This is a genomic window from Mesorhizobium sp. NFR06 (genome assembly GCF_900115245.1).
Taxonomy (GTDB): domain Bacteria; phylum Pseudomonadota; class Alphaproteobacteria; order Rhizobiales; family Rhizobiaceae; genus Mesorhizobium.
Genome location: NZ_FOVT01000016.1, coordinates 1 through 115,343 on the forward strand (window position 1 = coordinate 1; position 115,343 = coordinate 115,343).

Here is a 115,343-nt window from a genome sequence, read left to right on the forward strand (position 1 = left end):
CTGTTGTCGCGCCTCCCCACCAGAATGAGGAACTCGGCGTGGTTAGGGTGAATCTTCTGAGGCGTCATTGAAAACGCGATGACGGATTGGCGCGCCACGTTGTCGAGGCCCTCGTAGCGAAACGTCACTCTTGACTCGCCGACCACCGCATCATGCGCGCGACCGCGCCGGCTGCGCGTAGTGCCGCGCACCTCGAACATGTCACGGAAATCGGCGTCGAAGTCGAACCGAACCGGCAGCAGCACCTCGCGCGCCGAGTAGTTCGTGAAGATGACGCGCTCGAACATCCGGTCCCGCCAGATGAACCGGGTCCGATCGATGTGCACGACGCCCGGCAGCGTTTCACTGCCGTTTGGCCCGATGGTGGCCAGATTTGTAAGATTGGCGGTAAACAGGATGTTATCCTGCGACAGCGAGGCGCCAAGCAGTGACGGCATGCGGCCGCCGATGAACAGGCGGAAGCGCGACAGAACGCGCGTGTCGTCACGGAAAAGGCCGTCGCCGGTGCCGCGTATGTCGCCGTAGCTGTCCGCGACGATGAAGCAGTCCTCATGCTTGAGGGCAAATTGCCTGTGCGGCTCGCGCGGCGCCGATTCGTCGAGCGCCGGGAGAGCCACAGCCGGATCAAGCTTGCGTTCTTCGACTTCAGTTGTCATGTCGGCCCTCCAGTTCGAACGACACCTGGGCGGTGGAGAGTTGAGCGGTGCAGGCGCACACGCTTCCGCATCAAGGCCGGCGCCGAACCATCCTCGTCAACAGCGTCTCGCATCAATCCCGCACCCGGCGTGCGATCGCGCAGAGCGTCGTTCGAATTCTTGGCGAATGATTGGCGAATTCTGCAGCCACAGTGCGATCAAAAGCGGCTCGCAGTCGATTGGTTCTAGGCCGCCGGTTCGGTCAAACAGGCCTGGCCAACTGCATTGTCAGCGCGGTAAATTCGGGAGCCAATTGCAAATCGCTTGTCTCCGCGAAGGCCGCGGCATGGGTCAAGCCCGAGGACGACGAAGAACCCCGTTACGCCGCAGCGACATGCGCCGAGTTCGATCCGATATAATTGCGAATCGTCTCGATGATGCGGTCCTGGTCGGCTTCGCTGAGATAGGCGTGCATCGGCAGGCACAGGATCTGCTTCGGCAGTTCTTCCGAGACGGCAAGGCCGGTCGGCGTGCGCGGATAGTCCTTGTAAGCGACCTGCTCGTGCAGCGGCTTCACATAGTAGATGACCGAAGGAATGCCCTTTTCGCCGAGATGCGCCTTCAGCCCGTCGCGCTTCGGCGTCTCGATGGCATATTGCGCCCAGGCCGAGCGACCGTGGCCAAGATTGCGCGACGCCTTGACGATGTCGCCGAGGCCCCTGGCATAGCGGTCGGCGACAACTTGGCGCGCAACCATCTCGTCCTCGAGAATGGCGAGCTTTTCGATCAGGATCGCCGCCTGCAGCGTGTCGAGGCGCGAGTTGATGCCGACGCGGACATTGTCGTACTGCGTCTCGCCCTTGCCGTGGAAGGCGAAGGAACGGAGCTTGTCGGCCAGCGCATCGTCATTGGTGAACATCGCGCCGCCATCGCCATAGCAGCCGAGCGGCTTGGCCGGATAGAAGCTGGTCGAGCCGACATGACCGAAGGCGCCGCACATCTTGGCGTCGGCCGAGCCGCCCATCGACTGGGCGGCGTCCTCGATCACCAGCAGGTTCTCGCGCCTGGCGATGGCCATGATCGCCTCATAATCGGCGGCAAGCCCGAACAGGTCGACCGGAATGATCGCCTTCGGCTTCAGCCTTCCTTCCTGCTTGATCATTGCGATTGCCGCCTCGAGGCTGGCGATGTCGATGTTGTAGGTATCGCGATCGACGTCGACGAAGACCGGCTCGCCTTTGGCCAGCGCCACCACTTCGGCCGTCGCGGCAAAGGTGAAGCTCGGCACGAACACCGCGTCGCCCGGACCGATGCCGGCGGCAAACAGCGGCAGCAGCAGCGCGTCGGTGCCGTTGGCGCAGGCGACGACATGCTTGACGCCGACATAGGCCGCAAGCTTGTTTTCGAATTCGGTGACCTGCGGCCCGAGGATGTAGCGGCCGTCCTCGACGACGTGGTCGATCGCGGCCTTCAGCCGGTCGCGGATACGTTCGCGCTGGGCGCCAAGATCGATGAATTGCATGTCGGCCTCGAATGAGTTCACAAAGTCTTGGAGCGTACCTCTGTGCGTCCGCACGGACGCACGTCGCTCCAACAAAACCGGCCCGCTGGTAACAGACTTGGCGCGGCTGAGAAAGTCGGCCGAGTGCCAGGCAAATTGCTTATGTGTCGCAGCCTGTTACCGATTTTGCCGGCGCAATGCCTAGAAACCCCGGAAATCCTGGCTTTGCAGGGCGTTTTCCGGCTCCTTTATCGCATCGTTCCGACGTCGGGAAACATAAAGTGATCGGTTAGGCAGAGCGGTTTCAGCCTGCCTCCGGAAGCGTATCAGGCGATTTCGTGCCGCCAGGGCGGGTTGGCGCCGGCCCGCGAAACCGTCACCGCCGCCGCCTTGGCACCGAGTTCCAGCGCCTTGCGAATCGCGTCCTCGTCAAGGTCGCCGATCGCCGCCTTGGTCAGCAGTCCCTGCTCGTGCAGCGAGGCCAGGATGCCGGCATTGAAGGTGTCGCCGGCGCCGACCGTGTCGACGACCTTGACCCTCTGCGGCACGACCGTGACCTTGTGCGCCTTGCTGTAGCCGACGGCGCCTTCGCTGCCATGGGTGACGACGATCAGCTTCGGTCCCCGGTCCAGCCAGTTGCGCACGACGTCCTCGTGCGAGCCGGCCTCGTCGAACCATTCGAGGTCCTCATCCGAGAGTTTCACGATATCGGCCATCGCCATCATCTCGCGAATGCGTCTCAAATGCTTGGCCTTGTCCGGGATGAAGTTGGGCCGGATGTTGGGGTCGAGCATCATCACCCGGGTCTCGTGCTCGCGCCGCATGAATTCCTCATAAGCCGATCCCGCTGGTTCCGAGATCAGGCTGATGGCGCCGAACAGCATCGCCTCGATCTCGGACCCGAGCTTCGGCAGGTCCTCGATGGTCAGCATGCGCCCGGCGGTGTTCTCGTCGTAGAAGGTGTAGGTCGCCTGGCCGTTGGTGAGCCGCACGAAGGCGAGCGTCGTCGGACGCGACGAGGTGTGCGCATAGGTGGAGCTCACCTTGGCTGCGCCCAGCGCCTCGCGGAACTGGCCGCCGAACAGGTCGGAGGAGAGGCCGGAGAAGAAGCCTGTCGGAGCGCCGAGCCGTCCGAGCGCGATCGCCGAATTGAACACCGCGCCGCCGACATAGGGCGCGAAGGCGGCTTCGCCTTCCGTCGTAATGCGCGGCAGCATGTCGATCAGGGCTTCGCCACAGCAAAGGATCATGTCGTCTTGGTCTCCGGCGGATGGATCACGCCCTTGCGGATGATGATGTTGGCATAGAGCCTGGGTTCGCTGGTCGCAACGATCGCGTGCGCGGCCTTGACGCGCGCATAGAAGTCGGATCCCGCCAGCGCAACCACCTTATGGCCCGGCGCGTGTCTGGCGCAAACCGCTTCCATCTCGCGATGCACAGGGTCGGCCAGCGCCGGATCACCCTTCACCGAGGCACGGAACAGCGCCTCCGGCACCGCCTCGTCCACCGGCAGCACGCTAAGCACCGCGTCGAGGACGGCAATGACGTGGTGGCCATCGGCGCGGATCAGCCGTCGCGCCTGTTCCTCGGCCGGATAATTGCCGTCGACGATGGCGATCTCGTCACCATGGCCCATTGCCCTGAGCGTCGCCAGGAATTGGGGCCCGAGCAGCGACGGGATGCCGATCAGCATGGTCAGGCGCCCCCGGACGTGTTCGGTCCGATCAGGAAGCGTTCGGAGAGCGGCAGGCTGGCGCCGCCGAGCGCCCGCGCGTGGATACCGACAGTTCCCTCACGTATGAAGGGCAGCTTCAGCCCCTCGGCGTCGATACCGCCGATGGCTTGCCTGATAGCCTCGACAAGCCGGCGCCGCACATCGAGCGGCATCCAGCCGTCGATCACCGCCGCCTCGAAATCGATGACCGAGGAAGCGGCGACGATGGCATAGGCGAGCGCCCGCGAGGCGCTGGCGATCCACTCGTCAAGCTCGGCGCCGATCTCGCCCCATTCCTGCGGCGAGGTCCACAGATAGGAGCCGTCGATGCCCTTGGCGGAAAGCGCCTTCTCCAGCATCGCGATCGAGGCGACGTCGATGAGCTGCGTCGGCTTGCCGTCCGGACCCGGCACCGGCATCGAGCCCAGCGCGCCGGCATTGCCTTTTGGCCCGCTGTAGAGGCGGCCGTTGAGCACGATGCCGCCGCCGGCAAAGGCGCCGATGTAGAAATAGACGAAATCGCGCGCCCCGCCCGCCAGGCCGAAGACGAGCTCGGCGCCGCACGCCGACGTCGCGTCGTTCTGCAGATAGACGGGGAATTCGCACTGCGACTGGATGTCGGCGCGGATGTCGCGATGGCGCCATTCGTCCATGATTTCGCGCGGCGCGCCGGCCGTGTCGGCCCAGTTCCACAATTCGAACGGCATGGCGATGCCGAGCCCGGCAATGCGCTTGTCCTGCGACGGCGTCAGCTCGCTGCGCATCGTCTTGATGCCGTTTGTGACGAACTCGACGGTCTCGCGCGGTGCGGGATAACGGTAGGAATGCTGCAGCATCGCGCGCACATTGCCGAGGAAGTCGATCAGCACGAGCTCGGCGCTGCGCCGGCCGATCTTGAGGCCGATGAAAAAGGCGCCCTCCGGGTTGAGCGCCATCGGGATCGAAGGCTGGCCGATCTTGCCGCGCAGCGGCGCCTGGCGCACCAGCAGCTTGTCTTCCTCGAGCTCGCGCATGATGACCGACACCGTCTGCGCCGACAGCCCGGTCATCCGCGCAATGTCGGATTTGGCCAGGCTGCCATGCTGGCGAACCAGGGACAGCACGAGCCGCTCATTGTGGTCGCGCATGCCGCTCTGGTTGGTGCCGCGATGCAGCCGGCTCTCTAGAGCCTCGGGCGAACCGTGCCTCGCAATGCCGGTCTCCACCCTGATCCTCCCATCGGTTTCCCCTCGAAGCTTTTCGTTCAGAATGAGTGAACAGCGCAAGAGTGTCAATAATAAATAAGAGTGATTTAATTATTGACAGACGCTGCGGACTGGTATCTTTTGACATCGCGCTCACGCTGGGAGAACTTCGGTGGGCGCTCCGCGGCGCCGGTTGGCCGGCGCCGAAGGTTCACTGGGAGGAAATCATGGGTAAATGGACTATCTTGAAGGCGGCTGTTGCCGGCCTTGCCTTTTACGGCGCGATGGCCACGGCCTCGCACGCGGCCGACATCGTCGGCCTGATCACCAAGACCGAGGGCAACCCGTTCTTCGTCAAGATGCGCGAAGGCGCGCAGGCCAAGGCCCAGGAACTCGGCCTCACGCTGCAAACCTTTGCCGGCAAATTCGACGGCGACAATGACAGCCAGGTCGCCGCCATCGAGAACCTGATCTCGGCCGGCGCCAAGGGCTTCGCCATCGTGCCGAGCGATTCCAGCGCCATCGTGCCGACTATCAAGAAGGCGCGCGACGCCGGCCTTCTGGTCATCGTCCTCGACACGCCGCTCGATCCGATCGATGCGGCGGATGCCACTTTCGCCACTGACAATTTCAAGGCCGGCGAGCTCATCGGCCAGTGGGCCAAGGGCACGCTGGGCGACAAAGCCTCGAGCGCCAAGATCGCCTTCCTCGACCTCGCCACCAACCAGCCGACGGTCGACTATCTGCGCGACCAGGGCTTCATGAAGGGCTTCGGCATCGACGTTAAGGATCCGAAGAAATACGGCGACGAGGACGATGCGCGCATTTGCGGTCACGAAATGACCGGCGGCGCCGAGGATGGCGGCCGCACCGCCATGGAAACGTTACTGCAGAAGTGCCCGGACGTGAGCGTCATGTACACCATCAACGAGCCGGCGGCGGCCGGCGGCTACCAAGCGCTCAAGGCGGCCGGCAAGGATGACGGCTCGGTGCTGGTGGTCTCGATCGACGGCGGCTGCCCGGGCGTCAAGAACGTCGCGGCCGGCGTCATCGGCGCGACCTCGCAGCAATATCCGCTGAAAATGGCGGCGATGGCCATGGAGGCGATCGAGAAGTTCGCCAAGACCGGCGAGAAGCCGAAGCCGACACCCGGCAAGGAGTTCTTCGACACGGGCGCCACGCTGATCACCGACAAGCCCGTCAATGGCGTCGAATCGATCGACAGCAAGAAGGGCGCGGAACTTTGCTGGGGCTGATGCCTTCCTAATACCCGCAATAACGGACTAAACTCGCCGAAAGGGCGGCTCCGGCCGCCCTTTCCCGAAACACGGGATCCTTTGGGAGGGGATAAAGATGAGCGATGACGCAACCGGCTCGGTCTCGGCCGAGCGCGGCCTTCACGGCAGCGACCAGTCCGTGGCGAGCTTCGACGAAGACCGGGGCTCGGCCCTGAAGAGCGTCCAGCGCTTCCTGCATGAATATCCAACGGCAATCCCGTTCATTGTCCTGGTCATCGGCGTTTTGATTTTCTCGGTTGCTGCGGGTGGACGGTTCTTTGCGCCGTTCAATCTTTCGCTCGTGCTGCAACAGGTCACCATCATCGCCTTTCTGGGCATTGCCCAGACACTGGTCATCCTGACCGCGGGCATCGACCTTTCGGTCGGCGCGATCATGGTGCTGTCGTCCATTGTCATGGGCAGGCTGACGGTCACCTACGGCGTACCGGTCGAATTGAGTTTTGTGCTTGGCCTGCTCACGGGTCTTGTCTGCGGCCTGATCAACGGCGTTCTGGTGGCGGTGATCAAGCTGCCGCCCTTCATCGTCACGCTGGGTTCCTGGAGCGTCTACGGCGCGATGGTCATCTACGTCTCGCATTCCGAGACAGTGCGTGCCCAGGACATCGAGGCGGCGGGACCGCTGCTGCAATGGCTGGGCCATACGATAAGGCTTGGCGGGGGAGCCGTGCTGACCTACGGCGCCATCGCCATGATCCTGACGGCTCTGATCATCTGGTATGTGCTGAACCGTACCGCCTTCGGCCGCCATGTCTACGCCACCGGCGACGACGACGAAGCCGCTCGCCTCGCCGGCATCAACACGCGCGGCGTGTTCATTGCGGTCTACACGCTCGCCGGCTTCATCTGCGCCATCGCCGCCTGGGCGCTCATCGGCCGCATCGGCGCGGCGAGCCCGCTCGGCAATCAGACCGCCAATCTCGATGCCATCACCGCGGTGGTGATCGGCGGCACATCGCTGTTCGGCGGCCGCGGTTCGATCGTCGGCACGCTGTTCGGGGCGCTGATCGTCGGCGTCTTCCGCAATGGCCTGGCGCTCGCCGGCGTCGACTCGCTCTGGCAGGAGTTCACCGTCGGCATCCTCATCATCCTCGCCGTCACCATCGACCAGTGGATCAGGAAGATTTCGGCATGAGCACGCAGCCCATTCTTCAAGCGCCCATCCTTCAAGCTAAGGGTCTCAACAAGCGCTACGGCAGGGTGGTCGCGCTCGACAATGCCGATTTCGACCTGATGCCGGGTGAAATCCTTGCCATCATCGGCGACAACGGCGCCGGCAAGTCGACGCTGGTCAAGGCACTGTGCGGCGCGGTCATTCCGGACTCCGGCACGATCGAGCTCAACGGCAGCCCGGTGCATTTCCGCTCGCCGATCGAGGCGCGCTTGGCCGGCATCGAGACCGTCTACCAGAACCTGGCTCTGTCGCCGGCGCTGTCGATCGCCGACAACATGTTCCTCGGCCGCGAGCTGCGCAAACCGGGCTTTGCCGGGCAATGGCTGCGCCGGCTCGACCGCTCGGCCATGGCGCGCATCGCCCGCGAGAAATTGTCCGAGCTAGGGCTGATGACCATCCAGAACATCAACCAGTCGGTCGAAACCCTGTCCGGCGGTCAGCGCCAGGGCGTCGCGGTGGCGCGCGCCGCGGCGTTCGGCAGCCGGGTGGTCATTATGGACGAGCCGACCGCGGCGCTTGGCGTCAAGGAAAGCCGCCGCGTGCTGGAGCTGATGCTCGACGTCAAGAGGCGCGGCCTGCCGATCGTGCTGATCTCGCACAACATGCCGCATGTCTTCGAGGTGGCCGATCGCATCCATATCCACCGGCTTGGCCGTCGCCTCGCGGTCATCGACCCAAAGCAATATACGATGTCCGACGCCGTCGCCTTCATGACCGGCGCCAAGGCGCCGCCGGAGGTCCTGGCGGCGTAATGGCGCTGCTGCCACGACAGCTGCGGACCGGTCGGCCATCTAAATCGATTGAGAATATGCTGCAATGCAGTAGGATAGGCTGGGAGGAACGGTGAAAGCCGGTATGATTCAGGCCAACCGAACGAGAGGCGATATGACATCCGCCATGACGACCGAAGCTCCCGCTCTCGACAATCCCGATCCCAAGACCCTCGCCGAAGAGGTCTTGATGTCGCTCAAATACCGGGTCGGCAAGGGCAGCACCGTCGCCACGCCCTATGACTGGCTGACCGCCTCGATCAAGGTGGTGCGCGACCGTGTCGTCGACCACTGGATGCAGGCAACCAAGGAAGCCTACGACCAGCAGGAAAAGCGGGTCTATTATCTCTCGCTCGAATTCCTGATCGGGCGCCTGATGCGCGACGCATTCTCCAATCTCGGCCTGATGGATAACATGCGCGAGGCGCTGTCCTCGCTCGGCGTCGACCTCGACGTGATCGCGGCGCTGGAGCCGGACGCGGCCCTCGGCAATGGCGGCCTCGGCCGTCTCGCCGCCTGCTTCATGGAAAGCATGGCGACCGTCGACATCCCCGCCCATGGCTACGGCATCCGCTACGCCAACGGCATGTTCCGCCAGGAAATCCAAGGAGGCTGGCAGGTCGAGCTGCCGGAGACCTGGCTCGACCACGGCAATCCATGGGAGTTCGAGCGGCGCGAGCGCTCCTTCGAGGTCGGCTTCGGCGGCTCGGTGGAATCGATCACCTCCAAGGACGGCCGGCTCGAACGCCATGTCTGGAAGCCGACCGAGCATGTGCTTGCCGTCGCCTACGATACGCCGGTTGCCGGCTGGCGCGCCAGGCGCGTCAACACGCTGCGGCTGTGGTCCGGCATGCCGATCGACCCGATCCTGCTCGACAAGTTCAACGCCGGCGACCACATCGGCGCGCTCGCCGAAAGCAACAAGGCCGACGCGCTGTCGCGCGTGCTTTATCCGGCCGATTCCCACGTGGCCGGGCAGGAACTCAGGCTGAGGCAGGAATTTTTCTTCTCGACCGCTTCCCTGCAGGACATCGTCCAGCGTCATCTGAGCCAGTATGGCGACCTGGAGTCGCTGCCCGACAAGGCGGCGATCCATTTGAACGACACCCACCCCGCGGTCGCCGTGCCGGAACTGATGAGGCTCCTGATGGATGTCCACGGCATGGATTTCGACCAGGCCTGGGACATCACCAAGCGCACCTTCGGCTACACCAACCACACGCTGCTTCCCGAGGCGCTGGAAAGCTGGCCAGTGCCGCTCTTCGAGCGCTTGCTGCCGCGCCACATGCAGATCGTCTACGCCATCAATGCGCAGGTGCTGCTCGAGGCTCGCGCCACCAACCAGTTCTCGGACGAGCAGATCGCCCGCATCTCGTTGATCCAGGAAAATGGCGACCGCCGCGTGCGCATGGGCAACCTGGCCTTTGTCGGCTCGCATTCGATCAACGGCGTCTCGGCATTGCATACCGAATTGATGAAGGAGACGGTGTTCGCCGATCTCCACAAGCTGTATCCCGACCGCATCAACAACAAGACCAACGGCATCACGCCCAGGCGTTGGCTGATCCAGTGCAATCCCGGCCTGACCGCGCTCGTCCGCGAGGCGATCGGCGACCGTTTCATGGACGATATCGAGGCGATCAAGGAGATCGATCCTCTCGCCGACGATGCCGCCTTCCGCGAGAAATTCGCCGGCGTGAAACGGCAGAACAAAGCAAGGCTTGCCAATCTCGTCGCGGACCGGCTGGGCATCAGGCTCGACCCGTCGGCGCTGTTCGACATCCAGGTCAAGCGCATCCACGAATACAAGCGCCAGCTGCTCAACATCCTGGAGGCGATCGCGCTCTACGACCAGATCCGCTCGCATCCCGAGCGCGACTGGATGCCGCGCGTGAAGTTCTTCGGCGGCAAGGCGGCGCCCAGCTACCACAACGCCAAGCTGATCATCAAACTCGCCAATGACGTCGCAAAAGTCATCAACGGCGATCCTTCGGTGCACGGCCTGCTCAAGGTGGTCTTCGTGCCGAACTACAATGTCAGCCTGGCCGAAGTGCTGATGCCGGCGGCCGACCTGTCCGAGCAGATCTCGACTGCCGGCATGGAGGCGTCGGGCACCGGCAACATGAAGTTCGCGATGAATGGGGCGCTGACCATCGGCACGCTCGACGGCGCCAATGTCGAGATGAAAGAACATGTCGGCGACGACAACATCTTCATTTTCGGCCTCACGACGGCGCAAGTCGCCGAGCGGCGCAACAATGGCTACGACCCGCGTGGCGTGATCGAAGCCTCGCCGGAACTCGCGCAGGCCATAGCAGCGATCTCGTCCGGCGTTTTCTCGCCCGATGACCCGAACCGCTACCGCGACCTGATGAACGGGCTCTACCAAGGCGACTGGTTCATGGTGGCCGCCGATTTCGATTCGTACGCCGCTTGCCAGCGCCAGGTCGATGACGTCTGGCGCGACAGCCCCGATTGGAACGCGCGCGCCATCAGAAACGTTGCCCGGATGGGCTGGTTCTCGTCCGATCGCACGATCCGCCAATATGCGAAAGAAATCTGGAACGTACCTGTGTGATGTGATTGCATGAGACCACGAACGGCGTGGTCTCGTGCGTGTCGCCCAAAAGTGCGCAGCGGTTTTGGGCGACATGCACAAAAACAAAATTGGTTCCCGGGGAGGGACGCTGCCTGATGAGGAAACCGCGCGTGACCGCTGCGACAAGCGGGCCGGACGGACAGGCGCCAGCCGGCGACGTCGCGGCGATTGTCGCCGGAACGCATGGCGATCCTTTCGCGGTCCTGGGCGTGCACGAAGCCGGCAAGGGCTTCATCACCCGCTGCTTCGTGCCCAACGCCGAATTCGTCACCGCCTATACGCTTACCGGCAAGGAAGCCGGCCAGCTTTCCCGCCGCGACGACGCCGGCTTCTTCGAGGGCAAGCTGTCGATCCGCAAGCGCCAGCCATTGCGCTATCATGCCAGGAATGCCGGCGGCGACTGGTGGCTGACCGATCCCTACTCCTTCGGCCCGGTGCTCGGTCCGCTGGACGATTACTATATCGCCGAGGGCTCGCATCTGAGGCTCTTCGACAAGCTCGGCGCCCATATTCTCGACCACGAGGGCGCGACCGGCGTGCATTTCGCGGTCTGGGCGCCCAACGCCAGGCGCGTTTCGGTGGTCGGCGCCTTCAACGACTGGGACGGTCGCCGCCACACCATGCGCGACCGCAAGGACACCGGCATCTGGGAGCTGTTCATTCCCGATCTCGGCGCCGGCCGGCCCTACAAATTCGAGATCATCGGGCCCGACGGCGTGCGTTTGCCGCTCAAGGCCGACCCGTTCGCCTTCGAATCCGAGCTGCGTCCGGCGACCGCTTCGGTGACGGCGCCGCCGCTGGCGCATCGATGGGGCGACGAGGCGCATCGCGGCTTCTGGCAAAAGGCCGATCCGCGGCGCGAGGCGATCTCGATCTACGAGGTTCACGCCGGCTCGTGGCAGCTTCGCGACGACGGCACGTTTCTTTCCTGGGACGAGCTCGCCGCGCGGCTGATCCCATATGTGGTGGACACCGGCTTCACCCATATCGAGTTCCTGCCGATCTCGGAACACCCCTACGACCCGTCCTGGGGCTACCAGACCACCGGTCTCTATGCGCCGACCGCCCGTTTTGGCGATCCCGACGGCTTTGCCCGCTTCATCGACGGCGCGCATCGCGCCGGTGTCGGCGTGATCCTCGACTGGGTGCCGGCGCATTTCCCGGTTGACGAGCACGGGCTGGTGAAGTTCGACGGCACCGCGCTCTACGAGCATGCCGACCCGCGCCAGGGTTTCCATCCCGACTGGAACACGGCCATCTACAATTTCGGCCGCCGCGAGGTGGTGTCGTTCCTCGTCAACAATGCGCTGTTCTGGGCCGAAAAATACCATGTCGACGGCCTGCGCGTCGACGCGGTCGCCTCCATGCTCTACCTCGATTATTCGCGCAAGGCGGGCGAGTGGATCCCCAACGAGAAGGGCGGGCGCGAGAACCTGCAGGCAGTCAGCTTCCTGCAGAAGATGAACAAGGAACTCTACGGCCACCATCCGGGCGTGATGACGATCGCCGAGGAATCGACCTCGTGGCCGAAAGTGTCGCGTCCGGTGCATGAGGGCGGGCTCGGCTTCGGCTTCAAGTGGAACATGGGCTTCATGCACGACACGCTTGAGTACCTCTCCAAGGAGCCGATCTTCCGCAAGCACCACCACAACGACATCACCTTCGGCCTGACCTACGCCTTCTCGGAAAATTTCGTGCTGCCGCTTTCGCATGACGAGGTCGTGCACGGCAAAGGCACGCTGCTCAATAAGATGGCCGGCGACGACTGGCAGAAATTCGCAACGCTGCGCGCCTATTACGCTTTCATGTGGGGTTATCCCGGCAAGAAGCTCCTGTTCATGGGGCAGGAATTCGCCCAGCGGCGCGAATGGAGCGAGGCGCGCGCGCTCGACTGGAACCTGCTCGAATTCGCGCCGCATCGCGGCGTCTGGCAGACGGTGCGGGACCTGAACTATCTCTACCGATCGCGCCCGGCCCTGCATGCGCGCGATTGCGAGCCGGAAGGTTTTTCCTGGCTGATCGTCGACGACCGCGACAACTCGGTCTTCGCCTGGGTGCGCAATGCGCCCGGCGGCAGTCCGATCGCCGTCATCTCCAATTTCACGCCGGTGCCGCGCGAGAACTATCGCGTGCCGCTGCCGAGGGCGGGAAAGTGGCGCGAAGTCATCAATACCGATGCCGCCGACTATGGCGGCTCCGGCATGGGCAATGGCGGCGCGGTCGAGGCGAGCGGGGAAGGGGGCGGCGTATCGGCGACGATGCTGTTGCCGCCGCTGTCGACGATCATGCTCGAATTCGTCGTGGACTGAAGCAGATGATATCTCACCTGGCTAAAGTTTTGGTCCGGGCAGCCTACTTGGGAGGGTAACAAAATGGCAGAGATCAAAAGAACCCAGCCGCTGGCACGCGATGCGATGGCCTATGTGCTGGCCGGCGGCCGCGGCAGCCGCCTCAAGGAGCTGACCGACCGGCGCGCCAAGCCAGCCGTCTATTTCGGCGGTAAGACGCGCATCATCGATTTCGCGCTCTCCAACGCGCTCAACTCCGGCATCCGCCGCCTTGGCGTCGCCACCCAGTACAAGGCGCATTCGCTGATCCGCCACCTGCAGCGCGGCTGGAACTTCCTGCGGCCCGAGCGCAACGAAAGCTTCGACATCCTGCCCGCCTCGCAGCGCGTGTCGGAAACGCAGTGGTATGAAGGCACGGCCGACGCGGTCTACCAGAACATCGACATCATCGAGGCCTATGGGCCCGAATACATGGTCATCCTCGCCGGCGACCACATCTACAAGATGGACTACGAGCTGATGCTGCGCCAGCACGTCGACGCCGGCGCCGACGTCACCGTCGGCTGCCTCGAAGTGCCGCGCATGGAGGCGACCGGCTTCGGCGTCATGCATGTCGACGCCAAGGACAACATCATCGCCTTCGTCGAAAAGCCCGCCGATCCGCCCGGCATTCCCGACAAGCCGGAGTTCGCCCTGGCATCTATGGGCATCTATGTCTTCAAGACCAAGTTCCTGATGGAGCAGCTGCGCCGCGACGCCGCCGAGCCTGGCTCCAGCCGCGATTTCGGCAAGGACATCATCCCCTACATCGTCGAGCATGGTAAGGCGATCGCCCACCGTTTCGCCAAGTCCTGCGTGCGCTCCTCGCATGAGTCCGAGCCCTATTGGCGCGACGTCGGAACGGTGGACGCCTATTGGGAAGCCAACATCGACCTGACCGACATCACGCCCGAGCTCGATCTCTACGACCGCGACTGGCCGATCTGGACCTATGCCGAATTGAAGCCGCCGGCAAAATTCGTCCATGACGAGGACGGCCGCCGCGGCGAGGCGATCTCGTCGCTGGTGTCGGGCGACTGCATCGTCTCCGGCGCATCGCTGCGCCGCAGCCTGATCTTCACCGGCGCGCGCATCAATTCCTATTCGAAACTCGAGGAAGTGGTGATGCTGCCTGACGTGCAGGTCGGCCGCAACGCCCGCCTCAAGCGCGTCGTCATCGACCACGGCGTCCACATCCCCGAAGGGCTGGTGGTGGGCGAGGATCCGGCGCTCGACGCCAAGCGCTTCCGCGTCTCGGAAAAGGGCATCTGCCTGATCACGCAGGAGATGATCAACAAGCTGTCGACCTGATCAGCAAGCTGTCAGGTTGATCAGCAAGCTGTCAGTTTGATCAGCAAGTCGTCAGCCTGATAGGATCCGATCAACAAGCCGTCACTCTCATCACCAGATCGTCACGTTAGCAGTGGATCGTTAGGCGCATGCAGGTTCTCTCGGTCACGCCTGAAATCTTTCCGTTGGTCAAGACCGGCGGCCTGGCCGATGTGACCGGCGCCTTGCCGATAGCGCTCTCCGGCAAGGGCGTCGCGATGCGCACGCTGATTCCCGGCTATCCTGTCGTGATGGCGGCCTTCGCCAAGAAGAAAGCCGTCTATCAGTATCCGCTCTTGCAGGGCGGCAAGGCTTCGGTCCATGCCGTCAAGATCGGCGACCTCGATCTCTTCGTGCTCGACGCACCGCATCTCTTCGATCGCCAGGGCGGCCCTTACGGCACCGCTTCTGGCGCCGACTGGCCGGACAATTGGCGCCGCTTCGCGGCCCTCAGCCAGGTCGGTGGTGACATCGCCGGCGGCGCGATCTCCGGCTATCAGCCCGACATCGTGCACGCCCATGACTGGCAGTCGGCGATGGCGCTGGCCTACATGCGCTACGGCAAGGCGGTCGGGGTGCCGTCGCTGATCACCGTGCACAACCTCGCCTTCCAGGGTCAGTTCGGCGCCGGCATTTTCGGCGAGCTCGGCCTGCCGGCCGTGGCCATGCAGCTCGACGGCGTCGAATATTACGGCGGCGTCGGCTATCTGAAGGCCGGCCTCCAGGCCGCGTGGGCGATCACAACGGTGAGCCCGACCTATGCGCAGGAGATCCGCTCGCCGGAGTTCGGCATGGGCCTCGACGGCCTGATCAACATGCGCGCCACCGACCTTTACGGCATCGTCAACGGCATCGACGTCGACATCTGGAATCCCGAGACGGACAAGCATCTGGTTGCCAATTATTCCGCCGATACGCTGGAGGCGCGCCACCTCAACCGCAAGGCGGTCGAGGATCGGTTCAGCCTCGAGGTCGACGACAGTCCGATCGTCTGCGTCGTCAGCCGGCTGACTTGGCAGAAGGGCATGGACATCCTGGCCGCGGTCGTCGACGGCATCGTCGCCGCCGGCGCGCGCCTCGCGATCCTGGGCTCCGGCGACGCCGGCCTCGAAGGCAGGTTGCTTGCGGCCGCCGCCCGCCATCGCGGCCGCGTCGGCGTCGTCGTCGGTTACGACGAAGGACTTTCGCACGTCATGCAGGGCGGCTGCGATGCCATCGTCATCCCCTCGCGCTTCGAGCCCTGCGGACTGACCCAGCTCTATGGCCTGCGTTATGGCTGCGTGCCGGTCGTCGCCCGCACCGGCGGTCTCGCCGACACCATCATCGATGCCAATGAGGCGGCGTTGTCGGCAGGCGTCGCCACCGGCTTCCAGTTCGCACCCAACAATGGCGGCGCGCTCGTCCATGCGATCCAGCGGCTGGTCGAGCAGCATGCACGCCCGGCGACCTGGGCCTCGATCCAGCGCCAGGGCATGAAGGCCGATGTCTCCTGGGACAAGAGCGCCGAAAAATATGTCGAACTCTATCGCTTGCTGCTTTCGAAAAGGGCTGCCTGAGGCATGATCAGAACCGTCCCCACCAAACCCTATACCGACCAGAAGCCAGGCACGTCGGGCCTGCGCAAGAAGGTGCCCGTGTTCCAGCAGGAGCACTATGCCGAGAACTTCATCCAGTCGATCTTCGATGCGCTGGACGGTTTTCAGGGCAAGACGCTGGTGATCGGCGGCGACGGCCGCTTCTACAACCGCGAGGTCATCCAGAAGGCCATCGCCATGGCCGCCGCCAACGGCTTCGGCAAGGTGATGGTCGGACAGGGCGGCATCCTGTCGACGCCGGCCGCCTCCAACATCATCCGCAAATACAAGACCTTCGGCGGCATCATCCTGTCGGCCAGCCACAATCCAGGCGGCCCGCATGAGGATTTCGGCATCAAGTATAATGCCGGCAATGGCGGCCCGGCGCCGGAGAAGATCACCGACGCGATCTTCGAAAAGACCAAGCAGATATCGAGCTTCAAGATCGCTGACATCGACGCCATCGACATCGACGCCATCGGCACGGTCAAGGCGGGCGGCATGACGGTCGAGGTCTTCGACCCGGTCATGGACTATGCCGAATTGATGGAAAGCCTGTTCGACTTCGACGCGCTGAAGAAGCTCTTCAGATCGGGCTTCCGCATGCGCTTCGACGCCATGCATGCCGTGACCGGCCCCTACGCCAAGGAGATCTTCGAGCATCGGCTCGGCGCGCCGAACGGCACATGCCGCAACTTCAAGCCGCTGCCGGATTTCGGCGGCCACCACCCGGACCCGAACCTGGTGCACGCCAAACATCTCTATGACGAGATGATGGGACCCGACGCGCCGGACTTCGGCGCTGCCTCCGACGGCGATGGCGACCGCAATCTGATCATCGGCAGAGGCATCTTCGTCACGCCGTCGGACTCGGTGGCGATGCTTGCCGCCAATGCCCGCCTGGCGCCGGGCTACAAGGACGGCCTGAAGGGCATCGCCCGCTCGATGCCGACCAGCGGCGCGGCCGACCGCGTCGCCGAGAAACTCGGCATCGGCATCTACGAGACGCCGACCGGCTGGAAGTTCTTCGGCAATCTGCTCGACGCCGGCATGGCGACGATCTGCGGCGAGGAAAGCGCCGGCACCGGCTCCAACCATGTGCGCGAGAAGGACGGACTGTGGGCCGTGCTTTTGTGGCTCAACATCCTCGCCGCGCGCGGCGAGAGCTGCAAGGACGTCGTTACCAAGCACTGGGAGACCTATGGCCGCAACTACTATTCGCGTCACGACTATGAAGAGGTCGAGAGCGATCGCGCCAACGCGCTTGTCGACGGACTGCGAGCCAAGCTCGGCTCGCTGCCCGGCACCAGCGTGCGCGGCATGAAGATCGCCAGTGCCGACGACTTCGCCTATCACGATCCGGTCGACGGCTCGGTAAGCAAGAACCAGGGCATCCGGATCCTGTTCGAGGGTGGCTCGCGCGTCGTCTTGCGACTCTCCGGCACCGGCACTTCCGGGGCGACGCTGCGCCTCTACATCGAGCGCTACGAGTCGGACAAGGCGAGGCACGATCTCGACACGCAGGAAGCGCTCGCCGACCTCATCGCCGCCGCCGACGACATCGCGGGCATCAAGAGCCACACCGGCCGCAACAAGCCGAGCGTGATTACTTGAGAGGGGTGTCGCGCGCCTTTCCTTCCCCCCTTGTGGGGGAAGGTGGTTCGGCGCGCAGCGCCGAGACGGATGAGGGATGTTGGACGGATCGCCGGCGGCGCCAAGCTGGAGCACCCCTCATCCGTCGCCTTCGGCGACACCTTCTCCCACAAGGGGAAAAGGGGGAGTTCGCATGACCCTCGGCGCCACCATCACCCCCGAAGGCATCCGTTTCGCCGTCTGGTCCTCATCGGCGAGACGCCTCTGGGTCTCGCTCTTCGACGAGACCGGCGCGCGCGAGACCGACCGGCTGGAGCTGAGACCGGAAGGCGAGGGCGTGCATGCGCTCTTCGTCTCCGGCCTTGGCGAAGGCACCCGTTACGGCTTTCGCGCCGACGGCGACTATGCGCCGGAACACGGCCTATGGTTCGACCCGAACAAGCTGCTCACCGATCCGTACGCCGTCGAGATCGACCGGCCATACCAGTACCACTGGCGACTTGCCGCTAAACGCAGTGAAGGCGCCGACACGTCCCCGCTGATGCCGAAAACGGTTGCGCGTGCCGCGCCGCAGCCGCTGCCAGGCAAGCCGCCCCTCTTCCAGCCGGGCGGTTTGATCTACGAACTCAATGTCCGCTCCTTCACCAAACTGCATCCGGATGTACCGGCAGCGCAGCGCGGCACCATCGCGGCGCTTGCCCATCCGGCTGTCGTCGACCACCTGAAGCGCCTCGGCGTCTGCGCCGTCGAGCTGATGCCGGTCACGGCTTCGATCGACGAGCGCCACCTGCCGCCGCTGGGCCTCAGCAACGCCTGGGGCTACAACCCCGTCACCTTCATGGCGCTCGACCCGCGGCTGGCGCCCGGCGGCCTCCGGGAATTGTGCGGCACCGTCGCGGTGTTGCGCGAGGCCGGCATCGGCACCATCCTCGACCTCGTCTTCAATCACACAGGCGAAAGCGACCGGCTGGGCCCGACGCTGTCGCTGCGGGGCCTCGATGCGCTGGCCTACTACCGGCACCTGCCGGACGGCCGGCTGGCCAACGACACCGGCACCGGCAACACCGTCGCCTGCGATCATCCGGTGGCGCGCGAGATGGTGCTCGACACGCTCCGTCATTTCGCGCTTTACGCCGGTGTCGACGGCTTCCGTTTCGATCTGGCGCCGGTTCTCGGACGCGTCGACGGTGCCTTCGATCCGGACGCGCCGCTGCTTAAGGCCATCGTAGACGATCCGCTGCTTGCCGACCGCGTGCTGATCGCCGAGCCTTGGGACATCGGTCCGAACGGCTACCAGCTCGGCAATTTCCGCCCGCCATATCGGGAATGGAACGACCGCTATCGCGACGATGTCAGGCGCTTCTGGCGCGGCGACGCGGGCGTGATCGGCGCCTTGGCCACGCGGCTAGCCGGTTCCTCAGACCTCTTCGGCGGGGCAGGACGGCCGACGAGCCGCACCGTCAATTTCATTGCCGCGCATGACGGCATGACGCTGGCCGACATCGTTGCCTATGAGCGCAAGCACAATGACGCCAATGGTGAGCACAATCGCGACGGCCACAACGACAACCTGTCCTGGAACAATGGCGCCGAGGGCGAAACGGACGACGCGGCGATCGGCAAAGCCCGCTTCGACGACCAATGCGCGCTGCTTGCGACGCTTTTTGCCTCGCGCGGTATCATCATGCTGACCGCAGGCGACGAGTTCCGCCGCACGCAGAAAGGCAACAACAACGCCTACGCCCAGGACAATGCCATCACCTGGCTCGATTGGGCCGGCCGCGACCGGGCGCTGGAGCAATACACCTCATCGCTCGCCACGCTGCGCCGCGCCTTTCCGGCGCTGGCGGACATACGCTTCCTGACCGGCGAGCCCGCCGACGGATCGGAAATCCCCGACGTAGCCTGGCTGACCGAGACCGGCGCCCCGCTCGGCGAGGCCGACTGGAACGATGCCGGCCGCCATCGCCTCGTCATGCTGCTCGGCGATGCCGAAGGCAGCCGCCTGGCGGTCCTGATCAATGGCGACCGCCGTCAATGTGTCTTCAGCCTGCCGGCGCGAGCGGGTTTTGAGTGGCGCCCGGCAATCGATGCGCAGCAGGTCGACCTGGAACGGCCGCTGCCTGGCCGCAGCGTCAATTTCATGATCGAGAGCCGGATAACGGAAGCGCGCATGAGGAAAGGGTCGTGATGGCTGGCGATAATCCCGGACACGGAGCCGAATGGTGGCGCGGCTGCGTCATCTACCAGGTCTATCCGCGTTCCTTTCAGGATACGAGCGGCGACGGCAGCGGCGACTTGAAGGGCATCACCGCACGGCTCGCCCATATAGCGTCTCTCGGCGCCGACGCCGTCTGGCTCTCGCCCTTCTTCAAGTCGCCTATGGCCGACATGGGCTACGATGTGTCGGACTACCGCGACGTCGATCCGATGTTCGGGACGCTGGAGGATTTCGACGCGCTGGTCGCCGAGGCGCACCGGCTCGGCCTGAAGCTGATCATCGACCAGGTAATCTCGCACTCATCGGACAAGCATGAATGGTTCGCCGAAAGCCGCGCCAGCCGCGACAATGCCAAGGCCGACTGGTATGTCTGGGCCGACGCCAGGCCGGACGGCAGTGCGCCCAACAACTGGCAATCGCTGTTCGGTGGCCCGGCCTGGGAGTGGGATGCCACACGCCGGCAATATTACATGCACAATTTCCTCGCCGCGCAGCCGGATTTGAACTTCCACAACATCGAGGTACAGGACGCGCTGCTGGACACGGTGCGCTTTTGGTTGGAGCGCGGCGTCGACGGCTTCCGGCTGGACACGGTCAACTACTATGTCCACGACCGCTGGCTGCGCGACAACCCGCCCTTGGCGGCAAGCGTCGCCGGCACCAACGGTTCGACCAGCACCTATGGCTTCCAGGAGCATCTCTTCGACAAGACGCGTCCCGAGAACCTTGATTTCCTGAAGCGTTTCCGCGCCCTGCTCGACGGGTACCCGGACCGCGCCGCGGTCGGCGAGGTGGGTGATGAGGAGCGTTCCTTGCAGACGCTCGCCGCCTATGTGTCCGGCGGCGACAAATTGCAGATGTGCTACACGTTCGACTTGCTCGGCCCGCAATTTTCCGCCGCCCATGTGCGCGGCTGCGTGGAGGCGTTCGAGACGACCGCCCCGGACGGCTGGGTCTGCTGGGCCTTCTCCAACCATGACGTCGTGCGCCATGTCAGCCGCTGGACACGGCCCGGCGGAAATTCGGACGCAGTGGCGAAGTTCTCGATCGCGCTGCTCGCCTGCCTGCGCGGCTCGATCTGCCTCTACCAGGGCGAGGAGCTCGGCCTCGAGGAGGCTGAACTCGCCTATGAGGATCTGCGTGATCCCGTCGGCATCCGCTTCTGGCCGGGCGTGAAGGGCAGGGATGGCTGCCGCACGCCGATGGTTTGGCAGGCGGAGGCGGAAAATGCCGGTTTCTCCACCGGCAGGCCATGGCTCCCGGTGCCGCAAGCGCATCGTGCGCGTGCCGCTGACGTTCAGGATGGCAAGGATGGTTCCGTGCTTTCCGCCTATCGCTCCATTCTGGCGCTGCGCAAGCGCCATCCGGCGCTGGTCGGCGGCTCGATCCGCTTTCTGGACGCCGAAGGCGATGTGCTGGCATTTGTCCGCGAGGGTGGTGGAGAGAAACTGCTTTGCGTCTTCAACTTCGCCGGCGAACCGGCAAGCTGGACGCTGCCGGCGGAGTTCGGGCAGCTCGAAGCGCTCGACCTTGCGGTCGATGCGTCGGGTTCTCATGAGGAAGGAACGCTCGCGTTGCCGCTGCTCGGTTGCTTCCTGGCGCGGATTGTCTGATCGCGGCTTACTGCACCAGCACCGAGCGCCCGCAGGTCGCGCCGGTCACGCGCACATCGGCTTCCCCGACATGGACGCCAAGCGCCGCAAGCACGTTGTAGACCAGGCTGTCGACCGGCACGGTCACGCCGTTGAGCAGCGTCGTCACCGCCGGCTTCACCGTGCCGAGCAGGGCGGTCACGTCGAGGCCGAGCCCCAGCGTGCTGACCGACAGCGACAGATTGTTGACCAGCGACGTGGTGAGCGACTGCGTCAGGTTCTTCGTCGATACCGTCTTGGTCGCCTTGTTGGCGATGTCGGAGGCGCTGAAGGTCAGGTTGGTCGGCGCCATGTTGGTGATCGAGAAGGCCGACTGGCCGTTGATCTGCAGCAGGTTGAGGTTGATCAAAAGCAGCTTGAGGCTGACGTCCGCGATTTCGGCGTCGCTAAATGATTGCGGTTTGGTGAAGTCCGCGAAACCGTTGGCGCTGCTGTTGGCAAGATGTGCTGCCACCACACCCGGCTGCGCGGCAATCGAAACCTTGATGCTGGAGGGGCCGGTCGGACAGGTGATATCGGTCAGCTTGGCTTCGGCATAAGCGACCTCGACATTGAGCGGCAGGTTGACCGCAAGCAGATTGATGCCGCCGCCGAGATTGGGATTGCCGAGGGTGACGCTGGCATTGAGCTTGATACGCGTCTGCGCCGTGCGCACGACGGTGCCTGCTTCCCCCACCGCCAGCCATGGCGAGTTCTGCATGGGCTCGCCGATGGCAATGGAAAGCGTAGTCGATGTCAGCCCCGGTATGGTGGCGCCGAGATTGACCGCGACCTGGTTCGTGCCGTTGGCCAGGGCGGCGGCCGCCGTCAGCAGGCTGAGGGCGCTGGCGTCGAGCGACAGCCCTGCGGGTTGCTGTCCGAGGCCCAGATTACCCACCGAGCCAAGGTCGACGAGATTGCTGAGCGGAATCTTGACCGTGTTGGTGGCGCTGGAGGCCATGGTCTGCAGCGCGATTTTGGCCGTACGGTCGAGCCCCGGCACGTTGGCCATGGCGGTGGCGATCTGTCCGATCGTCGCCTTCGAGGCGAGCACGTCCGAATAGGAAACGCCGGTCAGCTTCAACTGCACGGCAAGTTGGTCGACGAAGGAGAGCACGTCGACATCGGCCGAGATCAGCGAATTGTAGTCCATCACGCTGAGCGAGATGTTGCTGCCGAGAAGCGCGCCGATAAGCGCGTTGAGAATACCGCCATTGAGGCTGGCGAGCCGCGACCCGATCGAAAAAGCCGCCTGCGGTTGCGCGCTGGCGATGGCGGTCGTGCCGATGGTGGGCGGCGACATGACCGAGCCGGCGAAATAGAGCGTGCCCTGCTTCTTCAGCGACACCTGCACGGCATTGTAAGGGAGCTTGCCCGCCTCGAACCGGCTGTCGGCTGCGACGGCGCTGACGCCGGTATAACGCCCCGGCACGACCTGGATGACGGCCTTGGTGGCGGTTGGCGCCACGGTTGCGCCCTGCTGCTGCACGGCGACCGAGGTTATGCCGTTGTCGCTGAGCGTGGTCAGCACCGCCTGCTGGGCATTGGTGATGTTCGAGGCAGCGCTGATGGCGGCGAGGTCGACGATCGACTGAGCGGCGCGGCGCTCGTTGTAAAGCGCGCCTTCATCGACCGCGAAGGCGGTCAGCGCCAGCGCCACCGGCGTGCATAGCGCCGTCATGACGGCGAAATTGGCGCTGCGGTCGGCGAGCAGCCGTCGCGTTGCCGCCATGAAACCAATTGCGGGAGAAGTGCGAACCGGTCTTCCGGCCGGGTTCGCGTCACGGCAAAAAGATAGAGCGGTCTTGCATTTCCGGGAAACGATGAACCGCCCTGAGCCCCCCTTCATAGGCATCATATGCCTCCAACGCGGATCGTCGATCGGCTCTGGATCGTCGTGCCCGGCAGCGGCAGCTTCTGGAAAAGGTTCCAGATCGGCAGGTTGCGCGCATCGTAACTGACCGAGACGACGAACTGGCTGCCGTCGGCGGCGCTGTCCTGCGCATTGATGGTCAGCTTGCTGGGGTCGACGAACGGATAGTCCGAGACGTCGTGAGCAATAAAATCGGTGACCAGCGCCTGCCGCTCGGTTTGGTTCAGGCCGGCGATCGCCGTTCGCGCCGCGTCGGCGGCAATCTGCTGCACCGAATGGCTCGCGCCAAAATAAATTCCGTATGCAACCATGCCGAGCAGGAGCAGGATGAAAATCGGCGCCAGCATGGCGAATTCGATCGCTGACGTACCTGTGGCGTCGACCCGGAACCGAGACCAAGAAACGGGGAGTTTTCGGTTTTTTAGCATGGTGCGGACAATGCCAAGACCGGCCTGCAAAAACAGACAATGCATCGAGCAACCGGCAGGTGTGCCAAGTTGAAAGCAAGCTGTAAGCTTTAGGCTTCGCTGTTTTAGCGTGATGACGCTCACTTAGCGTCAAGCAGGCAATGGTTGAAATAAGATTTCGCTCTGTCTAGTGTCCTGTCACCAGCCGCCGGAAGGGACCGGTGGCACGCCTGAAACGGGGCCGTTTCAACGGTTCCGGGGCGTCAACACTTAAAGTAGGCGTGGCTGAGGGGCTGCGCCGACAGGGAGAGACTTCATGCTGAAAAACATGCTGAAGGCGACGGTGTTCGCCACCACCATGGCTCTGGCGACCGGGGCGTTCTACACGCCCGCGTTCGCCGAAGTGGTCTACAACCGCGGAGCCGCCGCCGAGGCGGAGACGGTCGATCCGCACAAGACGTCGACGGTCTACGAAGCCGATATCATACGCGACCTGTTCCAGGGCCTCGTCATGCATGACCAGAAGACGAACCTCATTCCGGGCGCCGCCGAAAGCTGGACCGTGTCCGACGACGGCACTGTCTACACCTTCAAGCTGCGCAAGGACGGCCTCTGGTCGGATGGCAGCCCGGTGACTGCGGACGACTTCGTCTATTCGTTCCGTCGGCTGGAAGATCCGGCCACCGCTGCCGAATATGCATCCATGCTCTATCCGGTGAAGGGCGCTGAGGACTTCAACACCAAGAAAGGCAAGGCCGAGGACATGGGCGTTAAGGCGGTCGACGCCAACACGCTGCAAGTCACGCTCAAGGCGCCGACGCCTTATTTCCTGGAGATGTTGACCCACCAGGCGACCTATCCGGTCAGCAAGGCCTCCATGGACAAGCTCGGCGCCGACTGGATCAAGCCGGGCAAGCTGGTTTCCAACGGCGCCTATACGCTGGCGGAATGGGTGCCCAACGACCATCTCAAGCTGGTCAAGAATCCGAAATTCTGGGATGCCGCCAGCGTCAAGATCGACACCGTCAACTACATCCCCACCGAGGATCGCTCGTCGGCCATGAAGCGCTTCGAGGCCGGCGAACTCGACAGTTATGGTGACCTGCCGACCGAACAGCTCGCCGATCTCAAAGCCAAATTCGGTGACCAGGTCCGTGTCGGGCCATATCTCGGCACTTATTATTATGCGGTCAAGACCGACAAGGCGCCGTGGGACAATGTCGAGCTGCGCAACGCCATCTCGATGGCGATCGATCGCGACTTCCTAGCCGAGAAGGTCTGGCAGAATTCGATGCTGCCCGGCTATTCGATGGTGCCTCCGGGCATCGAGGGCTACACGCCGGCACTGGCCAAATATGCCGACATGCCGCAGATCGACCGCGAGGACGCGGCCAAGAAGATCCTGGAAAAGCTCGGCTACACGCCCGAGCATCCGCTGAAGATGGAGATCCGCTACAACACCTCGGAGAACCATAAGAACACGGCGGTCGCCATCCAGGAACAGCTGAAGCCGCTCGGCGTCGAGGTGACGCTGCTCAACACCGACACCAAGACCCACTACAGCTTCCTCGAGCAGAAGGGCAATTACGACGTTGCCCGCGCCGCCTGGATCGCCGATTACAAGGATCCCGAGACCTTCCTCGGCATCTCGCGCAAGGCGAGCGGCAACAACTACTCGAATTATAACAGCCCGGCCTATGAGGCCGCGATGGACAAGGCAGCCGCCGCCGGCGGCAAGCCTGAGGAGCGCATGAAGGACCTCGCCGAGGCCGAGCGCATCCTCGTCGACGACGTCGGCGAGATCCCGCTTCTCTACTACAGCTACCACGACATCGTTTCCTCGAAGCTGCATGGCTTCGACGACAATGTGATGGACATCCATCCGTCCCGCTTCATCTCCAAGGACTGAACCATTCACCTTGGCCGCGCCGCCGCTCCCCTCATGGGCAGCGGCGGTGCGGTCTGTCATCGTACCGGGCCGAAAGTCGGATTTGATTTCGTCAGGCCAGGTGCGAAGATCAGAGATGCCGGCGCGTCACGGATCTTCGACTGGAGAGCCTGACGCCCTGGCTGAAGCGGAGCGCCGATGCTGCGTTATGTCTTCCGGCGGCTGTTGACCGCCATCCCGACGCTATTCGTCATCGTGACGGTGGCGTTCTTCCTGATCCGTGTCGCGCCTGGCGGCCCGTTCAACCAGGAAAGGGGCCTGAGCCCCGAGATAAGGGCCAATCTCGAAGCCCAGTTCGGCCTCAACGATCCGCTCTGGCTGCAATATGTCCACTATCTCGGCAATCTTTTGCGCGGCAATTTCGGCCCGAGCTACAATTTGCCTGACTTCACCGTCACGGAACTCTTCGCCAAGGGCCTGCCGATCTCGGTGCAGATCGGTTCGTCGGCACTGGTGCTGGCTCTGCTGCTCGGCTCGATCCTCGGCACGATCGCGGCGCTCAACCAGAACAAACTGGCCGATTATTCGGTGATTGCTTTGGCCACGGCCGGCAGCACCATCCCGACCTTTGTCATCGCGCCGGTGATCCAGCTCCTCTTCGGGCTGTCCTGGAAGCTGTTGCCGATCGGCGGCTGGGGCGAGGGCGCCTTCATCAACAAGGTCGGGCCCGTGCTGACGCTCGCCTTGCCGCAGATCGCCATCGTCGCCCGCCTGATGCGCGGCTCGATGATCGAGAGCCTGCGCTCGCACCATATCCGCACCGCCCGCGCGCTCGGTCTCTCCGATTGGTCGGTGGTGGTCAAACACGCGCTGCGCGGCGCCGTCCTGCCGATCGTCTCCTTCACCGGTCCGGCGGCGGCGGCGCTGCTGACCGGCTCGATCATCGTCGAGACCATCTTTTCCATCCCGGGCGTCGGCCGCTATTTCGTCGATGCCGCGCTCAACCGCGACTACACGCTGGTCATGGGAACAGTGGTGGTGATCGCGCTCTTCACCATCGTCTTCAACCTGATCGTCGATCTTCTCTATGCGGTGGTCGACCCGAGGGTGCGCTATGACTGACCTTGCCGTCGCCGTACCCGAGCCCATCGTCGGCCGCTCGCTCTGGGGCAATGCCTGGGCGCGGCTGAAGCGCAACCGCGCGGCCATGTTCAGCCTCTACTACCTGGCGCTGATCGCCGTTGTCAGCGTGTTCGGTCCGTGGGTCGTGCCGCATCAATACACGGCCATCTATGGCGACTATGTGCGCATGCCGCCGAGCCTTTCGGCCTATCCGAAGCCCGACATGATCCAAGGCGCGCTGACCGACGCCATCAAGCGCATGCGCGTCGACATCAAGGAGTGGCACCAGGACGGCAGCCGCGTGATTGTGACCGTCACATCCAAGAAGCCGGTCGACGACCGCAACATCCGCTATCTCGACCGTTCCGACGCTTTCGACGACACCAGGATCGAAAGCAAGTCGCCCGACGGACTCGAAATGACGATGAGTTCCGCCATCAAGCAGCAATATTTCCTGTTCGGCACGGACAACACCGGGCGCGACCTGCTCTCGCGCACGCTGATGGCCGGGCGCATATCCTTAGCCATCGGGCTGCTTGCCGGCGTCGTCGCCGGCGTCATCGGCGTCATCTACGGCGCGACGGCGGGTTTTGCCGGCGGCAAGGTCGACGAGGTGATGATGCGCATCGTCGACGTGCTCTATTCTTTGCCCTTCATCTTCTTCGTCATCATGCTGGTGGTGTTCTTCGGCCGCAACTTCGTGCTGATGTTTCTGGCGGTGGGCGCGGTGCTGTGGCTCGACATGGCGCGCATCGTGCGCGGCCAGGCGCTGTCGATCCGCAGGCAGGAATACGTCCAGGCGGCGGAGGCCATGGGCGTCGGCCAGCGCGGCATCCTGTTGCGCCACGTCATCCCCAACCTGCTCGGCCCGGTCGTCATCTACATGACGCTGCTGGTGCCGCAGGTGATCATCCTGGAGAGTTTTCTTTCCTTCCTTGGCCTTGGCGTGCAGGAGCCGATGACCAGTTGGGGCGTGCTGATCTCGGTCGGCGCCAAGAACATCGGCTATGCCAACTGGCTGCTGCTGTTCCCGGCCTTCTTCCTCGTCTCGACGCTGTTTGCGCTGAACTTCGTCGGCGACGGTCTGCGCGACGCGCTCGACCCAAAAGATCGATAAGGATGGGGATCGCTGACATGGCTTCCGAAACGATCCTCAGCGTCAAGGACCTGCGCGTCCGCTTCCACACCCTCGACGGCACGGTCGAGGCGGTCAAAGGCATCAACATCAAGGTCAATGCCGGCGAGACCGTCGCCGTCGTCGGCGAATCCGGTTCCGGCAAGAGCCAGACGATGATGGCGGCGATGAGCCTGCTTTCTTCCAACGGCGAGGCGAGCGGCCAGGTCGACTATCGCGGCCGCAATCTCCTGGAGATGACCAAGAGCGAGATCAACAAGGTCAGAGGCCGCAAGATCAGCATGATCTTCCAGGAGCCGATGACCTCGCTCGACCCGCTCTACTCGATCGGCAACCAGCTGATGGAGCCGATCCGCCGTCACCGCGGGGTCTCCGCGGCCGCCGCGCGCGAGGAAGCGCTGAAGCTTTTGAGGCTGGTGCGCATCCCCGATCCCGAGCGGCGCATGAAATCCTATCCGCACGAGATGTCGGGCGGCCAGCGCCAGCGCGTCATGATCGCCATGGCGCTCGCCAACGATCCCGACATCCTTATCGCCGACGAGCCGACGACGGCGCTCGACGTCACCATCCAGGCGCAGATCCTGATGCTGCTTGCCGAACTGCAGCGCAAGCTCGGCATGGCCATCGTCTTCATCACCCACGATCTCGGCATCGTGCGCCGCTTCGCCGACCGCGTCTATGTCATGCGCCAGGGCGAGGTGGTGGAGGAGGGTGACGCCGAAGCGCTCTTCGCCAATCCGCAGCATGCCTACACCAAGATGCTGCTTGCGGCCGAACCGACCGGCACCAAGGCGCCGCCGCCCGCCAATTCGCCTGTGCTGCTCGAAGGCCGCAATGTAGAGGTCGTCTTCAGGATCGGCGGCGGCTTCCTCGGCGGCGAGCCGCTGATGCTGCGCGCGGTGGACAAGATCTCGATCCGGCTGAAGCGCAACCAGACCATCGGCATCGTCGGCGAGTCCGGCTCCGGCAAGTCGACGCTTGGCCGCGCGCTGCTCAGGCTTCTGCCCAGCGACGGCGTCATCCGCTTCGGCGATCGCGACATCTCCGAGACCGACCGGCGGGCGATGCGGCCGCTGCGGCGTGAATTGCAGCTGGTCTTTCAGGATCCGTTCGGCTCGCTGTCGCCGCGCATGACGGTTGGCCAGGTCATTACCGAAGGGCTTCTGGTGCACGAACCTTCGCTGACGGGCAAGCAGCGCGACCAGCGTGCCGTGGAGGCGCTGCGCGAGGTCGGCCTCGACCCCAATGCGCGCAACCGCTATCCGCACGAATTCTCTGGCGGCCAGCGCCAGCGCATCGCGATTGCGCGCGCCATGATCCTGAAGCCGAAAGTGGTGGTGCTGGACGAGCCGACTTCGGCGCTTGATCGTTCGGTGCAGAAGCAGATCGTCGAGTTGTTGCGCAAGCTGCAGGCCGACCACGAGCTGTCCTATCTCTTCATCAGCCACGATCTCGCGGTCGTGCGCGCCATGGCCGACTACATCATCGTCATGAAGCAGGGCAAGATCGTCGAGGAAGGGCCGACAGAACAAATCTTCGGCGATCCGCGCGAAGCCTACACGCAGACCCTGATGAACGCGGCAATCGATTCGACAAGGTTCCGCATCAGCGCCTGAACCTGGGCAAGCCCCAGCCGGGCGCGGTTCACCGTGCCGGGGCGCACCTTTGCTTCCGCGTCGCGACGATCGCTTGCTGCTGTTGCTGCAGCCGTTCGATCTTGGCCGTTTCGCGATTGGCGACCGCCCTCTTCACGCGCTCGCCGCCCAGCAGCCAGCCCGGCACACTGGTGTTGGCGACCTTGCCGCGAGCGATTGCAGTGCGCGAAATGTCGGTGGCGGTGTCGCCAAGTTCGCTGTTGAGCTCAGCGCAGCTCATCGTGTCGTATTTCGCCGGGCTGATCGATGCGACGGTCGATGAGCAGCCTGCTGCAAGAAGCAGCACCGCGATCGAGATGGCCGTCAACAACAACTTCATTCGTCTATCTGGTCTCGCCGTTCCGATGATCCCGGACTCCGCCGAACGAGGACAGGGTGCCATTAGAGCAATTCCAGGAAAAGTGTGACACGGTTTTCCGTCAGCGATTGCGCCAAAACAAAGAGATAGAGCGTTTCGCCGGTTCCGTGAAATGGTGAAATGCTCTAGGTCAAAATAGCAGCCGCCTGTCGATGGGCAGTGGCGGTCGCTCGCCGCGGCCGCTGTGCCCCACGCCATCGCGCACAAACCGCCGGCCCCGCATTGTCCTCAGCCGACATGATCGGGACGATGTAGGGCAGAGGCAGACAATCTGTGGTTTGCTTCGCCGAGTCTGGATTGCCGGCAGGTATCGTCAAGCCAGGCCGGTGCATCGCGAAACGGGGGCGGCCCAGCGGCTCTTGGAGAAGGGACCTCGGGGACGCCGCTGAGCCTGGCCGGCAAACCGGGGTAGGGTTTGCCGACCGACACGGCATTATAGTCAATTTTATTAGTATTTGCTAATTGATTGATCTTGCGGAGGGGAGAACCGAAGTGAGAACGGGAGCGCTTGACCTGACTTCCTATCGCCTGCTGGACCGCTCCGGTCTTTCCGTATCGCCACTGGCCTAGTCCCGCTTGCTTCGCCGGTCGGTTCCCTCGGGCCCAATTGGCGTCATCCGATAACTATCCGACGCTGAACCTGTGGCGCGCGACATTGTACAGCTGCAGGCTACGCTGAGCAGCCCGGATGCTTTTCAATTTTTTCTGTCGGGAGGTGGTGGGTAGGCAAGCTCCAGATTGCCTAACCCCTTGTTTTTCTGGTCGGAGTGGCAGGATTTGAACCTGCGACCCCATCGTCCCGAACGATGTGCGCTACCAGACTGCGCTACACTCCGTGACCAGACCGCGGGCTTATAGCCGCCGCTTTCCGATCCTGCAAGCGGCAATGGTTGCACTTGTGTCGCATTTCGTCGCTTTCGCCGCAGTGCCCTGCAAGGCCCGAGATTTCACTCCGGTCAAATGGCACAGATGGGGAAGCGGACCGGCGAGGAAAACCGCCGACCCGCTTCCTACCGCGCGTTGCGCCGAAAGGGATTCGGGCGACACGCTTTTAAGTCTTGATTGATGCATGTCGTCGTCCCGGAACCGCTGCACACGTCCGAGCGACATGCATTAAGTTCATGCACCGCGATGCTTGCACGAAGTCAGGTGGTCGGAGATGCCCGGTCAAGAACGCTCCAGTCGAATTTCCGCGCCCAGTCGGCAAAGCTTTGCCAGCCGACGTCCGGAAATTCCTCACGCAAGGCGGCGAGATCGACATCGTAGCCGACGCGGTCGAACCATTCGAACATGAGCGCCGCATCCTCGCTTTGCTGGCGCGCCACGGCGATCGGGATTTCCCGATAGCTGACCGGGCGGCGGATGGCCTGCGACAGGATTTTCGCCTGGTCCTCGCCCGACAATTCGTCGCCGGCGAAGTCGAAGCGCTTGCCGAACACACGCTCGCGGCGCTCGACCAGCGCGGCGACGAACGCGCCGATGTCCGAAAGCGCCACCAGCTGTAGCGCTCGCTTGGGAGGCATCGCGAAGGCCTGCGTTCCTTGGCTGAGCGCGCCGAGCGACCAGGGCGCGACGACGTTCTCCATGAAGGCGACGGGTGCGCTGATCGTGTAGGGGATGCCAAGCCGCTGGACATGCTGCTCGACGAGATACTTGCTTTCGAAATGCGGAATGCCGGTCTTCTTGTCGGCGTCGGCAACGGACGAATAGATGAGGTGCCCGACCCCGGCGGCCTTTGCCGCGTCCGCTGCCATGATTCCCTGGCGAGTTTCCTCCTCGAGGCCGGCTTCGTAGCTGTTGCCCATCAAGAACATGGTGTCGGTGCCCTTTGCTGCCTGCACAACGGAGGCCGCGTCAGCGAGATCGCCGATCACGACTTCGGCGCCCGCCGACGTCAATTGTCGCGCGGCATCGCTGGCTGGCCGGCGTGTCAGCGCCTTGACCCGATATCCCTTCGACAGCAGCGCGCGCAGCACCGCGCCGCCTTGCTGGCCGGTGGCGCCGGTCACCAGAACGTTCAACTTGGTCATTGCTTTGCTCCTTTTGCTTCGGTGGAGCGAAATTAGGTGCTTCCAGATTGATGCATAATTACCTATAATTGCAAAACTTTGTTCCAAGAATTAATACAATGATCGACCTCAACGATATCGTCGTCTTCACCCGTGTCGTCGAGACAGGCAGCTTCACCGCCGCCGCGCGGCTGCTCGCCACGCCCAAGACGACCGTCAGCCGCCGTGTCGCCGCGCTCGAGCGCGAGGTCGGCGTCCGCTTGCTGCAGCGCACGACCCGCAGCCTCAGCCTGACGGATGCCGGGCGTTCATATTACGAGCAGACCAGCCAGGCCCTGCGGTCGCTTGAGGAAGCAAATTTGCGCCTGTCGGAGGCTCGGTCGGAACCATTGGGCACGATCCGAATTTCGGCGCCGGTCGGCTTCGGGGCCTACTTCCTCAATGCCACCGTTGTCGATTTTCTGGCTATGTACCCGAAAACCAAGGTAGAGCTTCGGCTCACCGATGAAAGGCTCAATCTCGTCGAGGACGGAATTGATCTCGCCTTCCGCACCGGGGTGCTCGAGGATTCGACGCTGATCGCCCGCAAGCTTGGCGCGACTCACCGGCTGTTCTGCGCCAGCCCGGGCTATCTTGCACGCCGCGGAGCGCCGAAACTGCCGGCCGACCTTGCTCGGCACGATTGCGTCATAGCTGGCTCTTCGGTTGCCTCCATCAACTGGGTGCTCGATGGTCCAAACGGTCATGAAACGGTCACGGTTGCCGGGCGTTTTGCCGCCAATGAAATGCAGTCTGTGGTTGCCGCCACGCTTGCAGGTTTCGGCATCGCCCAATTGCCCCACGGTGTGGCCAAGGCCCTCATCGATGAGGGGAAGTTGCGCCGGGTTCTCCAGAACTACACGACCCCGGTCGGCGGCCTCTATGTCCTCTATCCAAGCAACCGCCACCTCTCGCCCCTGGTCAAGGCCTTCATCGATTTGGCGGCCGGGCAGATTTCCAATCGCGCAAACACCGCTTAAGGCATGTCTGCGGACCCAGTTCAGTTCCAACTCCAGAGCGAGACCCGTATGACCGAGCGCATCGTCAGTTTCGTTATGAGCGGCGGCGTCGGCTCGCGGCTGTGGCCGCTGTCGCGCGAGGACAATCCCAAGCAGTTCCACGATTTCTCCGGCGACGGCTCGATGCTGGCAAAGACGTTGCGCCGGCTGGCGGCGCGGCCGGAAGGCGACACGCCGATCTTCCTTATCGCCTCCGAGCGCCATGCCGAGCGCGTCCATGCCGACCTTGCCGGTCTCGATCTTGGCGGCGGCGGTCCGTTGTTCGAGCCCACGGGGCGCAACACGGCCGCCGCCGTGGCGCTGGCCAGCCTGCGCACGCTTGCCGAGTTCGGCGACCAGCTGGTGCTGGTGGTGCCGTCCGATCACGAGATCTCGACACCCGGTCAGTTCTGGCAAAGCATCGAGGCGGGCGCGACGGTGGCGAATGCAGGCCGTCTGGTGGTGTTCGGCATCAAGCCGACCCAGCCCGAGACCGGCTACGGCTATATCGAGGTGGCCACGGCCACGGATGGCGTGTTCGACGTCTCCCGCTTTGTCGAGAAACCCGATCTGGCCACGGCGCAAGCCTATCTCGAGGCTGGAACATTCTACTGGAACACCGGCATCTTCCTGTTTCGCGCCGGCGCCATGCGCGATGCCTTCGCGGCTTTCCAGCCCGATGTCTGGCACGCCACCGAAGCCGCCTACCAGGCCGCGACCAGCGATCTGTCCGGCCTCTATATGCCGCTGGAGCTTTACGCGGCGATCCCGTCCATCTCGATCGACTATGCCGTCATGGAACGCGCGAAAGACATCGCCATGGTGCCGGCCGGCTTCCGCTGGAACGATCTCGGTTCCTGGCAATCCCTGCTCGATGTCGGCCCCTCCGACGGGCAGGGCAACGTCATCGTCGGCGACGTCGTCGCCATCGATTGCGAGAACTCTTATATCCGCAGCGAGGGCCGCCTACTGTCGGCGATCGGCATGAAGGATGTCGCCATCGTCTCCACGGCCGATGCCACTTTCGTCGCCCCGGTCAGCCACAGCCAGCATGTCAAGAAGATCGTCGAGCAGCTGGAGAAATCCGGCCGGCTGGAAACCAGGTTCACCCCGGCGCCCGACCGCGTCATCGAGAGCGGCGCCTGGCGGCGGCGCGTGCATCACTGGCTGTTCGAGGAGACGCTGCCGCTGTGGTCGACGTCGGGCGTCGACGAGCACTATGGCGGCTTCCACGAGGCGCTCGGCTTCGATGCCTCCGCGCTGATGAAACCCAAGCGCATGCGAACGCAGGCGCGCCAGGTCTATGCCTTCGCCGTCGCCAAGGAGCGCGGCTGGGACGGGCCGGCGGACAGGCTGATCGCCCACGGCATCGACTTCATTGCCGGTCGGGGCCGCACCGACCGTGGCGGCTGGGTGCGCACGCTCAACATCGACGGCTCGGTCGCCGATCCGGTCGAGGACGCCTACGATCATTCCTGCGTGCTTCTGGCGCTGGCGCACGCCCATATGTCGGGCAATCCCGACGCCTCGCGGCTCGGCGAGGAAACCTTCGCCTTCCTCGATGCCCATCTCGAAGACAGCCGCATGACCGGCTTCCTCGAAACCTCGGACGGCGCCGACGAACGGCGTTCCAACCCGCATATGCATCTGCTCGAAGCTTTCCTCGCCTGGCACAAGGCGACCGGCGAGCGCGCCTATTTACGCCGGGCCGCGCGCATCATCGACCTCTTCCGCAGCCATTTCTTCGATGCCGAGAACTGGACGCTGGGCGAATATTTCGACGCGGGCTGGAAGCCGGCTGTGGGCGAGAAGGGGGCCTGGACCGAGCCTGGCCATCATTTCGAATGGGCCTCGCTGCTGGTCGATTTCGCCGCCCGCAGCGGCCAGAGCGAACTCACCGCCTTCGCCCGCAAGCTCTATGCCTCGGCCATTGCCAACGGCCTCAACCGCGCCACAGGCCTCGCCTATGGCGCGGTCTCGCGCCAAGGCCTGCCGCTCGACACGGTCTCGCGCGGCTGGCCGCAGGCCGAGGCGATCAAGGCGGCGATCGCGCTCGATGGTTCGGGCGGGCCGGACCTCAAGCCCGAGATCGAAGCGCGCGTCGGCCGGCTGTTCCGCTGGCACATCGATCCGGCGCCGCTCGGCCTCTGGATCGACCGCATCGACGAACGCGGCCGCTCGCTGGCGACCGAGGTGCCCGCCAGCATCTTCTACCATCTGGTCTGCGCGCTGACGCAGTATCTGGATGGGACGGCGGAGAAGGGGTGAGGGGATCGCGGGCGACGCTGAAGCTGCCAATCTCCCCCGTAAGGAGGGAGATCAGACTTCACGACCGCTTTCGTCAATCGCCGACGCTCAATACGGGCTCGCCACATCCCCCGTCTCGACATAGACCGCCTTCAGCTGCGAATAATGCGCCAGCGCGGCAAGCGAATTCTCGCGCCCGATGCCGGACTGCTTGACGCCGCCGAAGGGCATTTCCACCGGCGTCAGATTATAGGCGTTGATCCAGCAGGTGCCGGCCTGCAGCTCGGCGATCACCCGATGTGCGCGCGGCAGGTCGCGCGTGAACACGCCAGCCGCGAGCCCGAATTCGGTGTCGTTTGCGCGCTCGATCACCTCGTCCTCGCCGTCGAATTTCAAGACGCTCATCACCGGCCCGAAAATTTCTTCGCGTGCGATGCGCATGCCGTCGGTGACATTGGTGAACACGGTCGGCTCGATGAAGAAGCCGCCCTCGAAACCTTGCAGCGATGGCACGTTGCCGCCGCAGGCGAGGGTCGCCCCGTCCTCTATTCCGGCTTCGATGTAGGAGGCGACCTTTTCCTGCTGCGCCTTGTTCACCAGCGGCCCCATCTGCGTTTCCGGATCGAGCGGATCGCCGATGCGGATCTTCTTGGTGCGCTCGACCAGCCGGTCGACGAAACGGTCATGGATGCCCTTTTGCACGAACACACGCGTGCCGTTGGAGCAGATCTGGCCGCTGGAGTAAAAGTTGCCGAGCATGGCGCCGCCGATGGCGTTCTCGAGATCGGCGTCGTCGAAGACGATGAGCGGCGACTTGCCACCGAGTTCCATCGTCGCGTGCTTCATCTTCGAGCCGGCGAGCGACAGCACCTTGCGGCCGGTCGGCACCGAGCCGGTCACCGAGACCTTTGCCACGACGTCATGGCCGACGAGGCCGGCGCCGACATCGCCATAGCCCTGCACGACGTTGAACAGGCCGTCGGGCAGACCCGCTTCTGAATAGATCTCAGCCAGCGCCAGCGCCGACAGCGGTGTATTCTCCGATGGCTTGAACACCATGGCGTTGCCCATGGCCAGAGCCGGCGCCGACTTCCAGCCGGCGATCTGGATCGGATAGTTCCAGGCGCCTATGCCGACGCAGACACCGAGCGGCTCCCGCCGCGTATAGGCGAAAGGCCCGCCGAGATCGATCATCTCGCCATTGAAGGCGGCGACCGCGCCGGCGAAATATTCGAGGCAGTCGGCCGCCGATGGCGCGTCCGCCACCAGCGTCTCCTGGATCGCCTTGCCGGTGTCCAGCGTCTCGATCCGCGCCAGGTCGGCATTGCGTGCCCGCAAAATGTCAGCGGCGCGGCGCAGGATGCGACCACGCTCGACCGGTTTCAGCCGCGCCCAGGCTGGTTGTGCCGCCCGCGCGGCTTCGATGGCCAACTCCAGCACGTTCGAAGTCGCCGAATGCAGTGTCGCGATCGTCTCGCCCGTCGCCGGATAGATCACCGGCAGCGGCGCGCCGCCTTCATCCTCGATGTAACGGCCGTTGACGTAATGCGATGCCGTTGGCTGGGCGCGCATGGCTTTCTCCATTCATGATCGCTGGGCGGGGAGGGCGCCCGCTGGATGATGGCCTATCTGTCGGCCACCTGCCAGCGCGGATTGATCCAGGGTTCCTGGTTGGATGGCGCCAGCGGCGTGCGACCGAGGATGTGGTCGGAAGCTTTCTCGCCGGTCATGATCGAGGGCGCGTTGAGGTTGCCGTTGGTCACCCGCGGGAAAATCGAGGAGTCGGCGACGCGCAGGCCCTCGACGCCGATCACTCGGCATTCCGGATCGACGACGCTCGTCAAATCGTCGACGCGGCCCATCCTGCACGTGCCGCAAGGATGGTAGGCGCTCTCGGCATGGTCGCGGATGAAGGCGTCGAGTTCGTCATCCGACTGCACATGGCTGCCCGGCGAGATCTCCTTGCCGCGGAAGCCGTCGAAAGCCTTCTGGCCGAAGATTTCGCGTGTCAGCCTGATGCAGTGGCGGAACTCGCTCCAGTCGTCCGGATGCGACATGTAGTTGAAGCGGATCACCGGCTTGGCGCGGGCGTCGGGCGAGCGCAGCATCACCGAGCCGCGCGACTTCGAGCGCATCGGCCCGACATGCGCCTGGAAGCCATGCGACTTCGCCGCCGCCTTGCCGTCATAGCGCACGGCCGCCGGAATGAAGTGATACTGGATATCGGGATAGTCGACGCCGGCCCGCGAGCGCACGAAGGCCGCCGCCTCGAAATGGTTGGTGGCGCCAAGCCCGGTCTTGAAGAACAGCCACTGCGCGCCGATCAGAGCCTTGGAGAAAGGATTGAGCGCCGAATTCAGCGTGATCGGCTTGGTCGCTTCCTGCTGGATGTAAAGCTCGAGATGGTCCTGCAGATTGGCGCCGACGCCCGGCCGGTCGACGACCACCTTTATGCCATTCTCCTGCAGATGCGCGCCCGGACCGATACCGGACAGCATCAGGATCTTCGGCGAGTTGATCGACGACGCCGCGACGATTACCTCACGCCTCGCCTTAACGACCTGAATCTGTTTGTCAGCCTCGATTTCGACGCCGATCGCGCGTTGATTCTCGATCACCACGCGGCGGGCGAAACCCTTGAGCAGGTTAACATTTCCGCGCCTGAGAGCGGGCTTCAGATAGGCGTTCGCCGCAGACCAGCGGCGGCCGCCCAAAATGGTCTGCTCCATCGGCCCGAAGCCTTCCTGCTTCGAGCCGTTATAGTCGTCGGTGAGCTCGAAACCCGCCTGCCGGCCAGCCTCGACGAAGGCGCCGTAAAGCGGATTTTTCCGTGTGCCGCGCTGCACGTGCAGCGGCCCGCCGTGACCCCGCCAGCCGTCCTCGCCGCCGTCGCAATCCTCCATGCGTTTGAAGTAGGGGAGCACGTCGGCGAAGCCCCAGCCGGCGGCGCCCTGTTCGGCCCAGTGGTCGAAGTCGCGCGCATGTCCCCGCACATAGACCATGCCGTTGATCGAGGACGAGCCGCCAATCACCTTGCCGCGCGGCGTGGCGAGCACGCGGCCGCCGAGATGCGGCTCCGGTTCGCTGGCGAAGCCCCAGTCATAGAGGCTCATGTTGAGTGGGATCGACAGCGCCGACGGCATCTGGATCAGCGGCCCGATATCGGTGCCGCCGAACTCGATGACGATCACCGAATGCTTGCCGTCCTCCGACAGCCGATAGGCCATGGCCGAGCCGGCGGAGCCGGAGCCGATGATGACGAAATCCGCTTCAAGCATTGTTCATATGCGCCCATCGTTCATATGCGTAATGAAATCGGCGAGCGAGACATTGCCGCCGGTTGCAACCACAAGGACGGTCTTGTCCTTCACATCCACCTTGCCGCCCAGCAGTGCCGCCAGCGATGCAGCGCCGGACGGCTCCAGCACCAGCTTCATCCGCTCGAAGGCGATCTTCATAGCCCGCCGCACCGAGGCATCGTCGACGGTGACACCGCGAACGCCGGCCTCGCTCACCGCCGCGAAGGGCGCGTCGCCGGGTTTGCGCGCCATCAGTCCATCGCAGATCGACCGCGGTCCGATCGGCATGGTTTCAATGGCGCCATGCGCCAGCGACGAGCCCATGCCGTTGAAGCCCTCGGGCTCGACGGCGATGATCTCGGTCTTCGGCGACAGATAGTGGAACGCCAGCGACACCCCGCCGATCAGCCCTCCGCCGCCGACCGAGCAGAAAACGAGGTCGGCGTGAGCCTTTTTCGTCGCCAACTGGTCAAGGGCTTCCAGCCCGGCGCCGGCCTGGCCGGCGACGATTTCGGGATCATCGAAGGGATGCAGCAAAGTGAGGTGCTCGGTCTCGGCGATCTCGCGCGCCTCCGCGGCGGCGACTTCCTCGCGGGCGCGGTCTCCATGATCGGTCAGCACCACTCGTCCGCCATAGCCGGCCGTGGCGTCGCGCTTGGCGGCGGGCGCATCGATCGGCATGACGATGGTGACGGGAATGCCGAGCGCCTGGCCGGCGGCCGCAAGCCCTTGCGCGAAATTGCCGGAGGAGTAGGCAACGACGCCGTTTCTCGCCTCATCCGGCGATAGCCGCTTCAGTCGCCAATAGGCGCCGCGCACCTTGAAGGAGCCCGCCCATTGCAGCGACTCCGGCTTGACGAAGACGCGCGCGGCGCCGGTCTCCCTGGCGAGTGCTGCCGACTCCAGTAGTGGCGTCACCTGCGTGGCCGTCGAGGTGACGGCATAGGCCTGTTTCAGATGATCAAGCGTAGGGACGAGAACGTCTGCCATCATTCGCCTCTCGGATACCGTTTGCTCTCTTCGAGATTGTCGAGGTTCATGTGATTGCGCATGTAGCGCTCCGAGGCCTTCTGCAGCGGCTGGAAGTCCCACGGGTAGTAGGCGCCGTTGCGCAGCGCCGGGTAGACGACCCAACGGCGCGCCTGGCTCTCGCGCACTGCGGCATCGAAGCCGGCCATGTCCCAGCGCGCCCGGACCTTTTCCATGAATGCCGCCACCAGGGCAGCGTTGGCCGGATCCTCGGTGAGGTTGTCGCGCTCGAGCGGATCGGCCTCGAGATCGAACAGTTGCGGCGCGTCGAGCTCGCAATGGGCAAACTTGTATTTGCCTTCGCGGATGGCGACCAGCGGCGCGTAGGAGCCTTCGGCGGCATACTCGATCAGCACAGGCGCCGTGCGCGCCTTGCCGGCGAGCAGCGGCAGCAGCGACTGCCCGTCGGTCCACGGCGCGATCGCCGCGATGTCGATGCCGGCGAGGTCACACAGCGTCGGCGTCACGTCGAGATTGGAAACCGGCGCCTCGATGAGGCCGGTCGGCACGCCCTTGCCCGCCATCATCAGCGGCACCCGCGCCGATCCCTCGAAGAAGCTCATCTTGAACCACAGGCCCCGTTCGCCCAGCATGTCGCCGTGGTCCGAGCAGAACAGGATGATGGTGTCGTCGAGCATTCGCGTCCGCTTGAGAACGTCCAGAAGCTCGCCGAGCTTGTCGTCGACATAGGAAATGTTGGCGAAATAGCCGCGCCGCGAGCGCCGCACCTGCTCGGGCGTGATCTCGAAGGCCTGATAGTCGCTGGCGCGGTAGAGCCGCTGCGAATGAGCGTCCTGATTGTCATGCGGAATAAACGGCATTTCGGGGTCGAGCGCCTGGCAGTTCTCGTAGAGATCCCAGTACCGCTTGCGCGCGACATAGGGATCGTGCGGGTGAGACAGCGAAACGGTAAGGCACCACGGGCGGCGGCCCGCATCGTCCTGTTCTCGCGAAAGCTGGTAGAGCTTCTGCGTGGCCAGGAAGGTGACCTCGTCGTCATATTCCATCTGGTTGGTGATCTCGGCGACGCCGGCACCGGTGACCGAACCCAGATTGTGGTACCACCAGTCGATGCGCTCGCCGGGCTTGCGGTAGTCCGGCGTCCAGCCGAAATCGGCGGGATAAATGTCGGTGGTGAGCCGCTCCTCGAAGCCGTGCAACTGGTCGGGGCCGACGAAATGCATCTTGCCGGACAGGCAGGTGTAGTAGCCGGCGCCGCGCAGATGATGGGCGAAGGTCGGGATCGAGGAACAGAACTCGGCGGCGTTGTCGTAGACCCCGGTGCGCGACGGCAGCTGGCCGCTCATGAACGAGGCGCGGCCAGGCGCGCACAGCGGCGAGGCGGTGTAGTTGTTGGCAAAGCGCGCCGCGCGCGCCGCCAGTGCCTTCAGATGCGGCACATGCAGGAAATCCGCCGGACCGTCCGGGAAGAGCGTGCCGTTGAGCTGATCGACCATGACGATCAGGAAATTGGGTCGCCGGGTCGTCAAGGCAGGCTCCGTCCGTTGAGCTTGGTTTCGAGATAGTCCTCGACGAGCGCGATCGCCGTCTGCGCGTCTGGCACGCCGTCCTTCAGCGCCCGCCGGATGTAGAGCCCGTCGATCAGCGCCGCGGTCGCTTCCGCCACGCGGTCGGCCTCTTGCTTCGGCAGGATCCCGGTCAGGCCGCTCATCAGGTTGGAATGCAGCCGCCGCGCATAAATGCGCAGCAGCCGCCGCAGGTCGGGCGATTTCTGCGCCTCGACATAGAAGGCGAGCCAGGCGGCAATGATCTGAGGCTGGAACTGGTCGTCGGAAAAACTGACCGCAACGATGGCCGAGACGCGTTGTCGCGGCGTGACGGTGTGGCCGAACGCGCGCCGTGTGTCGGTGTTGAGCTCGGCAAGGATGTGCCGCATCGTCGCGAACAGCAGCTCGTCCTTGGCGCCGAAATAGTGATGCGCCAGTGCCGACGACACGCCGGCGCGGCCGGCGATCTCCGACATCGTCACGTCCAGCGATCCGCGCTCGCCGATCGCCGAAATCGTCGCATCGATCAGCGCCCTGCGGCGCACTGGCTCCATTCCGATTTTCGGCATTTTGGGATCCGGTTCGAGAGAAGATTATTTTTTATTGACGGATCAATCAATAAAAAATCGACACCCGGATCAAGCGATCGTGTGGCTCTGGCCCATGCCATGGGCTGGAAAACGGTTCACTATTGAACAATATTGAATCTCATGCCGCGGTAGAACGTGCTAGGCTGCGCGGTAAATGGAGGCTGCCATGACCGCATGCATCGTCGGCTGGGCGCATTCGCGTTTCGGCAAGCTCGAAGGCGAGACGCTGGAGGGCCTGATCACCAAGGTCGCCGCGGAAGCGCTCGACCATGCCGGCATCGGTCCGGATGATGTCGACGAGATCGTGCTCGGCCATTTCAACGCTGGCTTCTCGCCGCAGGATTTCACCGCCAGCCTCGTGCTGCAGGCCGACGACCGGCTACGCTTCAAGCCGGCGACGCGCGTCGAGAATGCCTGCGCCACCGGTTCCGCGGCGGTGAGGCAAGGCATCCGCGCCATTGATGCCAATGCCGCCCGCATCGTGCTGGTGGTCGGTGCCGAGCAGATGACGACCACGCCTGGTCCGGAAATCGGCAAGAACCTGCTCAAGGCCTCTTACCTGCCGGAAGATGGCGACACGCCGGCCGGCTTCGCCGGCGTCTTCGGCAAGATCGCGCAGGCTTATTTCCAGCGCTACGGCGACCAGTCGGACGCGCTTGCCATGATCGCCGCCAAGAACCACAAAAACGGCGTCGACAATCCCTACGCCCAGATGCGCAAGGATTTCGGCTACGAATTCTGCCGCCAGGAAAGCGAGAAGAACCCGTTCGTGGCCGGTCCGCTGAAGCGCACCGACTGCTCGCTGGTCTCTGACGGCGCGGCCGCGCTCGTTCTCACCGACACCGCGACGGCGCTTAAGATGCGCCGCGCCGTCGCCTTCCGCGCCAACGAGCATGTGCAGGATTTCCTGCCGATGTCGAAGCGCGACATCCTTTCCTTCGAGGGCTGCGAGCGCGCCTGGGAGCAGGCGCTGAACAAGGCCGGCGTGACGCTCGACGACCTTTCCTTCGTCGAGACGCATGACTGCTTCACCATCGCCGAATTGATCGAATATGAGGCGATGGGTCTGGCCAAGCCCGGCGAGGGCGCCAGGCTGGCGCTGGACGGCACGACGGCGAAGGACGGCCGCCTGCCGGTCAATCCGTCCGGTGGCCTGAAAGCCAAGGGCCATCCGATCGGCGCCACCGGCGTCTCGATGCATGTGCTGACCGCCATGCAGTTGACCGGCGAGGCCGGCGGCATCCAGGTGCCCGGCGCAAAACTCGGCGGCATTTTCAACATGGGTGGCGCTGCGGTGGCCAATTACGTTTCCATTCTCGACCGGATCAGGTAGAGGCCCGCATCAAGGCGGCGCCCTTGGGCGCGCGCATGCGGGAGGCAACATGGCAAATCCGGTTCTGGTCGAAGTGACACGCGGCGCGGTGGTCGAAAGCGCGCACCGCGGCGCGGTTGCCGTCTTCGCCGCCGATGGCAAGCCTGTCTTGGAAATAGGCGATACGGAACGCCCGGTGTTCCCGCGCTCCGCGGTGAAGGCAATCCAGGCACTGCCGCTGGTCGAATCGGGCGCAGCCGACGCCTATGGCTTCGGGAACCGCGAACTGGCGCTCGCCTGCGCCTCGCATTCGGGCGAGCCGGTGCATGTCGAACTGGCAAAGGCGATGCTCGCCAAGGCAGGCCTCGACAGGAACGCGCTTGAATGCGGCGCGCATTGGCCGTCGAGCCATGACGCCACCATCGCGCTCGCCCGCGCCGGCGGCGTGCCGAACGCTTTGCACAACAACTGCTCCGGCAAGCATTCCGGCTTCCTTTGTACCTGCGTGCACGCCGGCATCGCCCATGGCGGGTACGTCAAGGCCGGTCACGCCCTGCAGGAGATGGTGCGTGACGCCATGCAATCGGTGACTGGGGCGGCGCACGACGTCGACCATTGCGGCACCGACGGTTGCTCGATTCCCACTTACGCCGTGCCGTTGAAGAGCTTCGCGCAGGGTTTTGCCCGCATGGCGACGGGCAGAGGCTTTGCGCCCGAACGCTCCAGGGCGGCGAAGCGGTTGCTCTCGGCATGCATGGCTGAACCGTTCCTCGTCGCCGGCACGGGCAAGGCCGATGTCGCGCTGATGCAGGCCGCACCCGGCCGCATCTTCGTCAAGACCGGCGCCGAAGGCGTCTATTGCGCGGCACTGCCCGAACTAGGCCTCGGCATCGCCTTGAAATGCGATGACGGCGCCGGCAGGGGGGCGGAGGTGATGATCGCCGCGGTGCTGGCAAAGCTGCTGCGCGGCGATGAAGCGCTTGAGGCAAGGCTCACCCAACTCGCCCATCCCTCAGTCGAGAGCCGCATCGGCGCCAAGGTCGGCTTTCTGCGGCCGACGGCGGCGTTGAAGTAGCAAGGACGCCGCTCAGGCGAGAACCCACCAGACAGACAAATATGTGCTAGCCTCGCCAGCCATCGAACGAACGGCGGGGAAGCCATGCTGGAAGCGGACAAGGTGTTTGCCGGGTCGATCCCGGAAAATTACGACCGCCATATGGTGCCGTTGATTTTCGAGCCATATGCCGCGGACCTCTCAGCGCGGGCGGCGGCGTTCTCGCCTGGCGCCGTCTTGGAAACCGCCGCGGGCACAGGCGTCGTCACCCGCGCCTTGGCGTCGAAGCTGTCTTCGGATGCGCGCTACGTCGTGACCGACCTCAACCAGCCGATGCTCGACTTTGCCGCGTCGCGCCAGGGCCCCGACAGCCGTATCACGTGGCGTCAGGCGGATGCCCTGAAGCTGCCATTCGACGATGGGGCCTTCGATCTCGTCTGCTGCCAGTTCGGCGCGATGTTCTTTCCCGACCGCCCCGCTGCCTATCGGGAGGCAAAGCGGGTTCTGAAGCCCGGCGGGCATTTCCTGTTCAGTGTCTGGGATCGCATCGAGGAGAATATCCTCGCCGACGACGTGACGAATGCTCTTGCCAGGATCTATCCGCACGATCCGCCGCGCTTCCTGGCGCGCACGCCGCACGGCTATCACGACAAAGCGCTGATCCACCGCGATCTGGAGGTCGCCGGGTTCTCCGATGTGACGATCGATACCAGGGCCGAGCAGAGCCGCGCGTCATCACCGCGCATTCCGGCCGTGGCGTACTGTCAGGGAACCGTCCTTCGCAGCGAAATCGAGGCAAGGGATCCGGGAGGACTTGAAGCCGCGACCGACTATGCCGCCGCTGCGATCGCCGAAAGGCATGGTCATGGCGCGGTCGCGGCCAAGATCCAGGCGCATATTATCGTGGCGATAGCCTAGCTCACCTTGTTGCGCTCGACAGTCAGATGCGCGTATCCGGTGTCGGTCGACTGGGACAGGTCGCCAGTCACTGGATCGGCCCAGCGCTGGCCGACAATGGCGCCGTTCTGCGCGCCGTCGATGACGTTGTCCGAAATGACGGCGCTGCCGGCGCCTTCGACCACAGAGACGACGATGCCGGTGCCGGCCTTGCGGATGATGTTGCCCGTTGCCACGACATTGCGCAGATAAGGTCCCCATCCCAACTGCATGCCGTAGAGCGGCGCATTCTCCACGACATTGCCCGAAACCGTGGTGTCGGCCTCGGCGCTGATGCCGACGCCGAAGCCGGGCGGGTCGGCGACGTAGGGGCCGGTGGTCGAGAGGTTGCGCACGATGTTGTTCGAGCAGACCGCCATACGGCCGCCCTCGTTGAAATTGACGATCGAGATGCCGTTGGCGGCGCCGTCCACCAGATTGCTGCTGAGGATCGCGCCTTCGAAGGAAAACTCCGAATAGATCCCCGTCTCGCCCGAGCGCGAGCAGGTGTTGCCGGTGATCTGCAGGTTGCTGGCGCTGTTGGCGCGGATCGCGCTAAAGGCGCAGTCGGCGACGATGTTGCCGCTGATGATGACATTGCCGGCGCGGAAGGCGTTGATGCCGTTGCCGTTCTGACCCGTGCCGCCGCTGCGTGCGCCGATACGCTGGACGCGGTTGCCGCTGACGATGGTGCCGTCCTCCGCCGCTTGCCAGCGATGCACCAGAATGCCGCCATTGGCGCAATCCGACACGGTGTTGCCGGAAATCTCAAGCCCGCCGGCCTCGACCGAATAGATGCCGGCATCCGCGGCCCCCGAAATGTCGGAACGGCCGACACGACCGACGGCATGCTCGAGCGCCAGCCCGTTCTTGCCACTGCCGGTCACCTGGCAATTGTCGATGACGAGATGGGCGACGCGACGCAGGTCGAGCAGCCCTTGCGTGTAGTCGGCCAGCCACCGGTTGGCGCCGTCGAGCACCAGCCCGCTAAGCTCGATATGCTCGGCCTGTTCGGCCATCATCAGATGGCCGTTGCCGCCATAGACGATGCGCGTCGCGCCGGGCACGCCGGAGAGGCGCACGCGGGCGGGCAGCTTGAGGTTTGAGACGAGATAGGTGCCGGGCGGCAGGAAGACCGGCTGGTCGCGGTCGCTGGCATCGCCAAGCATCTTGGCGAAAGCCTTGCTCTGGTCGTCGACCGCGCCCGGCTGCACGCCGATCTCGGTGGCGTTGATCGAGCCGCGCATAGCGGCCATCTCGATACCCGGCAGCGACTTCGCCGATGCCTTGCCGGCGAAGACGCCGGCGACGGCAAGGCCGGCGGTCCGGGCAAGCAGCGTTCGTCTGTTCAACATCGGCACAGGTCCTGGCGTTCGCCCTGTACGTCGCAGGAATCATGCCAAGGCAGGCGCGCCGGCAAATCGCTTGTGCAGTTGCCTCGCCAAGCCTAAGTTCATCGTATGAGCAGAGCTTTTACCCGCGAAGAAGACAGCGAAAACGCCATTGCGGGCGTCGGCGAACGTCCGATCAGCACGCACCGCAACCTGGTGACGGAGCGCGGCCTGGCGATGATCGAGGACAACCTCGCCGAGCTGCGCGACATGCTGGCCAGGGCCGAAAGGAAAGGCGACCGCGAGCGCATCGCGGTGGTTTCGCGCGACCTGCGCTATTGGACCGCGCGGCGCGAGAACGCCGAGCTTTCAGTGCCGGAGCCGGGCAGCGACGTGGTGCGCTTCGGCATGGGCGTCACGCTGGAAGGCGATGACGGCAAGAAGGTGCATTGGAAGATCGTCGGCGAGGACGAGGCCGACCCGTCAAAAGGCAGCATTTCCCATGTCTCGCCGATGGCCGTCGCCCTGTTCGGCAAGAAGGTCGGCGAGGTCGTCAAGGTCAACGGCAAGGAATGGGAGATCGTCAAGCTTTCGGACAGGGCCGAGAATTAATCCTCAAGCTTGACGGCGTGGTCGCGGAAGAAGGCTGCGGCGCCTGCTTCGTCGATTTCGCCGGCTGCGACACCCATGACAAATTCGTAGATCGTGCCATTGTCCGCGGTAAGGTCGTAGCCGTTGAAGACCAGGAACGCACCGGCCGCAACAATGGCCGTACGTTTGTTGCCGTCAACAAAGGCGTGGTTCCTGGCAATACCGAAGACGTAAGCTGCTGCCAGATCCTCGACCGACGGATCGCCATAGTTGGCCTTGTTTTCAGCACGGGCTAGCGCGGACTCGAGGGCGTTCTCATCTCTCAAGCCCTGTGCGCCGCCATGTCGGCGCAACTGCTCGGCATGCATCGCCTCCACGGCGCGACGCGACAGAAACTGCCAGCTCATTCGGCAAGCTTCTGAAGCGCTACCTTGTATTTGTCCATGATCTTGCGGGCAGCTTCCATCTGCCGCTCGAAACTGTCGTCCACCGGCTCAAGGGCGATGCCCTTGTCGGTCTCGACGATTTGAAGCTGGTCACCCGCCTTCAAGTTCAGGCGGTCGAGAAGATCCTTAGGCAGGATCACGCCTTCAGAATTGCCGATCTTGCGAATGGTGGTGTTCATGGCGGAATATCCTGTTGCAACGCTAATTATAACGTCGAGCGTTAAGTGTTGCAACGGAAATTATAACAGCGCTTACCCCGCCGCCAGCAACCGATCCATCAGCCGGTTCGCCGCTTCGGGGATCACTGTCCCCGGCGGGAAGATTTCGGCAGCTCCCGCCTTCAGCACCGCGTCATAGTCCTGCGGCGGGATGACGCCGCCGGCGACGATCAGCATGTCGCCGTGGCCAAGCTTCTTCAGCGCTTCCTTGAGCTCGGGGATCAGCGTCAGATGGCCGGCGGCTAAAGAGGAGGCGCCGATGATGTCGACATCGTGCCGCACCGCCAGCTTGGCGATCTCATCCGGTGTCTGGAACATCGGCCCGACGGTGACGTCGAAGCCGAGGTCGGCGAAGGCGCTGGCGATCACCTTCTGGCCGCGGTCGTGGCCATCCTGGCCCATCTTGGCGACCAGGATGCGCGGCTTGCGGCCGGATTTCTTCTCGAATGCGTCGATCTTTTCCTTGAGCCGATCGACCGCAGGATTGTCGCCGAGCGCATCGCGATAGACGCCGGAGATGGTCTGCACAGCCGCCGTGTGGCGGCCGAACACTTTTTCCAGCGCCAGCGAAATCTCACCGACGGTGGCGTTGGCGCGCGCCGCGCGGATCGCGAATTCGAGCAGGTTCCCGCCGCTTTCGGCCGCGCGGGTCAGCGCCGCCAGCGCGTCTTCCAGGGCCGCGATCTCGCGCGTGCCCTTGAGCCGCTGCAGCTTCGCCAATTGCCTGGCCTTTACCTCGGCATTGTCGATCTTCAGCACATCGACTTCGATATCCGCTTGCGGACGATGCGCGTTGACGCCGACCAGAATTTGCTCGCCGGAATCGATGCGCGCCTGGGTGCGCGCGGCCGCTTCCTCGATGCGCAGCTTAGGAATGCCTTTCTCGATCGCCGCCGCCATGCCGCCGAGGCTTTCCACCTCCTCGATATGGGCGAGCGCGCGCGCCGCCAGATCATGCGTCAGCCGCTCGACATAGGCCGAGCCGCCCCATGGATCGATCATGCGCGTGGTGCCGGATTCCTTCTGCAGGATGAGCTGCGTGTTGCGGGCGATTCGGGCCGAATGGTCGGTTGGCAGCGCCATCGCCTCGTCGAAGGAATTGGTGTGCAGCGACTGCGTGTGCCCCTGCGTCGCCGCCATCGCCTCGATCATCGTGCGGGTGATGTTGTTGTAGGGATCCTGCGCCGTCAGCGACCAGCCCGAGGTCTGGCAATGGGTGCGCAGCGACAGCGAGCGTTCGTCCTTCGGCGCAAAATTCTTCTTCATCAGGCTCGACCACAGCAGCCGCGCCGCGCGCAGCTTGGCGACCTCCATGAAGAAGTTCATGCCGATTGCCCAGAAGAAGGAGAGGCGTGGCGCGAAGCGGTCGATGTCAAGGCCGGCGGCAACGCCGGCGCGCGCATATTCGATGCCGTCGGCAATGGTGTAGGCAAGCTCCAGGTCGGCGGTCGCGCCGGCTTCCTGCATGTGATAGCCGGAGATCGAGATCGAGTTGAATTTCGGCATGTGCCGCGAGGTGTAGGCGAAGATGTCCGACACGATCCGCATCGACGGTTTTGGCGGATAGATATAGGTGTTGCGGACCATGAATTCCTTCAGAATGTCGTTCTGAATGGTTCCGGCCAGGTCCTTCTGCGCGACGCCCTGTTCCTCGGCCGCCACGATGTACAAAGCCAGGATCGGCAGCACGGCGCCGTTCATGGTCATGGATACGGTCATCTCGTCCAGCGGGATGCCGTCGAACAGCTGGCGCATGTCGAGGATGGAATCGATCGCCACCCCGGCCATGCCGACATCGCCGGCGACGCGCGGATGGTCGCTGTCATAGCCGCGATGCGTGGCGAGGTCGAAGGCGACCGACAGGCCTTTCTGGCCCGCGGCGAGGTTGCGCCGGTAAAACGCGTTGGATTCCTCCGCCGTCGAGTAGCCTGCATATTGCCGGATCGTCCAGGGCTGCTGGACATACATGGTCGGGTAGGGGCCGCGCACGAAGGGCGGCAGGCCCGGACAGGTGTCGAGATTGGTGAGCCCTTCGAGGTCGCCCTGGCCGTAAAGGTGCTTTACGGCGATGCCTTCCGGCGTCATCCGCTGGCCCTTGAGCTCGACCGGCGCGCGGCGCGGCGCCGACCAGCCGATCCGGCTGAAATCCGGGATCATGATCCGGCTCCGATCGACTGATCGATGCGCACCGGGAACAGCGGTTCGCAGGTCGCCACGCCCTCGGTCAGCGCCGGGCGCCGTTCCGCCGAAAGGGTCTCGACCGGCCGCTCGTTCGGTGCGCGATAGAGCGTCGTGCCGACAATGCCGCGTTCGCCCGACCGATAAGCGGCGTTGCGCCTGGCGGCGGCCGTCTGCACGCGGTTCTGGATATAGCCCTGCTGCAGGCTGGCGAGCACGCCGCCCTCGGCCTCGATGCGCTGGAACTCCTCCCAGGCCGCCGCGCAAAGATCGTCGGTCAGCGCCTCGACCGCGCCCGAGCCGCTGGCGGGGTCGGCGACATGGCCGATATGGCTCTCCTCGGCCATGATCAGCTGGGCGTTGCGGGCGACGCGGCGGGCAAAGCCGGCCGGCAGCCCATGCGCGATCGTGTGCGGGAGGATCGAGATTGAATCGGCACCGCCGGTTGCCGCCGCGAAGGCCGCGATCGCGGTGCGCAAGATATTGGTCTCCGGGTCGGCCATCGTCATCATGCGATAGGAGGTCTCGGCATGGATGCTGGCGGTGGAGGCTGGGATCGAGCAGGTCTCCTGGATACGTGCCCAGAGTTTGCGCAGCGCGCGCACCTTGGCCATCGACAGGAACTGGTCCTGGTCGACGCTGAGCGCGAAGCCGATATAGGGCGCCGCGTAAATGAGCGGTTGGCGCGCCTTCTCGAACATCCGGAGATAGGAGACGGCCGAGGCCATCATCGTGCCGAGCTCCTGCGCCTCGGTCGCGCCGGCATTGTGGAAGACGCGGCCGTCGGCCTCGAGCAGCACGCCAGGCACGCCCATCGAGAAGAAATGCGCCAGCGACTGCGGCATCGATTCCTGCAGTGCCTCGATCGAGGTGCGCAGCCGTCCGGTTCCGGCGAAGATCGCCGCCGGGTCGATGCCGAAGGAAAGGTTCAGCTTGGTCGGGTCGGAGCGTCGGCGGCTCAGGAAAGCCAGCAGCCAGTCGGCGACGGCGCGGCTCCAGGGATGCGCGTCGATTCGCACCTGCATGCGGTTGAGCGGCACGCCGTCGAGCACCGCCTCGAGCGCTTCCGCGGTGCGCGGCAGGCCGTAACCGAAGGCGTTCGGCGCCCCCTCGAAGACGAGCGACAGACCCGTCGCCCCCTGGGCGATGTCTTCCAGAACTTGCGCGCTGGCGCGCCCGATGTCCGGGTCGTCGACGCGCTGGCTGACGATCCACGACGCGGTCGGATTGGTGCGCGGCAGCGGCTCGGCGGTCGTCGAGCGCTCGCTGAGCGGTTCGATGCGGATGCCGTCATCGGTGCGGGAAACGAGCTTGTCCTCGAAGGAGCCGCCGGCAAGTGCCTTCTCCGCCAGCGTCCGCCAGCGCTTGGCGTCTGGGTTCGTAAGGTCGACATCCCTGGTCAAGGCGCCGGCGCCCATCGCACTCCTCGCTTCTTAGCCGCATCAGCCGGGTGCAACCAATCTAGGGTCAGGAACCCGATATCACAATGCGTCATCCGGCCGGGTTCTCTCGCGGCCAGCTAACCGATTGCCAAACATGCGCAAAATCCGCAAGCGCCAAAGCCCAAATTCGATGCCGGTCCCAAACTCGATACTGGCCATTGCCGCCTGCCGCTTGCGTTACTATACGTCGGAGGCGTTGGAGCGGAACAGATTGCGGAGACCGGACATGGCTGACGAGACCAGCATCTTCATCGGCGCCAGCCGCAAGCCCGACGATTCCTACCAGCGCGCGGAGGAGCTGCTGCTGCGCTACGGCAACCGCCATGGCCTGATCACCGGCGCCACCGGCACCGGCAAGACCGTCAGTCTGCAGGTTCTCGCCGAGGGCTTTTCCAATGCCGGCGTGCCGGTCTTCTGCGCCGACATCAAGGGCGACCTTTCCGGAATCTCCATGATGGGCGAGGCCAAGGACTTCCTGGTCAAGCGCGCCGAGCAGGTGAAGCTCGACCCTTACCAGTTCCAGGAATTCCCGGTCATCTTCTGGGACCTGTTCGGCGAACAGGGCCATCCGATCCGCGCCACCATTTCGGAAATGGGCCCACTGCTCTTGTCACGGCTGATGAATCTCACGGAAGCGCAGGAAGGCGTCATGAACATCGCCTTCCGCATCGCCGACGAGGAGGGCCTGCTGCTGCTCGACCTCAAGGACCTGCAGGCGCTGCTCGCCAACATGGCCGAGCGCGCCGACGATCTCAGCGCCCGCTTCGGCAATGTCACCAGGCCGTCCGTCGGCGCCATCCAGCGCACGCTGCTGGTGCTGGAGAGCCAAGGCGCGGCAAACTTCTTCGGCGAGCCGGCGCTGCGCATCGCCGATCTGATGCGCACCACGCGCGACGGCCGCGGCGCGGTCAGCGTTCTGGCCGCCGACAAGCTGATGATGAATCCCAGGCTCTACGCCACCTTCCTGCTCTGGCTGATGTCGGAGCTGTTCGAGGAACTGCCCGAGGTCGGCGATCTCGAGCGCCCGAAACTGGTCTTCTTCTTCGACGAGGCGCACCTCCTGTTCGAGGACGCGCCGAAGGTGCTGGTCGACCGCGTCGAGCAGGTGGTGCGGCTGATCCGCTCCAAGGGCGTCGGCGTCTATTTCGTCACCCAGAACCCGCTCGATATCCCGGAAAAGGTGCTGGCCCAGCTCGGCAACCGCGTCCAGCACGCGCTGCGCGCCTATACGCCGCGCGAGCAGCAGGCGGTGCGCACCGCCGCCGAGACCTTCCGGCCCAATCCCGATTTCGACTGCGCCACCGCGATCACCCAGCTCGCCACCGGCGAGGCACTGGTTTCCATGCTGGAGGACAAGGGCGTGCCGGCCATGGTCCAGCGCACGCTGATCCGCCCGCCGTCGTCGCGGCTCGGGCCGATCACCCCGGACGAGCGCCGCAAGATCATCGCCGGGAGCCCTGTCGCCGGCCAGTACGACCAGCTCGTCGACCGCGAATCGGCTTTCGAGATCCTGCAGAAGAAGACCAGGGAGGCGCAGGACGCCGAGGCACAGGCGCAAAACAGCGGCGGCTCGCGCTGGACCATTCCCGGCTTCGACGATGTTTTGGGGACGGGCAACCGGCGCTCTTCCAACCGCCAGACCGTTGTCGAAGCCGCCATCAAGTCGGTGGTGCGCTCGGTCGGCTCGTCCGTCGGCCGCGCCATCGTGCGTGGCATACTCGGTAGCCTGTCGAGGGGGCGCTAGAGCAATTCCAGGAAACGTGTGACACGGTTTTCCGTCAGGAATTGCGCCAAAACAAAGAGATGGAGCGTTTCGCCGTTTCCGTGAAACGGCGAAATACTCTGGCGGCGCCCCGCGACGACCGACCGCCCCCGAATCGAGCGCGCCGCCCGCGCGGAACTTCCGGCGGGGAAAGCCGCACCCGTGGCGACGGGCGCATATTTGTGTCACTCGTTGTTACCCTTCGACGACCGAATCTTACCTCGCGACGATCGCTGAACGTCAGCATCATCTAAACTTTTCGCGAGGGAACTTTTTCCCTGCGGAATCGCAATTTCATGAAATACCCAGCGCGCCAAATCATGGCCTTTACGTGCAGAAGCTGGGGGGCAAACTCGATAACCGACACCGCATGCGATCACGAATTATTGTGGCTAGGGAACCGAAAGCACCATCTAAGGTTGAGCCAAGGCCGCGGGGTGTTGGACGTCAGGAGTCCGAATTGCCGCGTGACCACGATCTGCCAGCCTGGTTCTTGGAGATCCCGGCGGAGAGACGTCCGCAGCTGAGCGCCAAGGGCGGGCTTTCGATCCGCGCCACCCGTCAAATCCTGCAGTTCCTGAACGAGAATTTTTCGCGAAAGCTTTCGCTCGCAGAGATGGCGGCCGTATGCGAGCTGTCACCCTACCATTTCGTCCGCGCCTTCTCGAAGACGTTCGGCGCTTCGCCGCATCAGTATGTCCTCGTTCTTCGCCTGGATTTTGCCGAAGAGCTGCTCGCCGACAAGCGCCTGTCGATCACCGACATCGCCGATTTGAGCGGGTTTTCCAGCCAGAGCCACTTCACCACCACTATGAAGAAATATCGCCACGTTACGCCCTTGCAGGTGCGGGAGCGGCGGCTTCGCGGCCAGGCGAATAAGTAAGATAGCGCTAATTTAGTGGCAGCGTTATTTTGTGGGTCGGCTTATAGAAGGTATATCTAAAGTAATTTTGTGTTAACCTCCGGCCGATCAACTGGATGTTTTTGGACAAACAGCAATTTGCTGAAATACGAGACTACGAAAATCTGTCTTTCTGCGGCAAATCCGGTACTCGGATTCTCAGCTGGCTGCGGGGGCATATGCGCGACGATACGGCCATCGGTCGAAGCCTTTCCGAGGAGATCGGCTACTGGCTGGAGTCGGCATCCCGGACGCTTGAGAAACATTACGGAAGCGGCGTGCCGCTCGCCAAGCAGGATCTCCTGCTCGCCCATTACCTCTATGGCCTCACCGCCGTTGTTCACGCCGGCGACGAGCCAGCCGTCCATCTGGCGGCCGTGCGAACCTATCTCGAGCGGCTGATCCCCAAGGAGCGGGCCGCGACTGCGCTCACGGCCGTGCCCGAGGAGGGCGACGCCTGGCTCGAAAACACGCTCGATCGCGTCGAGGCGATCGGTGAAAAACAAGGCCATGCGCTGCTGGCGCGCGGCGCAGACGTCGTCATCCCATTTTCGAGCAGAAACGCCTCGGCGGCAGGGTCGGCGGAACCTGTCGCCATCGAGCGCGACCCACCAAAGGAGGCATTCTCGCAATGAACGTCAGGCAAGGACGAACCATCCGGCGCCGATCGGGCACCTTCACTGGAAACTGGGTTTCCGGCGGCGCCGAGACCCGCTCGCTCCGTCGTCGCCTCATGGCGGCGCTGCGCAAGGCGTATCGCGTGCTCGGCATGCGCCGCAAGGGGCTGGGGCTCGGCGCGCTGGGCAGCGGCAGAATGCTGGCGGCGGCGCTAGGTGCGACTGCATTGGCGGGCATCGGCACGCCGGCATCAGCACAGTTTGTCGGCGGTGGCGGCACGGCGAACGGGGTGCGCGGTATCGCGATCGGATCTGGAGCCGTGCAAAACGGAGCCGATTCCATTGCCGAGGGCACCAATGCCAACGCCGGTAGCCAGAATGCCGTCGCGATCGGCTTCCAGTCGCTCGCGACCCAGATCAACTCCATCTATCTTGGTTCTCGGACCGCCGCAGGAACGGGAGCGCTTGCCCAGAGCGCGATCGGCATCGGTACGGATGTGACGGCATCCCAGGTCGACGCCATTGCAATGGGACGTGCGTCCGTTTCGTCGGCACAATATGCGGTTGCCATCGGCCTGAACGCGAGCGCCACCGGCGCCGGCGGCGCGATGGCGTTGGGCCAAGGCACTGTTTCAAGCGGAGTCAATTCGGTAGCGCTCGGCGTTCAGGCCAGTGCAACCGGGGCCGGCGCCAATGCCTTGGGCACTTTCTCCGTTGCTTCGGGAGGCAACTCCACCGCCCTAGGCACCAGCTCCACGGCTAGCAACAACTACGCGACAGCCGCAGGCTGGGCGTCCGTCGCCAGCGGCGCCAATTCCACTGCCGTAGGACGTCAGGCCGTTGCCAGCGGCACAAACGCCTCCTCCTTCGGGACTGGTTCGAGTGCGATAGGAGACAATTCCCTCGCTGCCGGCGTTAGCGCCAGCTCGGCCGGCGCGCAGTCCGTGGCGCTCGGCAACCAGGCTAGTGCGCAATCAGGGGCGGCAGTAGCGATCGGCGCCGGGGCGACTGCCTCCGGCGGCGTCCCTGGTGCCGGGGCCATCGCCATGGGCATTGGCGCCAAGGCCATCGCCACCGGCAGCGGTTCCCCGATCGCCATCGGCGCGAACGCCAATGCGAGCGGCGCTTCGGGCACGGCGCTTCCCGGCGGCTTCACATCGTTCGAAGCGACCGCGATCGGCAACAGCGCGGTCGCCACGGGGCAGGGCGGCACGGCTGTCGGCATCGCCAGTAACGCAACGGGCACCTGGTCAACCTCCCTCGGCTTGAGCACCACGGCGTCGGGCGATCACGCGACCGCAGTCGGTGTCCTCGCCAGCGCGACGGGAGCGGAGTCTACGTCGGTTGGTTCTCAAGCCAAGGCCACCGGTGCCCTTTCGTTCGCTGGTGGCCGTTTGTCCACTGCCAGCGGCGACGCTTCCGTCGCCGTTGGCAGGTCAGCCGTGGCGTTGGGGGCAGCCTCGACAGCACTCGGCTCGGGCGCGGTGGCATTCGACGTCAATGGGATCGCCATCGGCACCAGCGCAGGCGCGTTCACCGCCGATTCCGTCGCCATCGGCACGGGTGCGATCTCCGATGGCGGCCAGTCCGTCGCCATCGGCTTCGGCAATATGGCTTACGGCGACGGCGCGGTCGCCATCGGCGATCCGAGCTATGCCAGCGGCACCGGCGCCTTCACCGGCGGCGCCAACAACATCGCCAACAGCGACGGCACGGCGAGCGCCACCGCCACCAACCAGGCCGCAGGCGCGGTTGCGATCGGCAACAACAATAAGGCGATCGGGCAGGGCTCGGTGGCGCTGGGCAACGGTTCCACCGCAGGTGCTTCCGGTTTCGTCGGCAATGTTGCGCTGGGTAATGGCGCGACGGCGGCGGCAAGCTCCGGCGATGTCGCGCTGGGCTCTGGCTCGGTGACCGCGACTGCGGTCGGCACCAGCGGCACGATCATTGGGACCACAGCCTACAGCTTCGCCGGCACGAACCCGACGAGCACCGTCAGCGTCGGCGCGCCTGGCGCGGAGCGGACCATCACCAATGTTGCCGCGGGCCGGCTCAGCAACGCCTCGACCGACGCCATCAATGGCTCGCAGCTCTTCGCCACCAACCAGCAGGTGACGCAGAACACCACCGACATCAGCAATCTCAGCTCGTCGCTCACCAACATCAACACCGGCGCGGGCATCAAATATTTCCACGCCAATTCGACCTTGGCCGATTCCCAGGCGCTCGGCACGGATTCTGTCGCGATCGGTCCGAACGCGATCGCCAACAACGCCGGTGACGTGGCGATCGGCCTCAACTCGGTGTCCGGCACCACGACCGTGGTCGGCGGCACGACGATCGGCGGCGTGAACTACACGTTTGCCGGCGGAACGCCGGCCGGCGCGTTCTCGGTCGGCTCGGTGGGCGCGGAGCGCCAGATCCAGAACGTCGCGGCCGGGAGGTTGAGCAATGCCTCGACCGATGCCGTCAACGGCTCGCAGCTCTTCGCCACAAACCAGCAGGTGACGCAGAACACGACCGATATCGCCACCAACACCGCCGACATCACCACTCTCGGCAACACGATCAACAATTTTGCCGGCGACACCTCGACGGCCTACACCGACGCCAATGGCGACGGCATCCGCTATGTGCGCACCAATGACAGCACCCTACCGGTCACCGACGCCTTCGCTCAAGGGGTAGGCTCCTCCGCCCTCGGCTACCAGGCGACCGCTTCCGCCGGCGACGCGTTGGCGCTCGGCCGCGGCACCCAGGCCACCGTCCTTGGCGGCGTGGCGCTTGGCGCTGGCTCGATCTCGGATCGGGCGGTCGCGCCCGTATCGGGATCGATCCTCTCCGGCACCGGCCTCATTCCCTACAACACCGCGGATATGAGCCTGCTCGGCGCCGTCTCGGTCGGCACGTCCACCTCCTATCGCCAGATCATCAACGTCGCCGACGGCACCGAGGACCAGGACGCGGTGACGCTGCGCCAGTTGAAGGGGGCGCTGAGCTCCTTCGCGGTGACGGGAACCATGTACTTCCACGCCAATTCGACCGCCTCCGACTCCCTTGCGGTCGGGGTCGACTCGGTTGCGATCGGTCCGCGCACCACGGTCAATGGCGACAACGGCATCGGCATGGGCAACGGCGCCATCGTGCAGCAGACGGCGCCGGGCGGCATCGCCATCGGCCAGACGGCGACCGTCAACCAGGCCGACAGCATCGCGCTCGGCACCAACTCGACCGCCAACGGCGCCCAGTCGATGGCGCTCGGCGCCGGCGCCACGGCCAACGAGCCGGGTAGCGTCGCTCTCGGCGCGGGCTCGACCACGGCGGCGGCGGTTGCCACCACCGGGACTACGATCAACGGCGTCAACTACACGTTTGCCGGAACAGCTCCGACGAGCACCGTCAGCGTCGGCACCGTCGGTAACGAGCGCACCGTCACCAATGTCGCGGCGGGCCGGATCAGTGCCTCCTCGACGGACGCCATCAACGGCAGCCAGCTCTACGCGACCAACCAGGCAGTCGAAGCCATGCAGGGAAGTGTCGGCGATCTCAACGAGTTCGCGGTCCAGTACGACAAGAACGGGGACGGCAGCAAATCCAACTCGCTGACGCTGGTCGGCGGCGACGTGAATGCGCCCGTCGTCATCCACAATGTCGGCGCCGGCACCGCCAACACCGATGCGGTCAACGTGCAGCAACTCAATCTTGGGCTCGCGACCACGTTCGACAACTCCAAGGCCTATACCAACCAGGTGGCGGCCACCACGCTCCAGCAGGCCAATGCCTATACCGACTCCAAGCTCAGCCAGCTCAACATGGACATGGACGAGGCTCGCGGCGAGGCGCGCCAGGCGGCCGCGATCGGCCTGGCCGCCGCGTCGCTGCGCTATGACGACCGCCCGGGCAAGCTGAGCGTTGCGGCTGGCGGCGGCTATTGGCGCGGCGAGGGGGCCGCCGCGTTCGGCGCTGGCTACACCAGCGAGGACGGCCGTGCCCGGGCCAATGTGTCCGGCACGACGGCGGGCGGACACTGGGGCGTTGGCGCAGGCGTCAGCTTTACCCTCAACTGAGTCACTCCATGACCAGGCCAGTAGTCTCTGCCGTTTCGATATGCATGACTTGCCTGCTCCTGTCCGGCCCGGTCGCGGTCGCACAGGAGGCAGCGCCGTCCGCCTATCGGATAAAGGCTTCGGACGTCGCGGTGCCGCCCGACGTGAAGCTTGGCGAATATCAGCGGACCACGCGTCCATTCGAGAACTGGACGCTGATCTGCGACGAGAACCTGCAGGCCAGGAAGAAGGTCTGCAACATCAGCCAGTCCTTCATCGACCAGGGCCAGGCGCTGGTCTTCAGCTGGTCGCTCGCGGCTGACGAGAAAGGCAAGCCCTTCATGATATTGCGAACTCCGAGCGCGGCAGGCGCGGGAAGCAAGCTTTCGCTGAAGCTTGCCGGGCGCAAACAGCCGGTGGATGTTCAGCTGCAGGGCTGCGATGCGTCGGTCTGCGTCGGCTACGTCCCCGTGGGTCCCATGCTTCGCGAGCAGATCGGCAAGGAGACCACGGTCCAGGTCTCCTATTCCCTGCCGTCGGGAGCGACGGTCAGCCTCGACGCCCCCTTCAAGGGGCTCAAGACCGCCCTGTCGGCCATCAACTAGAAAGACTTGAGAAGATGACACGCCAATCGATCGAGGACAGAATCCTGACACGCTCCCAGCCCGTGCCGCTACCGGAGCCGCCGGCAAACCTGCCGCCGAAGCGCTCGTCCATCCGGCGGCTGGCACGAAACACGGCGCTGTTCGGCTCGTTTGCCGTGCTGGTCGCGGCGGCGGTCGTTCTGTCGTTTCGCCTCTCACCCGCGCTGGGGACCTTCGTCGCCGGCACGGCCTCGGCGCAATCGCAGGCGCCCGCCCAGGGCAAGCCGGCGGAAGCCACGCCCGCGCCGGCAAATGCTTCCGCTAACAAGAATCCGTTCCAGGCGCATGCGGCCCAGGCAGGCGTCCATACCTGCGCCAATCTCTTCGTCACGCTTGGACAGGCTCTAACAGCCGGATCGACCTATGCGGTCCAGACGCAATGGGACAACAGCTCGCCCGATACCCACGCCGTGCAGGCTGTCGCCGGCATGAGCTACAACCTGCCGGACTACAAGACGCAAGCCGCCGGCGTCGTCTATGCCTCGCCCGCCGGCCAGACTTGCGAGGGCGGCTTCGTGCGCGTGGCGCCGTTCCAGCGCTCTTGCCAGGAAGTCGCCACGACGCTCCCGGAGGGCAGCCTGCGGGCGGACAATCTTTCGAACACGATGCTGTTCAACCTGGCCAACAATGGCGGCCAGGCCCTGCTGGTCCCGACCGGCAACACCTGCATCGTCGTCTCGGTCGCGCGCATGGGCGGCTAGAGTGCCGGGCATGACGGTCGATTGCTGAGCAGTTGCAACCTGGAGCACGAAAATGCTGATCAATCCCCGCCTTTCGATCCCGCTGCTCGCGGTGCTCGCCGGGCTTACGATTGCGAGCAACGCCGCGGATCTGGTCGCCCCATCGCCGCCCCCGGCGCCGGCGAACGAGGAGAAAGGCATCTGGGGCGCGATCGCCTATTCGCCGGGTGACGGCCGTCACGGCTTCTTCTGGGGCGCCGACAAGCGGCAGGAAGCCGAGGACATCGCGCTCAAGCATTGCGAGAATGCGGACGGCAAGGGTTGCAGGGTGGTCGAGGTGTTCCGCAACCATCGCCATTGGGACGATGACGACGGCACTGGCTTTCCCTACGAGCATTGCGCGGCGCTTTCGGTCGGCAAGAGCCGTGGCGCGGCAACCCCGTTCTGGGGTGCCGCGTCGGCCACGACCCGCCGCGAGGCAGAGGACAAGGCTACGGCGCAGTGCGGCGGCGGGAAGAAGGAATGCAAGATCCGCGAATGGGTCTGCACCTGACGGGGTGAAGTCCGGTCGACTTGTCCGCCGGCCGCGCATTCGTGCGTGGAATGCCTGGTAGCTCAGCCCGCCGATCAGAGGGCAGGGCGCCTGGCTATGGCAAGGCCGATCCCAAGCGCGATCATCGCGCCGCCGGACGCTTCTCGCAGGCGTCGTATCACCCCCGAACGCCCGGCCGCGCCCTCCCTGATGCGGCTGGCCGCAAATGCGACCATGACATCGGCAAGCGTGTTCAGCGTTACCGATACGAAGCCCAGGGCCATGAACTGCAAGGCGACGTGTCCGGCGCCGAGGTTCACGAATTGTGGAATGAAGGCCAGGAAGAAGGCTGCCGTCTTCGGGTTCAACGCCTCGACCAGCACGCCTTCGCGGAATGCACGCCGGACGCCGACCGCAGGCGCCGGCGCGCCGCCGTCCAGCATTGTCTTTGCCTCGCGGCGGGCGGACTGGAAGGTGCGGACGCCGAGCCAGACGAGGTAGACGGCGCCGATCACTTTCAGCGCCGTGAACAATTCCGCGCTTGCCAGCACGATTGCCGAAACGCCCAAGCTGCCGGCAAGCACATGGACCATGCCGCCCAGGCCCGTTCCGAAACTGGAGGCGATACCTTCCGCGCGTCCTCCGGCGAGCGTGCGCGCGGCGACGTAGAAGATGCCCGGTCCGGGCGTGATGGCAAGCAGCAGCGCCGCGGCGAAGTAAAGGGCGAACTGGGTCAGGTCCGGCATGATGAGTTCGGTCACGACGGAATGAGCAGCGCGACCTTGCGGTCGGAAGGCCGGTCGCTCGCCGCGAGACCGGACACCACACCGGCGCGATCGGCCGCGTTGCGGTTCTGGCTCATCTTGCGCTTGCCTTCGAGCCTCGCGATCGGCATGCGCAGCCCGACAATGCCTCTCAGTTGCGCTTGGATGAAATCCGGCGGCGCGTCCGATACGGCCCAGGGCGAGGCGCGCCCGGCTTCGTGGAGTTTGGTAAGGCGCGTGACGATTTCGAGCAGCCTGTCGGCGTCCTCGAAGAATTCGATCGGTCCGTAGGCGTGGACGGCGACATAGTTCCAGGTCGGGACGACCTTGCCGGTCTCCTGCTTGGTCTGATACCAGGTCGGCGTCACATAGGCGTCCGGCCCCATGAAGATCGCCAGGCCGTCGCCCAGCGGCGGGACCCGCCATTGCGGGTTTGCCTTTGCGACATGGCCGTAGATCACGCCATGCTCGCCCTCGTTCTCGTCGAGAAGAAGCGGCAATGGCGTCGCGAGCGGCCCCTCCGCCGTGGCGGTGACCAGCGTCGCCAGCCGCGCGGCGCGGATCGCTGCGCTGAGGCTCTCATGGTCGTCATCGCGGAAGGCGGGCGGGATGTACATGGCGAAACTCCTTGCGTCGCAGGAAAAGATGCCGGAAAGCTGGCTTGCTTGGAACATCCAGTTTTGAAGGTTTTCGGTGGTCCAGTTGGAACAGGATGGCGTCGCGCGCCGGATCATCGCGGCAATCAAGGCGCAGATTCACGGCGGCGCCTACCGGCCCGGCGACCGCCTGCCGTCGACGCGGGCCTTCGCAGCCGAATGGGGCGCGTCGCGAACCACCGTGACGGCGGCCTACAACCAGCTCGACGCCGAAGGCTACCTGATCATCCGGCAGGGGGCGCGTGCGATCGTTGCCCCAGGACTGGAGAGGGCATCGGGGGAGGCGCCGGTCGCGGCTGCTTCGCCGCGCAACCTCTCGGCATTCGCGCGCCGACTGCTGGCCCTGCCTCCGCCGACTGAACAGCAGCCGGCCAAGATCGCGGATTTCCGCTATGGCGACCTGTCCGGCGCCGACTTCCCGGTGCTGGCCTGGCGGAGGGCCTCGAACAAGGCCATCCTGCGGCGCCCCGCGCGGCTGCGCTATGGCGATCCTCAGGGATCGTCCGTTCTGCGCAACGCGCTCCAGGCCTATATCTGGCGCGCCCGCGGCATCAGTTGCGCGCCGGACCAGATCGTCATCGTCAACGGCTCGCAGCAGGGGCTCGATCTTTGCGCACGGCTGCTGCTCGACCACGGCGATCCCTTTGTGATCGAAAATCCGGGCTATCCGCTCGCCCGCCACGCCTTCGCGGCGGTGGGCGGTGTTGCTGTACCCGTCGCTGTCGACGCGGAGGGGCTGAGGACGGACGCATTGCCGCCGGCCCGTCTGGCTTATGTGACGCCTTCGCACCAGTTTCCGCTCGGCGGCGTGCTTTCTGCGACGCGGCGGCGTTCCCTCCTGGGCTGGGCCACGGCATCGGGCGCCTATGTTGTCGAAGATGATTATGACGGCGAATACCGCCACGACATTACCCCCATCCCACCCCTGCAGGCCCTCGACGCGGACGCCGTCATCTATGTAGGCACGCTGTCCAAGACGCTCTCACCCACCTTGCGGCTCGGTTATCTCGTTGTCCCCGCCGGCCTGTGCCGGGGTTTCAGTGAGGCCAAGCGCCTGACCGACCGGCATGCTCCGATGCTGGAGCAGGACGCATTGGCGGATCTGCTGGCAAGCGGCGCTTACGAGCGTCACGTCCGCAGCATCCGCAGACGGAACGCCGAGCGCAGGGAAGTCCTGCTGCAGGCGCTGGCCGATCATTTCGGCCCGAGGATCGTCGTCGAAGGCGCCGACACGGGACTGCATGTCGTTGTCTGGATGAAGGACGTGGCCGCCGAACACGAGGAGGCTCTCATCACAGCGGCGCGCGCCGCTGGAATCGGCCTCTATCCCGTGTCGCCGCTTTATGATCCAAGCAGGCCCCGGCCGGAGACGGCCGGCTTCGTCGTGGGCTACGCCGGGCTTGATGCGGAAGCATTGCGACGTGGCGTTGCGGCGCTGGCCACGCTAATGGCCGAGCATCGCTAGTTCCCCGACACAGGGATTTTGAAAGGTTGCCGTTTGTCTTGGTGCAAGATTTTCCGTTGATTTCCGTGAAATCAGCGCAAACGCCCGGGATTGGTTGAAGCCGCCCCCCAACGTCGTCATTCTATGGCGGAGCAAGGAGCGAAGCGACGCGCGCAGACCCTAGAATGACGATCGCGATGGGCGTTTCGGCCAATCTCCAAGGCATGCGACCTGCCAACGCAAACAGAGCCGACCGGCCAAAATCCCTGTGCAGTGCCTAGAGCAACTTCAGGAAAGTGCGATGCGGTTTCCCGTCCGGAATTGCCTAAAGACAAACAGTTAGGGCAGTTCAGCGAAACGCTGAGCTGCCCTAACCTATCGACGCCTTAGAAGATCTCGTTGGTCAGCCGCTTCACCGGACCGAGCAGGATGGAACCGGTCGGCACACCGTTGTCGATCGGGATGGCCCGACGCTCGGGCATATCCGCTACCGGCTCGCCGATATCCGCCGTCACGACGACCGGTGTCTTGTTCGGCACTCGATCATAAAGGTCGATGATGTCCTGGTTGATCAGGCGCACGCAGCCCGACGAAACCGACTTTCCGATCGACCACCATTCCGGCGAGCCGTGCAAGCGATAGAGCGTGTCCTGGCTGCCCTGGAAGAGGTAGAGCGCGCGGGCGCCGAGCGGGTTCTTCAAGCCGCCCGGCATGCCGCCATTCTTGGCGCTGAATTGCGTCAGTTCCGGCTGGCGCGCGACCATCTCGTCCGGCGGCGTCCATTTCGGCCATTTCTGCTTCCACTGCACGACCGCGTCGCCCGACCATTCGAAGCCGGCGCGGCCGAGGCCGACGCCGTAGCGGATCGCCTGGCCGCCCTCGCGCACCAGATAGAGGAAGTGGTTGGTGGTATCGACGACGATCGTGCCCGGGCGCTGTCCGGTCGGATCAGGAACGATCTGGCGCAGGTATCTGTGATCGATCTTGTTGACCGGGATGGCCGGCAGGTCGAAGCCGTTGTCGGACATCGGCCCGTATATCGTCGCGTAGTCGCCGAGCGGCGGCTCGACATAGGCCGGCGGTGGCGGCTGGACAGGTTCGGGACCTGGACCGGTGGTGGTGCAGGCGGAAGCCGCAACGGAAGCCGCGCCAAGCGCAGTGAAATTGAGGAAGCCACGGCGGCTGATGCGGAAGGAGGCGTCTGACATGATTGCCTTTTCTAGGTCTTGATTCGCAAGAAAGCATGAACCCGCAGGCTGGCCGCCGGCAGCTCCAATAACAGTCGGCGGTGATAGGCGGTTCCAATTCTGGCCTGACGGTGGACAAACAAAGGCGAAGCTGTGACCGCGACACATCTGTTGCGCTGCAGCAACAGCAAGGTCAGGCGCCTGCCAAAAGGCCTTCGAGCGAAGGCAGGATCAGCCCCGGCGGAAAGTCGCGGTACTCATCGGGCTGGTTGGTGCGGTTGATCCAGACGGTGCGGAAGCCGAACTTGGCGGCGCCCGCGATGTCCCAGCGGTTGGAGGATTGGAACGACACCGCCTCCGGATAGAGCCGCCGGCCGGTGACCACCATGTCGTAGACCGAGGGATCGGTCTTGAAGCGCTTGATCTCGTCGACCGAGAAGACGTCGTCGAGGATCTGGTCGAGCGCCGCGGATTTCACCGCGGCCCGCAACATTTCCGGCGAGCCGTTGGAGAGGATCGCAAGCTTGGCGCCCGAGGCTTTCAGCGCTTTCAGCACCGCCGGCACTTCCGGATAGCAGTCGAGCCGCCAATAGGCTTCGAGCAGCCTAGCCCTCAACGCCGGATCGGCCGACGGCACCTTGCGAAGCGCGAAGTCGAGCGCCTGCTCGGTCAGTTGCCAGAAATCGGCATAGGCGCCCATCAGCGTCCTGACCCAGGAATATTCGAGCTGCTTGGCGCGCCAGATCTCGGAAAGCAGCTGGCCGTCGGGTCCGATTTCGCCGGCATGGCGGCGCACGGCCGCATGCACGTCGAACAACGTGCCATAGGCGTCGAAGACATAGGCCGCATGGTGCATGGCAGAGTTTTGCGGCGCGCCGGCCCGCCGCGCAAGCGCTGATTGCGGTCAAGTGCCTCTGGCCTCAACGATTTTTGCCCATGTCGGTTGACGCCGGCCGCCAAAGCGTCGTCCTATGCCGGCCTGCAATCATCGATCTGGACGGCGAACATGACATTGGCGGCGGCGGCGCAAACCGCGACTTGGACCTATGTGGACGGCGACTGGTACGAGGGCAACGTCGCGATACTCGGCCCGCGCAGCCATGCCATGTGGCTCGGCACCAGCGTCTTCGACGGCGGCCGCTGGTTCGAGGGGGTGGCGCCCGACCTCGATCGTCATTCCGCCCGCGTCAATGCCTCGGCGGCCGCGCTTGGCCTGAACCCTTCCATGACCGCCGAAGAGATCGTCGGGCTGACCTGGGATGGCTTGAAGAAATTCGACGGCAAGACCGCGGTCTATATCCGGCCGATGTATTGGGCCGAGCATGGCGGCTATATGGGCGTGCCGGCCGATCCGGCCTCGACCCGCTTCTGTCTCTGTCTCTATGAATCGCCGATGATCCCGCCTTCCGGCTTTTCGATCGGAGTCTCGCCGTTCCGGCGCCCGACCATCGAGACCATGCCGACGAACGCCAAGGCCGGCTGCCTCTACCCCAACAATGGCCGCGCCATCCTGGAGGCCAAGAACCGCGGCTTCGACAACGCGCTGGTGCTCGACATGCTGGGCAACGTCGCCGAAACCGGAACCTCCAACATTTTCCTTGTCAAGGACGGCCATGTGATGACGCCGGCCGCGAACGGCACGTTCCTTTCCGGCATCACACGCTCGCGCACCATCAACCTGCTGGCGGACTACGGCTTCAAGACCACAGAGAAGACGCTGTCGGTCCATGATTTCCTCGAAGCCGACGAGATCTTCTCGACCGGCAATCATTCGAAGGTCGTGCCGATCACGCGCATCGAGAACCGCGACCTGCAGCCCGGACCCGTGGCCAAGAAGGCGCGCGAGCTCTATTGGGAATGGGCCCATTCGCCTTCCCCCGCGTGAGCCGCTGCAGCGTTTCACCGTTTCACGGAACGGCGAACCGCGCTGCCCATTTGTTTTACGCAATTCCAGACGGAAAACCGTTTCACACTTTTCCCGGAATTGCTCTAAAAAGTCGCCCGGCGCTCCATTCCGGAGTTGCCCAGGCCCGTTCCAGACCTATCTTAGCCCGGTAGCATCACCGGACTTTTTCCTCGAGGGAGTACCATCCATGGCTTTTGAGTTGCCCGCTTTGCCTTACGACTACGAGGCCCTGCAGCCTTACATGTCGAAGGAGACGCTGGAATATCACCACGACAAGCACCACAAGGCCTATGTCGACAACGGCAACAAGCTGGCCGCCGAGGCTGGAATGGGCGACCTGTCGGTCGAGGAGGTCGTGAAGCAGTCCTTCGGCAAGAATGCCGGGCTCTTCAACAATGCCGCCCAGCACTACAACCACATCCATTTCTGGAAATGGATGAAGAAGGGTGGCGGCGGCAACAAGCTGCCGGGCGCGCTGCAGAAGGCCTTCGATAGCGACCTTGGCGGCTACGACAAGTTCAAGGCCGATTTCATCGCCGCCGGCACCACGCAGTTCGGCTCAGGCTGGGCCTGGGTGTCGGTCAAGAACGGCAAGCTCGAAATTTCCAAGACGCCGAACGGCGAGAACCCGCTGGTCCATGGCGGCTCGCCGATCCTCGGCGTCGATGTCTGGGAGCACTCCTATTACATCGACTACCGCAATGCGCGGCCCAAATACCTCGAAGCCTTCGTCGACAGCCTGATCAACTGGGACCATGTCCTGGAGCTTTATGAGAAGGCGAAAGGCTGACTATTTTGAAGAAAAGCCCCGGCCTGCCGGGGCTTTTCTTTTTCAGCCACACTGGAGTTTGATCACCATCGGGAAAATCGTGACGGAACGGGGGGAATATTCCCGCCGTCAGGTCCGTTAACGTCCAATTCGCGAACTTCATCACCATGGAGCCAATTGAATGAGAAAGCTTGTCCTCGCCGTCTCTATGATCGCTGTTGCCGGTTCGGCTGCCTTTGCCGATCCGATCCAGGATCGCCAGGCCTTGATGAAGGAGCGCGGCAAGCTTGCCGGCCAACTGTCCAAGGTGGTCAAGGGCGAGGAGGATTTCGACGCGACCGCCGTGCTTTCGACGCTGAAGGCCCTGCAGGCCAATGCCGAGAAGTTCGATGCCGAAAAACTGTTTCCGCCCGGTAGCGACAAGGGCGACACCACGGCCGCGCCGAAGATCTGGGAAGATATGGCCGGCTTCAAGGCCGCCGCGGACAAGTTCTTGGCCAACACCAAGGAAGCGGTCGCGTCGCCGCCGGGTGATGTCGATGGCCTGAAGGCGCAGCTCAACACCCTCGGTGGTGATTGCGGCGCCTGCCATCAGAACTACAGGATCAAGAAGGGCTGACCGCCTGAAATGGCCTGGCTGAAGAAGTTCGTCGGCGCCGTCATCGTGCTTGGCGCCACCGCCGCTGCCGCCGGCTGGGTCCTGTCGGCGCCGGTCAGGCTTGATGCCGCGAGCGTCGCGCAGCTCGGCCCTGGCGACGCCGCCAAAGGCAAGCGCATCTTCTATGCCGGGGGCTGCACCTCCTGCCACGCAAGGCCTGGCGCCAAGGGCGACGCCCGCCTCGAGCTCGTCGGCGGTCTGGAACTGAAAACGCCGTTCGGCATCTTTGTGCCGCCCAACATCTCGCAGGATCAAAAGGACGGCATCGGCGCCTGGAGCGAAGAGGACTTTGCCAACGCCATGCTGAACGGCGTCTCGCCGTTGGGCGAAAACTTCTATCCGGCCTTTCCGTACACGTCCTACGCGCGCATGAAGCCGGCCGACATCGCCGATCTCTATGCCTTCATGAAGACGCTGCCGGCGGTCGCTGGCAAGGCGCCGGATCACAAGCTCTTGTTTCCCTTCAACATCCGCCGCGGCATCGGCCTTTGGAAGCGGCTCTATCTCAGCCCCGAACCGGTGATCGCGCTGCCCGACGGCGCGCCGGACAAGGTTCTGGCCGGCCGCTACCTGGTCGAGGGGCCGGGCCATTGCGGCGAATGCCACACGCCGCGCGATTTCGCCGGCGGCGTCAAGAAGGCCGAATGGCTGGCGGGCGCCGTGGCGGCGGAAGGCAAGGGCGTCGTGCCCAACATCAGCCCCGGCGGGAACAGCATCAAAAGCTGGTCTGAATCCGATATCGCCAACTATCTTGAAACCGGCTTCACGCCCGATTTCGATTCCGTCGGCGGCGCCATGGTCGAAGTGCAGCAGAACATGGCTCAGCTGACGGCAGACGACCGCGCCGCGATCGCCGCCTATCTCAAGGCCGTCCCGCCGCATCCCAACGGCTATCCGGCGCGCAAGCCGGCGAGCTGAGAACGCGCTCAGCGATGCTGACGGCGCCGGTCCGTTTCCTCAGGCCGTCCGGCGTTCATCAGGTCGAGGATCTTTGCCAGCCGGACGACGACGTCGCCGGTTTCCAGGAGTTGCTGCTCCTGTTCCAGGCCGATGGATAGCAATTGCGCGACCGTGTCGGCCAACAGACCGGGATTGTCCGCGGAAGGAAGGCCGAAGCGTGCCCTCTGCTGCAGCGGAAGCGAAGATAGGTCGACGTTGGCGTAGATCCGATACGCATCGAGAACAGCATGTGAAAGCGCGGCGGCCTCTTCCGACTGGCCGCGCTGCTCTTCAATCGGCGCAATCTCCCCCGCCAGGAATTCACCGTTGATCAGGCCGGTGATGGCGGCTCGTTCAAGCCCGGAGACGGAGACCTTGAGAACCCCGTCCACTTGTGTCTGACAATTTATCACACTCGCCGTGACGCCCACCGGATGGAGGCATTCGCGGGCGCCGGGATCATTGTCGGCGCCGTCTTTCTGGGCGACAACGAGGACGCGACGGTCGCCTGTCACAGCGTGTTGTACGGCGCGCCGCGTCTTGTCCCGCGCCACGAAGATCGCGGTGACCATTTGCGGGAACAGCACGAGATCCCGCATCGGGAAAATCGGCAGAGTCGCCTGATCAGAGGGAGCGGCAATCTGTACTGGCGCTCCGGACAGATTGGCGCGCTGGCTTGCCTGAATTCTTGCGGCCAGAACGTTCCAGTCGCGAGCGCCAAGCACTTTGGCGATCAGTTCCAGGCTTTCGCTGTGTGAGAGGGAAACGGATTTGGCGGCCAACGCTTCGCTCAGCGTTTGCGCCATAGCCTTTGCATCGCGGAAATCGCGCATCAGATGATCCTTTGCAAAAACGAACGGAAAACGTCAGGGCTTGCGTTGCTGACCCGTTCGTTCGGGCAAAGGGGAGCCTGAAGTGGCTCGATACATTCACCGTACCCCGGAGGGCGCAAGCAGCAGGCTGTATCCACCTGCTGCAAGGTGCGCCGAGGCTGCGCTGTTTGTCAATCCTGGCCGCGATGGCCGTGTTCCGTTACGGGTGGCGGTCGCCGAGGAAGTCGAAGCCGTTCTCGAAAAAGTGGTTGTAGTCGCACGTCAGTTCCTCGCCGGGCGCGATGTCGCGCAACGCATAGGTTTCGTCAGGCGAGGACACGTCGCAGTTCGGATCGTCGGCATGGTTCATGTAGCGTGCGTCATCCGCCTCGAAAACGATGAAATTGGGATCGCGCCGGTCCGGGTAGGAGTAGCGGTCGAGATAGGATTTTACCGGGCCGCTCTCGCCCTCATAGGTCTCGACGGGAATGCGCCGGTCGAACCTTGGATCGAGCTTCCAGATCAGTGTGCCGCGCCGAATGTGGTGTTTGGCGAAGACGCCGATTCCCTGGATGGGCGATTTGTCGAGATAGACGTCGACGAGCAGCATGACGAACCCTGCGAATGGACAACCCGGCGGCCTGAAAGGGCCGCGCTTCAACAACGGCGCATAACGCGCAGACTTGGCAATTGCGAGTGGAAAATCAGGCCTTGCCGGTCACTTTCAGGGCATAGGCGTAAATATAGGCGATCTCCTCCAGCCGCGAGAAACGGCCGGATGCGCCGGCATGGCCGGAATCCATGTTGATCTTGAACAGCACCGGGTTGCCGCCCGCCTTGCGCTCGCGCAGCTTCGCCACCCACTTGGCCGGCTCCCAATAGGTGACGCGCGGGTCGGTGAGGCCAGCCAGCGCCAGGATCGGCGGGTAGTCGAGCGCCGCGACATTGTCGTAGGGTGAATAGGCTGCGATCGTCTTGTAGTCGTCGGCGGACGCGATCGGGTTGCCCCATTCCGGCCATTCCGGCGGCGTCAGCGGCAGGCTGGCGTCGAGCATGGTGGTGAGCACGTCGACGAACGGCACCTCGGCGACGATGCCGCCGAAGCTTTCGGGCGCCATGTTGGCGATCGCCCCCATCAGCATGCCGCCGGCGGAGCCGCCTTGCGCCACGACGCGGTCATGCAGCGTGTAGCGCTCGGCCACGAGATGGCGGGCGCAGGCGATGAAGTCGGTGAAGGTGTTCATCTTCTTCGCCCGCTTGCCGTCGTCGTACCAGCCGTAGCCCTTGTCCTTGCCGCCACGCACATGCGCGATGGCGTAGACGAAGCCGCGGTCGACCAGCGACAGGCAATTGGTGTTGAAGGCGGAAGGAACGGTGATGCCGTAGGAGCCGTAGCCGTAAAGCAGGCTGGGAGCGGAACCATCCAGCGGCGTATCGCGATGGTATAGCAGCGAGATCGGCACCAGTTCGCCATCGGCGGCGGGCGCCATCAGGCGGCGGGTGACATAATTCTCCGGATCGTGGCCGGAGGGCACTTCCTGCGTCTTCAAAAGCACCCGCTCGCGCCTGCGCATATTGTAGTCAAATACCTGCGCCGGCGTGGTCATCGACGAATAGGTGAAGCGCATCACTTCGGTGTCGTATTCGTAGGAGCCGGAGAGGCCGAGCGAGAACGCCTCTTCGTCGAAGGAGATGAAATGCTCCTCGCCGCTGGCGCGTTCGCGCACGACGATGCGCGGCAGGCCGTCCTTGCGCTCCAGCCGGACCATATGGTGCCTGAAGCCGAGCACCGACAGGATCAGCCGTCCCGGCTCATGCGCCACCAGCTCCTGCCAGTTGGCGCGTATGGGGTTTTCGACCGGCGCCGTCATGATCTTGAAGTCCTTGGCGCCGTCGGCATTGGTGAGGATGAAGAAGACGTCGCCGCCTTCTTCGAGATCGTATTGCAGCCCGGTTTCGCGAACCGCCACCAGCTTCGGCTCGGCCGATGGGTCATTGGCCGGCAACAGGCGATATTCCGAAGTTTCGTGGTCGTTGATGCCGATCATGATCCAGTCATTGGCGCGCGTGCCGCTGACGTCCATAAAGAAGCCCGGGTCAGTTTCCTCATAGATCAGCCGATCGTCTTCCGCCTTGTCGCCAAGCGCGTGGAAGAACGCCTTTGACGGACGATGGTTGTCGTCGAGGCGGGTATAGAAGAAGCCGTCATCGCCGGCATTCCAAACTCCGCCGCCGCCCGTATCGGCGATCTGATCGGCAAGTTCCTTGCCGCTGGCAAGATCGCGCACACGCAGGGTGAAAAATTCGGACCCCTTGTCGTCGAAGGCCCAGAGCAGCTTCCCGTGATCGGCGGAGTGGTCGACACCGCCAAGCCGGAAATAGGGCTTGCCCTCGGCTTCCGCGTCGCCGTCGAGCAGGATCTCGTCGGCGCCGCCATCGCGCGGCGTTCGGAAATAGCGCGGATGCTCGCCACCTTGCCGGAAGGACGAACCGTAGGCATAGGGGCCGTCCTTCATCGGCACGGTCGAATCGTCCTCCTTGATGCGCTCCTTCATCTCGGCAAACAGCTTGCCACGCAGGTCCGCCGTGCCGGCCATCAGCACGGCCTGATAGGCGTTTTCAGCCTCCAGATGAGTCCGGATCCGGCCGTCGAGCAGGGCAGGATTCCGGAACACGGCCTGCCAGTTGTCAGCCCGCATCCAGGCATAGTCGTCGCTGCGGGTGATGCCGTGATGCATGTCGAAAACCGGATGTTTCTCAGGCGTCGGCGGGTTGGCGGTCGGGAAGGCGGAAGTTTTGGTCATTACGTCTCGCTGCGGAATTTGCTTGAATGACGAATGAACACGCTGCTCAGCGGCGGTTCAAGGGGCGCGGTTCAAGGTGGCCTGGAAGCTAAGTCGAAGGGGGAAAGATGAAATCCTGTGTTTTGACCGCCATGGCTGTTGCCGTCGCCGCGGCCGTTCCGACTTTTTCCAGCCAGTCTCATGCAACCGTCTTTGCCGCCTGGCAAGTGGCGGGCGTGCCTTTCGGCGACACGCTCAACGCCCGGAAGTATCCCTCCAACGCATCGCAAAAGCAGGCCGCTTATCCGAACGGCACCGTGCTGCAGATGACCGGCCGCTGCACGGGCGGCATAAACCTGCTCGATATCGCCCGGCAGTCGCAGTGGAACCAGCGCCAGGCGATCCGCTATCGCTGGTGCGAGATTTGGCACGACCCGGCGCAGAATGGCCATTTCGCCACCGGCTGGGTCTACGGCAAATATATCGCGCCCTATTGAGCGGATCCGTCACCGAGCCTTGCCGATCCGGCCGGCCGGGCAACGCCCCTTGCTCCGTTGCGCTGCAGGATTCATCGCGCCGGCGCCATAGCTTCCAAGCATTGGCCAAGCATTGGGTGCCTCGTCGCATCGCGATCGGATGTCTAACATAAGGCTGACGCCACGTCAGGGCATGCTGGTCTGACCAGAAAAATCTCGCGAAGTTACACGGCGCACGAATTTTTGAAGCTGAATCAGCAATATTTGATGAATATCGGCGAAACTAAGTCAATATGCGAATTGACTTACTTGCAATGCGGCGTCATTAAGATGACCCGACGCGAATCGCAGGGATTTCCTGCATGAAACTCGCGCGGCGCCCGATCCCAGAAAAAGGGCACAGTCTTAGAAACAACTCTCGTTGGGGCTTTGGAACTATGGAAATCGTCGAAACACCTGCGAAAAACGGTGATGCGCTGATCGAGCTGACCGCCGATGTCGTCGCCGCCTATGTCAGCAACAATCCCGTGCCAGTTGGGGAACTGCCGAACCTTATTGCCGACGTCCATGCCGCGTTGGGCCGTGTCGGTGGTTCGCCGGAGCAGCCGTCGGCCGAGAAGCAGAAGCCGGCCGTCAACCCGAAGCGTTCCGTGCATGACGACTACATCGTCTGTCTCGAGGACGGCAAGAAGTTCAAGTCGTTGAAGCGCCACCTCATGACCCATTACAATCTCACGCCCGAAGAATACCGTGAGAAGTGGGGCCTGGACGCCAATTACCCGATGGTCGCCCCGAATTATGCCGCCGCTCGCTCGCAACTGGCCAAGAAGATGGGCCTGGGTCGCAAGCGCAAGGGTCGCTGATAGCACTCGGCTCCTCAAGCAATTCGACGGCGCCCATGCGGCGCCGTTTTGCTTTCCAACGCATGTCGCTCGCAAGTGTGCAGCGGTTCTGAGGCTACGACATGCATCAAAACAAAGGTTGAAAGCGCTTCGCCGTTTTCAGCGCGACGCGCATTGGGGCGCGCAATCGGCCAATCAGGCCATCTGCCTCAACGCCGCTTCCGCGTCGCGCTTGATGCGCTTGACCATCGAACGCAGGCCATTGGCGCGTTGCGGCGACAGATGTTCGTCGAGGCCAAGCTCCTTCAGCGTCGCTTCGGCGTCCGTGCCCTGGATTTCGCTTGCCCGCCGGTCCGAAAACAGCGCCAGCATGATGGCGACGAGGCCACGCACGATATGCGCGTCCGAATCGCCCTGGAAGCTGATAACCGGATCGGCGCCTGCTCCGTGCTGCGTGGTGAGCCACACCTGGCTGACGCAACCGGGCACCTTGTTCGCGGCCGTGCGCTCCGCCTCGGGGAAAGGCGGCAGGCCCTCACCGAGCTCGATGACGTAGCGATAGCGGTCCTCCCACTCATCGAGCAGGGAAAAGTCGTCGCGGATCGTCTGGATCGGGGTAGTCATTGCACGGATATAGTGATCCGGCGCCGCCGCGTCACGGAAAAAGAAAGACGCCGCGGGCGTCGAGAGGTCGCACGGGCCCGCGGCGTTAGAGCAATTCCAGGAAAGTGTGAACGGTCAGGCTCGGCGATTTCGCCGTAGCTAGGTTCGGCGACTTCGCCGTAGCCAGGCTCGGTCCCCGCCGTAGCCTTCCGTCCGGAATTGCGCCAAAACTCCAAAAACCAAAGAGCCGCGCGAACGGCTGAAAAAGATCTCAGTTCTTCGCCGTCAACATCACCGGAATGTTGACCTTGGCGGGCAGCACGATGTCGCCGGCGACGCTGCCGGTGGTCGTGACGCCGTCCGCGACCTTCGTCTCGACCGCGCCGGCCTGCCCGGACTGCTGGTCGCCGATCATGGCCGCGGCGATCTTGGCTGTTTCCTGGGCGCGGACTGTGATGGTGTACATGGCCGATTTGCCGGTTTCGCAAACGTCGGGCTTGCGTTCGCACAGCCCGGCAATGTCGCCGACCGCCTCGCGCGCCGCAAACAGCGCCTGGATCGGCCCGACGCTCTGCCGGCCATCTTCGCCCGGGCCGACGCCGAGCGGCAGTGCCAGCAGCACCAGCGAAAACCAGAAAGCCATCCTGATCAGAAAGCCCATCTTACTTGCCTCTCATGCGTGGTGGATCATGCGTCCATCGGCATGACCTCTTTTATGGGCACGATAGTGGCACGGTCGCGCAAAGGGCGGCTTGCGCAGAAGCCGCGAATTTTCCTCAAATTTTAGACAAATTCGAAAGGATTGGATTTGCTGCCGCCTTTGTCTCAAACCTCATCGACCGCATTAACTTCACGATAACTATATATCCTATTGTTATCAAACGACTTTATTCATGCTGGTGGTTAGCCGGGTCAAGGTTCGGCCCGTTTTGGCACACGCCTCGCGGCTAACCCGCCGTTTACCATGGCCGCAACTCGACGTGCTTTGCGGGGCCGGCACTACAATATTTGCCTTGGGCGGGTCGCCGGCTGTGCCAGCCTTATCCATTCCTTAAACGCTGGATGCGAGTTTCAAGCCAATTATTGAGTCACCTGCCAGGCAGGGCTTTTTGCGACCGGGTCCGCGTGCGTTGAGTTCGATTTCAGCCAGATACGTTCAATTGCCTCGCGCGGTGGCCGCCGGCTGCGAACGCATGGTTCACCCGACGGTCACGGGTGAGGCAGAGCGTCTGCGCCAGCGTCGCTTCATTGGCGTCATGCTCGCCGCGCCCTTCCTTGCTGCAGGTGCCGCGGTCACGTTGGTGACCTCGAGCCTGGGCGCGGCCGTCACCATAGCCGCGATCTTTGCCGCCTTCGGCCTGTGCTGGTTCGCGGCGCTTCTGGTGGCAGCCACCGGCCATATGGCGCTCGCCGGCCGCATGGCGGTCGTGTTGGGCGGCCTTGCGCTTGCCGGCGCCGTGGCGGCGGCAGGCGGATTGGCCTCGCCGGTCGCGCTGTTGGCCATCGCATTGCCGGTCGAAAGCTGGTGGGTCTCAGGGTCGCGGCGCGCCGCCTTGTCGGGCGCGCTGGCGGCGCTTGCCGCCATCGTGCTGCAGCCCTTTGCCGGCCAGATCCTGCCGTTCGGCGAAATCGCCGCCTGGCATTGGCTGTTGCCGTCGGCCTGGGGTTTGACGCTGTTGCCGCGTGCAGCCGCCTTCGCCAATCCGGCGGGCTTGCGGCCGGTGGAGCATTCCGGCGATCGACTTGAGGACGTCATCGACGCCGTCGTGCTGCGCGTCGGGCGCCAGGGCGAAGTGCTCGACGCGTCCGCCAAGGCGCGTTCGATCCTCAAATTGGCGCCGGAGCTGCTGCTCGGCACCGGCCTGTTCGACCGTGTCCATCTTTCGGACCGCGTCGCCTATCTCACCGCTCTGGCCGAGTTGCGCGAGGGCGCGCCGAAGCGCCGGCTCGAGCTGCGTGTCCGCTTGCCGCGCGAGGGGTCCGGCGCGACCGACAATTTCCGCCCGTTCAGCCTCGAGTTGGCGCGTGGCGAAGCCGAGCGCGACCTCTTCACCCTGGTCCTGCGCGAGAATGACGGCGTTGCCGCGTTGCGCGAGGAGCTTGCCGAAGCCAGGGAGGCCACTGCGGCAGCCGAAGTCGCCAAGGGGCGTTTCCTCGCCGTGGTCAGCCATGAGCTGCGCACGCCGCTCAACGCCATCATCGGTTTCTCCGACATGCTGCTGCATGAGATGTTCGGCGGCTTCAAGGATCCGCGGCAGAAGGAATATGTCGGCCTGGTCAGGGAGTCCGGCCAGCATCTTCTGTCCGTGGTCACTTCGATCCTCGATGTCTCGCGCATCGAGGCTGGCGCCTACGCGACCGATCTGGAGCCGTTCCGCTTCGTCGAGGCCGTCGACATGTGCCGCTCGATGATGCGGCCCCTGGCCGACGCCAAGAGCATAGTTCTTGCCACGCAGATCGCGCCGGATGCGGGCGAGATCAACGCCGACCGTCGCGCGGTGCAGCAGATCCTGATCAATCTGGTTTCGAACGCCGTCAAATTCACGCCCGACGGCGGCAGCGTGGTGATCGGCGCCAAGCGCGTCGGCTCGCATCTGCATTTCTGGGTGGGCGACACCGGCATCGGCATCGCCGAGGAGCATATGGCCAATCTCGGCAAGCCGTTCATGCAGATCCAGAACGACTACACGCGCCGTTTCGAGGGAACCGGGCTCGGCCTGTCGCTGGTCAAGGGCCTGGTGGCGCTGCACGACGGCACGATGTCGATCGAGAGCGCCCCGGGTGAGGGCACGACCGTGACGATCGGCCTGCCGGTGAACGGGCCGAAGCGGCATGCCGGCGCGCCGTCCGGCGTGCTGGCCATGCCGGCCGCCAAGCCGAAGGGGGATGCAGATGGGGAGAGGAATGGCTCGCTCCGCAAGACGGCCTAAGGTGGTCGAACCCGAGCGCGGCGTCTTTGCCGAGGGCGCGGTTGCCTTAGGTCAGTTGATCGCAAGCAATCCGGTTCTGGTCGGCGGCTCCACCGCTTTCCTGGTGACGCTGTTTTATGTGTCCGCCAATGCGCTCTGGTATCAGCCTTTCCCGCATACAAGCGCCTTCTTCGCTACCCGAAGCATCGAGAATTTCCCGCGTACCGTCTCCGACGAGGCGGAGACCACCATCAACATCGTGCGCCAGCCGCCGGCGCAGCCGATCGTCAAGCCGGATCCGGTTGTCCAGCAGGTGCAGGGCATTTTGAAGGACCTCAGCTTCTACGATGGCACGGTCGATGGTCTCACCGGACCGGCGACGCGCAAGGCCATCCAGGCCTATCAGCTGAAAGTCGGGCTGCCCGGTTCGGGCGAGATTGACGGAGCACTGCTCGACCAGCTTGGCGCGCGCCAGACGACGGCGGCCATTCCCCACCCGATGCCGCGGCCGGCCGATAGCGCAGCCGCTCAGGCAGCCAAACCGCCGGTGATCCCGGTCTCGGCCCCAGCCGATGGCGCCACGCAATTGCCCGACGCCCGCATCGTCAAGATCCAGGCCGGCCTCAAGGCCTTTGGCAACGGCGACATGCAGCTCGACGGCAAGGTCGGCGCCCGCACCAAGGCGGCGATCAAGGAATTCCAGGCATTGTTCGGCCTGCCGGAGACCGGCGAGCCGGACGAAGCGGTCTACGTCAAGATGCGCGAGATCGGCCTCACCAACTGACCGGCGGCAACCAGCATAGCTCTGCTCGAAATGGTCTGAGTTCCAATATCTGACATCTACGGCGAGCTTTTCAGCGAAGGCGCATTGACGGGCTGACGCCGTTCCTGTTGCCGGCTCGATGCTGTAAGGAAGCCGCCCATGCAATCCGGAACTTTCCCATGCGCGTGACCACCGATCTCTGGGTTTCGGTCCTTGTGCGCCGCGTCTTCGGCGCTGGTGGCTTTGCCGCCGTGGTCAAGCGCGGCGCGACCGAGGCGGGCGCCGTTTTCGTGCTGTCGCGCCGGCGGATGGGGGAGGTGGCTCTCTATGGGCCGGCGCCGCAGACGAGCTACGATTCAGCCAAGCCCGACGAGCGTTTCTTCACCTTGCTCGGTGCCGGCGACGATGCCGCGGCATTCGATGCGCGGCTGGAGCGGGAAAAGAAATTCGATCCCGACATCTGGGTGGTCGAAATCGAAGCGGGAGCCGTTCCGGTCGAAGAGCTCCTTTCGGTGAAGGCGGAGTAGGGCCGGCCCGAGCAATTCCACGAGGTGTGAAACGGTTCTCCGTCCCAATTGCGTTGAAACGAAGAGCGCTAGGAGGCCTTGAGGCTGGAGACCGCCTCGTCGCTGTTCGAGGCGTCGCGTCGCTCGATGCCGGTTCGGTCGGGCGCCTTGCCGCGGATGGCCCGCGACGAGGTCTCGTCCTTCCAGGCGCGTACCTTGTCGATCGCCGCCTCGCGGTGCAGCAGCCGGCAGCGGTCGAGGAACTGGCGGATCGCCTGCGGATGTGGGAACTCGCCCGGATAGACCGCGACCGCGATCAGGAAGGCCCTGTCTTCGCTGAGGTCGAGGGCCCGCAGCGCCGCAAGCAATGCGGTATAGCTCGACTGTTCGGTCATGGAGCGGGCCGTCGCGAAATCGATCTCCAGCGCATCGGCAAGCGCGGTCTGGAAGAAGGCGGCATTGCCGGTCAACGCCGTCTCGCGCAACCTCGCATAGGCTGGCTGGCCTAGGAAGGCGTTGACGTCGGCGCTGTCGTCGGCGGGGCGCATCATCGAACGCAGGCGGAGCCGCGCGTTCTCCGCTGCTTCGCCCGCTGCGGGACCGGCGACGTCCGCCTTGGCCGCCGGCGCTGGTTTCGGCGCTAGCTTGGTGACTGTCTCCGGCGGCCGCGTCCTGACCAGGGTCGGTCTTTCCAGCGCGCGGATCAGGTCGGCGATCGTCGGGTTGAGCGCCTTGCGGCGCGCAATGGCGCGCGCATGCGGCAGCCCATGCCGGCCGATCAGCGCGATCAGGTCGATGTCGCGCAGCGCGTTGGAGCGGGTGAGCAATGGGGCGGCGATCTCGACGGGCTCTTCGGCCAGCCGCCGCACCAGCGCGCTCGGCGCATATTCGCATTCCGAAAGGGCAGCGGCGACATAGCGGCGCGACTCGACCGAGACCTCGTCGAACAGCGGCAGCGTCAGTTCCTCGAGTTGGGCGATCTCGCGGCGCGAGGGGCGCGTCAACGAGCAGAACGCCGACACGCAGGCGCGGAACAGCCTTTCGGCCTTTCCCGCTTCGGTGCGGATAGCGATTTGCCTGAAATCCGAAGATGACACGGAGGGTACGCCCGACACTCGACACAATCCCGAACCGCGCAATCCAGCCAGGCTGGTTTCGCAACTTCAGGAGAAACAAACATCAAATTAGCCGCGATCCGTTAGCGCTACGTTAACCCTCTACGCCTCTTAATCAACTTTGGAGGCGTTGCGTTGTGCTCCGGTCAAACCGAGAGGAATGCGCGAACCATGGGCATGGTCCTGTCTTTTGTGCCGCGAGCGGCACCTGTAAATCGAGCAAGTCACGACACCACCACGGCGGCGGCGGTCATCATTTTCCCCGGCGTCCGCTATGAGCAGCAGCCGCGGGTTGGCGAGGCGTTGCAGGGCGGCAATGGTTCCGACGAATCGGGTTCGCCGCGCCCCACTGTTCCGCACCACTGACTGGCCTCAGTAGTCCTGCAACTCACAGGCGCTCTGCTCTAGGAAGCGCGACACGATCGGCTTCCAGCTCTCGTCCGGCACGAAGGCGCGGACGACGAAAATGCCTTCCTCGATCGGCGCTTCGACGAAGATCGCGCCCTGCAAATCCTCTGGAAGGTCGCGCCGCACATCGATCATCTGCGCCGGTGTCAGCACCACGGCATCGAGCTTTTCGCCATTGGCGTTGTGGTCGTTGAAGGAATAGATGTTGTGGCCGCTGCGGTCGTAGACCGAGGCCGACCAGAACGGCACGTCGCCCGGCGCCTTTATCCGCACCAGCCCGTCGGCGAGGTCGAAGCGGCAGGCCGCCGCATAAAACAGCGGATCGACCGATTTCACCACCGGGGCGCCGCCGGCCTCGGCGTCGAGCCGCGTCATCCTGTAAAAGTCCGAAGCCATCGCCAGCCGCGACCAGGCATCGCGCTCGGAAAATTCCGGCACCAGGAACAGCACCACGATATGGACGATGCCGGCGCCCAGCAGGCCGAGGATCAGGGCATGCAGCAGCCTACGCATTGCAGCCCGCCTTCAGGATGCGCGGCAGCGTCACATCGGAGAGGCCGGTGCTCGAGGCGATCGGCGTGTCGTAAAAGGTGAGCACGAAATACATCCTGCCGGAGCCGCCGGTGAGCAGCCAGTTGCCGGGGGCCGGGCGGTTGCCGACCGAGATGACGACGGAATTGTCCGGCTGGCGCAGCACTTCGTAGGATTGCAGCGCCGACTGCCTCGGCTTGCCGGTGTCGATCACGCCAAGCGACTGGTCGGCAGCGTAGAGCGTCCAGAATCGGGCGGTCGGATAGCTGCCCTGGATCGTATAGGCGCATTCGCGTTTCAGCGGCTCGCCGGCGTCGTCGCGCTCGGCGACGAAGGCAAGCCCCTCGGCCCGGCCAAGTGCCAGCACGCCCTCGCGCGCCACGCGGGCTTTGGAGTAGGGGTCGGCGGTCAGCGTTCCGACCTCCGGAAAGGCCGTCCATTGCCCGATGCGGATCGCACCGACGCCGTCCTGCGCGTTGAGCGCGTACCACACGCTGTAGCCGCCAAGCCCGATGGCCATGGCAAGCGAAAGCAGCGTCAGGATGGCGTTCTTGAGCATGAGAGCCGCAAACAGAGGAGGTTGCCCGGGATATCGCGGCGCGGGGTGCTGTGGCAAGCCAGCTTCACGCGAGGGCGATCCTAAAGCGCTGAAAGCGTCTCCGGCACCGTGGGGGCGCCCAGCACCGGCGCGGCCTGGAACGCCTTGGTCATTTCCCTCAGCGTCTGGGTGGTGCGGCCCGAAAGCACCGGTGGCCTTTCGGCCTCGGCCTGCGCGGCTGTCGCTTCGGCCTCCTTTTTCGCCGCCTCCTCGGCCTTTGCCGCGACCTCTGGATCGACCCACGGATGATCAAGACCGGGGATCGGCTTCAGGTCGATATTCTGGTGCGCATAGACCATCAGCCGCTGCCACACCATTGCCGGCAGCGTGCCGCCGGTCATCTTGTTGGTTGCCGTGAAGTCGTCATTGCCGAGCCAGACGGCGGCCGTGTAGTTGCCGGTGAAGCCGACGAACCAGGCGTCGCGGTAGGACTGCGTGGTGCCGGTCTTGCCGGCGACGACGATATTTGGAAGCTGGGCGCGCCGGGCGGTGCCGATCACGGGCACCGCCGCCAGCATGGTGTTCATATATTTCAGCGCCTTTTCCGACAGAACGCGGTGCGGCGGCGGCGCGTCCTTGGCCCAGTCATAGACCACCTCGCCGGTGCGGGTGACGAGCTGGGTAATGCCGTGGCGTGAGCCGACGAAGCCGTTCTGCGCGAACACGCTGTAACCGGTCGCCTGGTCCATCACCGTCATGCCGGACGTGCCGAGCACCATGGTCTTGTGCCCTTCCAGCGGCGATTCCACGCCCATGGATTCCGCCATCGCCTTGATCGGACCGATGCCCAGGTGATCCTTGGCCAGCCGTACCGGCACCGTGTTGATCGACTTGGCGATCGCGGTGAGCAGCGTGACATTGCCGGCCGATCCGCCGCTGTAGTTGTGCGGCGACCAGCTGCCCCAACTGACCGGGCCGCCGGAAACGACCGAATCCGGCGTGAAGCCATGCTCCATCGCCGTGGCATAGACATAGGGCTTGAAGGAGGAACCGGTCTGGCGCAGCGCCTTGGTGGCGCGGTTGAACTGGCTGGCGCCATAGTCGCGGCCGCCGACGATGGCGCGCACCGCGCCATTGGTCTCGATCACCACCACCGCGCCTTCGGTGACGTTGTATTCCTTGCCGAACTGGCGAAGATGGAATTCGACCGACTCCTCGGCCGCCTTCTGGATGTTGGCATCGAAAGTGGTGTGGGCGACCAGCGAATGCTGGCCGGGCTTGGCGATCTTCTTCACCTCGTCGAAGGCCCAGTCGAGGAAATAGTCCGGGCTCTTCTGTTCGCCGCGGTCGACGACGTCGGCCGGATGCAGCCGTGCCTGCAGCACCTGGCCCTCGGTCATGAAGCCGGAATCGACCAGGTTGGACAGCACCACGTTGGCGCGGGCGCGGGCAGCCGGCAGGTTGATGTGCGGGGCGTACTTGGTCGGCGCCTTGAACAGGCCGGCCAGCATCGCCGCCTCGGCAAGGCTCAAATCCTTGACGCTCTTGCCGAAATAGAAATCGGCGGCGGCCTCGATGCCGAAGGTTCCGCCGCCCATATAGGCGCGGTCGAGATAGAGCTGCAGGATCTCCTTCTTGGAAAGATTGGCTTCAAGCCAAAGCGACAGGAAGGCTTCCTTGATCTTGCGCTCCAGGGTGCGCTCGTTGGACAGGAACAGGTTCTTGGCGAGCTGCTGGGTGATGCTGGAGCCGCCTTGCACGACCGAATTGGCGCGCACATTCTCGAATATGGCGCGCGACAGGCCGAGCACGTCGATGCCGTAATGGTCGAAGAAGCGGCGGTCCTCGGTCGCCAGCACCGCCTTGATGACGATGTCCGGCATCTCGTCGACCGGCACGGAGTCACGCTGGATGATGCCGCGCTGGCCGATCTCGTTGCCGTAGCGGTCGAGGAAGGTGACGGCGAAATCGCCTTGGTTGCGCCAGTCGCCGGTGGTGATGTCGAAGGCCGGCATGGCGAGCGCAAGCAGCACCACGAAGCCGCCGGCGCCCATGGTGAAACCCTCGCTCAGCACCTCGATGATGGCGCGGCGCCAGCCATGCACGCGGAAACGGCGGGAAAAGATGGTCGCCGCTTCCCAGAATTCGCGGGCCTTGAAGCCGATTTCGTAGAGCGAGGAATCGAGCCACGCGTCGACGGCGAGCAGTGCCGAAGCGATTCGGCCTCTTCTCCTGCGTGGTTTCGAGGGACTTGCCATTTCGGAATTCCACCCTGGCGACACGTCACCTGAGACCGCCTGGGTAGACGTTAGGGCGGCGCGCCGGGAAGACTATTCTTCCATTCTATCACTGCCCACAAGGGCGGCGAAGCCACAGTACAAGCTTTGTTGAATAACAAGGTCGTGCGCACCTTCGCGGGCACCTTGCGTGCCGGCTCCTAGGGCACCGCAGCCACAAGGCGGACCGTGGTGGTTGACGTATGTGGGCGGTATGCTATAGAACCAATCAGTTCCAGAACTAGATGGTTCCAAATGGCCGTCTCCCTCGATCACACTTTTGCCGCGCTCGCCGATCCGACACGCCGGGCGATCCTGACACGTCTCCTCGACGGTGAAGCTTCCGTCGCCGAACTGGCGCAGCCCTTTGCACTCACCGTGCGAGCAGTTTCCAAGCACGTCGGTGTGCTGGAGCAGGCGGGTTTGGTTACCCGTAGCCGGGCGGCGCAGAAACGCCTCAGCCGGATCGAGATCAAGCCGCTGCGGGACATAGACCGCTGGCTCGCTGACTACCGCAGGCTCTGGGAAGAGCGGTTCGATCGCATCGAGGATCTTCTGAGGCGCGAACAGGCAAAGGGCGAGAGCAAATGAGTTCGCGCCAGCCGATTGCCTCGCAGGCCGAACGCAGCTTCACCATCGAGCGGACCTTCGGCGCGCCGGTCGAGCGTGTCTTCAGGCTCTGGACCGACCCGCTGCTGGTCGCGCAATGGTGGGGTATCAAGGGCTGCACCATCCCCCATTGCGTGCTCGATCCTCGGATTGGAGGGCGATGGCGCATCGACATGCGCAGCGCCAGCGGCGCGCTCTATCGCAACCAGGGCCGCTATGTCGAAGTGATTGCGAACCGGCGGCTGAGCTACACGGACGAGCCGGATCCCGAATTGCGGGAATGGGCCGGCAGTCCGCCCGGACAGAGCTTGCATACGGTCACTTTTGCGGCCGACGGCGGCGGAACTCATGTCAGCTTCGAGGTGACGTTGGCAAGTGCGGCGGACCGAGAAAGGCTGCTGGCGCTGGGCATGCGCCGGGGCTGGACCGAAAGCTTCGACAGGTTAGAGCAGCTGATCGCCGGGCCGGCCGCCAGGTGACACAGCAAGCAAATGTGGAGAGCCCGATGCAACAGCCCACGCAAACACTGCAAAACGGTAAAACGTCCGCAGCCGGTCGCACGCTATCAAGCAATGCGGCAACAGTGGGGAAGCTCATGTCGAGCGACGGCACTCCAATCGCTTATGAGCGCCGGGGAACCGGCTACCCGCTCATCCTCGTCGACGGCGCTCTTTGTTCCCGCGCCATGGGTCCCAGTCGGTCGCTGGCCCAGGCCCTGGCCCCTCATTTTGCTGTCTTCAGTTACGACCGCCGCGGCCGTGGCGAAAGTGGAGACAGCCCGCCTTACGCGACCGAGCGCGAGGTGGACGACATCGCAGCCCTGCTCGATATAGCCGGCGGAGAGGCCTTCGTCTGGGGAACTTCGTCCGGCGCTGTGCTGGCCTTGTTGGCGGCGGCGTGTCTGCCCGGCATCAAGAGGCTTGCCCTCTACGAGGCGCCGCTGATCGTCGATGACAGCCGTCCGACCACCGAGGCTGACTGGGAAGGCATCCGGACAGCTATCGCCACCGGGCGACGCGGCAACGCGGTGCGCATTTTCCTCAAGTCAGTCGGCATGCCTCGCCCGCTTGTCTTTCTCATGCGCCTGACGCCTATCTGGTCGAAGCTCAAGGCAGTGGCGCATACGCTGCCTTACGATGGCGCCATTGTCGCCGATGATCAGCTTGGCAGGCCGCTGGTTCCCGGCCGATGGGGCGCAGTGGAGGCGCCCGTGCTGGTGACCGATGGCGGAGGCAGCCCAGCCTGGATGCGCCACGGCAACCAGGCTCTGGCCGATGCCCTGCCGAATGCCCTCTATCTGACGCTGGCTGGACAGAACCATATGCTGAAAGCCGCGGTGCACGCGCCCGTGCTGGTGGATTTCTTCAACCGGCCGGGCAGTGACGTCGGCTCAGGGGGCGCTTCGTTCACCGCGCCGCGATGAAGCGCATGAAGTGCGCCACATCCGCCTCGCTCGGCTCCAGGCCGGTGAAGGAGCGCAGATAGGCGGCGAGATGGCTGACGCGCGCCTCGACCGGTTCCTTGAGGTCGAGCACGTAATAGCCGATCTGCATGTAGTAGAGCACGCGTGCCCGGATGAAGGCGTCCTCGTCGTCGTAGCCGTGCCGCCGGTACATATCGCGGATGGCGGTCAGGCGCTCGTCGTCGGCCTGGTCGATCATGCGCCGGACGTCGTCGGCGCGGCGCGCCCATTCGCGGACGGCGAAATCGAGCCGCGGGTCGAACAGACGCTCGTCGGCCCAGCATTCGAACACGTTCAGCACGCCCATGATGATGGTTTCGGCAGGCCGCCGAGCCCGCTCGACGATCGCCTTGGTGTTGGTCTCGTGCCAATGCGCGAGCAACTGGTCGAGCAGGTCCTGCCGGCTTTCGAAATACCAGTAGAAGCTGGAGCGCGACACGCCGAGCTTCTGGCCGAGCGTCAGCACGCGCACGCTCTCGATGCCCTCGGAAATCAGCGTTTCAAGCGCGAGATCGATCCAGTCCCGACGTGTCACCTTGATGTTGCCGGGCGCCGGTTCGTCCTGGGGAGCAGTCATGATCATGCCTCCACAATAGGCATGGCGCGCAGCGCTGCGCAAGCTCTGGACAGAAGTGTCTAGACACACATGTACAGTCTATGTATCGTAAGAGCCTCCAGCGAGAGGGAGAGGCTCGTGAAGTCGCATTATCGCGCGGTCGTCATCGGGGGAGGCGTGGTTGGCGCCTCGGTGCTCTATCACCTGGCTCGCTTCGGCTGGAGCGATGTGGCGCTGATCGAGCGCGCCGAATTGACGGCCGGCTCGACCTGGCACGCGGCCGCCGGCTTCCATGCGCTCAACGCCGATCCCAACGTCGCGGCGCTGCAGGACTATACGATCAAGCTCTATCGCGAGATCGAGGCCGAGTCGGGCCAGGACGCCGGCCTGCACATGACCGGCGGCGTCAACATGGCGAGCGATCCGCAGCGCTGGGAATGGCTGAAAACGGCCTGGGCGGTGTTCCAGTCGGTCGGCATCGAGACGGCACGGCTGGTGACACCGGAAGAGATCAAGCAGATCTGCCCGATCGTAGATGTCGGCGGCGTGCTCGGCGGCCTTTATGATTCCAACGAAGGCCATCTCGACCCTTACGGCACGACGCATGCCTATGCCGGCGCCGCCAGGAAGCGTGGCGCCGACGTCATTCTGCGCAACCGCGTCGTAGAGTTGAGGGCGCGAGCCGATGGCGGCTGGGATGTCGTCACCGAGAAGGGCGCCATCGTTGCCGAGCATGTCGTCAATGCCGGCGGCCTGTGGGCCAAGCAGGTCGGCCTGATCGCCGGCGTCGACCTGCCGGTGACGCCGATGGAGCACCATTATTTCGTCACCGAGGACATTCCGGAAGTCGCGGCTCTCGACAAGGAGCTCGGCCTCGCCGTCGATCTCGACGGCTTCTCCTATCTGCGGCAGGAGCGCAAGGGCGTGCTGCTCGGCGTCTACGAGCAGAACCCGAAACACTGGAACATGGACGGCGCGCCCTGGGATTACGGCATCGAGCTGATCCCCGAGGATATCGATCGCATCAGCCCCGAACTCTCCAAGGCCTATGAGCGCTTCCCATGCCTGGCCAACGCCGGCATCCGCAAATGGGTCAACGGCGCCTTTACCTTCACGCCGGACGGCAACCCACTGGTCGGTCCGGTCAGGGGCCTCAGCAATTACTGGGTCGCCTGCGGCGTCATGGCCGGCTTCAGCCAGGGTGGCGGCGTCGGCAAGTCGCTGGCAGAATGGATGATTTACGGCGAGCCGCAGGCCGACATCTTCGGCATGGACATCGCCCGCTACGGCGCTTTCGCATCCAATCGCGAATATCTCAAGCAAACCACGCGCCAGTTCTATGCGCGCCGCTTCGTCATGACCTTTCCCAACGAGCGGCTGCCGGCAGGCCGACCCCTCAAGCGCCCCGGCGCCTATGACGGCATGAGCGCCGCCGGCGCCGAGTGGACGGCATCGTGGGGGCTGGAAATCCCGGCCTATTTCGCGCCGATGGGTTTTCGCGAGGAGACGACGCTGAAACGCTCCAACGCCTTCGACATCGTCGGCGACGAGGCGCTGCAGGTCCGCCGCGCCGCCGGCCTTGTCGATACCACGGCCTTTTCGCGCTACGCCGTGTCAGGTCCGGGCGCCGAAGCCTGGCTCGACCGGCTGCTCGCCTGCAAGCTGCCAAAGCCGGGCCACGCCAGGCTGGCGCCGATGCTTGGGCCTGACGGTAGGCTGAAGGGCGATCTCACCCTGCTCAACTGGGGCAATGGCGAATACTGGATCATGGGCTCCTATTACCTGCGCGAATTTCATATGCGCTGGTTCGAGGCGCACCTGACGGAAGGCGTCACTGTCACCGACATTTCCGATGCCATGTCCGGTTTCCTGGTCACGGGTCCGAATGCCAGGAAGATCGTCGAGCGCACGACGCATCAGGACATCTCCGGCAAGGCTTTGCCGCTCATGGCCTGCGGCGCGTTCGATATCGGCATGGTGCGCGCCCGCGTCGCCCGCCTCTCGATCGCCGGCGAGCTCGGCTTCGAGATCAACTGCCCGGCGACCTTGCATTCCATGTTGCGCGAAACCCTGCTTGCCGCCGGCGAAGACCTCGGCCTCGCCGAGATCGGCTATTACGCGCTGAATTCGCTGCGGCTGGAAAAGAGCTTTGGCATCTGGTCGCGTGAATTCACGCAAGGCTATACGCCCGGCCAGACCGGGCTCGATCGCTTCATCGCTTTCGGCAAGGGCGACTTCATCGGCCGCGAAGCGGCGCTCAAGGAGCGCGGGGCGGGTGTTTCGCGACGGATCGTGACGCTTGAGGTCGACGCTGTCGATGCCGACGCCAGCGGTTTTGAGCCGGTCTGGCACAAGGGACGGCGCGTCGGCTTCGTCACCTCGGGCGGCTTTGGCTACACCGTCGGCAAGAGCGTCGCCCTGGCGTTGGTCGACGACGAATTCGCCGGGGAGGGGACAAAGCTTTCCGTGCACATTGTCGGCGTCGAACGGCCGGCGCGCATCATTGCCGCCTCGCCTTACGACGCTGAAGGCAAGGCGATGCGGCAATGAGGAGGAACTGCCATGATTGACGAGGCCGCACGCGATCTCAGGCGCGAACGCCGGCGGGGACGCACCGGCGAGGCAGGCAGCGAGTCGAGCCGTCATCCCAACTATCGGTCGCTGAAGAACCCGTTCCTGCCGCAGCCGATCTTTTCCGACGACCAGGTTGCGGCCATCCACGATACCGCGTTGCGCGTGCTGGAAGAACTCGGCATCAAGGTGCTGCTGCCCGAGGCGCGTGCCATCTATGCCAGGGCCGGCGCGCTCGTCGACGAAGGCAGCCAAATGGTGAGGATCGGCCGCGACGTGGTCGATGCAGCGCTCGCCTCGGCGCCGCGCTCGATTGCAGCTCTTGGCGGCGACCGCTCCCGCGACCTCGCGCTCGAACTCGGCTCGATGGCGTTCCTCGCCGGCTCCGGCGCCCCCAACGTCACCGATCTCGAGCGCGGCCGCCGGCCGGGAACGCTCGCCGCCTTCGAGGAATTCATCAAGCTGGTCCAGCATTTCGACGTGCTGCACATGCTTGGGCCCTGCGTCGAGCCGCAGGACGTCGACAACCGCCTGCGCCACTATGCCGTCAACCGGGCGCAACTGACGCTGTCGGACAAGGTCCCGTTCGTCTTCGCGCGCGGCACGCCGCAGGTCGAGGACGGTTTCGAGATGATCCGCCTGGCGCGCGGTTTATCCGAGGATCAATTCCGCGCCGGCGCCTATTGCTACACTGTCATCAACACCAACTCGCCGCGCCAACTGGACATCCCGATGGCGCAAGGCATCATCGACTTCGCAAGGGCCGGTCAGGTCCTGGTCATCACGCCCTTCTGCCTGGCCGGCGCGATGGCGCCGATCACGGTCGCCGGCGCGTTGACCCTGCAGCATGCCGAGGCGCTCGCCGGCCTGACGCTCGCCCAGATCGTGCGGCCCGGCGCGCCGGTGGTCTACGGCTCCTTCTCGTCCAATGTCGACATGAAATCCGGCGCTCCGGCCTTCGGCACGCCCGAACACATCAAGGCGACGCTGGGCGCTGGCCAACTCGCCCGCTATACCGGGCTGCCGTGGCGGTCCGGCGGCGGCAGCGCGGCCAACATCTCCGACGCGCAGGCCGCGCATGAGACGCAATTCGCGCTGTGGGGCTCGGTGCTGGCCGGCGCCACCATCTGCATCCACGCCGCCGGCTGGCTGGAAGGCGGCTTGAGCGTTTCCTTCGAGAAGCTGATCACCGACGTCGAGGCGCTGCAGACGGTCGCGGAGCTTTGCGCGAAGACTCCGGGCGACGCCGACGCCATCGGCTTCGAGGCTATCGCCGAGGTGCAGCCTGGCGGCCATTTCTTCTCGGCCGGCCACACAATGTCGCGCTATCGCACCGCCTTCTATGAGCCGCTGGTGGCCGACTGGTCGAATTTCGGCAACTGGACGCAGTCCGGCTCGAAGACGGCGACGGAACGCGCGACCGGTATCTGGAAGCGGATTCTCGCCGACTTCCAGCCGCCGCCGACTGCTGCCGCCGGCGCGGGCGTGCTCGACGAATTCATCGCAAAGCGCACCGAGGAAGGCGGCGCGGCGCCGGTCTCATAATTTGTGAAAACGTAGCAAATTCCAGACGTTCCTCGTTCACGCTACAGTCGAGACGATTCGCGATCTGGCATTGGATTGCCAGCGCGGCTACGTTGCCGGAGATTTGGCGGCGGCGTGGAGATTTGAATTGGCGATGGACGATAGATGACGGCGCCCGGCGACTTGATGCAGGCCTTGTTCCTGAGGCTGAAGACCGATGCGTCCCTGTCGGCGCTGCTCGGCGGTGCCGGGCTGCTCGAACAGGCCAGCGACAAGGCAGCCTTTCCACACGTGACCTACGGCCGCACCAGTGCTTTCGATCTGGACACCGGCGCCGACAACGATGCCGACCAGCTCATCACCTTGCATGTCTGGTCGAAGGCGCAAGGGGAGGCCGAGACTCGCCTTATCATGGACAGCATCAGGACGCGCCTCGATGGCGCGGCGTTTTCCATCGGCTCGCGCGGCCAGACGCGCCTGTCGCTGGAATTCGCCGAGGCGCGCTATGACGAGGATTTGGCGGTCCATCACGGGCTGCTGCGCTTTCGCGCACTAACGCAGGAAAGTGCCTGAGCCCAACCCTAAAGCTGAGCCTGGATTGCGGCTTTGTCGATGACCGACCAGACCTCGCGAATCCGTCCGTCCCGGAATTCGTAAAAGACGTTCTCGGCGAAGGAGACGCGCTTGCCGTTCACCGGCAGTCCGAACAGCACGCCCTTGGGCCGGCAGTCGAAATGCAGGCGGGCCGCCACGCGCGGCGGTTCCGAGATCAGCAGCTCGATGTTGAAACGCAGGTCGGGGATCGCCTGGAAATCGCCTTCCAGCATGCGGCGATAGCCCGAGAGCCCGATCGTCTCGCCATTATACTGCACCTCCTCGCCGACGAACCGGCCGAGATTGTCCCAGTCCTGATCGTTCAGGCAGGCGATGTAGCCTCGGTAGAGATCGGCAAGATCCGCGCGCTTCATCCTGTGCTCCCATGGTCGGCGGGCCGTTCTACACCAGCTAGCGCAGGGCGCGGAAACCGCATCCGAAAAGCGTAGCGGATCGACTGATTTTCCGGCTATGAATTTGCGCCGGGGCTTGAGGGAGCCCCTGGACGACAGGACGCGCCTGAAGGGGGAATGGCGGGCATGGATTTTCGGTCGTTCACCGTTCATTTCACGTTCAGCCCATATGCGTTAGAACCGTGATCATGAAAAACCTTGGCTTCCATCTCCGCGCAGTTGTGCTGGCGTTTGCCGCAGCCGGGCTCTTTGCGTCGCAGGCGATCGCCCTGCCGGTCATTGAGCCGACGGTGGATCGGCCCGCCGTGCTCGCCGCCAGTGATTGCTACGCCATCGGCCAGCAGGTCGCCGCACAGAATGGCGGCACGCTGGCCAAGGCGACGCAGGCGACGCGGGGCGGCCAGCAGGTCTGCGTCATTGTCGTGCTCGTTCCCGGCAAGGACGGCCAGCGACCGCGTCGTTCGGAAATCGTCGTCCCGGCGGGCTGACGCCCTCGTTCCCAGGCCGGCGGAATCGGCCTATAGCTCTATCCCCAACAGGCTCAGAAAAAATGCGCGTGCTCGTCGTCGAGGATGACAAGGATCTCAACCGGCAGTTGGCCGATGCTCTGGTCGACGCCGGCTATGTCGTCGACCGCGCCTATGATGGCGAGGAGGGGCACTTCCTCGGCGACACCGAGCCTTACGATGCCGTGGTCCTCGATATCGGCCTGCCGCAGATGGACGGCATCAGCGTCGTCGAGCGCTGGCGCCGCGGCGACCGCAAGATGCCGGTGCTGATCCTGACCGCGCGCGACCGCTGGAGCGACAAGGTGGCCGGCATCGACGCCGGCGCCGACGACTATGTGACCAAACCCTTCCACATCGAGGAGGTGCTGGCGCGGGTGCGGGCGCTGATCCGCCGCGCCGCCGGCCATGCATCGTCTGAGCTCACTTGCGGGCCGCTACGCCTGGACACCAAGGCGTCCAAGGCCGATGTGAACGGCGTGCCGCTCAAACTCACCTCGCATGAGTTCCGGCTGCTCGCCTATCTGATGCATCATATGAACGAGGTGGTATCGCGCACGGAGCTGGTCGAGCATCTCTACGATCAGGATTTCGACCGCGATTCCAACACCATAGAGGTGTTTGTCGGGCGGCTTCGCAAGAAGATGGGCATCGACATGATCGAAACCGTGCGTGGCATGGGGTATCGCATGCGTGAGCCGGAGGCGTGACGCGGAACCGCTGAAGCCAACCATGAGCACGCGGCTTTCGAGGCTGCGGCGCTGGCCGCGCTCGCTGACCTTTCGCGTCATCGGCTTTTCGACCATCTGGGCGATCCTGACGCTTGTGGTCATCTTCACCCTCATCACCACGCTCTACCGCCAGGCCAGTGAGCGCGGTTTCGACAGCCTGCTGTCGGCGCATCTGTTCAACCTGATCGGCTCCGTCGGCATCTCCGACAACGGCGCGCTGACCGGCTCGCCCGACCTCGGCGACCTGCGCTTTTCCCAGCCCAATTCCGGCTGGTACTGGTCTGTCGAGCCTGCCTCCGAAGGCGTGCATGGCGAACTCCATTCCTCTTCGATGACCACCTCGATTCTGTCGCCGAGCGTCGTGGAAGTGCCCTTCAACGCCAACTTCCAGCGCAGCTACTCGATGGAAGGCATCAAGGGCGAGCAGCTCCAGGTTTTCGAGAGCGAGTTCGTTCTGGACGCCAAGAATCGAGCTGCCCGGTTCCGGGTCATGGGCAACCACAGCGAGCTGGAGCAGGAGATCGCAAGCTTCCAGCGCCGCCTGCTCACCTATCTCTCGCTGTTCGGCGCCGGCATGATCGCCATCAACGCCATCGCCATCCTCTTGGGTCTCCAGCCCTTGCGCAGGGTCCGCAATGCGCTCGCCATGGTGCGCGAAGGCACCGCGCAGCGGCTCGACGGCAGCTTCCCGGCCGAGATCGAGCCTCTGGCCAGCGAAACCAATGCGCTTATCGAGAACAACAGACGCATCGTCGAGCGTTCGCGCACCCAGGTCGGCAACCTGGCTCACTCGCTGAAGACGCCGCTTGCCGTGCTGATGAATGAGGGCCGCGCGCTTGGCGGCGTCAAGGGCCAGTTGATCGCCGACCAGGCCGCCTCAATGCAGAAGCAGGTCGACCACTATCTGCAGCGTGCCCGCGTCGCCGCGCAGCGCGACAGCGTCGTCTTCCGTACCCCGGTTTCGCCGCTGGTCGAGCGCCTGGTGCGCGTGCTGCGGAAACTCAACCCGCAAACGAGGCTGACGCTGTCGCTGCCATCGGCGGAGATCGTCTTTGCCGGCGAGCGCGAGGACCTGGAGGAACTGCTCGGCAATCTGCTCGACAATGCGATGAAGTGGGCCAAGAGCGCCGTTGCCGTTTCGGTCGCGCTCTCGCCGGGAATGAGCAACCAGTTCGAAATCGTTATAGAAGATGATGGCCCGGGCATTCCCGAGGACAGCGCGCGAGACGTGCTGAAGCGTGGCAAGAGGCTCGACGAGACGAAGCCGGGAACAGGGCTCGGACTGGCCATTGTCGCCGACCTCGTCAACGAGTATGGAGGCTCGCTGGCGCTGGAGCGGTCCGGCATGGGCGGCTTGAGGGCGCTGGTGAGACTGCGGAGCCTTCAATGATGTTTCTTATGGATTTGCGTGTGGCGGCTGACGGCCAAATTTCCGACAAATATCAACCCTATGGGCTCACCGTCCTCCCCGACAGCGCGGTTCCCAATCCATCTCATTCAAGACGTGCATTCGCTCAAGAAGCTCATTCCGCTCAAGAGAACCGGTTGTTGGCATGAAGATCCGCGTCGCGCTCGTCTCCGCCCTGCTCGCCGTTTCCGGCTGCACGACGCTGAGCAGGGGCGGTCCGACCTCTCCGGTCACGCCTGTGTCCACGCCGCCCGCCGGCGGCAAGGTGTCGACCAGCATCGTATCGGCCATGAATGGCGGGCTTATCGGCGGATCGATCGGCTCGGGCCTGAGCGACGCCGAAAAGCGCAAGGGACTCGAGGCGGAATACAAGGCGCTGGAATACAACACCAGCGGCCAGAAGGTGACGTGGAAGAGCGACAACTCCTCGCATTATGGCGAAGTCGTCGCCGCCCAGCCTTACCGGGTCGGCTCGCAGGATTGCCGCCAGTACACCCACACCGTCTACGCCGGCGGCGCGGGCGTTACCGCGCGTGGCACCGCCTGCCGCAATGCCGACGGCAGCTGGACGCCGCTGACCTGATAAATCGGCCCGATTGATATCGATCAAGGCCGGGCGGCGCGTCCGCCGTCAAAGCGTCGCAGTACGTCCGTGTTGGCAGGGCAAGGCTCTGCCTTTATTGGAAGAACCATGCTGTTCTGGGTCATAGCCGCTATTCTCACGCTGGGCGCCAGCCTGGCGGTGCTGTTGCCGCTTACCGGCAGCATGAAGGGCGCGTCGGCGGCTGGCGATCACGACCTTGAGGTCTATCGCGACCAGCTTTCCGAGCTCGACCGCGACATGGCGCGCGGCCTCATCCAGCCGGGCGAGGCCGAAGAGGCGCGCGCCGAGATCGGCCGCCGCATCCTGCGTCTCGGCGCCGCTGAGCGACAGGACTCCGCCATTTCCGGCCCCTCGCGCGGAGCCAGATTGGTCGCCAGCGTGGCGGTGCTCGCTGTGCCGCTCCTGAGCTGGGGGCTTTACGGCGTGCTCGGCTCTCCCGATCTGCCCTCGCAGCCGCTGGCCGAGCGTCTCGCCAAGAGCCCTGCCGATTCCTCGGTCGATGAACTGGTCGCCCGCGCCGAAGCGCACCTTGCCGCCAATCCGTCGGACGGCAAGGGCTGGGACGTGCTGGCGCCGATCTATCTTCGCCTGCAGCGCTTTCCTGACGCGGTGACCGCCTATCGCAACGCCATCCGCCTCGACGGCGACAGCGCGGTGCGCCAGGCAGGCTTGGGCGAGGCGATTGCCAGCGCCGCCGGCGGGATCGTTTCGGCCGACGCCCAAAATGCCTTCGAGGCGGCTCTGAAACTCGATCCGGACAACGCCAAGGCGAATTTCTACCTGGCGGTCGGCCTCGCCCAGGAAGGCAGGAAGGCCGAGGCCGTCGCCGCCTGGCAAAACATGCTCGGCCAGCTCGCGCCGGATTCGCCCTGGCGCAACGCCGTCCAGCAGGCGCTCGCCGAGGCGGGCGAGCCGGCCGTCGCGACCGGCGCGCCGGCCAATGGTCCGGACGCGCAACAGATGGAAGCGGCACAGCAAATGTCGCCGCAGGACCGGCAGGCGATGATCGAGACCATGGTCGCTGGCCTGGACGATCGCCTGAAGCAGAATCCCCGCGACGAGGAAGGATGGATGCGCCTCATTCGTTCCTATATCGTGCTCGGCAAGGCAGACCAGGCGCGCGAAGCGCTCGGCCGCGCTGTCGCCGCCTTTGGGGCGGACAGCGAACAAGCGAAGAAATTCACTGCCTTCGCCGCCTCGCTCGGCGTGACGGCGACGGAGTAAAGGCAATGACGCGCAAGCAGAAGCGATTGTCGGTGATCCTGGCAGGGTTGGCTTTCCTCGCCGCCGCAGCCGGCCTCACCTTCTATGCGCTTGGTCAGAAGGCGTCCTATTTCTATATGCCGGCCGATCTCGCTGCCGCCAGCGTTCCGCCCGGACAGCGCATCCGCCTCGGCGGTCTAGTCGAGAAGGGCACCATCGTGCGCGGCCAGGGCGCCACTGTCGCCTTCTCGGTCACCGACAAGCAGAAATCGGTCAAGGTCACCTATACCGGCATCCTGCCCGATCTGTTCCGCGAGGAACAGGGCGTCATCACCGAGGGCGCTTTCGGTCCCGACGGCGTGTTCGTCGCCGACAGCGTTTTGGCCAAGCATGACGAGCGCTATATGCCCAAGGAAGTCGCCGACGGCCTGAAGGCCAAGGGCGTCTGGCAGGAAAGCACGAACTGATGAGCAGGTTCCGCAAAAGTGCCAAGCGGTTTTGCGACAAGAACCTGCGGGAACAGGTGACTTTTGGTTGAGACCGGACATTTCGCGCTCGTGCTGGCCTTCGCACTGTCGCTGGTGCAGATGCTGGTGCCGCTCGTCGGCGCCCGCACCGGCAATCAGCGGCTGATGGCGGTCGGCGGCCCGGTCACGGTCACCGGCTTCGCGCTCACCGCGCTGTCCTTCGCCGCGCTTGCAAGCGCCTATGCCGGCTCCGACTTCTCAGTGGCGAGCGTCTGGGAGAACTCCCATTCGCTGCAGCCGATGATCTACAAGATCACCGGCACCTGGGGCAACCACGAAGGCTCGATGCTGCTCTGGGTGCTGATCCTGACCTTCTTCGGCGCGCTCATCGCCGTCTTCGGCAACAATTTGCCGGCGACGCTCAAGGCCAATGTGCTGGCCGTGCAGGGCATGATCGGCGCCGCCTTCTTCCTGTTCATCCTGGCGACCTCCAATCCGTTCACCCGACTGAACCCGGCGCCGATCGAGGGCCGCGACCTCAACCCGATCCTGCAGGACCTCGGCCTCGCCGTCCATCCGCCGATGCTCTATCTCGGCTATGTCGGCTTCTCGATCTGCTTCTCGTTCTCGGTCGCGGCGCTGATCGAGGGCCGCATCGACGCCTCCTGGGCGCGCTGGGTGCGGCCATGGACGCTGGTCGCCTGGATGTTTTTGACCGGCGGCATCGCCATGGGTTCCTACTGGGCCTATTACGAGCTCGGCTGGGGCGGCTTCTGGTTCTGGGACCCGGTCGAAAATGCCTCCTTCATGCCCTGGCTCGCCGGCACCGCGCTGCTCCATTCGGCGATCGTCATGGAGAAGCGCTCGGCGCTGAAGATCTGGACGCTGCTGCTCGCCATCCTCACCTTCTCGCTGTCGCTGCTCGGAACTTTCTTGGTGCGCTCCGGCGTGCTGACCTCGGTGCATGCCTTCGCCACCGATCCGGCGCGCGGCGTCTTCATCCTGTGCATTTTGACATTGTTCATCGGCGGCTCGCTGGCGCTGTTTGCGCTGCGCGCCTCGCGGCTGACCGCCGGCGGCCTGTTCCACCCGATCTCGCGCGAGGGCGCGCTGGTGCTGAACAATCTGTTCCTAACCACGGCGACCGCGACGGTGCTTGTCGGCACGCTCTACCCGCTGGCGCTCGAAGCGCTGACCGGCGGCAAGATCTCGGTCGGCGCGCCCTTCTTCGACCTGACCTTCGGCCCGCTGATGCTGCCGCTCTTGGCGATCGTACCGTTCGGGCCGTTGCTTTCCTGGAAACGCGGCGACGTCATCGCCGCCTCGCAGCGCCTGATGGCGGCCTTCGCCCTGGCGATAGCCGCCATACTCGTCACCGGCCTGTTCATCGATGGAGCCTCGGTGTTCGCAGCACTTGGCGTCGGCCTCGCTGTCTGGCTGGTCGCCGGCGCGCTGACCGATCTTGCCGCCAAATCCGGTTTCGGCGCGGTGGCGCCGGCCATCGTGCTGAGGCGCTTTGCCGGGCTGCCGCGCTCGGTCTTCGGCACCGCGCTCGCCCATCTCGGGCTCGGGCTGACCTTGCTCGGCATCGTCGGCACGCTTTGCTTCGGCACTGAAAAAATCCTCACCATGCGGCCCGGCGAGACGGTGGAGTTGTCCGGCCACACGCTGCGCTTCGAAGGGCTTTCCCCGAGCAAAGGTCCGAACTTCACCGAGGATCGCGGCCGCTTCCTGCTGATCTCGGACGGCAACGAAGATGGCGAGATCACCTCGGCCAAGCGCTTCTATCCGGTCCGCCAGACGGTCACGACCGAGTCCGGCATCAGGACGCTGGGCTTGAGCCAGCTTTATCTGTCGCTCGGCGACGAGAACAAAGATGGCTCCGTCGTCGTGCGCCTGTGGTGGAAGCCGCTGGTGACGCTGATCTGGGGCGGCGGCCTTGTGATGATGGCGGGCGCGGCCATGTCGCTGCTCGACCGCCGCCTGCGCGTCGGCGCGCCGGCAAAGCGGCGCAAGCCGGCCGCCGCGTTGGCGAGCCCGACATGAGGGCGAGATTTTCACTAGCCTCGCTGGTTCTGCTGCTGGCTCTGGTCTTTGCCGGCGCGGCACAGGCGGTGAAGCCCGACGAGGTGTTGCGGGATCCGGCATTGGAGGCGAGGGCGCGTGCGCTTTCGGAAGGCCTGCGCTGCATGGTCTGCCAGAACCAGTCGATCGACGAATCCGATGCCGACCTTGCCCGAGACCTGCGCATCCTGGTGCGCCAGCGCCTCGTTGCCGGCGAGACCGACCAGCAGGTGATGGACTACATCGTCTCGCGCTATGGCGAGTTCGTGCTGCTCAAGCCGCGCTTCAGCCTGCGCAACGCGCTTCTGTGGGGCACGCCGGTGTTGCTGCTGCTGGCCGGCGGCATCTTCATCGTGCTCAGCGCCCGTTCGCGCCGCCCGGTATCGACCACGCTTTCAGCCGAGGAACAGGCCGCGCTGGACAAGATGCTTAGCGATTAGCGCATCGCCGAACTTGATGATTGGCTGCGACCGCTTTCGGATCGTCATTCTATGGTCTGCGCGTGTCGCTTCGCTCCTGCTTCGCCCTGGAATGACGAAGTCGGGTGCTTCTGCCAAGCCTTCGAGCGCGGCCTGCCTATAGCCATCGTCGTCGATCCCCAACATTACAAAATTTTCATGTGCCGGAAATGGCGCCGTAATGTGCGGCTCTCTAATCCTCTTGCCCGAGGATGCTTCGCCTGAGCGCATCCACGTCGATAGAGGATAAGAAACTCCATGAATAACGCCCGCCATTCATTTTCCAGCACCCGAAAGCGCCTGATGGCGGCCGTCGCTTCGCTGGCTGTTATCGGTGCGGTTGGCGCCGGCGCGCTCGCAACCGGCACCGCCCCCGTGCTGGCCGATGCCGTGCGCGTGGATGCCCCGCAGATGCCGAGCTTCGCCGATGTCGTCGAGCATGTTTCGCCGGCGGTCGTCAGCGTCAAGGTCAAGGCCAAGGTCCAGCCGACGGCCGACGACGGCTCCGACGATCAGGACGGCTTCGACAACCTGCCCGACAATCCGCAGCTGCGCCGCTTCTTCAAGGAATTCCGCGGCTTCGGCGACCAGGGCCAGGGCGGCCAGTTCCGCATGCGCCGCTTCAACCACCGCGACCATGGCAATGGCGAGCCGCGCCCAGTCGCGCAGGGCTCGGGCTTCTTCATCTCCGAGGACGGCTACCTCGTCACCAACAACCACGTGGTTTCGGAAGGCTCGAACTTCACGGTCGTCACCAATGACGGCAAGGAGCTCGACGCCAAGCTGATCGGCACCGATTCGCGCACCGATCTCGCCGTGCTCAAGGTCGATGGCGGCGCCAACAAGTTCACCTATGTCGACTTCGCCGACGATTCCAAGGTCCGCATCGGCGACTGGGTAGTGGCCGTCGGCAATCCGTTCGGCCTCGGCGGCACCGTCACGGCCGGCATCGTCTCGGCTCGCGGCCGCGACATCGGCGCCGGCCCCTATGACGACTTCATCCAGATCGACGCTTCGGTCAACCGCGGCAATTCGGGCGGCCCGACCTTCAACCTCAACGGCCAGGTGATCGGCATCAACACCGCCATCTTCTCGCCGTCGGGCGGCAGCGTCGGCATTGCCTTCGACATCCCGGCCTCGACCGCCAAGCAGGTCGTCCAGGACCTGATGAAGAGCGGCTCGGTCCAGCGCGGCTGGCTCGGCGTCGAGATCCAGCCGGTCACCTCCGACATCGCCGAGTCGCTCGGCCTGAAGTCGGACAAGGGCGCGCTGGTCTCGAGCGCCCAGGACGCCGGTCCGGGCAAGAAGGCCGGCATCGTCGCCGGCGACGTCATCACCCAGGTCGACGGCAAGGATGTCGCCTCGCCGAAGGAACTCGCCCGCATGATCGGTGCATTTGCGCCGGGCAAATCGGTCGATGTCACCGTCTGGCGCAACGGCAAGGACGAGACGGTCAAGGTCGATCTCGGCACGCTGCCCGCAAGCGACAAGCAGGCCTCTAACGACGACAACAAGCAGTCGGCGCCCGCGGCCAAGGCCGACACGCTTGCCGATCTCGGCCTGACGGTCACCAAGTCGGAAAACGGCAAGGGCCTCGTGGTCACCGACGTCGATCCCGACAGCGACGCGGCCGACCGCGGCATCCAGCCGGGCGACGTCATCACCTCGATCAACTCGAATGACGTGAACACCACCGACGACGTCTCAAAGGCGATGACGGATGCGGCCAAGGCCGGCCGCAAGGCGGTCCTGATGCAGATCACCCGCGACGACAGCAATCGCTTTGTCGCGCTGCCGGTCGGCAAGGGCTGATTGCGCATGCCCCCGAAAACCGCATGGTTTTCGGAAAGGATCATGCGTCACTAAAGACTTTCGACTTTTCCCTGTGGCGGTATCAACACCCCCGAGCCGCCACCGGGAAAACATGGGGCCGAGCACGCAAGTCAGTCACCGTGTTTCGCTCCTGGCGGCAGCGGGTTTCCCATCACCCGCTGCCGCTTTAACATGAAGGCAGGAGCCATGGCTGCCCCTCAAACTTCCAGTGAAATCGCGTATAACGGCTCCATGAAGATTCTCGTCATGGAAGACGATCGCGAGGCAGCGGACTACTTGCAGAAAGCCTTTGCCGAGGCCGGCCACACCGCCCATGTCGCCGGCGACGGCGAGACCGGCTTCGCGCTTGCCGATGCCGGCGACTATGACGTGATGGTGGTCGACCGCCTCATGCCGCGCCGCGACGGCCTGTCGGTGATCGCAGCCCTTCGCTCGCGTGGCAACACCACGCCGGTGCTGATCCTTTCCGCTCTGGGCGAGGTCGACGACCGCGTCACCGGGCTGCGCGCCGGCGGCGACGATTATCTCACCAAGCCCTACGCCTTTTCCGAATTGCTCGCCCGCGTCGAGGTGCTGAACCGCCGCGCCGGCGCGCGCGAGTCCGAGACCGTCTACCGGGTCGGCGACCTGGAGCTCGACCGGCTGTCGCATTCGGTCAAGCGCGCCGGGCGCGAGATCACGCTGCAGCCGCGCGAGTTCCGCCTGCTCGAATATCTGATGCGCCACGCCGGCCAGGTGGTGACGCGCACCATGCTTCTGGAAAATGTCTGGGACTATCATTTCGATCCGCAGACCAACGTCATCGACGTCCATGTCTCGCGCCTGCGCGGCAAGATCGAGAAAGGCTTCGACAAGCCGATCCTGCACACGATCCGCGGCGCCGGCTACATGCTGAAGGGCGGGTAGAGCATGATCCCGAACCGAAGGTCAGCGAACGCAAAAAGTGGGAACCGGTTTTCGGAGAAGATCATGCTGCAACAAGGGATCTAGGAGCAAATGGCTCTGTCCCTGCCGGCCATCATGAAGACGACGGCGGCCCGGCTTTCGGCGCTTTATCTTCTGCTTTTCGCGCTCTGCGCGGTGCTGCTGGTCTTCTACATGACCTCGCTGTCGGCGCGCATGCTGACCGCTCAGACGCAGGAGACCATCAATGACGAGGTGCTGGGCCTGGCTCGCGCCTACCAGCGCGGCGGCCTGCCGGTTCTGGTGCGCGTCGTCGAGGCCCGTTCGCGCCAGCCAGGCGCCAATCTCTATCTGATCGCCGACGCCAACGGCCAGATCCTGACCGGCAACGTGCAGAGCCTGGAGCCTGGGGTCATCGAGACCGAGGGCTGGACGACGCAGCCGTTTTCCTACCAGCGCTTCGGCGAGGGCGAGCTTGATCGCCTGCGCTCCGGCAACACGGACCAGCCCGCGCCTCCGGCCAATGACGGCAACTCTCCCCAGTCCCAGGGGGAAAAGGGCCACAACGCGATCGCGCTGGTGCTGAGGCTGCCCAACCAGATGATCATGCTGGTTGGCCGCGACCTCGGCGAGCCCGAGCGCTTCCGCGCCGTCATCAGCCGCGCGCTGACGCTGGCGCTGGGCATGATGGGGCTCGGCGGGCTCCTGATCTGGTTCTTTGTCGGGCGCGCCGCGCTGAAGCGCATCGACAGCGTCTCGGATGCAAGCCGTCGCATCATGGGCGGCGATTTGTCCGGACGGCTGCCGGTCACCGGCGCCGGCGACGAATTCGACCGCCTGTCGGCAAACCTCAACTCGATGCTGGCCAGGATCGCCATGTTGAACGAGGGCCTGAAGCAGGTCTCCGACAACATCGCCCATGACCTGAAGACGCCGCTCACCAGGCTGCGCAACCGCGCCGAGGCGACGCTCGCCGGCAAGCACAAGACCGAAGACTACCGCCAGGCGCTGGAAGGCACGATCGCGGAGTCCGACCAGCTTATCAAGACATTCAACGCCATCCTGATGATCTCGCGCCTGGAGGCAGGCTATTCCTCGGAACAGACCGGTCCCGTCGATCTCGCCGCCACGGTGAGCGACGTCGTCGAGCTCTACGAGCCGGTGGCGGAGGAAGCCGGCGTCGTGCTGGAAGCGACCGTGCCCGAGGCCTTCACCATCAACGGCAACCGCGAGCTGATCGGCCAGGCACTGTCCAACATCGTCGATAACGCAATCAAATACTCGACCGACGCCGCCGAGACGCCGAAAGTGCGGGTGGCTCTGGAGCGCGTGAGAAGCGAGATCAAGCTTGCCGTCACCGACAATGGCCACGGCATTCCGGACGACGCCGATCGCGCCCGGGCCACCGAGCGTTTCGTTCGTCTGGAAAAGAGCCGCTCGCAACCAGGCTCGGGCCTGGGCCTCAGCCTCGCCAAGGCAATCATGACTTTCCACAACGGCAGGCTTGATCTTTTGCCCGCCAATCCCGGATTGTCCGTGGTCATGAGTTTCCCGTTACGGGAGACGCATTGACGGCGAGGCCAATGGCGAAGAGACAAGTCGAATCCGAATGGCGGCTTAGCCCGGCACTGGCGCTCCATCCCCTGGACCCGGACCGTGCCCGGCGCGAACTCTCGGAAATCGCCGATGCGGCCGAGGAGGAAGGGCTTTCGCGTCTTGCCGCATTCCTGGCAAGCGAGGGACCGCCGCAGGACCTGCTGGCCGCCGTCTTCGACCTCTCGCCCTTTCTGCGCGATGTGGCGCGCCGCCGGCCGGCAATTCTCGACACGCTGCTCGACGAGCCGATCGAAGCGCGGCTCGGCGCCATCGGCGAGGCGATCAGCGGTGCGGCCACGGCCGACGATGCATCGGAATCGAGCCTGATGATGGCGCTGCGGCAATGGAAGACCGAAGCGCATTTCCTGATCGCGCTGGCAGATCTCTCCGGCGAGGCGAAGACCTCGGCGACGGTGCGCCGCCTCAGCGATCTCGCGGATGCCTGCACATGCGCCGCCGTGGATTTCCTGCTGCTCGACGCGCACCGGCAAGGCAAGCTCAGGCTGCCGAATCCGGTTGAGCCGGCCAGGGATTCGGGCTGGATCCTGCTCGGCATGGGCAAGCTCGGCGCGCATGAGCTGAATTTCTCCTCCGACATCGACCTCGTCGTCTTCTGCGATCCTGAGGCGCCGGCCGTCATCGATCCGCTCGACGCGACGGACCTGTTCTCCAGGCTCACCCGTCGTCTCGTGCGCATCCTGCAGGACCGCACCGAGCACGGCTATGTCTTCCGCACCGATCTGAGGCTGCGTCCCGATCCCGGCTCGACGCCTTTGGCGATCCCGGTCGAGGCGGCGCTTCGCTACTACGAGGCGCGCGGCCAGAATTGGGAGCGGGCCGCCATGATCAAGGCGCGGCCGGTTGCCGGCGACCTTGCCGCGGGCGCAGCCTTTCTCAAGGAATTGCAGCCCTATGTCTGGCGCAAATACATGGACTATGCGGCGATTGCCGACGTCCATTCGATCAAGCGCCAGATCCATGCCCACAAGGGCCATGGCGAGATCGCGGTGAAGGGCCACAACGTCAAGCTCGGCCGTGGCGGCATCCGCGAGATCGAGTTCTTCGTCCAGACCCAGCAGCTCATCGCCGGCGGCCGCTTCCCGGAACTGCGCGGCCGCGAGACGGTACCGATGCTTGGCGCGCTCGCCGCGCGCGGCTGGATCACCGCCGATGCCCGCGATGCGCTCACGCGGCAATACTGGTTCCTGCGCCGTGTCGAGCACGCCATCCAGATGGTAGCGGACGAGCAGACGCACATCCTGCCGGAGAGCGACGAGGAACTGAAACGCATCGCGCTGATGCTGGGCTTTGCCGGCGAGGCGGAATTCACCGAGGCTTTTCGCGCGTCGCTGCAGCAGGTCGAGCGCCACTACGCGGCGCTGTTCGAGACGGCGCCCGAACTATCGGCCGGCGTCGGCAATCTGGTCTTCACCGGCGACGTCGACGATCCCGACACGCTGCAGACCTTGCATCGGCTGGGCTTCCAGCGGCCGAGCGACATCTGCCGCGTCATCCGCGGCTGGCATTTCGGCCGCTACCGCGTCACCCAGTCGGCGGAGGCCCGCGAGAGGCTGACCGAACTCACCCCGGCGCTGCTCAAAGCCTTCGGCCAGACGCGGCGCGCCGACGAGGCGCTGATGCGCTTCGACGAGTTCCTCGCCGGTCTGCCGGCGGGCATCCAGCTTTTCTCGCTGCTGCAATCGAACCCGGCGCTGCTCAAGCTGATGGCGACCATCATGGGGGCCGCGCCGCGGCTGGCGGCCATCATCACGCGGCGGCCGCATGTCTTCGACGGCCTGCTCGATCCGGCGCTGCTCACCGAACTGCCCGATCGCGCCTATCTCTCGGCGCGGCTTGCCGCCTTCATCGACGGCGAACGCGCCTATGAGGATGTGCTCGACCGCCTGCGCATCTTCGCCTCGGAGCAGAAATTCCTGATCGGCGTGCGCCTGCTTGCCGGCTCGATCGATCCCGCGCGCGCCGGCCGCGCCTTTTCCGATCTCGCCGACCTCACCATCGAGGCGGCGCTGAACGCCGTGATCGCCGAATTCGCGCTGCGCCACGGCAGGATCGCAGGCGGCAGGGTGGCCTTGCTCGGCATGGGCAAACTCGGCAGCCGCGAGCTCACCGCGGGTTCGGATGTCGATCTCATCCTGCTCTACGACAATGACGCGGATGCCGAGGAGTCCGACGGCGACAAGCCGCTGGCGCCTTCGCATTACTATACGCGCATGACGCAGCGTCTGATCGCCGCCGTCTCGGCGCCGACGGCCGAGGGCGTGCTTTATGAGCTGGACCTTCGCCTGCGCCCCTCCGGCAACAAGGGACCGGTCGCCACCCATATCGATGCGTTCAAGAAATATCAGCGTCAGGACGCCTGGACCTGGGAGCACATGGCGCTGGCGAGGGCGCGCGCGATCGGCGGCGACGGCGAACTCTGCGCCGAGCTCGATGACGATGTGGCGGCGGTGCTGGCGCAGCCGCGCGACAGCGCCAAGGTGAAGGCGGATGCCTCCGAGATGCGAGGCTTGATCGACAAGGAGAAGCCGCCGCGCGATCTCTGGGACATCAAGCTGATCCCCGGCGGGCTTATCGATCTGGAATTCATCGCCCAGGTCGCCGTCATCACCGGCGCGATTGAACCGGGGAGGCGGGCAACGGCGACGGCGGACCTGCTGGCGCGGCTGGCCCCCGGTTTCGCGGCCGCCGATGTGCGGCAAGAGCTTTGCGATGCCTATCGGCTCTATCAGGCGCTGACCCAGATGATCAGGCTTTGCCTCACCGGCGAGTTCCAGCGCGACGATGTTCCGCCAGGGCTTTCGGATCTGCTTCTGGCTGTCACCGACCTGCCGGATTTCGGCGTGCTGGAAGCGCATCTCAAGGAGACGTCACGGAAGGCTAGGAGGGACTTCGACCTACTGCTTCGCGCTGGCATGCCGAAACACGGTTAAACTGCGTCTCATTCCTTGGCGCCCCCCTCTGTCCTGCCGGACATCTCCCCCACGAGGGGGGAGATTGGCAGCTTCGGCGCCTCGCTCATTCGTTGGAAATTGGCGAAAGCCGGCGTGACATCCGATCTCCCCCCAAGTGGGGGAGATGTCCGGCAGGACAGAGGGGGGCGCTGTCCCGCCAACGTTGCAGATTTTTCAACGAAATTCAGGCCGCCGCCTTCACCGAAGCCGGCGCCTTCTTCAATGGAATGCGCACCGACACGATGGTGCCGACACCTTCGGTCGAGCGGATCTTCAGCGCGCCGCCCTGCAGCTCTGCCAGCGAGCGCGAGATGGCGAGCCCAAGGCCCGAGCCGGTGTGGTTCTTGGAGAACTGGTTCTGCACCTGCTCGAAGGGCCGGCCGAGCTTGCTCAGCGCCGGCTTGGGAATGCCGCAGCCATTGTCCTCGATGGTGAGCAGCAGCGCTCCTGAAGTGTTGCGTGCCCTGACCGTGATCTTGCCGCCCTGTCCGGTGAACTTCACCGCGTTGGAGAGCAGGTTGATGGCGATCTGCTTGATCGCGCGCCGGTCGGCATAGACCCGCATCGAGTCGGCGATGCGCGTCTCGACATTGATCGACTTCTCCGCCGCCTGCAGCGAGATCACCCGCACCGTTTCCTTGATCAGCGGGCAGAGGTCGATCTCCTCGCGGTCGAGCGAGAACTGGCCGGCTTCGATCTTCGACATGTCGAGTATGTCGTTGATGACGCCGAGCAGGTATTTGCCGCTGCCGTTGATGTCGGTTGCATATTCCTCGTAGCGCTCGGAGCCGAGCGGCCCGAACAGGCCCTGCTGCATCAATTCGGAGAAGCCGATGATGGCGTTGAGCGGCGTGCGCAACTCATGCGACATGTTGGCGAGGAATTCGGACTTCGCCCGGTTGGCGGCCTCGGCGCGCTCGGTTTCCTTCATGTATTTGCGGTTGAGCTCGACCAGCTCGCTGGCGCGTTCCTCCTCGGCGCGGCGGGCGAGGCTGAGATCGTGGATCGTCGCCATCAGCCGGCGTTCGCTGTCGACCAGCTTTTCCTGATGCAGCTTGATCTGGGTGATGTCGGAGCCGACCGAGACGATACCGCCGTCGCGGGTCCTGAGCTCGTTGACCTGCAGCCAGCGGCCGTCGGCGAGCTGGCGCTCGAAGCTGACACCGCCCTGCGGCCCATTGGCATTGGCGAGCCTGCGCTCCGAGGCGAAGGCGAGCATTCGTTCCTCCAACGCCTCGCGAAGAACGCCGGGCACGACATCGCGGTCGGATAGCCCGTTGTCCTTCTGGAACTTCGAATTGCACATGATCAGCCGCTCGGCGGCATCCCATAGCACGAAGGATTCGTTGATGTTCTCGATCGCGGTCCTGAGCCGCATGTCGGCCGCTTCCGAGCGCAGCGCCAGATGCCGCTGCTCGGTGACGTCGACTGCGATGCCGATCAATTGGATCTCGGGCGCTTCCGGGTCGATCACCTGGGCCCGGGCCCGCATCCATACCCATTGTCCGTCGGCATGGCGCATGCGGAAAACCTGGTCGATATGGTCGATCTCGCGTTCGACGATGCGGTTGGCGAGCTCGAACAGGTCGCCGTCGTCGGGATGGATGATCTCATCGACCTCGCCGAAGGAGAGCATCGCCTCGCAGGGCTCGTAGCCCAGCATGTCGTACATCGAGCGCGACCAGTACATCTTGCCGCGCACCATGTCCCAGTCCCACAGCCCGCAGCGGCCGCGCACCAGCGCCATGTCGATGCGCTGATGCGCCTCGAGGTAGATGCGGTCCGCCGCCTGCGCCCGCGCGGCCTGGCCGAAATAGGCGTAGAGGATGACGATCAGCACGCCCGCCGTCAGCACGAACAGCGTGACGTTGAGCGACATCGACTTGCGCCAGCTGTCGAACACCGCCTCCTGCGGCACCAGCACGGCCGCCGCGTGTCTGCGGTCGCCGGTCAGGCTGACGGCGGCAAACCAGTCCTGTCCGCCGATGCTGACATCCATCACGCCTGCGTGGTCGCCGAACATGAACAGCGGCTGGCCGCCCAGGACGAGACCGTCGAGCATCCGGCCCTGCCAGCCCGTCGACAATGGCGAGACGGCGATGACCTTGAAGGCAGCGTCGGTGATGGCGAGCACGTGGGCACGGCTCATGGCGCCCTGGCGGCTCGTGTTTTCCAGGAGGTCGACGGCGTTGGCGCCGGCCGCGTTGGGGTCCGCGGTGATCGCCTGCGCCATCTGTCCCGCGGCAAGCGCCAGCACCGCCTTGGCGTCGCGCTCGATCTCGTCATGCTCGTTCATCAGCGACACGAAGCGCACCGCCGCGATGACGATGAGGAAAATGACGATGAGCGCCGGGATCGACCTGCGCAGCAGCGGTTCGGCAGCAAGCAGCCGCTGATAGGTGGGTTCGGCGATCAGGCGCGTGTTGCCGGCAAGTCCATCGCTCCTTGCCTTGCGACGTGCAAACGCCTTCCCTCCGGGCGCGCCCCACGCGTCCGCCTTGGCCATAAATGGCACTCCCCGATTTGCCGCATACTTGGATGATCCGGCTACGCCGCACGCCCGAATCGCCATTAAAGAATCAAAGGCGATTCGCCTTGTCCAGAGGCGCGGGCGAAAAAGATTAAAAATTGATTGAAATTCGTCGAAACTGCCGATCTCCCCCCTCGTGGGGGAGATGGCCGGCAGGCCAGAGGGGGGCGCCGTCCCGCCGGCATATCAACTGTCCAATTGCCTGGCGCTTGTCGGATTTGTGCTCCGGGCCAGAAGGAAAAGCCGCGATCCTTCGCGCCCCCCTCTGCCCTGCCGGGCATCTCCCCCACAAGGGGGGAGATCGCTAATCACGCCAGCGTTCGTTCCACGATATCCCGCAAATCCGCCGACAGGTTCTCAACCTTTGCCATGTCGAGCAGCGCCTGCCTCGCCTTGGCCTGCCGGCCGGGCTCCAGCGAGCGCCAGGACCTGAGCGCCGTCGCCAGCCGTGCCGCCACCTGCGGGTTGCGCTTCTCCACCTCCAGCACCGTCTCGACGAAGAAGCGGTAGCCTTCGCCGTCGGCGCGGTGGAATCCGGTCTGGTTGGCGCTGGAAAAGGTGCCGATCAGCGAACGCACCCGGTTCGGATTGGCGATCGAGAAAGCCGGATGACGCGTGAGCTCGCGCACTTTTTCGACGGTCTTCGCACCGGGCACGCCGGCCTGGATCTGGAACCACTTGTCCAGCACCAGCGCGTCGCCGCGATAGCGTGCCTCGAAGGCGGTCAGCGCATCGTCGGCCTCGGCCGTGCCTGAATGGCGGTGCGCCAGCACGGCGAGCGCCGCGGCACGATCGGTCATGTTGGTGGCGCAAGTGAAGTGCCGCGCGGCGAGGGCGGCACCGCCAGGCAGCAGCGAAAGATAGTCGAGCAGGATGTTGCGCAGCGCCCTGCGCCCCGCGCTCGCCGCGTCCGGGCTGAACGGACCCTTGTCGGCAAGGCCGTCATAGAGCGCCAGGAAGGCCTCGCGGTTTGCCTCGGCGATCGCCCGCGCCAACGCCTCGCGCGCGGCGAAGATGGCGTCGGGGTCGATGCCCTTGCCGATGTCGCGGGCGATGTCTGCCTCGCCGGGCAGCGCCAGCGCCAGCGCCCGGTAGGCCGGCTCCAGCGCCTCGTCGCCGGCGATGCTGCCGGCAAGCTCGGCGAGCCGAGCCGCAAAGACCGGCTGCTTGCCGCCGAGGATCTGGCGGAAGGCCGCGATCAGCGCGTCGGTCAGCAGCGTGTTGAACGCCTGCCAGCGCGAGAAGGCGTCGCTGTCATGCGCCGCGAGGAAGAACTGGTCGTCGGCCTTCTGCTGCACCGAAATCGTGATCGGCGCCGAGAAGCCGCGGTTGAGTGACACCGAAGGCCGCTCCGAAACGCCGGAGAAGCGGACCGTGTGCCGGCGCTTGCGGATATGGATGAGGCCGTCATCCACCGCAGCGCCCTCTACGGCCGTCCACGCGACCGGGCTGCCGTCGGCGCCGACAAGGCCGAAGGCCAGTGGAATATGCATCAGCCGCTTGCGGCTTTCCGACGGCGTCGGCGGCACCGACTGCTCGATCTCCAGCGAGAACTCCTTGGCCGCGGCGTTGTGCGTGGACCTGACCGTCAGGTTCGGCGTGCCGGCCTGATGATACCAGAGCGCGAATTGCGCGAGGTCTCTGCCGGAGACATCCTCGAACACTTTCAGGAAATCCTCGATCGTCGCGGCCTCGCCGTCATGCCGCTCGAAATAGAGGTCCATCCCGGCGCGGAAGGTTTCTGGCCCCAGCATGGTCCGGATCATCCGCACCACTTCCGAGCCCTTCTCGTAGACGGTCGCCGTGTAGAAGTTGTTGATCTCGCGGTAGCGGCGCGGCCTGACCGGATGCGCCAGCGGCCCCTGGTCTTCCGGGAACTGGTGCGCGCGCAGCGTGCGCACCTCGGCGATGCGCTTGACCGCCCGCGAGCGCTGATCGGCGGAGAACTCGTGGTCGCGGTAGACCGTCAGCCCTTCCTTCAGGCAGAGCTGGAACCAGTCGCGGCAAGTGATTCTGTTGCCAGTCCAATTGTGGAAATATTCATGCGCGATGATCGCCTCGATGTTGGCGAAGTCGGCGTCGGTCGCCGTCTCCTCGTCGGCCAGCACATATTTGTCGTTGAAGACGTTGAGGCCCTTGTTCTCCATCGCGCCCATGTTGAAGTCCGACACGGCGACGATGTTGAAGACGTCGAGGTCGTATTCGCGGCCGAAGGCTTCTTCGTCCCATTTCATCGAGCGTTTCAGCGCGTCCATCGCATAGCCGGCAAGCCGTTTCTTGCCGGGCTCGACATAGATGCCGAGCTCGACGTGTCGGCCGGACATGGTGGTGAAGCTGTCCGCCAGCTTGCCGAGCGCGCCCGCCACCAGCGCGAACAGATAGCAGGGCTTCGGAAAGGGATCGTGCCAGACGGCATAGTGCCAACCGTCGGCGAGCGTGCCGCTTTCGACCGGATTGCCGTTGGAAAGCAGCAGCGGCGCCTCGTTGTGGGGGGCTTCGATGCGCACGGTGTAAACCGACAGGATGTCGGGGCGGTCGAGGAAATAGGTGATGCGGCGAAAGCCCTCGGCCTCGCACTGCGTGCAATAGACGTTGTTGGAGCGATAGAGACCCATCAGCGCCTCGTTGCGCGCCGGCGCGACCTCGGTCTCGAGGCGAAGCTCGAAGCGCTGCCCCGCCGGCGGCTTCAGGATCGTCAGCCGGTCCGGCGTCGCCTCGTAGTCGCTGGCCGGAAGCGTGTGCCCGTCGACGGCAACGCCAAGCAGCGTCAGCCCGTCGCCATCGAGCACCAGCGGCGCCGCGGCGGCGACGCCCTCGCGCCGCTCGATCGTGAGCAGCGCGGTGACATGGGTCGCGTCCGGCGACAGGCGGAAGCCGAGGCTGGTCCTCGGGATGAGATAGTCGCTGGGGCGATAGTCTTCGAGCTTGAAGACATGGCCGGTATCCGTGCGCATTCCTTGTGCTTTTCCTGTCGATTTAGGTCGACCAGCAGGCTTGGCTGGTCCAAGAATATTGAGGTGCGCGCTCTTTACACGAAACGGCCACTCGACAAAACTGCGCGAAGGCCTATTTCGCGGCTTCGTTTCGACCATCCTCACGAGGCAAGATGACCGTCGATCATGCCGTCGGCCACAACACGCTGCGCGGCATTACGCTGAAGATCGTCTCGGTGACGGTCTTCGTTGGCATGCAGACCTGCATCAAGGCGGCCGGCGACGTGCCCGCCGGGCAGATCGTCTTCTTCCGCTCATTCTTCGCCATCTTCCCGATCGTCGCCTTCCTGGCCTTCAAGGGAGAGCTGGCCACCGCATTCACGACCAGGCGACCGTTCAACCACATCGCGCGCGGCGTGGTCGGCGTCGGCGCGATGGGGCTCGGCTTCTTCGCGCTGACCAGGCTGCCGCTGCCGGAGGCTATCACGCTGAACTACGCCCAGCCGCTGCTGGTCGTGGTGTTCTCATCGATCTTCCTCGGCGAGACGATCCGCGTCTATCGCTGGAGCGCTGTCGCCGTCGGTCTCGTCGGCGTGTTGATCATCTCCTGGCCGGAACTGACGCTCTTGAATTCCGGCGAAGGCCTCGACGACCAGGAGCTGCTTGGCGTCATGGCCGCGCTTATCGCCGCGGCGATCTCCGCCGTCGCCATGCTTCTGGTGCGCAATCTCGTTCAGACCGAGAGGACCGCGACCATCGTGCTGTGGTTCTCCTCGACGGCCTCGGTGCTGTCGCTCTTCACGCTGCCCTTCGGCTGGCAGTCGCTGACGCCGATGCAGGCCGCGCTGCTTGTCGTGGCCGGTTTCTGCGGTGGGCTCGGCCAGATCCTGATGACGGCGGCCTACCGACATGCCGAGGCCTCGGTCGTGGCGCCCTTCGAATACACCTCGATGATACTCGGCGTCGTTGTCGGCTATCTTGCCTTCGGCGATGTGACCTCGCTCAACACGCTTGTCGGCGGCGTTATCGTCGTTGCTGCCGGCATCTTCATCATCTGGCGCGAGCGGCAACTGGGCTTGGAACGCACGCGCACACGCAGGGCCGCACCGCCGCAGGGGTAGGCTACGAAGCCGCCGCCCGCTCCTTCGCCAGCCGCACCAGCACTGCCCGCGTCTGCTCGTCGACCGGGAAGAACGATTCGATCGCCAGCTCCGACAGCGTGACGTCGAGCGGCGTTCCGAACACGGTGATCGTGCTGATGAAGGACAGCACCTGATCGCCATGCGCGAGCCGCAGCGGATGCACGATGCCGCTCGGCTCGACCGGCGCCGGCCGGCTGCTCTTCAGGCCGGACGGATAGCTGCGCAACTCGCGCTCCAGCTCGATCAGCACTGGGTCGCCGGTCGCGTCGTTCTGGTGCTTCAGGCGTTCGAGAAGATGTGCCCGCCACTCCGCCAGATTGACGATGCGCGGCGCCACGCCGCCCGGATGGAGGCTCAGTCGCAGCACATTGACCGGCTGCGCGAGCAGGGACGGTTCGGAAATATCGGCAAGGAACGGGGCGATCGCGGCATTGGCCATGACGAGGCTCCAGTGCCGGTCCACCGCCAGCGCCGGGAACGGCTCGTGGCCCTTGAGCACGGTCTCGACAGCGGCCATCGCCGGCGCAAGGGTTGCGTCGGTGAGCGGCCTTTCGCTGAAGCTTGGCGCGAAGCCCGCGGCAAGCAGCAGCTGGTTGCGCTGGCGCAGCGGGATCGAAAGCCGTTCGGCCAGATGCAGCACCATCTCGCGCGACGGCTGGGCGCGGCCGCTTTCGACGAAGGAAAGATGCCGCTGCGAGATGTCGGCCTCCATGGCGAGGTCGAGCTGGCTCATGCGCCGCCGCGTGCGCCATTCGCGGATGAGGCTGCCGGCTGAGATGTCGGATGTGGTCATGGGGCAGAACTAGGCCGGCGAAGGGGGCAATTCAATTACCTTGGAAGTCATCGGACGGCTTCGAAAGGTGGCGAAGCCGGCAGTGACAGCCAATCTCCCCCCTTGTGGAGGAGATGTCCGGCAGGACAGAGAGGGGGGCGCGAAGGAACGCCGAACCTGAAATCCTTGTTATTCCTCGCTGGGCGTAGCACCCCAAAGCTGACAGATTGGCGGGACAGCGCCCCCTTGCCTTGCCAGGCATCTCGCCCACAAGGGGGGAGATTAGCTAATCGCCTTCAGCTTCGCCTTCACCTCGAGAAAATCGCGCCACGCCAGCTTCTTGTGCGCCGGCGTCCGCAATAGATAGGCCGGATGCAGCGTCGGCATCGCCGGAATGGCTATGCCCGAGGCGGTCGTATGCACACGCCAGTTGCCGCGCAGGCGCAAGATGCCCTCGCTCGAGTTGAGCAGGGTCTTCGCCGAAGGCCCGCCGAGATTGACCAGCACCTTGGGATTGACCAGCTCGATCTGCCTTTCGATGAAGGGCCGGCAGATTTCGGTCTCATGCGGCGTCGGCGTGCGGTTGCCCGGCGGCCGCCACGGGATGACATTGGCGATATAGGCCGAGTTGCGGTCGAGGCCGATCGCCGCCAGCATTCGGTCGAGCAGCCGGCCGGAGCGGCCGACAAAGGGCAGGCCTTCAAGGTCCTCGTCACGGCCCGGCGCCTCGCCGACCAGCATCAGGTCGGCATTGGGGTTGCCGTCGGCGAAGACCAGGTTCTTGGCGGTGAATTTGAGATTGCAGCCGTCGAAGGCGGCCATGTGCCGGCGCAGTTCGTCGAGCGTCGCAGCACTTGCCGCCAGTTGCCGCGCAAGCAGCGCCTGTGCCTCGTCGGGAACGGCCGCCGCCGGCACCCGCACGGGCGCGTCCGGAATATTGCGCGCGTCGAGGCCGGATAAGGGCGCTGGCGGGTTCTCAGCTTGTTCCGGTGCCTGCTCGGATGTCGTTCGGCTCTCGGGCCTGGATTCGCGAGGCAGTGCGGCGGGCGCCCGCTCGGCGGGCCGGCGTTCGGCCGACTTCGTCGCCACTTCGGCAAATCGGCTGATCGGCGTGTCCTCAAGCGCGTCGTCGACGCCGGCGCTGGCGTAGAAGGCGAGCAGTTCGGCGATCTCTGCAGGTGTGCGGGGGGAGGCGGCAGTCATGGCGCCACCATTGTCCGCGCGGTGCAGATTTGCAAGACTGGCGCTGTAACGGGCGGCAGGTAGAGTTGGCGCGTCACGCGCCATGACCCTTTCTGGCCTGCCGGCCATCTCCCCCCTCGAGGGTCCCTCGAGGGGGGAGACCACCGCTTCATGCCTTTCGCCAATCGCCTTCCGTTTGCTTCAGCCCGTCGGAATGCGCGGATCCTGCACGATGTAAAACGTCCAGCGCGGCGTGTAGTCGGTGATCAGGAAATCGAAGGTCGCCGCCTTCAGCGGATCGACCTTGCCGTTCCTGAACAGCAACTGGTCATATGGTTCGAACTTGCGCTCGAAATCGGCGAAGTTGCTCGACCAGATGTTGTCGGGCGTCTTGTTGCGCTGGTCGAAGGACAGGCCGTCGCCGAACACGCTTGGCTGGTCGAGGATCTCCTGCAGCTCGAACTGGAACTCCACCCAGGGCAGGGCGCTGTTGTTGAGCACATCGATGCGCATATACATCACGCCGTTGGCGACCGCGCCGGCCTTGCCGAAGGGCTCGATCGGTTTGGTCGCGCGGATGGTCAGCGTCACCGGCGTCGCCGTGTTCAGCTCCTCCTTGATGATCAACGGGTCGTCCTTGGTGCCGATGCCGGAAGCGCCGGTGATGCGGAAGCCGCCAAGTTCGTCGGAGAAGGAATAGGCCCCGGTCGCCCAGACCTTCACCGGATCGGCGTGCGCCGGCACGGCCAAAAAGAGGAGCGGAAGAACCGCGCGCCAGGCCGCGCCAGGCGTGAAGAGTAAGCGCTTCAAGGGAAAGCCGGACGGCTCTGGATTGCGCATGGCGTGAAGTATTGCCGATAACCAAGCCGTCGAACAATTAAAAACATGCGGACGCGGCCTGGCCCGCCAAACAACTGGCCCTGGCCTATGCTTGGCCGCGGCCTGCCGACGACCATTTCGTAGGGAAAACCGCGACTTTTTGTCGAAATCGGCGTTGTTACGTCAGCGCCGGTTTCGCGTCGCGAATTGAT

97 protein-coding genes and 1 tRNA gene are annotated in these 115,343 nt (G+C 64.6%); 58 read left to right on the top strand and 40 right to left on the bottom strand.

Annotated elements, in window-relative coordinates; all coding sequences use genetic code 11:
- From F3H96_RS23905 to F3H96_RS23925, 5 genes are all read right to left on the bottom strand, one after another.
- The coding region (locus F3H96_RS23905; RefSeq protein WP_280177790.1) for a glycogen debranching N-terminal domain-containing protein at nt 1-656 on the bottom strand (656 nt) is incomplete at its 3' end.
- Nucleotides 657-1,014: 358 nt separating this feature from the next.
- Nucleotides 1,015-2,157 (bottom strand): DegT/DnrJ/EryC1/StrS aminotransferase family protein, encoded by a 1,143-nt coding sequence (locus F3H96_RS23910; protein ID WP_149804152.1) that lies wholly within the window; start codon nt 2,155-2,157, stop codon nt 1,015-1,017.
- Between the two features lie 305 nt (nt 2,158-2,462).
- Nucleotides 2,463-3,386 carry a carbohydrate kinase gene (locus F3H96_RS23915; RefSeq protein ID WP_149804153.1) on the bottom strand — a complete coding sequence of 308 codons (924 nt, stop codon included), beginning with the start codon at nt 3,384-3,386 and terminating at the stop codon, nt 2,463-2,465.
- Nucleotides 3,383-3,829, bottom strand: a complete 447-nt coding sequence (locus F3H96_RS23920; RefSeq protein ID WP_149804154.1) for an RbsD/FucU domain-containing protein — start codon at nt 3,827-3,829, stop codon at nt 3,383-3,385. The genes F3H96_RS23915 and F3H96_RS23920 overlap by 4 nt, the downstream gene beginning before the upstream one ends.
- Before the next feature lie 2 nt (nt 3,830-3,831).
- Complete coding sequence (locus tag F3H96_RS23925; protein WP_149804155.1) at nt 3,832-5,055, bottom strand: ROK family transcriptional regulator; 1,224 nt, start codon at nt 5,053-5,055, stop codon at nt 3,832-3,834.
- Between the two features lie 206 nt (nt 5,056-5,261).
- On the opposite strand from F3H96_RS23925, the gene F3H96_RS23930 reads away from it, so the two are divergent.
- From F3H96_RS23930 to F3H96_RS23975, 10 genes are all read left to right on the top strand, one after another.
- Nucleotides 5,262-6,290, top strand: coding sequence for a sugar ABC transporter substrate-binding protein (locus tag F3H96_RS23930; protein WP_149804156.1), 1,029 nt, complete (start codon nt 5,262-5,264; stop codon nt 6,288-6,290).
- Nucleotides 6,291-6,387: 97 nt separating this feature from the next.
- On the top strand, nt 6,388-7,464 hold the full coding sequence (locus tag F3H96_RS23935; protein WP_149804157.1) for an ABC transporter permease: 1,077 nt from the start codon (nt 6,388-6,390) through the stop codon (nt 7,462-7,464).
- The gene (locus F3H96_RS23940) at nt 7,461-8,255 is read left to right on the top strand and encodes an ATP-binding cassette domain-containing protein (protein ID WP_244620132.1); all 795 of its coding nucleotides are present in this window, start codon (nt 7,461-7,463) and stop codon (nt 8,253-8,255) included. The genes F3H96_RS23935 and F3H96_RS23940 overlap by 4 nt, the downstream gene beginning before the upstream one ends.
- A gap of 133 nt (nt 8,256-8,388) precedes the next feature.
- The gene (locus F3H96_RS23945) at nt 8,389-10,851 is read left to right on the top strand and encodes a glycogen/starch/alpha-glucan phosphorylase (RefSeq protein WP_149804158.1); all 2,463 of its coding nucleotides are present in this window, start codon (nt 8,389-8,391) and stop codon (nt 10,849-10,851) included.
- A 116-nt stretch (nt 10,852-10,967) separates the two neighbouring features.
- Complete coding sequence (glgB, locus tag F3H96_RS23950; RefSeq protein ID WP_149804159.1) at nt 10,968-13,181, top strand: 1,4-alpha-glucan branching protein GlgB; 2,214 nt, start codon at nt 10,968-10,970, stop codon at nt 13,179-13,181.
- Nucleotides 13,182-13,244: 63 nt separating this feature from the next.
- On the top strand, nt 13,245-14,510 hold the full coding sequence (gene glgC / locus F3H96_RS23955; protein WP_149804160.1) for a glucose-1-phosphate adenylyltransferase: 1,266 nt from the start codon (nt 13,245-13,247) through the stop codon (nt 14,508-14,510).
- A gap of 128 nt (nt 14,511-14,638) precedes the next feature.
- The gene (gene glgA, locus F3H96_RS23960) at nt 14,639-16,084 is read left to right on the top strand and encodes a glycogen synthase GlgA (protein ID WP_149804161.1); all 1,446 of its coding nucleotides are present in this window, start codon (nt 14,639-14,641) and stop codon (nt 16,082-16,084) included.
- Between the two features lie 3 nt (nt 16,085-16,087).
- Nucleotides 16,088-17,716 carry an alpha-D-glucose phosphate-specific phosphoglucomutase gene (locus F3H96_RS23965; RefSeq protein ID WP_149804162.1) on the top strand — a complete coding sequence of 543 codons (1,629 nt, stop codon included), beginning with the start codon at nt 16,088-16,090 and terminating at the stop codon, nt 17,714-17,716.
- 172 nt (nt 17,717-17,888) lie between these two features.
- The gene (glgX, locus tag F3H96_RS23970) at nt 17,889-19,886 is read left to right on the top strand and encodes a glycogen debranching protein GlgX (protein WP_149804163.1); all 1,998 of its coding nucleotides are present in this window, start codon (nt 17,889-17,891) and stop codon (nt 19,884-19,886) included.
- Entirely contained in the window at nt 19,886-21,529 is a 1,644-nt protein-coding gene (locus F3H96_RS23975) for an alpha-glucosidase family protein (protein ID WP_149804164.1), read from the top strand. The genes glgX and F3H96_RS23975 overlap by 1 nt, the downstream gene beginning before the upstream one ends.
- A 7-nt stretch (nt 21,530-21,536) precedes the next feature.
- Here the strand turns inward: F3H96_RS23975 and F3H96_RS23980 are convergent, their stop codons facing one another.
- Both F3H96_RS23980 and F3H96_RS23985 read right to left on the bottom strand, forming a co-directional pair.
- Nucleotides 21,537-23,279 (bottom strand): pilus assembly protein TadG-related protein, encoded by a 1,743-nt coding sequence (locus F3H96_RS23980; RefSeq protein ID WP_149804165.1) that lies wholly within the window; start codon nt 23,277-23,279, stop codon nt 21,537-21,539.
- A gap of 122 nt (nt 23,280-23,401) precedes the next feature.
- A complete protein-coding gene (locus F3H96_RS23985; RefSeq protein ID WP_244620133.1) occupies nt 23,402-23,971 on the bottom strand; it encodes a TadE/TadG family type IV pilus assembly protein in 570 nt (189 codons plus the stop codon).
- A gap of 172 nt (nt 23,972-24,143) precedes the next feature.
- Here F3H96_RS23985 and F3H96_RS23990 point away from each other — a divergent pair, with 172 nt between their 5' ends.
- The 4 genes from F3H96_RS23990 (at nt 24,144) to F3H96_RS24005 (ending at nt 29,588) form a co-directional block, all read left to right on the top strand.
- Nucleotides 24,144-25,736, top strand: a complete 1,593-nt coding sequence (locus F3H96_RS23990; protein ID WP_149804166.1) for a peptide ABC transporter substrate-binding protein — start codon at nt 24,144-24,146, stop codon at nt 25,734-25,736.
- 177 nt (nt 25,737-25,913) lie between these two features.
- On the top strand, nt 25,914-26,837 hold the full coding sequence (locus F3H96_RS23995) for an ABC transporter permease subunit (RefSeq protein WP_149804167.1): 924 nt from the start codon (nt 25,914-25,916) through the stop codon (nt 26,835-26,837).
- The gene (locus F3H96_RS24000) at nt 26,830-27,954 is read left to right on the top strand and encodes an ABC transporter permease subunit (RefSeq protein WP_149804168.1); all 1,125 of its coding nucleotides are present in this window, start codon (nt 26,830-26,832) and stop codon (nt 27,952-27,954) included. Before F3H96_RS23995 ends, F3H96_RS24000 begins: the two co-directional genes overlap by 8 nt.
- 17 nt (nt 27,955-27,971) lie before the next feature.
- A complete protein-coding gene (locus F3H96_RS24005) occupies nt 27,972-29,588 on the top strand; it encodes an ABC transporter ATP-binding protein (protein ID WP_149804169.1) in 1,617 nt (538 codons plus the stop codon).
- Between the two features lie 28 nt (nt 29,589-29,616).
- On the opposite strand, the gene F3H96_RS24010 is transcribed toward F3H96_RS24005, so the two are convergent.
- From F3H96_RS24010 to F3H96_RS24020, 3 genes are all read right to left on the bottom strand, one after another.
- Nucleotides 29,617-29,946, bottom strand: coding sequence for a hypothetical protein (locus F3H96_RS24010; RefSeq protein ID WP_149804170.1), 330 nt, complete (start codon nt 29,944-29,946; stop codon nt 29,617-29,619).
- A gap of 798 nt (nt 29,947-30,744) precedes the next feature.
- Nucleotides 30,745-30,821 (bottom strand) — tRNA-Pro (locus F3H96_RS24015).
- Between the two features lie 309 nt (nt 30,822-31,130).
- On the bottom strand, nt 31,131-32,015 hold the full coding sequence (locus tag F3H96_RS24020) for an NmrA/HSCARG family protein (RefSeq protein ID WP_149804171.1): 885 nt from the start codon (nt 32,013-32,015) through the stop codon (nt 31,131-31,133).
- A 98-nt stretch (nt 32,016-32,113) separates the two neighbouring features.
- On the opposite strand from F3H96_RS24020, the gene F3H96_RS24025 reads away from it, so the two are divergent.
- Together F3H96_RS24025 and F3H96_RS24030 are read left to right on the top strand one after the other, a co-directional pair.
- Nucleotides 32,114-33,013 (top strand): LysR family transcriptional regulator, encoded by a 900-nt coding sequence (locus F3H96_RS24025; RefSeq protein ID WP_149804172.1) that lies wholly within the window; start codon nt 32,114-32,116, stop codon nt 33,011-33,013.
- A gap of 48 nt (nt 33,014-33,061) precedes the next feature.
- Nucleotides 33,062-35,299, top strand: coding sequence for an AGE family epimerase/isomerase (locus F3H96_RS24030; protein WP_149804173.1), 2,238 nt, complete (start codon nt 33,062-33,064; stop codon nt 35,297-35,299).
- Between the two features lie 87 nt (nt 35,300-35,386).
- Here the strand turns inward: F3H96_RS24030 and betB are convergent, their stop codons facing one another.
- Genes betB through betI form a run of 5 tightly spaced genes read right to left on the bottom strand, consistent with a single transcriptional unit; the run spans nt 35,387 to nt 41,683 of the window.
- The gene (gene betB, locus F3H96_RS24035; protein WP_149804174.1) at nt 35,387-36,850 is read right to left on the bottom strand and encodes a betaine-aldehyde dehydrogenase; all 1,464 of its coding nucleotides are present in this window, start codon (nt 36,848-36,850) and stop codon (nt 35,387-35,389) included.
- 53 nt (nt 36,851-36,903) lie between these two features.
- Entirely contained in the window at nt 36,904-38,556 is a 1,653-nt protein-coding gene (gene betA, locus F3H96_RS24040) for a choline dehydrogenase (RefSeq protein ID WP_149804175.1), read from the bottom strand.
- Between the two features lie 3 nt (nt 38,557-38,559).
- Nucleotides 38,560-39,570: a pyridoxal-phosphate dependent enzyme gene (locus F3H96_RS24045; RefSeq protein WP_188131511.1), complete on the bottom strand. Its 1,011-nt coding sequence runs from the start codon at nt 39,568-39,570 to the stop codon at nt 38,560-38,562.
- Nucleotides 39,567-41,096 (bottom strand): choline-sulfatase, encoded by a 1,530-nt coding sequence (betC, locus tag F3H96_RS24050; RefSeq protein ID WP_149804176.1) that lies wholly within the window; start codon nt 41,094-41,096, stop codon nt 39,567-39,569. Before betC ends, F3H96_RS24045 begins: the two co-directional genes overlap by 4 nt.
- Entirely contained in the window at nt 41,093-41,683 is a 591-nt protein-coding gene (gene betI / locus F3H96_RS24055; protein ID WP_149804177.1) for a transcriptional regulator BetI, read from the bottom strand. Before betI ends, betC begins: the two co-directional genes overlap by 4 nt.
- A gap of 187 nt (nt 41,684-41,870) precedes the next feature.
- Between betI and F3H96_RS24060 the strand changes: the two genes are divergently transcribed.
- The 3 genes from F3H96_RS24060 (at nt 41,871) to F3H96_RS24070 (ending at nt 44,988) form a co-directional block, all read left to right on the top strand.
- Nucleotides 41,871-43,037, top strand: a complete 1,167-nt coding sequence (locus tag F3H96_RS24060; RefSeq protein ID WP_149804178.1) for an acetyl-CoA acetyltransferase — start codon at nt 41,871-41,873, stop codon at nt 43,035-43,037.
- Nucleotides 43,038-43,086: 49 nt separating this feature from the next.
- Nucleotides 43,087-44,091, top strand: a complete 1,005-nt coding sequence (locus tag F3H96_RS24065; RefSeq protein WP_149804179.1) for an asparaginase — start codon at nt 43,087-43,089, stop codon at nt 44,089-44,091.
- 84 nt (nt 44,092-44,175) lie between these two features.
- Nucleotides 44,176-44,988: a methyltransferase domain-containing protein gene (locus F3H96_RS24070; RefSeq protein WP_149804180.1), complete on the top strand. Its 813-nt coding sequence runs from the start codon at nt 44,176-44,178 to the stop codon at nt 44,986-44,988.
- Here the strand turns inward: F3H96_RS24070 and F3H96_RS24075 are convergent.
- Nucleotides 44,985-46,361, bottom strand: a complete 1,377-nt coding sequence (locus F3H96_RS24075) for a TIGR03808 family TAT-translocated repetitive protein (RefSeq protein WP_149804181.1) — start codon at nt 46,359-46,361, stop codon at nt 44,985-44,987. The genes F3H96_RS24070 and F3H96_RS24075 overlap by 4 nt on opposite strands.
- A 105-nt stretch (nt 46,362-46,466) precedes the next feature.
- Between F3H96_RS24075 and greA the strand changes: the two genes are divergently transcribed.
- Nucleotides 46,467-46,949, top strand: a complete 483-nt coding sequence (gene greA, locus F3H96_RS24080; protein WP_149804182.1) for a transcription elongation factor GreA — start codon at nt 46,467-46,469, stop codon at nt 46,947-46,949.
- Here greA and F3H96_RS24085 read toward each other — a convergent pair.
- From F3H96_RS24085 to F3H96_RS24100, 4 genes are all read right to left on the bottom strand, one after another.
- Entirely contained in the window at nt 46,946-47,335 is a 390-nt protein-coding gene (locus F3H96_RS24085; protein ID WP_149804183.1) for a type II toxin-antitoxin system death-on-curing family toxin, read from the bottom strand. The genes greA and F3H96_RS24085 overlap by 4 nt on opposite strands.
- Nucleotides 47,332-47,553, bottom strand: coding sequence for an AbrB/MazE/SpoVT family DNA-binding domain-containing protein (locus F3H96_RS24090; RefSeq protein ID WP_149804184.1), 222 nt, complete (start codon nt 47,551-47,553; stop codon nt 47,332-47,334). The genes F3H96_RS24085 and F3H96_RS24090 overlap by 4 nt, the downstream gene beginning before the upstream one ends.
- Before the next feature lie 72 nt (nt 47,554-47,625).
- Entirely contained in the window at nt 47,626-49,749 is a 2,124-nt protein-coding gene (gene scpA / locus F3H96_RS24095) for a methylmalonyl-CoA mutase (RefSeq protein ID WP_149804185.1), read from the bottom strand.
- Nucleotides 49,746-51,188 carry a methylmalonyl-CoA mutase family protein gene (locus F3H96_RS24100; protein WP_149804186.1) on the bottom strand — a complete coding sequence of 481 codons (1,443 nt, stop codon included), beginning with the start codon at nt 51,186-51,188 and terminating at the stop codon, nt 49,746-49,748. Before F3H96_RS24100 ends, scpA begins: the two co-directional genes overlap by 4 nt.
- Nucleotides 51,189-51,438: 250 nt before the next feature.
- Here F3H96_RS24100 and F3H96_RS24105 point away from each other — a divergent pair, with 250 nt between their 5' ends.
- From F3H96_RS24105 to F3H96_RS24135, 7 genes are all read left to right on the top strand, one after another.
- Nucleotides 51,439-52,956, top strand: coding sequence for a helicase HerA-like C-terminal domain-containing protein (locus tag F3H96_RS24105; RefSeq protein WP_149804187.1), 1,518 nt, complete (start codon nt 51,439-51,441; stop codon nt 52,954-52,956).
- A gap of 478 nt (nt 52,957-53,434) precedes the next feature.
- Nucleotides 53,435-53,857 carry an AraC family transcriptional regulator gene (locus tag F3H96_RS24110; RefSeq protein ID WP_244620134.1) on the top strand — a complete coding sequence of 141 codons (423 nt, stop codon included), beginning with the start codon at nt 53,435-53,437 and terminating at the stop codon, nt 53,855-53,857.
- Between the two features lie 95 nt (nt 53,858-53,952).
- The gene (locus F3H96_RS24115) at nt 53,953-54,510 is read left to right on the top strand and encodes a hypothetical protein (protein ID WP_149804188.1); all 558 of its coding nucleotides are present in this window, start codon (nt 53,953-53,955) and stop codon (nt 54,508-54,510) included.
- A complete protein-coding gene (locus F3H96_RS24120) occupies nt 54,507-58,559 on the top strand; it encodes a YadA-like family protein (RefSeq protein ID WP_149804189.1) in 4,053 nt (1,350 codons plus the stop codon). The genes F3H96_RS24115 and F3H96_RS24120 overlap by 4 nt, the downstream gene beginning before the upstream one ends.
- 8 nt (nt 58,560-58,567) lie before the next feature.
- Entirely contained in the window at nt 58,568-59,143 is a 576-nt protein-coding gene (locus F3H96_RS24125) for an invasion associated locus B family protein (protein ID WP_149804190.1), read from the top strand.
- A 14-nt stretch (nt 59,144-59,157) separates the two neighbouring features.
- A complete protein-coding gene (locus tag F3H96_RS24130; RefSeq protein ID WP_149804191.1) occupies nt 59,158-59,883 on the top strand; it encodes a hypothetical protein in 726 nt (241 codons plus the stop codon).
- 52 nt (nt 59,884-59,935) lie between these two features.
- Nucleotides 59,936-60,415, top strand: a complete 480-nt coding sequence (locus tag F3H96_RS24135; RefSeq protein WP_149804192.1) for a DUF4189 domain-containing protein — start codon at nt 59,936-59,938, stop codon at nt 60,413-60,415.
- Between the two features lie 74 nt (nt 60,416-60,489).
- On the opposite strand, the gene F3H96_RS24140 is transcribed toward F3H96_RS24135, so the two are convergent.
- Nucleotides 60,490-61,140, bottom strand: a complete 651-nt coding sequence (locus F3H96_RS24140) for a LysE family translocator (RefSeq protein ID WP_149804193.1) — start codon at nt 61,138-61,140, stop codon at nt 60,490-60,492.
- Nucleotides 61,141-61,151: 11 nt separating this feature from the next.
- Nucleotides 61,152-61,775, bottom strand: coding sequence for an FMN-binding negative transcriptional regulator (locus tag F3H96_RS24145; RefSeq protein ID WP_149804194.1), 624 nt, complete (start codon nt 61,773-61,775; stop codon nt 61,152-61,154).
- A gap of 85 nt (nt 61,776-61,860) precedes the next feature.
- Here F3H96_RS24145 and F3H96_RS24150 point away from each other — a divergent pair, with 85 nt between their 5' ends.
- Entirely contained in the window at nt 61,861-63,279 is a 1,419-nt protein-coding gene (locus F3H96_RS24150) for a PLP-dependent aminotransferase family protein (protein WP_210248168.1), read from the top strand.
- A 365-nt stretch (nt 63,280-63,644) separates the two neighbouring features.
- On the opposite strand, the gene F3H96_RS24155 is transcribed toward F3H96_RS24150, so the two are convergent.
- The gene (locus F3H96_RS24155) at nt 63,645-64,466 is read right to left on the bottom strand and encodes a L,D-transpeptidase (protein ID WP_149804196.1); all 822 of its coding nucleotides are present in this window, start codon (nt 64,464-64,466) and stop codon (nt 63,645-63,647) included.
- A gap of 172 nt (nt 64,467-64,638) precedes the next feature.
- Nucleotides 64,639-65,301, bottom strand: coding sequence for a haloacid dehalogenase type II (locus tag F3H96_RS24160; RefSeq protein WP_149804197.1), 663 nt, complete (start codon nt 65,299-65,301; stop codon nt 64,639-64,641).
- Nucleotides 65,302-65,451: 150 nt separating this feature from the next.
- On the opposite strand from F3H96_RS24160, the gene F3H96_RS24165 reads away from it, so the two are divergent.
- The 4 genes from F3H96_RS24165 to F3H96_RS24180 all read left to right on the top strand — a co-directional run bounded on the left by F3H96_RS24165 (nt 65,452) and on the right by F3H96_RS24180 (nt 68,696).
- Nucleotides 65,452-66,330 (top strand): branched-chain amino acid aminotransferase, encoded by an 879-nt coding sequence (locus F3H96_RS24165; RefSeq protein WP_149804198.1) that lies wholly within the window; start codon nt 65,452-65,454, stop codon nt 66,328-66,330.
- Nucleotides 66,331-66,538: 208 nt separating this feature from the next.
- Nucleotides 66,539-67,141 (top strand): superoxide dismutase, encoded by a 603-nt coding sequence (locus F3H96_RS24170; protein WP_040991319.1) that lies wholly within the window; start codon nt 66,539-66,541, stop codon nt 67,139-67,141.
- Nucleotides 67,142-67,301: 160 nt separating this feature from the next.
- Nucleotides 67,302-67,739: a cytochrome c gene (locus tag F3H96_RS24175; protein ID WP_149804199.1), complete on the top strand. Its 438-nt coding sequence runs from the start codon at nt 67,302-67,304 to the stop codon at nt 67,737-67,739.
- Between the two features lie 9 nt (nt 67,740-67,748).
- Complete coding sequence (locus F3H96_RS24180) at nt 67,749-68,696, top strand: cytochrome c (RefSeq protein WP_149804200.1); 948 nt, start codon at nt 67,749-67,751, stop codon at nt 68,694-68,696.
- A gap of 8 nt (nt 68,697-68,704) precedes the next feature.
- Here F3H96_RS24180 and F3H96_RS24185 read toward each other — a convergent pair whose 3' ends face one another.
- The 3 genes from F3H96_RS24185 to F3H96_RS24195 form a co-directional block, all read right to left on the bottom strand.
- On the bottom strand, nt 68,705-69,550 hold the full coding sequence (locus F3H96_RS24185; RefSeq protein ID WP_149804201.1) for an LON peptidase substrate-binding domain-containing protein: 846 nt from the start codon (nt 69,548-69,550) through the stop codon (nt 68,705-68,707).
- 199 nt (nt 69,551-69,749) lie between these two features.
- Nucleotides 69,750-70,139 carry an SET domain-containing protein-lysine N-methyltransferase gene (locus F3H96_RS24190; protein ID WP_149804202.1) on the bottom strand — a complete coding sequence of 130 codons (390 nt, stop codon included), beginning with the start codon at nt 70,137-70,139 and terminating at the stop codon, nt 69,750-69,752.
- Nucleotides 70,140-70,233: 94 nt separating this feature from the next.
- Nucleotides 70,234-72,333 (bottom strand): S9 family peptidase, encoded by a 2,100-nt coding sequence (locus tag F3H96_RS24195; RefSeq protein WP_149804203.1) that lies wholly within the window; start codon nt 72,331-72,333, stop codon nt 70,234-70,236.
- Between the two features lie 107 nt (nt 72,334-72,440).
- On the opposite strand from F3H96_RS24195, the gene F3H96_RS24200 reads away from it, so the two are divergent.
- Both F3H96_RS24200 and F3H96_RS24205 read left to right on the top strand, forming a co-directional pair.
- Nucleotides 72,441-72,809, top strand: a complete 369-nt coding sequence (locus F3H96_RS24200; protein ID WP_149804204.1) for an SH3 domain-containing protein — start codon at nt 72,441-72,443, stop codon at nt 72,807-72,809.
- Nucleotides 72,810-73,225: 416 nt separating this feature from the next.
- Nucleotides 73,226-73,651 carry a MucR family transcriptional regulator gene (locus F3H96_RS24205; RefSeq protein ID WP_135874754.1) on the top strand — a complete coding sequence of 142 codons (426 nt, stop codon included), beginning with the start codon at nt 73,226-73,228 and terminating at the stop codon, nt 73,649-73,651.
- A gap of 174 nt (nt 73,652-73,825) precedes the next feature.
- On the opposite strand, the gene F3H96_RS24210 is transcribed toward F3H96_RS24205, so the two are convergent.
- Both F3H96_RS24210 and F3H96_RS24215 read right to left on the bottom strand, forming a co-directional pair.
- Entirely contained in the window at nt 73,826-74,254 is a 429-nt protein-coding gene (locus F3H96_RS24210; protein ID WP_149804205.1) for a SufE family protein, read from the bottom strand.
- A gap of 250 nt (nt 74,255-74,504) precedes the next feature.
- Entirely contained in the window at nt 74,505-74,894 is a 390-nt protein-coding gene (locus tag F3H96_RS24215) for a DUF5330 domain-containing protein (RefSeq protein WP_149804206.1), read from the bottom strand.
- A 532-nt stretch (nt 74,895-75,426) separates the two neighbouring features.
- On the opposite strand from F3H96_RS24215, the gene F3H96_RS24220 reads away from it, so the two are divergent.
- The 3 genes from F3H96_RS24220 (at nt 75,427) to F3H96_RS24230 (ending at nt 78,432) form a co-directional block, all read left to right on the top strand.
- The gene (locus F3H96_RS24220; RefSeq protein WP_149804207.1) at nt 75,427-77,163 is read left to right on the top strand and encodes a PAS domain-containing sensor histidine kinase; all 1,737 of its coding nucleotides are present in this window, start codon (nt 75,427-75,429) and stop codon (nt 77,161-77,163) included.
- The gene (locus F3H96_RS24225; protein ID WP_149804208.1) at nt 77,138-77,926 is read left to right on the top strand and encodes a peptidoglycan-binding protein; all 789 of its coding nucleotides are present in this window, start codon (nt 77,138-77,140) and stop codon (nt 77,924-77,926) included. Before F3H96_RS24220 ends, F3H96_RS24225 begins: the two co-directional genes overlap by 26 nt.
- A 158-nt stretch (nt 77,927-78,084) precedes the next feature.
- Nucleotides 78,085-78,432, top strand: coding sequence for a DUF1491 family protein (locus F3H96_RS24230; protein WP_149804209.1), 348 nt, complete (start codon nt 78,085-78,087; stop codon nt 78,430-78,432).
- 68 nt (nt 78,433-78,500) lie between these two features.
- Here the strand turns inward: F3H96_RS24230 and F3H96_RS24235 are convergent, their stop codons facing one another.
- The gene (locus F3H96_RS24235; RefSeq protein ID WP_149804210.1) at nt 78,501-79,508 is read right to left on the bottom strand and encodes a DUF2336 domain-containing protein; all 1,008 of its coding nucleotides are present in this window, start codon (nt 79,506-79,508) and stop codon (nt 78,501-78,503) included.
- Nucleotides 79,509-79,697: 189 nt separating this feature from the next.
- Here F3H96_RS24235 and F3H96_RS24240 point away from each other — a divergent pair, with 189 nt between their 5' ends.
- Nucleotides 79,698-79,892, top strand: a complete 195-nt coding sequence (locus tag F3H96_RS24240) for a hypothetical protein (RefSeq protein WP_149804211.1) — start codon at nt 79,698-79,700, stop codon at nt 79,890-79,892.
- Between the two features lie 6 nt (nt 79,893-79,898).
- On the opposite strand, the gene F3H96_RS24245 is transcribed toward F3H96_RS24240, so the two are convergent.
- From F3H96_RS24245 to F3H96_RS24255, 3 genes are all read right to left on the bottom strand, one after another.
- Nucleotides 79,899-80,447: a DUF1254 domain-containing protein gene (locus F3H96_RS24245; RefSeq protein ID WP_149804212.1), complete on the bottom strand. Its 549-nt coding sequence runs from the start codon at nt 80,445-80,447 to the stop codon at nt 79,899-79,901.
- Nucleotides 80,440-81,024 (bottom strand): DUF1214 domain-containing protein, encoded by a 585-nt coding sequence (locus F3H96_RS24250; protein WP_149804213.1) that lies wholly within the window; start codon nt 81,022-81,024, stop codon nt 80,440-80,442. Before F3H96_RS24250 ends, F3H96_RS24245 begins: the two co-directional genes overlap by 8 nt.
- Before the next feature lie 80 nt (nt 81,025-81,104).
- Nucleotides 81,105-83,261, bottom strand: a complete 2,157-nt coding sequence (locus tag F3H96_RS24255) for a penicillin-binding protein 1A (RefSeq protein WP_149804214.1) — start codon at nt 83,259-83,261, stop codon at nt 81,105-81,107.
- A 273-nt stretch (nt 83,262-83,534) separates the two neighbouring features.
- Here F3H96_RS24255 and F3H96_RS24260 point away from each other — a divergent pair, with 273 nt between their 5' ends.
- Genes F3H96_RS24260 through F3H96_RS24270 form a run of 3 tightly spaced genes read left to right on the top strand, consistent with a single transcriptional unit; the run spans nt 83,535 to nt 85,311 of the window.
- Complete coding sequence (locus F3H96_RS24260; RefSeq protein ID WP_149804215.1) at nt 83,535-83,870, top strand: metalloregulator ArsR/SmtB family transcription factor; 336 nt, start codon at nt 83,535-83,537, stop codon at nt 83,868-83,870.
- Nucleotides 83,867-84,367: an SRPBCC domain-containing protein gene (locus F3H96_RS24265; protein WP_149804216.1), complete on the top strand. Its 501-nt coding sequence runs from the start codon at nt 83,867-83,869 to the stop codon at nt 84,365-84,367. Before F3H96_RS24260 ends, F3H96_RS24265 begins: the two co-directional genes overlap by 4 nt.
- A 26-nt stretch (nt 84,368-84,393) precedes the next feature.
- The gene (locus tag F3H96_RS24270) at nt 84,394-85,311 is read left to right on the top strand and encodes an alpha/beta hydrolase (RefSeq protein WP_210248169.1); all 918 of its coding nucleotides are present in this window, start codon (nt 84,394-84,396) and stop codon (nt 85,309-85,311) included.
- Here F3H96_RS24270 and F3H96_RS24275 read toward each other — a convergent pair.
- Entirely contained in the window at nt 85,295-85,933 is a 639-nt protein-coding gene (locus tag F3H96_RS24275; protein WP_149804217.1) for a TetR/AcrR family transcriptional regulator, read from the bottom strand. The two genes, F3H96_RS24270 and F3H96_RS24275, sit on opposite strands and share 17 nt — an antisense overlap.
- A 111-nt stretch (nt 85,934-86,044) precedes the next feature.
- Here F3H96_RS24275 and F3H96_RS24280 point away from each other — a divergent pair, with 111 nt between their 5' ends.
- The 3 genes from F3H96_RS24280 to F3H96_RS24290 all read left to right on the top strand — a co-directional run bounded on the left by F3H96_RS24280 (nt 86,045) and on the right by F3H96_RS24290 (nt 90,574).
- Entirely contained in the window at nt 86,045-88,456 is a 2,412-nt protein-coding gene (locus F3H96_RS24280; RefSeq protein WP_149804218.1) for an FAD-dependent oxidoreductase, read from the top strand.
- A 12-nt stretch (nt 88,457-88,468) separates the two neighbouring features.
- Nucleotides 88,469-90,022, top strand: coding sequence for a trimethylamine methyltransferase family protein (locus F3H96_RS24285; protein WP_149804219.1), 1,554 nt, complete (start codon nt 88,469-88,471; stop codon nt 90,020-90,022).
- A 144-nt stretch (nt 90,023-90,166) separates the two neighbouring features.
- A complete protein-coding gene (locus F3H96_RS24290) occupies nt 90,167-90,574 on the top strand; it encodes a DUF3168 domain-containing protein (RefSeq protein WP_149804220.1) in 408 nt (135 codons plus the stop codon).
- Between the two features lie 8 nt (nt 90,575-90,582).
- Here F3H96_RS24290 and F3H96_RS24295 read toward each other — a convergent pair whose 3' ends face one another.
- Nucleotides 90,583-90,969 carry an ester cyclase gene (locus F3H96_RS24295; protein WP_149804221.1) on the bottom strand — a complete coding sequence of 129 codons (387 nt, stop codon included), beginning with the start codon at nt 90,967-90,969 and terminating at the stop codon, nt 90,583-90,585.
- A 227-nt stretch (nt 90,970-91,196) separates the two neighbouring features.
- On the opposite strand from F3H96_RS24295, the gene F3H96_RS24300 reads away from it, so the two are divergent.
- From F3H96_RS24300 to F3H96_RS24355, 13 genes are all read left to right on the top strand, one after another.
- Nucleotides 91,197-91,496: a hypothetical protein gene (locus tag F3H96_RS24300; protein ID WP_149804222.1), complete on the top strand. Its 300-nt coding sequence runs from the start codon at nt 91,197-91,199 to the stop codon at nt 91,494-91,496.
- Nucleotides 91,497-91,558: 62 nt separating this feature from the next.
- A complete protein-coding gene (locus tag F3H96_RS24305) occupies nt 91,559-92,224 on the top strand; it encodes a response regulator transcription factor (protein WP_149804223.1) in 666 nt (221 codons plus the stop codon).
- A 22-nt stretch (nt 92,225-92,246) separates the two neighbouring features.
- Nucleotides 92,247-93,635 (top strand): ATP-binding protein, encoded by a 1,389-nt coding sequence (locus F3H96_RS24310; RefSeq protein WP_188131512.1) that lies wholly within the window; start codon nt 92,247-92,249, stop codon nt 93,633-93,635.
- Nucleotides 93,632-93,802 carry a hypothetical protein gene (locus F3H96_RS30665; protein ID WP_188131513.1) on the top strand — a complete coding sequence of 57 codons (171 nt, stop codon included), beginning with the start codon at nt 93,632-93,634 and terminating at the stop codon, nt 93,800-93,802. Before F3H96_RS24310 ends, F3H96_RS30665 begins: the two co-directional genes overlap by 4 nt.
- Entirely contained in the window at nt 93,799-94,236 is a 438-nt protein-coding gene (locus tag F3H96_RS24315; protein WP_149804225.1) for a hypothetical protein, read from the top strand. Before F3H96_RS30665 ends, F3H96_RS24315 begins: the two co-directional genes overlap by 4 nt.
- A gap of 108 nt (nt 94,237-94,344) precedes the next feature.
- Entirely contained in the window at nt 94,345-95,481 is a 1,137-nt protein-coding gene (gene ccmI / locus F3H96_RS24320; RefSeq protein WP_149804226.1) for a c-type cytochrome biogenesis protein CcmI, read from the top strand.
- A 5-nt stretch (nt 95,482-95,486) separates the two neighbouring features.
- Nucleotides 95,487-95,927 carry a cytochrome c maturation protein CcmE gene (ccmE, locus tag F3H96_RS24325; protein ID WP_149804227.1) on the top strand — a complete coding sequence of 147 codons (441 nt, stop codon included), beginning with the start codon at nt 95,487-95,489 and terminating at the stop codon, nt 95,925-95,927.
- Nucleotides 95,928-95,990: 63 nt separating this feature from the next.
- Nucleotides 95,991-97,973, top strand: a complete 1,983-nt coding sequence (locus F3H96_RS24330; protein ID WP_149804228.1) for a heme lyase CcmF/NrfE family subunit — start codon at nt 95,991-95,993, stop codon at nt 97,971-97,973.
- Entirely contained in the window at nt 97,970-98,431 is a 462-nt protein-coding gene (locus F3H96_RS24335) for a cytochrome c-type biogenesis protein (protein ID WP_149804229.1), read from the top strand. The genes F3H96_RS24330 and F3H96_RS24335 overlap by 4 nt, the downstream gene beginning before the upstream one ends.
- Nucleotides 98,432-98,707: 276 nt before the next feature.
- Nucleotides 98,708-100,261: a Do family serine endopeptidase gene (locus F3H96_RS24340; protein ID WP_149804230.1), complete on the top strand. Its 1,554-nt coding sequence runs from the start codon at nt 98,708-98,710 to the stop codon at nt 100,259-100,261.
- Nucleotides 100,262-100,513: 252 nt separating this feature from the next.
- Entirely contained in the window at nt 100,514-101,188 is a 675-nt protein-coding gene (locus F3H96_RS24345) for a response regulator transcription factor (RefSeq protein WP_042642042.1), read from the top strand.
- A gap of 90 nt (nt 101,189-101,278) precedes the next feature.
- The gene (locus F3H96_RS24350; RefSeq protein ID WP_149804231.1) at nt 101,279-102,757 is read left to right on the top strand and encodes a HAMP domain-containing sensor histidine kinase; all 1,479 of its coding nucleotides are present in this window, start codon (nt 101,279-101,281) and stop codon (nt 102,755-102,757) included.
- An 11-nt stretch (nt 102,758-102,768) separates the two neighbouring features.
- A complete protein-coding gene (locus F3H96_RS24355) occupies nt 102,769-105,732 on the top strand; it encodes a bifunctional [glutamine synthetase] adenylyltransferase/[glutamine synthetase]-adenylyl-L-tyrosine phosphorylase (RefSeq protein ID WP_149804232.1) in 2,964 nt (987 codons plus the stop codon).
- A 205-nt stretch (nt 105,733-105,937) separates the two neighbouring features.
- On the opposite strand, the gene F3H96_RS24365 is transcribed toward F3H96_RS24355, so the two are convergent.
- Nucleotides 105,938-108,259: a PAS domain-containing sensor histidine kinase gene (locus F3H96_RS24365; protein ID WP_149804233.1), complete on the bottom strand. Its 2,322-nt coding sequence runs from the start codon at nt 108,257-108,259 to the stop codon at nt 105,938-105,940.
- A gap of 332 nt (nt 108,260-108,591) precedes the next feature.
- Nucleotides 108,592-111,237, bottom strand: a complete 2,646-nt coding sequence (gene pepN / locus F3H96_RS24375) for an aminopeptidase N (protein WP_149804234.1) — start codon at nt 111,235-111,237, stop codon at nt 108,592-108,594.
- 152 nt (nt 111,238-111,389) lie between these two features.
- Between pepN and F3H96_RS24380 the strand changes: the two genes are divergently transcribed.
- On the top strand, nt 111,390-112,337 hold the full coding sequence (locus tag F3H96_RS24380; RefSeq protein ID WP_149804235.1) for a DMT family transporter: 948 nt from the start codon (nt 111,390-111,392) through the stop codon (nt 112,335-112,337).
- A 1-nt stretch (nt 112,338) separates the two neighbouring features.
- Here the strand turns inward: F3H96_RS24380 and F3H96_RS24385 are convergent, their stop codons facing one another.
- The 3 genes from F3H96_RS24385 to F3H96_RS24395 all read right to left on the bottom strand — a co-directional run bounded on the left by F3H96_RS24385 (nt 112,339) and on the right by F3H96_RS24395 (nt 115,152).
- Nucleotides 112,339-113,151: a helix-turn-helix transcriptional regulator gene (locus tag F3H96_RS24385; protein WP_149804236.1), complete on the bottom strand. Its 813-nt coding sequence runs from the start codon at nt 113,149-113,151 to the stop codon at nt 112,339-112,341.
- Between the two features lie 261 nt (nt 113,152-113,412).
- Entirely contained in the window at nt 113,413-114,333 is a 921-nt protein-coding gene (locus F3H96_RS24390) for a uracil-DNA glycosylase (RefSeq protein WP_149804237.1), read from the bottom strand.
- A gap of 180 nt (nt 114,334-114,513) precedes the next feature.
- A complete protein-coding gene (locus F3H96_RS24395; RefSeq protein WP_149804238.1) occupies nt 114,514-115,152 on the bottom strand; it encodes a hypothetical protein in 639 nt (212 codons plus the stop codon).
- Nucleotides 115,153-115,343: the final 191 nt, after the last annotated feature.

Coding starts and splice junctions, on each gene's coding strand:
- F3H96_RS23910 (WP_149804152.1), bottom strand. CDS start 2,157: ATGCAATTCATCGATCTTGGCGCCCAGCGCGAACGTATCCGCGACCGG.
- F3H96_RS23915 (WP_149804153.1), bottom strand. CDS start 3,386: ATGATCCTTTGCTGTGGCGAAGCCCTGATCGACATGCTGCCGCGCATT.
- F3H96_RS23920 (WP_149804154.1), bottom strand. CDS start 3,829: ATGCTGATCGGCATCCCGTCGCTGCTCGGGCCCCAATTCCTGGCGACG.
- F3H96_RS23930 (WP_149804156.1), top strand. CDS start 5,262: ATGGGTAAATGGACTATCTTGAAGGCGGCTGTTGCCGGCCTTGCCTTT.
- F3H96_RS23935 (WP_149804157.1), top strand. CDS start 6,388: ATGAGCGATGACGCAACCGGCTCGGTCTCGGCCGAGCGCGGCCTTCAC.
- F3H96_RS23940 (WP_244620132.1), top strand. CDS start 7,461: ATGAGCACGCAGCCCATTCTTCAAGCGCCCATCCTTCAAGCTAAGGGT.
- F3H96_RS23945 (WP_149804158.1), top strand. CDS start 8,389: ATGACATCCGCCATGACGACCGAAGCTCCCGCTCTCGACAATCCCGAT.
- glgB (WP_149804159.1), top strand. CDS start 10,968: ATGAGGAAACCGCGCGTGACCGCTGCGACAAGCGGGCCGGACGGACAG.
- glgC (WP_149804160.1), top strand. CDS start 13,245: ATGGCAGAGATCAAAAGAACCCAGCCGCTGGCACGCGATGCGATGGCC.
- glgA (WP_149804161.1), top strand. CDS start 14,639: ATGCAGGTTCTCTCGGTCACGCCTGAAATCTTTCCGTTGGTCAAGACC.
- F3H96_RS23965 (WP_149804162.1), top strand. CDS start 16,088: ATGATCAGAACCGTCCCCACCAAACCCTATACCGACCAGAAGCCAGGC.
- glgX (WP_149804163.1), top strand. CDS start 17,889: ATGACCCTCGGCGCCACCATCACCCCCGAAGGCATCCGTTTCGCCGTC.
- F3H96_RS23975 (WP_149804164.1), top strand. CDS start 19,886: ATGGCTGGCGATAATCCCGGACACGGAGCCGAATGGTGGCGCGGCTGC.
- F3H96_RS23980 (WP_149804165.1), bottom strand. CDS start 23,279: ATGGCGGCAACGCGACGGCTGCTCGCCGACCGCAGCGCCAATTTCGCC.
- F3H96_RS23990 (WP_149804166.1), top strand. CDS start 24,144: ATGCTGAAAAACATGCTGAAGGCGACGGTGTTCGCCACCACCATGGCT.
- F3H96_RS23995 (WP_149804167.1), top strand. CDS start 25,914: ATGCTGCGTTATGTCTTCCGGCGGCTGTTGACCGCCATCCCGACGCTA.
- F3H96_RS24000 (WP_149804168.1), top strand. CDS start 26,830: ATGACTGACCTTGCCGTCGCCGTACCCGAGCCCATCGTCGGCCGCTCG.
- F3H96_RS24005 (WP_149804169.1), top strand. CDS start 27,972: ATGGCTTCCGAAACGATCCTCAGCGTCAAGGACCTGCGCGTCCGCTTC.
- F3H96_RS24010 (WP_149804170.1), bottom strand. CDS start 29,946: ATGAAGTTGTTGTTGACGGCCATCTCGATCGCGGTGCTGCTTCTTGCA.
- F3H96_RS24020 (WP_149804171.1), bottom strand. CDS start 32,015: ATGACCAAGTTGAACGTTCTGGTGACCGGCGCCACCGGCCAGCAAGGC.
- F3H96_RS24025 (WP_149804172.1), top strand. CDS start 32,114: ATGATCGACCTCAACGATATCGTCGTCTTCACCCGTGTCGTCGAGACA.
- F3H96_RS24030 (WP_149804173.1), top strand. CDS start 33,062: ATGACCGAGCGCATCGTCAGTTTCGTTATGAGCGGCGGCGTCGGCTCG.
- betB (WP_149804174.1), bottom strand. CDS start 36,850: ATGCGCGCCCAGCCAACGGCATCGCATTACGTCAACGGCCGTTACATC.
- betA (WP_149804175.1), bottom strand. CDS start 38,556: ATGCTTGAAGCGGATTTCGTCATCATCGGCTCCGGCTCCGCCGGCTCG.
- F3H96_RS24045 (WP_188131511.1), bottom strand. CDS start 39,570: ATGATGGCAGACGTTCTCGTCCCTACGCTTGATCATCTGAAACAGGCC.
- betI (WP_149804177.1), bottom strand. CDS start 41,683: ATGCCGAAAATCGGAATGGAGCCAGTGCGCCGCAGGGCGCTGATCGAT.
- F3H96_RS24060 (WP_149804178.1), top strand. CDS start 41,871: ATGACCGCATGCATCGTCGGCTGGGCGCATTCGCGTTTCGGCAAGCTC.
- F3H96_RS24065 (WP_149804179.1), top strand. CDS start 43,087: ATGGCAAATCCGGTTCTGGTCGAAGTGACACGCGGCGCGGTGGTCGAA.
- F3H96_RS24070 (WP_149804180.1), top strand. CDS start 44,176: ATGCTGGAAGCGGACAAGGTGTTTGCCGGGTCGATCCCGGAAAATTAC.
- F3H96_RS24075 (WP_149804181.1), bottom strand. CDS start 46,361: ATGTTGAACAGACGAACGCTGCTTGCCCGGACCGCCGGCCTTGCCGTC.
- greA (WP_149804182.1), top strand. CDS start 46,467: ATGAGCAGAGCTTTTACCCGCGAAGAAGACAGCGAAAACGCCATTGCG.
- F3H96_RS24085 (WP_149804183.1), bottom strand. CDS start 47,335: ATGAGCTGGCAGTTTCTGTCGCGTCGCGCCGTGGAGGCGATGCATGCC.
- F3H96_RS24090 (WP_149804184.1), bottom strand. CDS start 47,553: ATGAACACCACCATTCGCAAGATCGGCAATTCTGAAGGCGTGATCCTG.
- scpA (WP_149804185.1), bottom strand. CDS start 49,749: ATGATCCCGGATTTCAGCCGGATCGGCTGGTCGGCGCCGCGCCGCGCG.
- F3H96_RS24100 (WP_149804186.1), bottom strand. CDS start 51,188: ATGGGCGCCGGCGCCTTGACCAGGGATGTCGACCTTACGAACCCAGAC.
- F3H96_RS24105 (WP_149804187.1), top strand. CDS start 51,439: ATGGCTGACGAGACCAGCATCTTCATCGGCGCCAGCCGCAAGCCCGAC.
- F3H96_RS24115 (WP_149804188.1), top strand. CDS start 53,953: ATGTTTTTGGACAAACAGCAATTTGCTGAAATACGAGACTACGAAAAT.
- F3H96_RS24120 (WP_149804189.1), top strand. CDS start 54,507: ATGAACGTCAGGCAAGGACGAACCATCCGGCGCCGATCGGGCACCTTC.
- F3H96_RS24125 (WP_149804190.1), top strand. CDS start 58,568: ATGACCAGGCCAGTAGTCTCTGCCGTTTCGATATGCATGACTTGCCTG.
- F3H96_RS24130 (WP_149804191.1), top strand. CDS start 59,158: ATGACACGCCAATCGATCGAGGACAGAATCCTGACACGCTCCCAGCCC.
- F3H96_RS24135 (WP_149804192.1), top strand. CDS start 59,936: ATGCTGATCAATCCCCGCCTTTCGATCCCGCTGCTCGCGGTGCTCGCC.
- F3H96_RS24140 (WP_149804193.1), bottom strand. CDS start 61,140: ATGCCGGACCTGACCCAGTTCGCCCTTTACTTCGCCGCGGCGCTGCTG.
- F3H96_RS24145 (WP_149804194.1), bottom strand. CDS start 61,775: ATGTACATCCCGCCCGCCTTCCGCGATGACGACCATGAGAGCCTCAGC.
- F3H96_RS24155 (WP_149804196.1), bottom strand. CDS start 64,466: ATGTCAGACGCCTCCTTCCGCATCAGCCGCCGTGGCTTCCTCAATTTC.
- F3H96_RS24160 (WP_149804197.1), bottom strand. CDS start 65,301: ATGCACCATGCGGCCTATGTCTTCGACGCCTATGGCACGTTGTTCGAC.
- F3H96_RS24165 (WP_149804198.1), top strand. CDS start 65,452: ATGACATTGGCGGCGGCGGCGCAAACCGCGACTTGGACCTATGTGGAC.
- F3H96_RS24170 (WP_040991319.1), top strand. CDS start 66,539: ATGGCTTTTGAGTTGCCCGCTTTGCCTTACGACTACGAGGCCCTGCAG.
- F3H96_RS24175 (WP_149804199.1), top strand. CDS start 67,302: ATGAGAAAGCTTGTCCTCGCCGTCTCTATGATCGCTGTTGCCGGTTCG.
- F3H96_RS24180 (WP_149804200.1), top strand. CDS start 67,749: ATGGCCTGGCTGAAGAAGTTCGTCGGCGCCGTCATCGTGCTTGGCGCC.
- F3H96_RS24185 (WP_149804201.1), bottom strand. CDS start 69,550: ATGCGCGATTTCCGCGATGCAAAGGCTATGGCGCAAACGCTGAGCGAA.
- F3H96_RS24190 (WP_149804202.1), bottom strand. CDS start 70,139: ATGCTGCTCGTCGACGTCTATCTCGACAAATCGCCCATCCAGGGAATC.
- F3H96_RS24195 (WP_149804203.1), bottom strand. CDS start 72,333: ATGACCAAAACTTCCGCCTTCCCGACCGCCAACCCGCCGACGCCTGAG.
- F3H96_RS24200 (WP_149804204.1), top strand. CDS start 72,441: ATGAAATCCTGTGTTTTGACCGCCATGGCTGTTGCCGTCGCCGCGGCC.
- F3H96_RS24205 (WP_135874754.1), top strand. CDS start 73,226: ATGGAAATCGTCGAAACACCTGCGAAAAACGGTGATGCGCTGATCGAG.
- F3H96_RS24210 (WP_149804205.1), bottom strand. CDS start 74,254: ATGACTACCCCGATCCAGACGATCCGCGACGACTTTTCCCTGCTCGAT.
- F3H96_RS24215 (WP_149804206.1), bottom strand. CDS start 74,894: ATGGGCTTTCTGATCAGGATGGCTTTCTGGTTTTCGCTGGTGCTGCTG.
- F3H96_RS24220 (WP_149804207.1), top strand. CDS start 75,427: ATGGTTCACCCGACGGTCACGGGTGAGGCAGAGCGTCTGCGCCAGCGT.
- F3H96_RS24225 (WP_149804208.1), top strand. CDS start 77,138: ATGGCTCGCTCCGCAAGACGGCCTAAGGTGGTCGAACCCGAGCGCGGC.
- F3H96_RS24230 (WP_149804209.1), top strand. CDS start 78,085: ATGCGCGTGACCACCGATCTCTGGGTTTCGGTCCTTGTGCGCCGCGTC.
- F3H96_RS24240 (WP_149804211.1), top strand. CDS start 79,698: ATGGGCATGGTCCTGTCTTTTGTGCCGCGAGCGGCACCTGTAAATCGA.
- F3H96_RS24245 (WP_149804212.1), bottom strand. CDS start 80,447: ATGCGTAGGCTGCTGCATGCCCTGATCCTCGGCCTGCTGGGCGCCGGC.
- F3H96_RS24250 (WP_149804213.1), bottom strand. CDS start 81,024: ATGCTCAAGAACGCCATCCTGACGCTGCTTTCGCTTGCCATGGCCATC.
- F3H96_RS24255 (WP_149804214.1), bottom strand. CDS start 83,261: ATGGCAAGTCCCTCGAAACCACGCAGGAGAAGAGGCCGAATCGCTTCG.
- F3H96_RS24260 (WP_149804215.1), top strand. CDS start 83,535: ATGGCCGTCTCCCTCGATCACACTTTTGCCGCGCTCGCCGATCCGACA.
- F3H96_RS24265 (WP_149804216.1), top strand. CDS start 83,867: ATGAGTTCGCGCCAGCCGATTGCCTCGCAGGCCGAACGCAGCTTCACC.
- F3H96_RS24270 (WP_210248169.1), top strand. CDS start 84,394: ATGCAACAGCCCACGCAAACACTGCAAAACGGTAAAACGTCCGCAGCC.
- F3H96_RS24275 (WP_149804217.1), bottom strand. CDS start 85,933: ATGATCATGACTGCTCCCCAGGACGAACCGGCGCCCGGCAACATCAAG.
- F3H96_RS24285 (WP_149804219.1), top strand. CDS start 88,469: ATGATTGACGAGGCCGCACGCGATCTCAGGCGCGAACGCCGGCGGGGA.
- F3H96_RS24290 (WP_149804220.1), top strand. CDS start 90,167: ATGACGGCGCCCGGCGACTTGATGCAGGCCTTGTTCCTGAGGCTGAAG.
- F3H96_RS24295 (WP_149804221.1), bottom strand. CDS start 90,969: ATGAAGCGCGCGGATCTTGCCGATCTCTACCGAGGCTACATCGCCTGC.
- F3H96_RS24300 (WP_149804222.1), top strand. CDS start 91,197: ATGAAAAACCTTGGCTTCCATCTCCGCGCAGTTGTGCTGGCGTTTGCC.
- F3H96_RS24305 (WP_149804223.1), top strand. CDS start 91,559: ATGCGCGTGCTCGTCGTCGAGGATGACAAGGATCTCAACCGGCAGTTG.
- F3H96_RS24310 (WP_188131512.1), top strand. CDS start 92,247: ATGAGCACGCGGCTTTCGAGGCTGCGGCGCTGGCCGCGCTCGCTGACC.
- F3H96_RS30665 (WP_188131513.1), top strand. CDS start 93,632: ATGATGTTTCTTATGGATTTGCGTGTGGCGGCTGACGGCCAAATTTCC.
- F3H96_RS24315 (WP_149804225.1), top strand. CDS start 93,799: ATGAAGATCCGCGTCGCGCTCGTCTCCGCCCTGCTCGCCGTTTCCGGC.
- ccmI (WP_149804226.1), top strand. CDS start 94,345: ATGCTGTTCTGGGTCATAGCCGCTATTCTCACGCTGGGCGCCAGCCTG.
- ccmE (WP_149804227.1), top strand. CDS start 95,487: ATGACGCGCAAGCAGAAGCGATTGTCGGTGATCCTGGCAGGGTTGGCT.
- F3H96_RS24335 (WP_149804229.1), top strand. CDS start 97,970: ATGAGGGCGAGATTTTCACTAGCCTCGCTGGTTCTGCTGCTGGCTCTG.
- F3H96_RS24340 (WP_149804230.1), top strand. CDS start 98,708: ATGAATAACGCCCGCCATTCATTTTCCAGCACCCGAAAGCGCCTGATG.
- F3H96_RS24345 (WP_042642042.1), top strand. CDS start 100,514: ATGAAGATTCTCGTCATGGAAGACGATCGCGAGGCAGCGGACTACTTG.
- F3H96_RS24350 (WP_149804231.1), top strand. CDS start 101,279: ATGGCTCTGTCCCTGCCGGCCATCATGAAGACGACGGCGGCCCGGCTT.
- F3H96_RS24355 (WP_149804232.1), top strand. CDS start 102,769: ATGGCGAAGAGACAAGTCGAATCCGAATGGCGGCTTAGCCCGGCACTG.
- F3H96_RS24365 (WP_149804233.1), bottom strand. CDS start 108,259: ATGGCCAAGGCGGACGCGTGGGGCGCGCCCGGAGGGAAGGCGTTTGCA.
- pepN (WP_149804234.1), bottom strand. CDS start 111,237: ATGCGCACGGATACCGGCCATGTCTTCAAGCTCGAAGACTATCGCCCC.
- F3H96_RS24380 (WP_149804235.1), top strand. CDS start 111,390: ATGACCGTCGATCATGCCGTCGGCCACAACACGCTGCGCGGCATTACG.
- F3H96_RS24385 (WP_149804236.1), bottom strand. CDS start 113,151: ATGACCACATCCGACATCTCAGCCGGCAGCCTCATCCGCGAATGGCGC.
- F3H96_RS24390 (WP_149804237.1), bottom strand. CDS start 114,333: ATGACTGCCGCCTCCCCCCGCACACCTGCAGAGATCGCCGAACTGCTC.
- F3H96_RS24395 (WP_149804238.1), bottom strand. CDS start 115,152: ATGCGCAATCCAGAGCCGTCCGGCTTTCCCTTGAAGCGCTTACTCTTC.